The organism is Neoactinobaculum massilliense (assembly GCF_900604955.1).
Classification (GTDB): Bacteria; Actinomycetota; Actinomycetes; order Actinomycetales; family Actinomycetaceae; genus Neoactinobaculum; species Neoactinobaculum massilliense.
The window spans coordinates 1,324,321-1,439,663 of sequence record NZ_UWPE01000001.1; the positions used below are offsets into that span (position 1 = coordinate 1,324,321).

At 63.4% G+C, this 115,343-nt stretch carries 88 protein-coding genes, 3 tRNA genes, 3 rRNA genes, 1 other RNA gene, 1 pseudogene and 1 riboswitch (1 of these 97 running past the window's edge); of the genes and pseudogenes, 47 read left to right on the forward strand and 49 right to left on the reverse strand.

The genetic code is table 11. The features are described from left to right. Positions 1-209: 209 nt before the first annotated feature. Both EIH27_RS05740 and EIH27_RS05745 read left to right on the forward strand, forming a co-directional pair. Positions 210-1,349 (forward strand): ABC transporter ATP-binding protein, encoded by a 1,140-nt coding sequence (locus EIH27_RS05740; protein WP_124039941.1) that lies wholly within the window; start codon positions 210-212, stop codon positions 1,347-1,349. Next, complete coding sequence (locus EIH27_RS05745) at positions 1,349-2,626, forward strand: DUF4032 domain-containing protein (RefSeq protein ID WP_124039942.1); 1,278 nt, start codon at positions 1,349-1,351, stop codon at positions 2,624-2,626. The genes EIH27_RS05740 and EIH27_RS05745 overlap by 1 nt, the downstream gene beginning before the upstream one ends. Positions 2,627-2,658: 32 nt before the next feature. On the opposite strand, the gene recR is transcribed toward EIH27_RS05745, so the two are convergent. From recR to ffs, 6 genes are all read right to left on the reverse strand, one after another. After that, positions 2,659-3,357, reverse strand: a complete 699-nt coding sequence (recR, locus tag EIH27_RS05750) for a recombination mediator RecR (protein ID WP_124039943.1) — start codon at positions 3,355-3,357, stop codon at positions 2,659-2,661. Continuing rightward, on the reverse strand, positions 3,357-6,431 hold the full coding sequence (locus tag EIH27_RS05755; RefSeq protein ID WP_124040181.1) for a DNA polymerase III subunit gamma and tau: 3,075 nt from the start codon (positions 6,429-6,431) through the stop codon (positions 3,357-3,359). The genes recR and EIH27_RS05755 overlap by 1 nt, the downstream gene beginning before the upstream one ends. 319 nt (positions 6,432-6,750) lie before the next feature. After that, positions 6,751-6,868, reverse strand: a 5S ribosomal RNA gene (gene rrf, locus EIH27_RS05760). Positions 6,869-6,948: 80 nt separating this feature from the next. After that, positions 6,949-10,055: ribosomal RNA gene (locus EIH27_RS05765) — 23S ribosomal RNA — on the reverse strand. A gap of 211 nt (positions 10,056-10,266) precedes the next feature. Beyond that, positions 10,267-11,810, reverse strand: a 16S ribosomal RNA gene (locus tag EIH27_RS05770). Together the 16S, 23S and 5S rRNA genes form the textbook arrangement of a ribosomal RNA operon. Positions 11,811-12,736: 926 nt before the next feature. Continuing rightward, positions 12,737-12,832, reverse strand: an RNA gene (gene ffs, locus EIH27_RS05775) — signal recognition particle sRNA small type. A 273-nt stretch (positions 12,833-13,105) separates the two neighbouring features. Between ffs and EIH27_RS05780 the strand changes: the two genes are divergently transcribed. Continuing rightward, on the forward strand, positions 13,106-13,669 hold the full coding sequence (locus EIH27_RS05780) for a YbaK/EbsC family protein (RefSeq protein ID WP_124039944.1): 564 nt from the start codon (positions 13,106-13,108) through the stop codon (positions 13,667-13,669). Between the two features lie 233 nt (positions 13,670-13,902). Here EIH27_RS05780 and EIH27_RS05785 read toward each other — a convergent pair whose 3' ends face one another. Further along, positions 13,903-15,066, reverse strand: a complete 1,164-nt coding sequence (locus EIH27_RS05785) for an acyl-CoA dehydrogenase family protein (RefSeq protein WP_241152984.1) — start codon at positions 15,064-15,066, stop codon at positions 13,903-13,905. A 295-nt stretch (positions 15,067-15,361) separates the two neighbouring features. Here EIH27_RS05785 and EIH27_RS05790 point away from each other — a divergent pair. Beyond that, a tRNA-Ser gene (locus tag EIH27_RS05790) sits at positions 15,362-15,449 on the forward strand. An 84-nt stretch (positions 15,450-15,533) separates the two neighbouring features. On the opposite strand, the gene EIH27_RS05795 is transcribed toward EIH27_RS05790, so the two are convergent. After that, a complete protein-coding gene (locus EIH27_RS05795; protein WP_124039946.1) occupies positions 15,534-17,003 on the reverse strand; it encodes a catalase in 1,470 nt (489 codons plus the stop codon). 199 nt (positions 17,004-17,202) lie between these two features. On the opposite strand from EIH27_RS05795, the gene EIH27_RS05800 reads away from it, so the two are divergent. From EIH27_RS05800 to EIH27_RS05820, 5 genes are all read left to right on the forward strand, one after another. Next, a complete protein-coding gene (locus EIH27_RS05800; protein WP_124039947.1) occupies positions 17,203-18,423 on the forward strand; it encodes a sensor histidine kinase in 1,221 nt (406 codons plus the stop codon). Positions 18,424-18,561: 138 nt separating this feature from the next. After that, positions 18,562-19,236, forward strand: a complete 675-nt coding sequence (locus tag EIH27_RS05805) for a response regulator (protein ID WP_124039948.1) — start codon at positions 18,562-18,564, stop codon at positions 19,234-19,236. A gap of 96 nt (positions 19,237-19,332) precedes the next feature. Continuing rightward, complete coding sequence (locus EIH27_RS05810; protein WP_124039949.1) at positions 19,333-20,091, forward strand: ABC transporter ATP-binding protein; 759 nt, start codon at positions 19,333-19,335, stop codon at positions 20,089-20,091. Next, on the forward strand, positions 20,092-22,917 hold the full coding sequence (locus EIH27_RS05815; RefSeq protein ID WP_124039950.1) for an ABC transporter permease: 2,826 nt from the start codon (positions 20,092-20,094) through the stop codon (positions 22,915-22,917). A 155-nt stretch (positions 22,918-23,072) separates the two neighbouring features. Next, positions 23,073-23,660 (forward strand): LytR C-terminal domain-containing protein, encoded by a 588-nt coding sequence (locus EIH27_RS05820; protein WP_124039951.1) that lies wholly within the window; start codon positions 23,073-23,075, stop codon positions 23,658-23,660. A gap of 40 nt (positions 23,661-23,700) precedes the next feature. Here EIH27_RS05820 and EIH27_RS05825 read toward each other — a convergent pair whose 3' ends face one another. The 11 genes from EIH27_RS05825 to EIH27_RS05875 form a co-directional block, all read right to left on the reverse strand. After that, on the reverse strand, positions 23,701-26,625 hold the full coding sequence (locus tag EIH27_RS05825) for a family 78 glycoside hydrolase catalytic domain (RefSeq protein ID WP_124039952.1): 2,925 nt from the start codon (positions 26,623-26,625) through the stop codon (positions 23,701-23,703). Beyond that, on the reverse strand, positions 26,547-27,659 hold the full coding sequence (locus EIH27_RS05830) for a glycoside hydrolase family 78 protein (protein ID WP_124039953.1): 1,113 nt from the start codon (positions 27,657-27,659) through the stop codon (positions 26,547-26,549). The genes EIH27_RS05825 and EIH27_RS05830 overlap by 79 nt, the downstream gene beginning before the upstream one ends. Positions 27,660-27,857: 198 nt before the next feature. Beyond that, on the reverse strand, positions 27,858-29,243 hold the full coding sequence (locus EIH27_RS05835; protein WP_124039954.1) for a uracil-xanthine permease family protein: 1,386 nt from the start codon (positions 29,241-29,243) through the stop codon (positions 27,858-27,860). A gap of 197 nt (positions 29,244-29,440) precedes the next feature. Next, positions 29,441-30,019 carry an ASCH domain-containing protein gene (locus EIH27_RS05840; RefSeq protein ID WP_164461612.1) on the reverse strand — a complete coding sequence of 193 codons (579 nt, stop codon included), beginning with the start codon at positions 30,017-30,019 and terminating at the stop codon, positions 29,441-29,443. Beyond that, on the reverse strand, positions 30,012-31,484 hold the full coding sequence (locus EIH27_RS05845) for a hypothetical protein (RefSeq protein ID WP_124039956.1): 1,473 nt from the start codon (positions 31,482-31,484) through the stop codon (positions 30,012-30,014). Before EIH27_RS05845 ends, EIH27_RS05840 begins: the two co-directional genes overlap by 8 nt. Positions 31,485-31,486: 2 nt before the next feature. Further along, positions 31,487-32,497, reverse strand: a complete 1,011-nt coding sequence (gene rlmB / locus EIH27_RS05850) for a 23S rRNA (guanosine(2251)-2'-O)-methyltransferase RlmB (RefSeq protein ID WP_124039957.1) — start codon at positions 32,495-32,497, stop codon at positions 31,487-31,489. 139 nt (positions 32,498-32,636) lie between these two features. Next, entirely contained in the window at positions 32,637-34,058 is a 1,422-nt protein-coding gene (gene cysS, locus EIH27_RS05855) for a cysteine--tRNA ligase (protein WP_124039958.1), read from the reverse strand. A 247-nt stretch (positions 34,059-34,305) separates the two neighbouring features. Then, entirely contained in the window at positions 34,306-35,631 is a 1,326-nt protein-coding gene (locus EIH27_RS05860; RefSeq protein WP_124039959.1) for an MFS transporter, read from the reverse strand. Between the two features lie 118 nt (positions 35,632-35,749). Next, positions 35,750-36,247, reverse strand: a complete 498-nt coding sequence (locus EIH27_RS05865; protein ID WP_124039960.1) for a CarD family transcriptional regulator — start codon at positions 36,245-36,247, stop codon at positions 35,750-35,752. 173 nt (positions 36,248-36,420) lie between these two features. Further along, a complete protein-coding gene (locus EIH27_RS05870) occupies positions 36,421-37,107 on the reverse strand; it encodes a response regulator transcription factor (protein ID WP_124040182.1) in 687 nt (228 codons plus the stop codon). Between the two features lie 5 nt (positions 37,108-37,112). Next, complete coding sequence (locus tag EIH27_RS05875; RefSeq protein ID WP_124039961.1) at positions 37,113-38,324, reverse strand: sensor histidine kinase; 1,212 nt, start codon at positions 38,322-38,324, stop codon at positions 37,113-37,115. A 461-nt stretch (positions 38,325-38,785) separates the two neighbouring features. Here EIH27_RS05875 and phoU point away from each other — a divergent pair, with 461 nt between their 5' ends. Further along, positions 38,786-39,571, forward strand: a complete 786-nt coding sequence (phoU, locus tag EIH27_RS05880) for a phosphate signaling complex protein PhoU (protein WP_124039962.1) — start codon at positions 38,786-38,788, stop codon at positions 39,569-39,571. Positions 39,572-39,699: 128 nt separating this feature from the next. Here phoU and EIH27_RS05885 read toward each other — a convergent pair whose 3' ends face one another. Next, positions 39,700-40,434 (reverse strand): phosphoglyceromutase, encoded by a 735-nt coding sequence (locus tag EIH27_RS05885; protein WP_124039963.1) that lies wholly within the window; start codon positions 40,432-40,434, stop codon positions 39,700-39,702. Between the two features lie 205 nt (positions 40,435-40,639). Here EIH27_RS05885 and EIH27_RS05890 point away from each other — a divergent pair, with 205 nt between their 5' ends. The 4 genes from EIH27_RS05890 (at position 40,640) to EIH27_RS05905 (ending at position 45,086) form a co-directional block, all read left to right on the forward strand. After that, positions 40,640-41,833, forward strand: a complete 1,194-nt coding sequence (locus tag EIH27_RS05890) for a beta propeller repeat protein (protein WP_124039964.1) — start codon at positions 40,640-40,642, stop codon at positions 41,831-41,833. Positions 41,834-42,161: 328 nt separating this feature from the next. Beyond that, on the forward strand, positions 42,162-43,688 hold the full coding sequence (locus EIH27_RS05895) for an alpha/beta hydrolase (protein ID WP_124039965.1): 1,527 nt from the start codon (positions 42,162-42,164) through the stop codon (positions 43,686-43,688). A gap of 370 nt (positions 43,689-44,058) precedes the next feature. Next, positions 44,059-44,131: transfer RNA gene (locus tag EIH27_RS05900), tRNA-Thr, on the forward strand. A 172-nt stretch (positions 44,132-44,303) separates the two neighbouring features. After that, positions 44,304-45,086 carry an alpha/beta fold hydrolase gene (locus EIH27_RS05905; RefSeq protein WP_124039966.1) on the forward strand — a complete coding sequence of 261 codons (783 nt, stop codon included), beginning with the start codon at positions 44,304-44,306 and terminating at the stop codon, positions 45,084-45,086. A 156-nt stretch (positions 45,087-45,242) separates the two neighbouring features. On the opposite strand, the gene EIH27_RS05910 is transcribed toward EIH27_RS05905, so the two are convergent. The 4 genes from EIH27_RS05910 to EIH27_RS05925 form a co-directional block, all read right to left on the reverse strand. Then, complete coding sequence (locus tag EIH27_RS05910) at positions 45,243-46,448, reverse strand: DNA polymerase III subunit delta' (protein WP_124039967.1); 1,206 nt, start codon at positions 46,446-46,448, stop codon at positions 45,243-45,245. Next, a complete protein-coding gene (tmk, locus tag EIH27_RS05915; protein ID WP_124039968.1) occupies positions 46,445-47,224 on the reverse strand; it encodes a dTMP kinase in 780 nt (259 codons plus the stop codon). The genes EIH27_RS05910 and tmk overlap by 4 nt, the downstream gene beginning before the upstream one ends. Positions 47,225-47,226: 2 nt before the next feature. Next, complete coding sequence (gene topA / locus EIH27_RS05920; protein WP_124039969.1) at positions 47,227-50,079, reverse strand: type I DNA topoisomerase; 2,853 nt, start codon at positions 50,077-50,079, stop codon at positions 47,227-47,229. A gap of 171 nt (positions 50,080-50,250) precedes the next feature. Next, a complete protein-coding gene (locus tag EIH27_RS05925; protein ID WP_124039970.1) occupies positions 50,251-51,750 on the reverse strand; it encodes a DUF7059 domain-containing protein in 1,500 nt (499 codons plus the stop codon). 253 nt (positions 51,751-52,003) lie between these two features. Here EIH27_RS05925 and EIH27_RS05930 point away from each other — a divergent pair, with 253 nt between their 5' ends. Continuing rightward, positions 52,004-54,448 carry a DEAD/DEAH box helicase gene (locus EIH27_RS05930; protein WP_124039971.1) on the forward strand — a complete coding sequence of 815 codons (2,445 nt, stop codon included), beginning with the start codon at positions 52,004-52,006 and terminating at the stop codon, positions 54,446-54,448. 39 nt (positions 54,449-54,487) lie between these two features. Here EIH27_RS05930 and EIH27_RS05935 read toward each other — a convergent pair whose 3' ends face one another. From EIH27_RS05935 to EIH27_RS05965, 7 genes are all read right to left on the reverse strand, one after another. Beyond that, the gene (locus tag EIH27_RS05935) at positions 54,488-54,865 is read right to left on the reverse strand and encodes an Rv3654c family TadE-like protein (protein WP_124039972.1); all 378 of its coding nucleotides are present in this window, start codon (positions 54,863-54,865) and stop codon (positions 54,488-54,490) included. Positions 54,866-54,867: 2 nt separating this feature from the next. Then, the gene (locus EIH27_RS05940; RefSeq protein ID WP_124039973.1) at positions 54,868-55,227 is read right to left on the reverse strand and encodes a TadE family type IV pilus minor pilin; all 360 of its coding nucleotides are present in this window, start codon (positions 55,225-55,227) and stop codon (positions 54,868-54,870) included. A gap of 54 nt (positions 55,228-55,281) precedes the next feature. Next, on the reverse strand, positions 55,282-55,464 hold the full coding sequence (locus EIH27_RS05945; protein WP_124039974.1) for a DUF4244 domain-containing protein: 183 nt from the start codon (positions 55,462-55,464) through the stop codon (positions 55,282-55,284). A 479-nt stretch (positions 55,465-55,943) separates the two neighbouring features. Next, on the reverse strand, positions 55,944-56,474 hold the full coding sequence (locus EIH27_RS05950; RefSeq protein WP_124039975.1) for a type II secretion system F family protein: 531 nt from the start codon (positions 56,472-56,474) through the stop codon (positions 55,944-55,946). Positions 56,475-56,476: 2 nt separating this feature from the next. Beyond that, complete coding sequence (locus EIH27_RS05955; protein ID WP_124039976.1) at positions 56,477-57,205, reverse strand: type II secretion system F family protein; 729 nt, start codon at positions 57,203-57,205, stop codon at positions 56,477-56,479. Beyond that, positions 57,193-58,452 carry a TadA family conjugal transfer-associated ATPase gene (locus EIH27_RS05960; protein ID WP_124039977.1) on the reverse strand — a complete coding sequence of 420 codons (1,260 nt, stop codon included), beginning with the start codon at positions 58,450-58,452 and terminating at the stop codon, positions 57,193-57,195. Before EIH27_RS05960 ends, EIH27_RS05955 begins: the two co-directional genes overlap by 13 nt. Before the next feature lie 119 nt (positions 58,453-58,571). Next, positions 58,572-59,549 carry a CpaE-like family protein gene (locus tag EIH27_RS05965; protein ID WP_124039978.1) on the reverse strand — a complete coding sequence of 326 codons (978 nt, stop codon included), beginning with the start codon at positions 59,547-59,549 and terminating at the stop codon, positions 58,572-58,574. Positions 59,550-59,958: 409 nt separating this feature from the next. On the opposite strand from EIH27_RS05965, the gene EIH27_RS05970 reads away from it, so the two are divergent. The 5 genes from EIH27_RS05970 to EIH27_RS05990 all read left to right on the forward strand — a co-directional run bounded on the left by EIH27_RS05970 (position 59,959) and on the right by EIH27_RS05990 (position 65,520). Continuing rightward, positions 59,959-61,326, forward strand: coding sequence for a hypothetical protein (locus tag EIH27_RS05970; protein WP_124039979.1), 1,368 nt, complete (start codon positions 59,959-59,961; stop codon positions 61,324-61,326). Continuing rightward, the gene (locus EIH27_RS05975; protein ID WP_124039980.1) at positions 61,323-62,231 is read left to right on the forward strand and encodes an alpha/beta fold hydrolase; all 909 of its coding nucleotides are present in this window, start codon (positions 61,323-61,325) and stop codon (positions 62,229-62,231) included. Before EIH27_RS05970 ends, EIH27_RS05975 begins: the two co-directional genes overlap by 4 nt. A 175-nt stretch (positions 62,232-62,406) precedes the next feature. Next, positions 62,407-63,084, forward strand: coding sequence for a Crp/Fnr family transcriptional regulator (locus EIH27_RS05980; protein ID WP_124039981.1), 678 nt, complete (start codon positions 62,407-62,409; stop codon positions 63,082-63,084). 264 nt (positions 63,085-63,348) lie between these two features. Further along, positions 63,349-64,665 carry a thioester domain-containing protein gene (locus EIH27_RS05985; protein ID WP_124039982.1) on the forward strand — a complete coding sequence of 439 codons (1,317 nt, stop codon included), beginning with the start codon at positions 63,349-63,351 and terminating at the stop codon, positions 64,663-64,665. A gap of 591 nt (positions 64,666-65,256) precedes the next feature. Beyond that, positions 65,257-65,520, forward strand: coding sequence for a hypothetical protein (locus EIH27_RS05990; RefSeq protein WP_124039983.1), 264 nt, complete (start codon positions 65,257-65,259; stop codon positions 65,518-65,520). Between the two features lie 400 nt (positions 65,521-65,920). Here EIH27_RS05990 and EIH27_RS05995 read toward each other — a convergent pair. Then, positions 65,921-65,994, reverse strand: a tRNA-Pro gene (locus EIH27_RS05995). 290 nt (positions 65,995-66,284) lie between these two features. Then, a riboswitch (TPP riboswitch) is annotated at positions 66,285-66,378 on the forward strand. Here EIH27_RS05995 and EIH27_RS06000 point away from each other — a divergent pair. The 4 genes from EIH27_RS06000 (at position 66,369) to EIH27_RS06015 (ending at position 70,850) form a co-directional block, all read left to right on the forward strand. After that, the gene (locus EIH27_RS06000) at positions 66,369-67,928 is read left to right on the forward strand and encodes a bifunctional hydroxymethylpyrimidine kinase/phosphomethylpyrimidine kinase (protein ID WP_124039984.1); all 1,560 of its coding nucleotides are present in this window, start codon (positions 66,369-66,371) and stop codon (positions 67,926-67,928) included. It overlaps the preceding riboswitch by 10 nt. Positions 67,929-68,095: 167 nt before the next feature. Then, positions 68,096-69,430, forward strand: coding sequence for an MFS transporter (locus EIH27_RS06005; protein ID WP_241152985.1), 1,335 nt, complete (start codon positions 68,096-68,098; stop codon positions 69,428-69,430). A 23-nt stretch (positions 69,431-69,453) separates the two neighbouring features. Further along, positions 69,454-70,215, forward strand: a complete 762-nt coding sequence (gene thiM / locus EIH27_RS06010; RefSeq protein WP_124039986.1) for a hydroxyethylthiazole kinase — start codon at positions 69,454-69,456, stop codon at positions 70,213-70,215. After that, complete coding sequence (locus EIH27_RS06015) at positions 70,212-70,850, forward strand: thiamine phosphate synthase (RefSeq protein ID WP_124039987.1); 639 nt, start codon at positions 70,212-70,214, stop codon at positions 70,848-70,850. Before thiM ends, EIH27_RS06015 begins: the two co-directional genes overlap by 4 nt. An 8-nt stretch (positions 70,851-70,858) precedes the next feature. On the opposite strand, the gene EIH27_RS06020 is transcribed toward EIH27_RS06015, so the two are convergent. Beyond that, the gene (locus EIH27_RS06020; RefSeq protein WP_206424893.1) at positions 70,859-72,025 is read right to left on the reverse strand and encodes a metallophosphoesterase; all 1,167 of its coding nucleotides are present in this window, start codon (positions 72,023-72,025) and stop codon (positions 70,859-70,861) included. After that, the gene (locus EIH27_RS06025) at positions 72,025-74,319 is read right to left on the reverse strand and encodes a transglycosylase domain-containing protein (protein WP_124039988.1); all 2,295 of its coding nucleotides are present in this window, start codon (positions 74,317-74,319) and stop codon (positions 72,025-72,027) included. Before EIH27_RS06025 ends, EIH27_RS06020 begins: the two co-directional genes overlap by 1 nt. A 259-nt stretch (positions 74,320-74,578) precedes the next feature. Here EIH27_RS06025 and EIH27_RS06030 point away from each other — a divergent pair, with 259 nt between their 5' ends. From EIH27_RS06030 to EIH27_RS06060, 7 genes are all read left to right on the forward strand, one after another. Further along, entirely contained in the window at positions 74,579-74,932 is a 354-nt protein-coding gene (locus EIH27_RS06030; RefSeq protein ID WP_241152986.1) for a WhiB family transcriptional regulator, read from the forward strand. Positions 74,933-75,023: 91 nt separating this feature from the next. Then, complete coding sequence (locus EIH27_RS06035; protein ID WP_124039990.1) at positions 75,024-77,495, forward strand: HAD-IC family P-type ATPase; 2,472 nt, start codon at positions 75,024-75,026, stop codon at positions 77,493-77,495. Positions 77,496-77,669: 174 nt separating this feature from the next. Further along, positions 77,670-80,234 (forward strand): DMSO/selenate family reductase complex A subunit, encoded by a 2,565-nt coding sequence (locus tag EIH27_RS06040; RefSeq protein WP_124039991.1) that lies wholly within the window; start codon positions 77,670-77,672, stop codon positions 80,232-80,234. After that, the gene (locus tag EIH27_RS06045) at positions 80,234-80,731 is read left to right on the forward strand and encodes a twin-arginine translocase TatA/TatE family subunit (RefSeq protein WP_124039992.1); all 498 of its coding nucleotides are present in this window, start codon (positions 80,234-80,236) and stop codon (positions 80,729-80,731) included. The genes EIH27_RS06040 and EIH27_RS06045 overlap by 1 nt, the downstream gene beginning before the upstream one ends. After that, on the forward strand, positions 80,728-81,180 hold the full coding sequence (tatA, locus tag EIH27_RS06050) for a twin-arginine translocase TatA/TatE family subunit (RefSeq protein ID WP_164461613.1): 453 nt from the start codon (positions 80,728-80,730) through the stop codon (positions 81,178-81,180). The genes EIH27_RS06045 and tatA overlap by 4 nt, the downstream gene beginning before the upstream one ends. A gap of 36 nt (positions 81,181-81,216) precedes the next feature. Next, the gene (gene tatC, locus EIH27_RS06055; RefSeq protein ID WP_124039994.1) at positions 81,217-81,942 is read left to right on the forward strand and encodes a twin-arginine translocase subunit TatC; all 726 of its coding nucleotides are present in this window, start codon (positions 81,217-81,219) and stop codon (positions 81,940-81,942) included. A gap of 25 nt (positions 81,943-81,967) precedes the next feature. After that, the gene (locus tag EIH27_RS06060) at positions 81,968-82,231 is read left to right on the forward strand and encodes a DUF6457 domain-containing protein (protein WP_124039995.1); all 264 of its coding nucleotides are present in this window, start codon (positions 81,968-81,970) and stop codon (positions 82,229-82,231) included. A gap of 274 nt (positions 82,232-82,505) precedes the next feature. Here EIH27_RS06060 and EIH27_RS06065 read toward each other — a convergent pair whose 3' ends face one another. Then, a complete protein-coding gene (locus EIH27_RS06065; protein WP_124039996.1) occupies positions 82,506-83,303 on the reverse strand; it encodes a TetR/AcrR family transcriptional regulator in 798 nt (265 codons plus the stop codon). 173 nt (positions 83,304-83,476) lie between these two features. Between EIH27_RS06065 and EIH27_RS06070 the strand changes: the two genes are divergently transcribed. The 7 genes from EIH27_RS06070 (at position 83,477) to EIH27_RS06100 (ending at position 91,035) form a co-directional block, all read left to right on the forward strand. Continuing rightward, positions 83,477-85,936, forward strand: a complete 2,460-nt coding sequence (locus EIH27_RS06070) for a DMSO/selenate family reductase complex A subunit (RefSeq protein WP_124039997.1) — start codon at positions 83,477-83,479, stop codon at positions 85,934-85,936. A 429-nt stretch (positions 85,937-86,365) separates the two neighbouring features. Beyond that, entirely contained in the window at positions 86,366-87,052 is a 687-nt protein-coding gene (locus EIH27_RS06075) for a DMSO/selenate family reductase complex B subunit (protein WP_124039998.1), read from the forward strand. Positions 87,053-87,060: 8 nt separating this feature from the next. Next, the gene (locus tag EIH27_RS06080) at positions 87,061-88,143 is read left to right on the forward strand and encodes a dimethyl sulfoxide reductase anchor subunit family protein (RefSeq protein ID WP_124039999.1); all 1,083 of its coding nucleotides are present in this window, start codon (positions 87,061-87,063) and stop codon (positions 88,141-88,143) included. 9 nt (positions 88,144-88,152) lie between these two features. Further along, positions 88,153-88,932, forward strand: a complete 780-nt coding sequence (locus EIH27_RS06085; RefSeq protein WP_124040000.1) for a TorD/DmsD family molecular chaperone — start codon at positions 88,153-88,155, stop codon at positions 88,930-88,932. After that, complete coding sequence (locus tag EIH27_RS06090) at positions 88,929-89,657, forward strand: TorD/DmsD family molecular chaperone (protein ID WP_124040001.1); 729 nt, start codon at positions 88,929-88,931, stop codon at positions 89,655-89,657. The genes EIH27_RS06085 and EIH27_RS06090 overlap by 4 nt, the downstream gene beginning before the upstream one ends. Further along, the gene (locus EIH27_RS06095; protein WP_124040002.1) at positions 89,650-90,531 is read left to right on the forward strand and encodes a hypothetical protein; all 882 of its coding nucleotides are present in this window, start codon (positions 89,650-89,652) and stop codon (positions 90,529-90,531) included. Before EIH27_RS06090 ends, EIH27_RS06095 begins: the two co-directional genes overlap by 8 nt. 129 nt (positions 90,532-90,660) lie before the next feature. Further along, positions 90,661-91,035: a TOBE domain-containing protein gene (locus EIH27_RS06100; protein ID WP_124040003.1), complete on the forward strand. Its 375-nt coding sequence runs from the start codon at positions 90,661-90,663 to the stop codon at positions 91,033-91,035. A 75-nt stretch (positions 91,036-91,110) separates the two neighbouring features. Here EIH27_RS06100 and EIH27_RS06105 read toward each other — a convergent pair whose 3' ends face one another. From EIH27_RS06105 to EIH27_RS06115, 3 genes are read right to left on the reverse strand one after another with little or no spacing between them, the layout of a single operon-like run. Next, entirely contained in the window at positions 91,111-92,037 is a 927-nt protein-coding gene (locus tag EIH27_RS06105; RefSeq protein ID WP_206424894.1) for a hypothetical protein, read from the reverse strand. 7 nt (positions 92,038-92,044) lie between these two features. Further along, a complete protein-coding gene (locus EIH27_RS06110; protein WP_124040004.1) occupies positions 92,045-93,541 on the reverse strand; it encodes a molybdopterin-dependent oxidoreductase in 1,497 nt (498 codons plus the stop codon). Positions 93,542-93,549: 8 nt separating this feature from the next. Beyond that, on the reverse strand, positions 93,550-94,047 hold the full coding sequence (locus tag EIH27_RS06115; RefSeq protein ID WP_124040005.1) for a hypothetical protein: 498 nt from the start codon (positions 94,045-94,047) through the stop codon (positions 93,550-93,552). Positions 94,048-94,305: 258 nt separating this feature from the next. Between EIH27_RS06115 and EIH27_RS06120 the strand changes: the two genes are divergently transcribed. The 3 genes from EIH27_RS06120 to EIH27_RS06130 all read left to right on the forward strand — a co-directional run bounded on the left by EIH27_RS06120 (position 94,306) and on the right by EIH27_RS06130 (position 95,599). Next, positions 94,306-94,611: a CBU_0592 family membrane protein gene (locus tag EIH27_RS06120; protein WP_206424895.1), complete on the forward strand. Its 306-nt coding sequence runs from the start codon at positions 94,306-94,308 to the stop codon at positions 94,609-94,611. A 121-nt stretch (positions 94,612-94,732) separates the two neighbouring features. Further along, on the forward strand, positions 94,733-94,897 hold the full coding sequence (locus tag EIH27_RS07890; RefSeq protein WP_420892148.1) for a CBU_0592 family membrane protein: 165 nt from the start codon (positions 94,733-94,735) through the stop codon (positions 94,895-94,897). 153 nt (positions 94,898-95,050) lie between these two features. Continuing rightward, the gene (locus EIH27_RS06130) at positions 95,051-95,599 is read left to right on the forward strand and encodes a TetR/AcrR family transcriptional regulator (RefSeq protein ID WP_124040006.1); all 549 of its coding nucleotides are present in this window, start codon (positions 95,051-95,053) and stop codon (positions 95,597-95,599) included. A gap of 6 nt (positions 95,600-95,605) precedes the next feature. Here EIH27_RS06130 and EIH27_RS06135 read toward each other — a convergent pair whose 3' ends face one another. Next, positions 95,606-96,076 (reverse strand): molybdopterin-binding protein, encoded by a 471-nt coding sequence (locus EIH27_RS06135; protein WP_124040007.1) that lies wholly within the window; start codon positions 96,074-96,076, stop codon positions 95,606-95,608. A 234-nt stretch (positions 96,077-96,310) separates the two neighbouring features. Between EIH27_RS06135 and EIH27_RS06140 the strand changes: the two genes are divergently transcribed. The 5 genes from EIH27_RS06140 to narI are packed head-to-tail and all read left to right on the forward strand — an operon-like array spanning position 96,311 to position 104,495. Then, positions 96,311-97,684: a nitrate/nitrite transporter gene (locus tag EIH27_RS06140; protein ID WP_164461614.1), complete on the forward strand. Its 1,374-nt coding sequence runs from the start codon at positions 96,311-96,313 to the stop codon at positions 97,682-97,684. 46 nt (positions 97,685-97,730) lie between these two features. Beyond that, entirely contained in the window at positions 97,731-101,462 is a 3,732-nt protein-coding gene (locus EIH27_RS06145) for a nitrate reductase subunit alpha (protein WP_124040008.1), read from the forward strand. After that, the gene (narH, locus tag EIH27_RS06150; protein WP_124040009.1) at positions 101,462-103,012 is read left to right on the forward strand and encodes a nitrate reductase subunit beta; all 1,551 of its coding nucleotides are present in this window, start codon (positions 101,462-101,464) and stop codon (positions 103,010-103,012) included. The genes EIH27_RS06145 and narH overlap by 1 nt, the downstream gene beginning before the upstream one ends. After that, entirely contained in the window at positions 103,012-103,731 is a 720-nt protein-coding gene (gene narJ, locus EIH27_RS06155) for a nitrate reductase molybdenum cofactor assembly chaperone (protein ID WP_241152987.1), read from the forward strand. Before narH ends, narJ begins: the two co-directional genes overlap by 1 nt. Next, positions 103,728-104,495: a respiratory nitrate reductase subunit gamma gene (narI, locus tag EIH27_RS06160; RefSeq protein ID WP_124040010.1), complete on the forward strand. Its 768-nt coding sequence runs from the start codon at positions 103,728-103,730 to the stop codon at positions 104,493-104,495. Before narJ ends, narI begins: the two co-directional genes overlap by 4 nt. A gap of 160 nt (positions 104,496-104,655) precedes the next feature. Here narI and EIH27_RS06165 read toward each other — a convergent pair whose 3' ends face one another. From EIH27_RS06165 to EIH27_RS06180, 4 genes and pseudogenes are all read right to left on the reverse strand, one after another. Then, positions 104,656-105,321, reverse strand: a complete 666-nt coding sequence (locus EIH27_RS06165) for an NAD(P)-dependent oxidoreductase (protein ID WP_124040011.1) — start codon at positions 105,319-105,321, stop codon at positions 104,656-104,658. 155 nt (positions 105,322-105,476) lie between these two features. Next, positions 105,477-105,944, reverse strand: a pseudogene (gene moaC / locus EIH27_RS06170) (cyclic pyranopterin monophosphate synthase MoaC); the annotation flags it as partial. Between the two features lie 124 nt (positions 105,945-106,068). Next, a complete protein-coding gene (locus EIH27_RS06175; protein WP_241152988.1) occupies positions 106,069-107,289 on the reverse strand; it encodes a molybdopterin molybdotransferase MoeA in 1,221 nt (406 codons plus the stop codon). A gap of 52 nt (positions 107,290-107,341) precedes the next feature. After that, positions 107,342-108,115 carry a HesA/MoeB/ThiF family protein gene (locus tag EIH27_RS06180; protein ID WP_124040013.1) on the reverse strand — a complete coding sequence of 258 codons (774 nt, stop codon included), beginning with the start codon at positions 108,113-108,115 and terminating at the stop codon, positions 107,342-107,344. Between the two features lie 130 nt (positions 108,116-108,245). Here EIH27_RS06180 and EIH27_RS06185 point away from each other — a divergent pair, with 130 nt between their 5' ends. Then, on the forward strand, positions 108,246-109,247 hold the full coding sequence (locus EIH27_RS06185; RefSeq protein ID WP_124040014.1) for a molybdenum cofactor biosynthesis protein MoaE: 1,002 nt from the start codon (positions 108,246-108,248) through the stop codon (positions 109,245-109,247). Positions 109,248-110,217: 970 nt separating this feature from the next. On the opposite strand, the gene EIH27_RS06190 is transcribed toward EIH27_RS06185, so the two are convergent. The 6 genes from EIH27_RS06190 to adhP all read right to left on the reverse strand — a co-directional run. Continuing rightward, on the reverse strand, positions 110,218-110,481 hold the full coding sequence (locus EIH27_RS06190; protein ID WP_124040015.1) for a MoaD/ThiS family protein: 264 nt from the start codon (positions 110,479-110,481) through the stop codon (positions 110,218-110,220). A 55-nt stretch (positions 110,482-110,536) separates the two neighbouring features. Continuing rightward, complete coding sequence (gene moaA, locus EIH27_RS06195; protein WP_124040016.1) at positions 110,537-111,619, reverse strand: GTP 3',8-cyclase MoaA; 1,083 nt, start codon at positions 111,617-111,619, stop codon at positions 110,537-110,539. A gap of 124 nt (positions 111,620-111,743) precedes the next feature. Beyond that, on the reverse strand, positions 111,744-112,439 hold the full coding sequence (gene mobA / locus EIH27_RS06200) for a molybdenum cofactor guanylyltransferase (protein WP_124040017.1): 696 nt from the start codon (positions 112,437-112,439) through the stop codon (positions 111,744-111,746). Beyond that, positions 112,433-112,684: a MoaD/ThiS family protein gene (locus EIH27_RS06205; RefSeq protein WP_124040018.1), complete on the reverse strand. Its 252-nt coding sequence runs from the start codon at positions 112,682-112,684 to the stop codon at positions 112,433-112,435. The genes mobA and EIH27_RS06205 overlap by 7 nt, the downstream gene beginning before the upstream one ends. Positions 112,685-112,900: 216 nt before the next feature. After that, the gene (locus EIH27_RS08090; protein ID WP_124040019.1) at positions 112,901-114,127 is read right to left on the reverse strand and encodes a GmrSD restriction endonuclease domain-containing protein; all 1,227 of its coding nucleotides are present in this window, start codon (positions 114,125-114,127) and stop codon (positions 112,901-112,903) included. 246 nt (positions 114,128-114,373) lie between these two features. Continuing rightward, positions 114,374-115,343, reverse strand: the 3' portion of a protein-coding gene (gene adhP, locus EIH27_RS06215) for an alcohol dehydrogenase AdhP (RefSeq protein WP_124040020.1). The gene runs 47 nt beyond the window's last position; the window shows 970 of its 1,017 coding nt (coding positions 48-1,017); the start codon falls outside the window, past its right edge; the stop codon is at positions 114,374-114,376.

The following is a 115,343-nucleotide window of genomic DNA, read 5'->3' on the forward strand; positions in this document are numbered from 1 at the left end:
AACAACCGCGCCCCGCCCGCGTCCTCGACCCGGCGCGTTACGCCACCCACCGGCGTCGTACGCCCCACAAAAGTCCTTGTTGCCCCGCCCCAACCGTGCGATACTCGATTTGTGCGCGAAAATCGCGCCTGTGTCAGAGTCGACACCAACACTCAGACACCTTTCACTCGGATCGTCCGGCACGTACCTGCCGGTGAAGGGAAGTTCCCATGGCAACCGTAAAATTCGAGAATGCTACCCGCATTTACCCCGGCTCCGATACGCCGGCTGTAGACAAGCTAAACCTCAATGTAGAGGACGGCGAATTCCTGGTGCTGGTAGGCCCCTCCGGCTGCGGAAAGTCCACCTCGCTGCGCATGCTCGCCGGCCTGGAGGATGTGAATTCCGGACGCGTATATATCGGTGACCGCGATGTCACGGATGTGCCGCCGAAGGATCGCGATATTGCGATGGTATTCCAGAATTACGCGCTCTACCCGCACATGACGGTGGCGCAGAATATGGGCTTCGCGCTGAAAATTGCCGGCGTGCCCAAGCAGAAGATTCGTGAACGCGTAGAGAACGCCGCCCGCATCCTGGACCTCACCGAGTACCTGGATCGCAAGCCCAAGGCACTCTCCGGCGGCCAGCGTCAGCGTGTGGCCATGGGCCGCGCCATTGTCCGCGAACCGCAGGTATTCCTCATGGATGAACCGCTCTCGAACCTGGACGCCAAGCTCCGCGTCCAAACCCGTACCCAGATCGCCTCGCTGCAGCGCAGCCTGGGCATCACCACCCTGTACGTGACCCACGATCAGACGGAGGCCCTCACCATGGGTGACCGTATCGCGGTGATCAATAAGGGCATCCTGCAGCAGGTGGGCACGCCGGAAGAAATGTATAAGCGGCCCGCCAACGCGTTCGTCGCCGGATTTATCGGATCCCCAGCCATGAACCTGGGCGTGTTCCACGCCAGCGGAGACGGCTACGTCACCCACGGCGAGGCCCGGATGCGCGTACCGGAATCGGTGCTGGCGCAACTCACCCCGGCGGATAACGGCCGCGTCATTGTGGGCGTGCGTCCCGAATCCCTCCGCTGGGTGCCGGGCGCGGATGCCACGGAGCACAGCGTGCCGGTCAAGGTCACCTACGTGGAGTCCCTTGGCAGCGACGCCTACGTGTACGGCACCATCGTCGGCTCCGAAAACGAGGAGGAGAAGTTCGGCAGCGGCGACGGGTCCGACCAGATCACCATCCGCATCGAGCCCCACACCCTCCCCAAGGTGGGTGAGACCATCCATGTGGCACCGCGCGAGGATGAGCTTCACGTCTTCTCCGGCGCCACCGGCGAACGCCTCGAAGCCAAGTAATGCCTCCTCAGGGCAGCCAACTCCATATTCTGGCTGCGGACGCCAACCCGGCGCTCCTCGATCTGCTCTGGTCACAGCCACTCGACCGGTGGCCAGAGCAGATTGTGGCCGCACTCCCCCGCGGCATATCGCGGCACGTGGTCCGCTTCGTATACCTCGAAGACAAAATGCTCGCCGTCAAAGAGATCGGCGAGGATGTGGCCTTCCACGAGTATGAGGCGCTCCGGGAGCTGGTACGCCTGGGCGCCCCCGTGGTAACGCCACTGGCCGTGGTGACGGGCCGGCAGACCGCGAACGGTGAGCGGCTCAATGCGGCCCTCGTGACCCGTCACCTGCCGTTCTCCCTCCCCTATCGAAGCCTGTTTGGCCACCGCCAGCGCGCCGAAACCGTCACGCGTCTCATTAATGCGCTGGACGTGCTCATGGTGCGTTTGCACCTGCTGGGCTTTTACTGGGGTGATGTCTCGCTCTCCAACACGCTATTTCGGCGTGATGCGGGGAGTTTCGCCGCCTACCTGGTGGACGCTGAAACCGGCGAAATGCATCCGGATCTCCCGGAAAAGCTGCGCGAATATGACATGGATGTGGCCCGCACAAATATTATCGGCGAGCTCATGGACCTCCAGGCCGGCGAGGAGCTTGCACCGGAGGTGGATGCGGTAGCCATCGGGGACGCGTTCGTGGCCCGCTACCGCCGCCTCTGGGAGGAGCTCACCGAGAAGACCGAATTCCAGGTAGATGAGAAGTGGAAGGTAACCGAGCGTATCCATCGCCTCAATTCCCTTGGGTTCGACGTCGATGAGATGTCCCTTTCCACCGGGAGGGACGGCACCCGCGTATTCATCCAGCCCAAGGTGGTGGAACCCGGCCACTATCGCCGCCGGATCATGCGCCTCACGGGCATAGATGTGGAGGAGAATCAGGCGCGCCGCATGGTCAACGACATGGAGCAGTACCGGATGGATTCCGGGCACCCCACCATGCCGGAGTCCGTGTCCGCCCACGAGTGGTTAACCAACGTGTTCGAGCCGACCGTCAATGCGATTCCCCGGGAGCTGCGCGGAAAGTTACAGCCCGCCGAGTTGTTCCACGAGGTGCTGGAGCATCGCTGGTTCATTTCTCAGCACCAGCATCGCGATGTTCCCCAGCGGGAGGCCGTGGCGAGTTTCGTGGACAATGTGTTGCGCCACCGCCGCGATGAGGTGAGTTTCGTGGGCGAGGCGCCCCGCAGCCTATCCGAGAACCCCGGCGCCGTGACGGGAGACACCGCCTACTAGCGCGGGGCGCGTGCCCGCTGTGAGCGCCACCTTTACTGGTCCGACGGCGTAGTCCCCGCCTCCTGTGTCGGTACCGCGCCTGACGGCGTCGCGTTTCCGCCCTCCCGCGGGGTATCGACGTTGCCTTCTGAAATGCGCGTCCGACCCTCAAAAGCGCGGGAGAGCGTTACTTCATCAGCATATTCGAGGTCCCCGCCGACGGGAAGTCCGGACGCCAGCCGGGACACACGGACGCCAATGGGAACGAGGAGCCGAATCAGGTAGGCAGCCGTCGCTTCACCCTCAATATTGGGGTCCGTGGCCAGGATGACTTCTTTGACCGCACCGTCTTGAAGCCGCTGCAGCAGCTCGCGGATGCGGAGGTCATCCGGCCCCACCCCGCCGATCGGGTTGATGGCGCCACCCAGCACATGGTATTTCCCGCGGAATTCATGAGTGCGTTCGATGGCTACGATGTCCTTGGCCTCTTCCACCACGCAAATCACGGTGTCCGAGCGCCGTGCATCCGAGCAGATGGCACACACCTCGTTCTCCGTCACATTGCCGCATATACGGCAAAAACGAACGGTTTCCTTCACCGTGGTGAGCGCATCCGTGAGCGCGGTGACGTCCGCGGGATCCTCGGACAGGATGTAGAACGCAATGCGCTGGGCGGACTTCGGCCCAATTCCGGGGAGCCTTCCCAGCTCGTCGATGAGATTTTGGACGGCGCCGTCGTATACTCCCGCCATTAGTTACCCTCCTGCCGTTCGTTTTCTTCGATTACGGTGCCGTGCAATTTTTCCACTACCACGTCCACGCCGATGCCGCCCGATTCTTCGATGGTGGGGTCCTCGGCCGTGACCTGCTCCTCCTCGTGGGCGAAATCTTCCTCCGTGGGCGGCTCCTCGGGTATGTAATCCGCGTCTACCGGCACGTCGATGCCGTGGTCGCGTAACCGCGCAGCGAAATCGGTGGTGTGGACGGTTGCCTGCTGCTCAGGCCGAGGCCGGTGCGGAATATGGATCGGGGTAAAACCGTCCGGCCGCGGTGGCATCGGAAGCTGCCGCGCAAAGAACGTATCGTCCGACGACGTCGCCCCGCCCATTCCTTCGCTTACGGCGCCCTCGGGTCCGGTCTGATCCACGGCGGGACGTTCTATCACCTCGGATGTCTGGGCTGCCGGTTCGGCGGCGTTTGGCGTGCGCACATGTGGTGCTGGCGCTACAGGCGTGCTTACTGCCTTGCCCGCCGGTTTCGCAGTACCAGACGTGTGTGCTACGCCGATTGTTTCCGTGACACCGCGCGTATTTGCCGCCTGTGCCTGCGACGCCACGGTATCCGACTCGCGTCCCGGAGCCTCGTCGCCGCCACGGCCGATGGCCGCGGTATTCGTAGTATCCGGAATGCCCTCTTCTTCACGCGCGGGGCCCACCTTTGCTTCGGAACCTGATGCGCCGGCGGCATCGCTCACGGTTCGCCCGCCGGATGGCCGACCATCCACATCGTTTTCACGCGGTCCGCTTACACCGCGTGAGGGCACGTCACCTGCACGCACAGCTTCTACCGTGAACGCTTGGCCGGTAACGTCCCGGATGCGGGCCTCCACGCGTCCGCGCATACTCGGCTGTTTCATGGCGTTAAATGCGCCAGATTCTTCCGGGAAGGCAAGCGTAATGAGATGGTCATGGACGTCCACCGGCCTCACGCCATTCAGTACGCCTCGCAGCAGCGCGTTGGACGGCACCGTATCCCAAATAGCTTGAATCTTGCGCAGCGCATGCTCACCGTCCGTCGGTTCGTTACCGGCAGCCACCTGCTGCGCAGAGTCACCGGATGCTGGCACTGTTCGTGACCGATCGGTACCCGTTGCCCCAGCAGCAATCTGCGGCTGCTCATCCGCGCTGGTAGTCAAAGTCAAGTTCGCGGTGGAGTACTCCGCGCGTTGGGCCTGCTGCGGCGCGGGTGCGCTCTGAATAGAATCCGCTGCTGACCCCGTCATCGTCGGCCGTCCAGATGCGTCACCTGTGCTCACCGTCTGCGTATTCGCCGAACGCGAGCCGCCGTGCGTAAAGGAGCGCGATCCCTCGGCATTCCCCGAGGCACTCTCCCCGTGCACATCATCCGCGATCCGCGGCGCACCTACGGCCGGTCCGCGGCGCACCTGTGCTACAGCCGGCTGATCGGCCGCAGCAGCCTGCCTGGTAGTCGTTTGCGACAGCGATGATTGGGGCGATTGGCCGGTACCGGGTTGACCCGCCATTGGTTGGCGTGCGGTGGACTGACCGGCAAACGGCTGCCCGGCCACGGCCTCAGATGGTTGCTCAGCCGAGAACTGTTCTGCGGACAACTGGCCCGCCGCCGCGCGGTTTGGTGTTGCCCGCGGCGCCACGTCGGCCTGCCTGGTGACCGGTTGCCCACCGGCCTTCGGCTCGGCCGTATCGGACCCCGCAACCGTCGCGGTGCGCCCCGCACCGGTGCCGCTCGGGCTCGCCTGCACCGTCGGCGGGACAGATCGCGCGCTATTCCCTGCGCCCGTCCCCATCGCCTGCTGAGCAGCATGACGCCGAGCTGCCTCGTCACCCTCTATCCGACGCGCGGCCGCCGGCCGTGGCGGCCGCTCCGCCCGGGAGGCCGGAATCTGCTGTGACCGTTCGCCCCCGTGCCCGTCCGCCCCACCGCGGCCGGGCACCGACGTCGTACCACTACCTACCGACGTACCGCCGTGCTCAAAACCAGGAAGCAGTAGTCGCGCGCACAGTAGTTCCAGCTGTAAACGAGGAGAAGTGGCGCCCACCATATTATTGAGCGCCTCATTAGCCAGATTCGCCGAATAGTTGGCTCGCTCGGCCCCCAGCGCGGCCGCCTGCTCCCGCATCCGCGCCACATGATCCGCTGGATACCCCGCGAAGGCGTCTGCCGCCGCCTCACCGGCAAGTGCAATGAGCACAAGGTCACGCATCCGCTGAAGCAGATCCTCCACGAACCGCCGCGGATCATGCCCGGATTGCACCACCGATTCCACAACGCCAAACAGGCTGGCGCCGTTCTCCTGGCTAATCGCATCAATCGTGGCATCGAGGAGGGCCGTGTCCGTGTAGCCGAGAAGGGCGACTGCCGCACCGTACTGCAACGTGCTGCCTTCGCTCCCGCCCATCAACTGATCCAGAACCGACAGTGAATCACGTACGCTCCCCCCACCGGCCCGCACCACCAGATCCAGTACGCCCGGCTCCACATCTACGCCCTCATGCGCACAAATACTCGCCAGATAGCTTCCCATGGTGGCCGGCGGAACCAGACGGAACGGGTAGTGATGCGTACGGGAGCGGATCGTGCCAATCACTTTATCCGGCTCCGTCGTGGCGAAAATAAACTTCACGTGCTCCGGCGGTTCTTCAACGAGCTTGAGCAGCGCATTAAAGCCCTGGTTGGAAACCATGTGGGCTTCGTCAATAATGAAAATCTTGTAGCGATCACGCGCCGGCGCAAACGCCGCTCTCTCTACCAGATCACGCGCATCATCCACCCCGCCGTGAGATGCCGCATCCATTTCCACCACGTCGATCGAACCCGGGCCGCCATTGGCTAGCTCCCGGCAGGAATCGCATTCGCCGCACGGCGTATCCGTAGGCCCCTTCGCACAGTTCAAGCACCGCGCCAAAATCCGTGCCGATGTGGTCTTTCCACATCCGCGAGGACCCGAAAACAGATAGGCATGCACCGTCCGGTCATTCCGCAGCGCGGCCATCAGTGGTCGCGTCACCTGCTCCTGTCCGATGACGTCTTGGAAACGTTCCGGGCGATACCGCCGATACAATGCCATGCTCACCCGGACAGTCTACGATGTACCTCCCACACGTTTTCTTCTTGTGGATGAACATCGCGTTAGTTCGCGTGTTTGGTGTGGTGTTGTGTCTGGTGCTTGTTATTGCCCACGCGTGGGTGTTTGTTGTTGGGGTCCGTGGTTGTTGCCCCCGCCCTGGTTTCCATGCGTGGAGGGTGGTCCTGGTTCCTGGTTTCCGTGCCCTTGGGCTCGTGGGTCTTGTGTCTACGGTCTTGTCTACCGGATGCCCCGCCCCTTTTGGGGTGTGGGTGTGAAAAAGAGGGGGGTGCTCGCATGAGCACCCCCCTCTGGGGTTTGTGGGCGGCGGTGTCTTACTCTCCCACACCCTATCGAGTGCAGTACCATCAGCGCGTTGCGGGCTTAGCTACCGGGTTCGGAATGGGACCGGGCGTTCCCCCACAGCCATGACCACCGCCACAAGCATGGATCACCACAACCCTGCCGACTAGGCGTGGGGGCCGTGAATCGTATAGTAGACGCGAACAACAAGAAAGAATCGTGTAGGTTTTCGGCCATTAGTACCGGTCAGCTCCACCCTTTACAAGGCGTCTACTTCCGGCCTATCCATCCCATCATCTCTAGGAGGCCTCACCCAACCCCACAGGGCTGGTAGGAGAACTTATCTTGAAGCAGGCTTCCCGCTTAGATGCTTTCAGCGGTTATCCCTCCCGAACGTGGCTAACCAGCCGTGCTCCTGGCGGAACAACTGGCACACTAGAGGTTCGTCCATCCCGGTCCTCTCGTACTAGGGACAGCCCTTCACAATTCTCCAACGCGCGTAGCGGATAGGGACCGAACTGTCTCACGACGTTCTGAACCCAGCTCGCGTACCGCTTTAATAGGCGAACAGCCTAACCCTTGGGACCTACTCCAGCCCCAGGATGCGACGAGCCGACATCGAGGTGCCAAACCATTCCGTCGATATGAACTCTTGGGAAGGATCAGCCTGTTATCCCCGGGGTACCTTTTATCCGTTGAGCGACAGCGCTTCCACAAGCCACTGCCGGATCACTAGTTCCTACTTTCGTACCTGCCCGACATGTCTGTCTCACAGTCAAGCTCCCTTGTGCACTTACACTCACCACCTGGTTACCAACCAGGCCGAGGGAACCTTTGAGCGCCTCCGTTACTTTTTAGGAGGCAACCGCCCCAGTTAAACTACCCACCAGGCACTGTCCCTGACCCGGATCACGGGTCGAGGTTAGAAGTGCAACACGGCCAGAGTGGTATTTCACCAATGACTCCACACCCACTAGCGTGACTGCTTCACCGTCTCCCACCTATCCTACACAAGCCGTACCGAACACCAATACCAAGCTATAGTAAAGGTCCCGGGGTCTTTCCGTCCTGCTACGCGAAACGAGCATCTTTACTCGTAATGCAATTTCACCGAGTTCATGATCGAGACAGTGGAGAAGTCGTTACGCCATTCGTGCAGGTCGGAACTTACCCGACAAGGAATTTCGCTACCTTAGGATGGTTATAGTTACCACCGCCGTTTACTGGGGCTTAACTTCCCAGCCTCACACCCACAAGGAGTGCTCACCAGTCTGCTTAACCTTCCAGCACCGGGCAGGCGTCAGTCCGTATACATCGCCTTACAGCTTCGCACGGACCTGTGTTTTTGATAAACAGTCGCTTCTCCCTAGACTCTGCGACCCTCAACCCCACATACCCGCACGGGGCATGCCAAGTCTCAGGTCCCCCTTCTCCCGAAGTTACGGGGGCATTTTGCCGAGTTCCTTAATCATGATTCACTCGCACGCCTTAGTATTCTCTACCAGACCACCAGTGTCGGTTTCGGGTACGGGCGGTTCAAACCTCGCGTCGATGCTTTTCTCGGCAGCCCAGGATCATTCACTACCCCATATACTGGGTCCTCATCAGGCCTCACCCACACGTCTCCCGGATTTACCTAGAAAACGGGCCACACCCTTGAACGTGCCAAGCCATAAGACACGCTGAACTACCACTCTGCGTCACACCTGTTACCACGCTTGCGACCCGTACTTCGGACCCCACGCCGCCCCGCCCACCCATACAAGAAAAATCCTGCACAGGACAGACAGTTTGGGGTGGTTAGCATCAACACGGACCACACGGACGGTTCTCTACCGGTACCAGAATATGAACTGGTCACCCATCGACTACGCCTGACGGCCTCGCCTTAGGACCCGACTAACCCAGGGCGGACAAGCCTGCCCCTGGAACCCTTAGTCATACAGCGGACGGGATTCTCACCCGCCTCTCGTTACTCATGCCTGCATTCTCACTCGCGTCCAATCCACAACCCATCACCAGGCTGCTTCACCTCGAACACGACGCTCCCCTACCCAACACCACCACAAGGATGATGATCATTGCCGCGGTTTCGGCGGTGTACTTCAGCCCCGCTACATTGTCGGCGCAGAATCACTTGACCAGTGAGCTATTACGCACTCTTTCAAGGATGGCTGCTTCTAAGCCAACCTCCTGGTTGTCACAGCAACTCCACATCCTTTCCCACTTAGCACACACTTAGGGGCCTTAACCGGCGGTCTGGGCTGTTTCCCTCTCGACCATGAAGTTTATTCCCCACAGTCTCACTGCGCTGCTACCTGTCCCTGGCATTCGGAGTTTGGCTGATATCAGTAACCCGACAGGGCCCGTCCACCATCCAGTCGCTCTACCTCCAAGGCAGACCACAACACGCTGCACCAAAATGCATTTCGGGGAGAACCAGCTATCACGGAGTTTGATTGGCCTTTCACCCCTACCCACAGCTCATCCCCTCCATTTTCAACTGAAGTGGGTTCGCGCCTCCACACGCTCTTACACATGCTTCACACTGGCCATGGGTAGATCACCCCGCTTCGGGTCTAGAACACGCAACTACCGCCCTTAACAGACTCGCTTTCGCTACGGATACCCCACACGGGTTAACCTCGCCACGCATCACTAACTCGCAGGCTCATTCTTCAATAGGCACGCCATCACCCCCACACAGGAGCTCTGACGGATTGTAGGCGCCCGGTTTCAGGCACTATTTCACTCCCCTCCCGGGGTACTTTTCACCATTCCCTCACGGTACTATCCGCTATCGGTCACAACAGGTATTCAGCCTTACCACATGGTCATGGCAGATTCACACGAGATTCCACGAGCCCCGTGCTACTCGGGAACACATCAACGCAGCCCAGGCAATTCCAGTTACACGGCTCTCACGCTCTCCGGCAGGCCTTCCCAGACCCTTCACCTATCACCCAGGTTTATCACTACGCACCCCAACGTCGGTCAGGATAAAGACACGTCCCACAACCCCCAGCATGCACCACCCGACGGCTCAACACACACACTAGGTTTAGGCTCCTCCGCTTTCGCTCGCCACTACTCACGGAATATCTACTCCAGCAGGTACTAAGATGTTTCACTTCCCCGCGTTACCACCACCCCCCTATCAATTCAGGAGGCAGCGACCAGGCATCACCCCAGCCAGGTTTCCCCATTCGGACACCCTCGGATCAAAACTCGCTAGCCAATTCCCCGAGGCTTATCGCAGGCTACAACGTCCTTCTTCGGCCCATCATGCCAAGGCATCCACCGAACGCCCAACACAACCTACAAACAAAATCTAAAGATGCTCGCGTCCACTATACAATTCACAACCACCACACCAACACCACGCACAAACACACACATAACGCGCGCATCCACACATGGATAGTCACAGGGCCAGTAACCCAGAACCTGACAGCATGAAGACCAGAGAGCATCCACACACAAACCACACAAACACAGGCCACACCAAGCAGCCCATCATGGTTTCAATCCTTAGAAAGGAGGTGATCCAGCCGCACCTTCCGGTACGGCTACCTTGTTACGACTTCGTCCCAATCACCAGCCCCACCTTCGACCGCTCCCCCCACAAGGGTTAGGCCACGAGCTTCGGGTGTTGCCGACTTTCATGACGTGACGGGCGGTGTGTACAAGGCCCGAGAACGTATTCACCGCAGCGTTGCTGATCTGCGATTACTAGCGACTCCGACTTCATGGGGTCGAGTTGCAGACCCCAATCCGAACTGAGACCAGCTTTAAGGGATTCGCTCCACCTCACAGTATCGCCACCCTCTGTACCGGCCATTGTAGCATGCGTGAAGCCCAAGACATAAGGGGCATGATGATTTGACGTCATCCCCACCCTCCTCCGAGTTAACCCCGGCAGTCTCTCGTGAGTCCCCGGCCAAACCGCTGGTAACACGAGACAAGGGTTGCGCTCGTTGCGGGACTTAACCCAACATCTCACGACACGAGCTGACGACAACCATGCACCACCTGTCTACCCGCCCTAAAAGGGCCACACCATCTCTGGCATGTCCAAGTAGATGTCAAGCCTTGGTAAGGTTCTTCGCGTTGCATCGAATTAATCCGCATGCTCCGCCGCTTGTGCGGGCCCCCGTCAATTTCTTTGAGTTTTAGCCTTGCGGCCGTACTCCCCAGGCGGGGAACTTAATGCGTTAGCTACGGCGCAGACCCCGTGGAAGGACCCCACACCTAGTTCCCAACGTTTACAGCATGGACTACCAGGGTATCTAATCCTGTTCGCTCCCCACGCTTTCGCTTCTCAGCGTCAGTAATGGCCCAGTGACCTGCCTTCGCCATCGGTGTTCTTCCAGATATCTGCGCATTCCACCGCTACACCTGGAGTTCCAATCACCCCTACCACACTCTAGCCTGCCCGTACCCACTGCACGCTCAGGGTTAAGCCCCAAGTTTTCACAGCAGGCGCAACAAGCCGCCTACAAGCTCTTTACGCCCAATAATTCCGGACAACGCTCGCGCCCTACGTATTACCGCGGCTGCTGGCACGTAGTTAGCCGGCGCTTCTTATCCAGGTACCCTCAACCCCAAGAACACTCAAGGCCTTGTTCCCCAGCGAAAGAGGTTTACAACCCGAAAGCCGTCATCCCCCACGCGGCGTCGCTGCATCAGGCTTCCGCCCATTGTGCAATATCCCCCACTGCTGCCTCCCGTAGGAGCCTGGGCCGTATCTCAGTCCCAATGTGGCCGGTCACCCTCTCAGGCCGGCTACCCGTCACCGCCTTGGTAGGCCATCACCCCACCAACAAGCTGATAGGCCGCGAGCCCATCCCCCCTCAGAAAAACCCTTTCCAACACCCCACATGCGTGGGACGCAGAATATCCAGTATTAGACCCCGTTTCCAAGGCTTATCCCAAAAGGAAGGGCAGGTTACTCACGTATTACTCACCCGTTCGCCACTCGTGTACACCCCAACAAGTTGAGGCGCCTTACCGTTCGACTTGCATGTGTTAAGCACGCCGCCAGCGTTCGTCCTGAGCCAGAATCAAACTCTCCACAAAAACCAGAAAGCCAAAACGACTCACAAAAACACAACAACCACACCCACCAACACCCACACCACAGTGCAAGCATCAGCCAGCAGTCATCATGGCCTGCCCACCAAGACAGGACTCACAAAAACAACAAACCAACCAACCCCCACAAAAAGGAGCACAGCCAGCCTGTTCTTACTCTCAAAAGTCAACACACTATCAAGCACTCAACCACCACCCCCACACCCCACACACCCAGAACAACCCCAAGCACACAGGAAGGAGAAAACACCACCCCACAGCACCACCCAGCCACCCCCAAAGGGAGAAAACCAAGCACCACCACAAGGCGACGAAGCACAAGCATACCCACCACCCCCACCACCACACAACACCACAAACCCATGAACCACACCACACCCCACAACGCCAGGGCCCCACCACCCAGGCAGGCCCCACCGGTTTCGACCGGCTGGGTGCCAGCTCGCGTGTCTACTACCGACCCCGGGTCAGCATCACGGCAACCGGACAACAGCGCCAGATAGGCAACACCGACAAATAAACGAATAGAAGACACAGCCGCAGAACTGCCGCCTCAGGGCGACCGACGTCGCTGGTGGACGCCATTGCTAATGGACGGCGAAAGACAGAGATAGGCGGCACTATTACGAGGAAGAAAAAGAGAGGCCATCGCTTTGGAGGCAGCAGACCGGCCGAATCCACTGCAGCAGGGGTAGTCGAAAACCGATTATGGAAGGCCCGCTGATTGAAGGACACAGTCAGCAAATCCACCGGAACCGAAGGACAGGCCCACAGCAAGAGACCGATCATGGAATATCCGTAGGAACACGCGAAGAAAAACAGTTACCGACAAACCGAAAACTAGTCGCCGAAAAGTTGGTGGGAAAAGTACGCAGAGGAAAAATCGGTTGCCGAAAGTAGAAAACCGAGAAGTCAAGGACGCCCCACGCACCCGTCAGTGCCGCATACCCTTGCTGCGTTCCCGCCCTGGGGGAGTTTTGCAAGATAACGCCGCGTGGGGAGTCGAGGCCAGTTTACTGAACGAACGGCCAAGTGCCAACTGTAAGCCCGCGCGTGGCGGTGGCACCGGTTACCCGCACCGACTGAGCCCCGCCGTCCGCGAGTCCACCGGGCATCCAAAGTCCCCACCTGTCGCCCCATCAATCCATCAGTTACCGACCAGCCCACCCACAACCCACCCGCGACTCCAACCCCAGCCCACCCCGTCAGTCCAACCACCGGGCAGGCGCTCCGCCATCCACCGCGCCCCACTACCGTGAAGACACAAAGAAAGGACCGTCATGAACATGGACAATTTCGCGCCGGACAAGCTGGGCTGGCTGCCGGCTCTCGAGCACCCCGAACTGCTGGCGGAGCCAGTCGCCGCCGGCCTCACCGCCCTCGCGGAATCCGCGCCAGATCTTGCCTCGCAGGCACTTGTGGCCGAGATTGACCCGGCCTACTCGGACACCGAGCCCCTAGCTGAGCTCACCGGAATGCCCATTGCCATGTCCTGCAATTGCGTACTTGTGGCGGGAAAGCGCGCCGGCGAAGAACGCGTGGCAGCCTGCCTGATCCGCGCCAACACGCGCGCTGACATTAATCACGTGGTGAAAAAGCGTCTCGGAGTACGCAAGGCCAGCTTCTGGCCAATGGACGAGGCCGTGGCACAATCCGGCATGGAATACGGCGGCATCACGCCAATCAGCATCCCTGCCGGCTGGCACCTCTACGTGGACCCACGCGCCACAGAAGGCGATGCTCTCATCGGTTCCGGCGTGCGCCGCTCCAAACTCGCGGTCCCGGGTGCGCTCCTCGCTGCCCTGCCCGGCGTCGAAATCATCGAGGGCCTCGGAATTGAGTAGCGCGGGGCCAGCAGGTCCGACGACGTCGTCCACACCGGCCCCGTACGTGCACAGATACCGGCGTTGTGCCACGGCCGTGGAAATATGGGCCGTGGCCAGCCCCGTACGCGCGCAGCTACAGGACCACTCACGGTAACGGGCACGATGCGACAGCCGCGTCCACGGCAGCGCGGCGATCACACCCACGGGACGCGAGCGCCGCGACCCACTAGCAGCGGCCGGAAAGCGGCGCGCTACTCGGCGTCGTGAGCGTACGAGCTCACCGGACCGAGGATGAGGGACGCCCAGGAACCGTGGAGGGACTCCTGGTCGGAGGGCTGGAACAGGCCGGCCAGCACGTCACGGTAGAGGCGCGAAACCTCGCCCTTGCGCGAGTAGGAGCCGCCGCCCATGGAGCGAATAGCCTGATCGACGGCGTGAATAGCAGCCTCAGCGGCAGTATTCTTGGCGGCCGAGAAACGCGGATATTCGGCATCACCGCCGTCCACTCCGTTCTCCACGTCATGCTCCAGCTCACGGAGGAACGGGCCCGCCGCGGCGAGACCGAGCGCTCCGTCCGCAATACGCCAGCGAATGTCCGGATCCGTGGCGTACACGTCAGCGCGTGCAACCGAGCGACGCGTCTTGACTCGCTCTGCCGCAACCTCAACCGCACGCTCGCCAATGCCCAGGTAGGTGGAGCCGAGCAGCAGCTCAAAATTGGAGAAGATGCCGTACACCACCGGCTCCTTGGAGGCGCCGGGATCCACCACGCCCAGCACGCGATCCTTGCGGATATGAGCGCCCTCAAGCCTGGTGGAATTGGACTGGGTGGCGCGCATGCCCAGCACGTCCCAGTCATTCTTCATGGTGAACCCACCATCTTCGCGCAGAATCACCCCGAACACGTCCTTGGTGACGCCATCCTCCGCGGTGTAGGCACCGAACGTCATGAGCCGATCCCAGGCCGGCGCCATCGAGGTGAACACCTTGAGTCCGGTGAGAAGATAGCCGCCCTCGCCGTCCGACTCCGCCTTCGTAATGGAGCCAAACAGCACCAGATCGTTGCCCGGTTCGGAAATGCCGAAGGCGTACAGCTTCCCCTCCGCGGCCTCGCGCAGCACCATCTCACCGCGCTCATCCCCGCGCCGCACCATCCAGCGGGCCATGCCCACAATGATCTGATGCATATTGATAGCCAGTGCTGTGGCAGGGGCCGCCTTCGCGAGCCGCGTCTGCTCAGCCGCAATTTCCGGCAGCGTGAGACCCGCTCCGCCGTACTCCTTCGGCACAAACGCGCCGTAGTATCCGGCTGCCTTCAGCTCCGCGAAATCCTCCGTGGGGAACGCATTCTCCGCATCATACCGAGGAGCACGGTTGTGGATACGCTCCAGTAGGTCATCATCTAGAAAAGCCATAATTCTCCTTCGAACGCGTTGCGCGGCTCTCATGCCACGGCGCTGGTTGTTCCACCCCGGGTTCGTACGACGCCGAAGCGTCACGAAGTGCGCACCCGCGGGTCAACTCGGTCACGTTGAGCCTAGCGAACAGGTCCGACACACGGCGCGCGGCGAATTCAGCCCACGGAAAGACGCCGCGGGCACCATGCCAGGAGGACGTAGACGGCAGACTCGGCTATGCCACATACGTCACAGCTGGCCGGCTGGGCAAATCGATATCGTTTCGGCTATTCTTGTGAGGCGGTCACGCCGAGGAGGATTCGCCTAGTGGCCTATGGCGCACGCTTGGAAAGCGTGTTGGGTGCAAGCCCTCGGGGGTTCGAATCCCCCATCCTCCGCCAGCAGCCCCGAAACGTTGAAAAATAAGCGTTTCGGGGCTTTTACATAGGTGCGGGGTGGCGTGCACCCCGCCGCCCCGCCCGCACCTACGCGCGCACCGCTTTCTCAATCGCGGCGCCCACTTCGGCGTCGATCTGCTTCCAGTAATTAATCGTGTTGGTCAGTACGGGCTCCTCGCACCCGTCCAACAGCATGCCGGACACCGTATCCACCAGGTCCGCGCGTTCGGCGTCGGTGTAAATGCGCCGCACCAGATCGTGCGCCTGCCCGAAATCATCGTCCTCGGAGTGAAGGGTGGCGGCGGCGCGCATTAGCTCGGCGTCGTTCTCCCAGGTGCCCTCCCAGCCCTCATGCCGCTCGGCGTCCTGGCAGGCGCGGCCGTAGGAATTCGGCGAATAAACAGGGGCATTGCCGGAGTGGAAGTACTCCATGGCACCCTCCTTGTCATACGAATTGACCGCCACACCCGGCGCCGGCTGGTTGACCGGCAGCTGGTTGTAGTTCGTGCCGATGCGGTTGCGCTGCGCATCCGGGTAGGAGAACACGCGCGCCATGAGCATCTTGTCCGGCGAAATCCCCGTGCCCGGCACCATGTTCGACGGGCTGAACGCCGCCTGCTCAATCTGCGCGTAGTGGTTCTCCGGGTTGCGGTTCAGCGTAAAGCGGCCAATATCTACCAGCGGGTAGTCCCGCTTGGAGACCGTCTTGGTCAGATCGAAGATGTTGAAGCGATAGTCCTTCGCGTCCTCATACGGGATGAGCTGGAGTGACACGGTCCAGGACGGATACTCGCCGCGCTCAATCGCCCCAAACAGATCCCGGCGATGGAAATCCGCATCCTTACCGGCCATCTCCTGCGCCTCGGCATTGGACATGTTCTCCACGCCCTGATCCGTGTGGAAATGCCACCGCACCCACGTAATCTTGCCCTCCTTATTAATGAGCGAGTACGTGTGCGAGGAGTAGCCGTTCATGTGGCGCCACGTGCGCGGCAGGCCACGCGGACCCATGAGGTAGGCCACCTGGTGCGCTGTCTCCGGGGAGAGGCTCCAGAAATCCCACTGCATATTGTTAGAACGCAGGCCCGTATCCGGTTCCCGCTTCTGGGAGTGAATGAAATCCGGGAACTTCATTGGGTCACGCACGAAGAACACGGGCGTGTTGTTGCCGACCATGTCAAAATTGCCCGCCTGCGTGTAGAACTTGAGGGCAAAGCCGCGCACGTCACGCCAGGTGTCCGGAGAGCCGAGCTCACCCGCCACCGTGGAAAAACGCGCCAGCATCGGGGTTTTACGGCCCGGCTGCAGGAAATCCGCGCTGGTGTATGCGGAAATATCCGCCGTAATCTCCAGTTCTCCAAAGGCGCCGGACCCCTTCGCGTGCGGACTCCGCTCCGGAATACGTTCACGGTCAAAACGTGCTAGTTTCTGGACCAGCTCCACATCATGAAGCAGGAGGGGACCGTCGCGGCCCACGGACAGTGAGCGCGCATCGCTCGCGCGCGGCGCCCCGGTTTCTGTAGTGGACGCGGAAGCTTTCGGATCAAAATTCGTCATCTGTTCCTCTCCGTTCATTGCACGACGCCGCACTCACCAGCCGCCCTAGGTAGTGGGGGCAGTCCCGTCCGGTTGCGTGCAAGCCGTGCTAACTGGGATAAGTGACGCGGGAGACGTTTTATTCCTGGGCGAGCCACTATCCACCCTGAGGCTGAGGCGAGCGCCACGCCAAACCTGCACAATATGGGCAGGAGGGAACATGAACCCGTTGCGATTGCTGGAGCGATGGTCCGCGGCACACCCGCTGGTGGCGGACGGGCTGGTTGGGCTCGCCCTTCTCATCCTTACGCTCACCATGGATTCAGGCGGCAGCGCCGCCGGTTGGGCCCCGCTTCAGTTCATGGTGGTGACGGCGGAGAGCACAGCGTGGATGTTCCGACGGCGTTCTCCACGTGCTTCCGCTACGGCGATGGCACTGGCGGCCCTGGCGCAATTGCTGATTGGTCCGGATGCCTCCCCCACCATGGTGCTGGTACCACTCACCGTCTTCAACATCAGCAACCTTTTTCCGCGCCGGCAGGCCGCACCCTGGGCCGTCCTGGGTATCATTGGCGCCCTCGTGTGGCCTATTCGGCTCACCGTAGGCGCCTCCTGGCCCGGTGCGGTGTTCGCCGCCAGCCCCGGTCCGGACAGCGTTATCAGCTGCATCACCGTTACCGCGCTCTGCCTTCTCACCATCCTCACCGCCTGGGCGATCGGGGACATGATGTATTCGCGGCGGCGGCTCAACGAGGCAACACTGGCCCGCGCCAACCAGCTGCAAGCGGAGGCCACCACCGAGCGCGCCCTGGCGGCGTCGGACGAACGTAACCGCATTGCCCGCGAGATGCACGACATCGTGGCACATTCGCTCCAGGTAATCATCTCCCAGGCGGATGCCGGACGGTACGCGGGTGGCGCGGATCCTGCGGCGGCCACCGCAGCGCTCACCACGATTGCGTCGACCGGCCGCGACGCCCTGGCACAGATGCGCAGATTACTCGGCGTGCTGCGCGGGCCGGAGAGCGCCTCCACGGGCGCGCCGCCGCGGATCATCGACATCCCCGCGCTGCTGGACTCCGTACGTCTCACCGGCCTCCCGGTCACGTTCCGCGAGCTTGACAGCCCGCACGGCACGTTGGCTGACGGCGCCGAACTGGTGATTTACCGGGTGATTCAAGAGTCGCTCACAAACGTTGGCCGGCACGCGGGCCCGGGCGCTTCCGCCACCGTCACGCTCGAATGGATGGACAGTGGCGTGCGCATTGCCGTGGACGACGACGGGCGCGGCGCCGCGGCGGATCCCTCCACCCGCGGCGCCGGCCAGGGCCTCCTCGGCATGCACGAACGCGTGCTGCTGTTCGGTGGCACCATGGATGCACGCCCGCGCGCCGGTGGCGGCTATGCCGTTCACGCCGTCATTCCGTACGAGTCCGCGTAGCCCCGCCGCTCCGCCCAACCGCCGAGCCGACTTTCCGCCCACACCGGCGAGACGTCCGCCACCGGCCACCTCGCTCGTAGCGGCTCGTGCGCGCCCACGCCAGGTAGAGTGGCTCGTGTATCCGAGCGAGGAGCGCACATGAGCGAGCAGATCCGGGTGGCGCTGGTGGATGACCAGACGCTTATTCGTTCTGCACTCGCCACCCTGATTGGCACGCAGCCGGACCTCACCGTGGTGGCCACCGCCGCGCACGGACGCGAGGCGGTGGATTCGCCGGAGCTACGCGCGGCAGATGTCATTCTCATGGACGTTCGCATGCCCGTCATGGATGGGATCGAGGCAACCCGCGCTATTCTCTCGTCGGAGAATGGTGCCTCCGCCTCTCACCCACGCATCATCATGCTCACCACATTCGATATTGACGAATACGTATTAGAGGCGATTGACGCCGGCGCCTCCGGTTTTCTTCTCAAGGACGCGCCCCCGGAGGAACTGCTCAGTGGGATTCGCGCCGTCCACCGCGGCGATGCCGTGATCGCACCGTCCGCCACACGCCGCCTGCTCTCCACTTTTGCTCACGCCGGCCACAAGCAACCGTCCACCACGGACGCGGCCATCAGCGCCCTCACCCCGCGGGAGCGTGAAGTGCTGATAGCCATGAGTGACGGGCTTTCCAACTGTGAAATTGCGGAGAAGTTCGTGCTCTCGGAGGCCACCGTGAAAACGCATGTGAGCCGTATCCTCGCGAAACTTGGCGCGCGCGACCGCGTGCAGGCCGTGGTGGCGGCCTACCGCTCAGGCCTGGTGGAGTAGGCCTTCTGTCCTCATCCGAAAGTTGTACGCCGCGAGCGTCCAAAAACCATCCCCACGGTCGATGTCCCGCTGCCCGTCCCACGCCACCATGGAAATATGAGCAACGAAAACCACGCACCAGCGGAGCCCGGCCCCGCCGTCGTCGCACATCACCTCACCAAAACCTACGGCACCGGATCGGCCACGGTACACGCACTTCGTGACGTTTCAGTTCAGTTTTACGCGGGCCAGTTCACGGCCATTATGGGACCGTCCGGCTCCGGCAAATCCACCCTGCTTCACTGCCTGGCCGGCCTGGACACCGTGGATGGCGGGGACGTGTCCATCGGCACACGCGTGCTCACCCGTATGAACGACGACGCCCTCACCCGCTTGCGCCGCGATCACGTAGGTTTTGTGTTCCAGGGGTTCAACCTGGTGCCCACGCTGACGGCGCGGGAGAACATCGTCCTACCCGTCGAACTGGCCGGTAAGAAGGTGGATACCGAATGGTTTGACTCGATTACGGGCATCCTCTCCATCCGGGACCGGCTAGAGCATCGGCCCTCGGAGCTCTCGGGCGGCGAGCAGCAGCGCGTGGCCATCGCGCGCGCCCTCCTCACTCACCCGGACGTCATTTTCGCCGATGAGCCAACCGGCGCGCTGGATTCGGCGGCGGGCACCGAGGTACTCTCGCTGCTGCGGCGTAGTTCCCGCGAACTCGGACAGACGATCATCATGGTCACGCATGATCCGGGGGCGGCAGCCTATGCGCACCGCGTGGTGCTTCTGGATGACGGCGCCATCACGGGTGACGTGTTTGATCCCACCCCGGAGATGGTGCTTGAGGCGCTCGCCAAGCTGGGGGTGGCCTAAATGTGGAAACTTGCCTGGGCGCAGGTGAAAGCCACACCGCGCCGCTATATCGCGCTCATTATCACCATTGTCCTGGGTACGGCATTTCTGTGCGCTGCCAGCGTGGCGGCCACCAGCGCCCGCGCCACACTCACCAAGCTGTACAGCGCCTCGATGACCAATGCGGATCTGGCACTCTCCACGGGTGATTTTGAAGGCCAGGCACCCGCGTTCTACGGGAGCGATGCGGCGGAGAAGTTCAGCTCCGAGCTGGGCCTGCCCGGTGAAACACCGCCGCTGGTGGGGCACGTGGCCGGAGTGACCGGCGTCGTCCCCATGGTTTCCGCCTACGCCGGCATTGTTCACACCCCACGTATCATCACCACCGGCTCCTTCACCAAGGACTCGGATTACGCCTCGATCACGCCAACTCCGGCGGATCCCACTCATCCCATTCCGGACGCGACGCTGGAGGATGGACGTTTCCCAGCGCAGACCGGCCAGGAGGTGGCGCTGGACACCGGCACGGCCAAACGCTACGGCTTCCGCCTGGGCGATACGATCACCATCCGTTTCTCCGATACGGATACGCGCGATGCGAAACTGGTGGGCCTTCTGGCACCGACGCTGGCTAATCGGCTGGACGGAAACGTGGATGTCATGGCAAGCCCATCCATCGTGCTGCACGCCGTCTACATGTCCACCGAGCGCTTCGGCTACTTCCCCACCGGCATGGAAAATGAGACGGATTTGCCGCCGGAGAAGGAACTAACCGCCACGCAGTGGAAACAGCTCATCGCCGGCAGCTCCACGAATATTGCGATCACCACGAATTCCGCGGATGCGCAGGAGAATCTGTCCAGGTACCTCACTAAGCACTACCCGGACATGTACGTGCACCCGGTGGACGAATTCGCGCTGGCGCAGGCTACCGAGCAGCATGCGGACGCCCAGGTGGGCGCGCTACTGGCCACCTTCGCCGTCGTGGCCCTGCTGGTGGTGGCACTCGTGATCGGGAATACGTTCAGCGTGCTGGTGGCACAGCGCTCCCGACAGATCGCCCTGGAACGGCTCATCGGCGCCAGTAAGAAGCAGGTACGCCGCTCGGTGCTGGCGGAGGCGGCCATCATCGGACTGATCGGATCCGTGATCGGGGTGGTACTCATCCTGCTGGTGATCTGGATCGCGGCAACGATCGTGTCTCATCGGCCTGGATTCAGCGGCATCACCATGAGCGTGTCCCCGTGGCTCACGCTGGGTGTCATCACCATCGGTGTGCTGTTCACGGTGGTGGCCGCACACGCCACTTCCCGCCGCGCCACACGTATTCCACCGCTTGCGGCTCTTAACCCCGTACCGGAGCCCACCATCCGCACCATGCCGGGGCGTATCCGCCTCATCATCGGAGCGGTACTGTCACTGGGCGGCCTGAGCGGCGCAATCGGCTGCGCGTTCACCAGGTACTGGGGCGTGACACTAGCCCTGGGCTGCCTCAGCCTCATCGGACTGGTGCTCATCCTCCCCTACTTTGTACCGGCCATGGTGGGCTGGTTCGCACGCCTGCTCTCCCGGCACGGCGTGGCAGAGCGCATCGCCGCGCAAAACGTAGTGCGTAATCGTCGCCGCACGGCCTCCTCCGCTACCGCACTTCTCATTGGCACCATGCTGGTAGCAGCGGTCCTCACCGGCGCCGCCACCTTCCGCACCTATCTGGGCGATGCTCCCTCCATCGCCTCCACTTCGGATGTGGCCCTCACCGTCCCCGCGAAGGACGTGACCGCCGTGGCCCAGAAGATTCGTGAAAAGGCGAAAGATGCCCGTGAAAACCCGAACTCCACTTCCGCGGCGCCCTTCGCGCTGGTCGATAACGTGGTGGAGGCGCGGCCCATCGGCTTCTACAACTCGAACGATGATGACGACGCGAATCCCTGGTACATCAACGTGTACGCGGTGGACCCGGATCAGATCAGCGCCGCACGCCTGGGGCTCGCCCCCGAGGACATCACGGCCCTGCGCCAGGGCAAGATGCTGGGCAGCGGCTACGTGATGACCTGGGATCCCGGCGAGGTGGTTCCGGTAAAGCTGACGCACGGAGCGAAAACCGTCTCGGTGGACATGGTGTCCCAGAGCGGCGGCTTCGTCTCCGCGCTCATCTCCAACGACCGGGCGAAGGAACTGTTCGGCAACCTTGACGCCATGCCCGAGATCGATGAGAACGTCGGGAGCGAACCGCCCTCACCGGATACCAACGCATCCGCCACACCGGACGCCGACGCGCCCAGTTACCTGTGGATCACGATGAGCCCCGATGCAACCGCCGCGGACCTACCCACCACACTCACCTCCCTGCGCGACATCGCTGGGATCGAGAACAAGGACGTGGACTCCACCGGCATCGGAGAGCGCATGTCCGCCCTCCAGGTCCTGGCCGTGGTGACCATCGGCGTGGTGGCGCTGCTGGGCGTGTCCGTGCTCATCGCACTGGTTGGAATCGCGAACACACTCTCGCTCTCCGCCTTGGAACGCACGCACGAAAACTCGGTACTACGCGCGCTTGGCCTCACCCGACGGGGGCTGCACGCCAGCATCGCCATTGAAGGTGTGCTTATTGCCAGTGTGGGCGCCCTGATCGGCTGCATCATGGGAAGCCTCTACGTGATTATCGGCATAGTGGCGGGGGATCACTACTCCGGGCAGTCCAATCCCATTCCCGTTACCCCATCGATCCCATGGTGGGAGCTACTCGCCGTCATCCTGGTGGCCATGCTGGCCGGTTACCTGGCGTCCGTGCTACCCAGTCGGCGCGCGAACAAGCTGCCCATTACCGAGGGGCTGGTGGCGGACTAGTTGGCACTGACCACGGACGACGCCGTGCGGGACCCACACCCCGGTTCCACGCACCCTGACTTCACCGGTTCCACGCGCACCCCGGACGACGTCGTTTCGCCCACGTCCGTTGTATGCGTGGGCGGTGCGAACCACACATCAACTACGGTTAGATTGTGAGTGAACCCCGAAGCGAGGCGCGCGCCGCCTATCGCCATAAGATCCAGCAACGCCAGACCGTGTTCTTCAGCATCACCGGCGGGATTCTGGCGGTCATCCTGGTGTTTGCCGTGCTGGTGTGGAGCGGTGTGATGCCCGCGCCCATTGACCGCGAGTTTTCCAAGACCGCGGATCCCAACGCGCTCACCATTCCCTGCCTGGAGGAGGGACAGACTACGGCCGTCCCCTTCGATCAGCTCACGGCGAACGTGTACAACTCCTCCGCCATCTCCGGTGCTGCCTCCCAGGTGGGCAAGGTGCTCACGGAGGCCGGCGTCAAGGTGGGCACCACCGGCAATTGGTCCGGCACATCGCTCAGCGAATCGGCTCGCGTGATGGCCGGACCGGATGGTATCCAGGCCGCCTACACGGTAGCGCAGTTCATTCCCGGCTCCGTGGTGCAGTACGCCAATGATCTCAGTGGAGAAACGGTCAATGTGGTGATCGGTGACGCCTACGAGAAGGTGCTTACTTCCGACCAGGTGAACCAGGAGAACCCCAAGGGCACCCTCACCTCGCAGAAGAAGTGCATTCACATCAAGTAGCAGATTGCCCCCGTATTCAACGGGGGCAATCTAGCATCAATCAGTTGCGGAAGAAGTACCCCGCCATCACCGTGTCATTCGGCCGGCCGTAGTACTGCACCTTATCCGCCACGCCGGATGTGATGGAGTAGCGGAAGTAGTACGCGTTGCCACGCCGCACCGCGAATGTATCGGGCCCGTCACCACGCCAATCGCCCACCAATACGGCGTCATTCGGGCGCCCGTAGGCAATCACCCGCTGAGCACTACCGCCGCGCTGCGCATTATTGATGTAGTACAGGTTGCCGCGACGCACCGTGAGCGTATCCGTTTCGTTGGCGTCCCAGTCCCCCACCAGCACGGCATCGGTGGGCTTACCGTAGGGCACCACCAGATCAGCCTCACCAGCGTGGATCGTATTCACCATGTAATACAGGTTGCCGCGACGTACGGCCAGGGTGTCCCGTCCATTGCCATCCCAATCACCAACCAGTACGGTATCCGTCGCCCTGCCATACGACACCACCGCGTCAGCCTCACCGCCGTGGAGACCGTTGGAGATGTAGAACGTGTTTCCGCGACGTACAGCCAGCGAATCTACGCCGTCACCGTCCCAGTCCCCCACGTATGTTTCGTCCGTGGGCCGCCCGTAAACGATCACGCGGTCAGCCACGCCCGAGTTGAGATCCTGCTTGAAGTGGTACACGTTACCGCGGCGAACCACCAGCGTATCCGCACCATTGGTTGTGCCGGCTACCGCGTTACCGAGAACGGCCGGGGCCGGGTCACCCTTAGCGACCAGGCGCACCTCAATGCCGGTAATGGTGCCACGCGGCGCCGTGGTGCCCGCCGGCGCACCGTTCTGCGCCCAACCGAGCGTCAGATTCTGATCCGTTGCCACACGGTAGTAGAGGTTGTACTGATCCGCCCATGCGCCGGTGAGGCGCATGGCGATTTCGTTGATGGTATTCGCTTTGCCGGCGGCCGTAGAGAACGCGGTCCAGTTTCCGGCGGTGGAATGCACCCGCAGCTCCACCCCACCCTGGTTAGGATCCACCGGCACCGCAGCGAGCTGCGTCAGAGATCCCGCCGCCGGCCAGAGGAGTACCTGACCATCCGCCCCAGCCACGGAAGTACGACCCGCCGTGGCCGTGAGCGCGATCTGACCGGTGATAGTGATCTCATGCTCACCCGGCGTGAGTGACACGGAACCGGAGGAGGGCCCGTCCTGCGAAACAGTCACCTGCTGACCATCCACCGCGATGGCGCCGGTAGGTAGCGCCACCTGAACCGGCCCGCCGCCCGGGATGCTGAGCGCCACGTGCGTGACCGCGCCGGTTCGCGTGACGTGCCCAGTTACCGCTCCACGCGGCGTCGGCACTGAAACATTCGCATCCGCGAGCGAGGTGCGCCCCACCCGTACCGTCAGCGTCCCATCGGGTGCGGGCAGCGCGGTGAGTACACCACGCGCTACCGCGATCGACCCGCCAGCACCCCACGGATGGGAGAACGTCATATTCGTCTTAATGGAGGGATCCCACGCCTCCGGTGCCATCGTGGCATGCAGTTTGTTGATGACGCGGGCGTAGCTTCGCATGCGCCCAGTATCAGAATTTGCCAGCACCGCAAGCGCCGTATCCGCATGTCCGGAGTTCACCAGGCCCGCATAGTAGAAGTAGGCCATATAGATGGAGCCACTATCCTGGCCACCCTTGGCTACCATCTCCGCTGCGATGCGGTCTGCCATGTCCTGATTGGTGTATAGCCCGAAGGCCAGGGCCAGGTAGGAATTCTGGGCCAGTCGGTTTGACACCACCCGGCCATTCGCATCCAAACCGTCATAGAACCGGCCCGAGGACTGATCAAAGAGACGACTGGTCACCGTCCGCTTGATCGCATTCGCCCGCGACGTGTAGGTGGCCGCATCCGCGCTGTGTCCGGTAGCCTGCGCAATGGTGGCCATGGACCGGTAGGCCTCATACGCGACGGCGTTAACGGCCGTCTTATAGCGAGTAGCGGAGAAGTTGTACCCCACCGTTTCGGTGCGCGGCCAGTCCACCAGATCCGCGGTACCGGCGTTGGTGACTACCAGCCCCTTCCCGGCGTCGAACCGCACGGTGTTTATGAGGTTCTGAAGGGCCGCATACTGGCGGGAGGCATACTGAACGTCACCGGTAACCTCAAAATCACGTTCCACCCCGATGGCGCCCATGAGCCGATACTCCGTGTAATGGGTGGGGTTAGCCAGCAGATAATCCCACGTGTTGCGTACGTTCGCGTAGTCCGTACCGGTGGCGTAGGCGAGCTCCTGGACCACGATGTGGTCGCCCTCGTAGGGCCGGCGTTCACGGGAAATCGAGTCCGTGACGGTAGTGGCACCCGCAACGGCGTACGTGTCCTCGCCAAGCTTCGCGATACGGTCCAGGAGCGCGTTACCGGTTGATACCTGGACCGTGGGCGCAGCGCCCTCGGCTACCACGCTCACGCCGCGGACATTCGATGCCGCAAGCCCACCCTTATATCCGCTAATCGTGGCGTAGCGGAAAGATTTGAGCGATTGCCCCGTAAAGGTTTGGCCGGCTGCCGAGTACGTCCAGGTTTCCGTGTAGTGATTGCCCGTACGCATTGCTGCTGCGCGCCCGCCGCTGAGTTCCTCTCCTAGCTGAATTGTCACCGCGGACCCCGCACGTGACGTCAGCGAAAAGTCACCCTGGATCATGCGCCCAAAGTCAATGGTGTAGGTGTTATTGCCCAGAGACCGGATAGAGGCGGGCGCCACCATCTCGCGGTATTCATTCGACGAGCGCGCGGGCCCCAGTTTGTAGGGTGCATTCGCCTTACTTGGCTGGCTCCACCCCGCGGTGGAGTAGTTTGCTGACAACCAGTTGGAGGGAAATGCTCCCACCTTCACGTTTTGCGCATACTCCGTGTAATAGTTGGCGATCTTCGCGTTCTTATTCGTATAGACGATGGGATCGAGCGCCATAACGCGCGTAGACGCCGCGGTAGCCGAGTTGTAGACCACCCGCGACGTGCCATCCGCGTAGTAGCGTAGTAGTAGGTGAGCTGCATGAGTACGCCCGCGTTCTTCGCCCCCGAATACGCGTAGACACCCAGGGTGTTTGTGCTTCCCCGCAGCGCGTCCGTCACGTCCCACGTGTTGTAGAACTGGGTACCGCCTTGCCGCCGTGTGGGGCCCACACCAATTTCCGTGTCATTCACGTAGACGGTAAATACGTGCCGCCGGGCGGCCTCCGTGTCCGACGCCGTCACCGTGAGTAGTGCGCGCTCCAGGTTTGTGGCCGCGGGTGCCTGACCTCGCACCAGTGCCGCCACCGGCGATCCTGCCGGCCACACGTGCGTGGTGGACGTAAATTGCCCACCCACCGCGGTGGCGAAGGAACTTCGCTCCGAAGTGAGCACCTGTCCGCCCTGTGTACGTACCTCCACCGTCCAGTAATAGAGCTGGTTATCCGCCAGCGCAGAGGCCACGTCCGAGAACCGAACGGCCGTGGTACGCGACGTGGACTGCCAGGCGGACGTGACAAGCGGCGTAGCGGAACCTCGACGGGCGAAGATCAGTACGCGAGCTGCGGTTTGCACATGCGGGGCAGCCACGTTCCAGGAGAACGTGAGCGCGGAGCGATCCACCGCCCACGCCGCATCGAGAAGGCTCACGCGCAACTGCGAAATGGCGCCGGATATCTGCTGCTCCGGTGCCGCGGCCTCCGGTAGTTCAGTAATGCCGCTGGCATCGCCTTCCGGTTGCGGAACCGGAGCGGACGTATTAGGCGTAGCCAAATCCGGCGTGTTCGCCGCATCTTTACTTTGCTGGAGCCGTTCCAAATCCGCGGTGTCACTCCGCGCGGCCTGCAGCTCCTGGGAGGAGGGAACCGGATCTGTCACCACATTCGGCGATGTAGCCGTGGCGGGATCCGCAACCGCGCCGGGGAAGATTCCGGCAGTCAAAATGAGCGTGGATAAAGCAATGAATACTTTACGGGGCGTGGACCTGTACATACCCTGCACTATACTCAGTGGCTCCGACATACCGGGCCTCGGAATGACACAACGAGAGCAGCGCAACATACGCACAAGTTTTCAAGCACCGGTTTCCGTAGGTAATCTATCCGCGCTTCCGGCCGGGCATGCCCCGCGGCCCATTGATGACGAAGCGGGCTGCCCCACCGGCCAGCCCGCTCTATCTACTTTCACCTACTATTCAGCAGATTTCTTCTGCCAGTAGTGCGTGGCTTCCCGGTCCAGTGCACCCGGCTCCAGTTCGGCACCGGCCGGTGCCGACGCCGGGGTGGCCGACTCCTGCGAGGTGCCGCGCCAACGGGCAATCCACCGCATAGCGTGGTAGATGATGATGGCGCCGAAAGAGCCGAGCGCAATGCCCTCGAAGGACATGCCACCCAGCGTCCACGTGTAGTTGGCGATGGCTACCACCAGGGCAATGGCGGCGGTGTTGAGGTTGACCGGGTCGGAGAAGTCCACGCGGTTCTGCACCCAGATGCGCACGCCCAGCATGCCGATCATGCCGTAGAGGATGGTGGCCGCCCCACCCAGCACGCCCTGCGGAATGGTCGCGATGATGACGCCGAACTTGGGGAACATGGAGAGAACCAGGGCGGTGAGGGCTGCCACGATGTAGGCGGCGGTGGAATAGACGCGGGTTGCTGCCATTACGCCAATGTTTTCAGCGTATGTGGTGGTTCCCGAACCGCCACCGCATCCGGCCAGCAGCGTGGCGAGACCGTCGGAGAACAGCGCGCGGCCCGTGACATCATCGAGATCCTGCCCGGTCATGGCTGAAACGGACTTCACGTGGCCGATATTCTCGGCGATCAGCACCAGCACCACCGGGATAAACAGACCGGCCACGGAGAAATCAAATTCCGGGCCGTGGAAGGTGGGCAGACCGATCCAGGCGGCGTCGTGCACCGCGGAAAAGTCCACTTCACCGCGCACTACCGCGCACACGTACCCAACAATCACGCCGATCAGAATGGAGAGGCGCCCGATAATTCCGCGGAACAGCACGGTAACCAGCAGGACGGCCACGATCGTCACCACGGCGGTGACCGGAGCGGCCTTGACGTTGTTCCAGGCGGCAGGAGCCAGGTTGAAGCCTATGAGCGCCACAATCGCACCCGTCACGATGGGCGGCATAACCTTGTCGATCCACTCCGAGCCGAACACCCACACGAGGAGTCCGAAGATCAGGAGCGTGCCGCCCGCCATAATGATGCCGCCCTGCGCCAGCGCCTGACCGTGTGAATCAATGGCGCCGCCGCCCTGGACGTATCCGGTGACCGCGGAGATGGGTGCAATGAGGGCAAAAGAAGACCCCAGGTAGCTGGGGAGCCTGCCTGAGGTAATTCCAATGAAAAGCAATGTACCAACGCCGGTGAAAAATAACGTTGTATTTGGATCAAATCCTGTGAGCAGTGGGACCAAGAATGTTGCCCCGAACATGGCCACCACATGCTGCATGCCGATACTGGTTGTGATCGGCCACGAGAGGCGTTCGCCGGGAAGCACCACCTCACCCGCGCCAATATGGACGCCATCGCCGTGCAGTTTCCAACCGAGTGCCATAAATGCTCCTTACGCCCGCGGGCGCACTCGGAGCATCCGGGGCCCCCGCACGAATCTGGTTGGCCCTAGCGGACCTGAGTAAGCCTAAGCTGTCGCAGAGCCCGCAACACATCCGATGTCCAAATTGTGAAAAAGCTCAAGGCCACACGGCCAGCCGGCAGGGTCGCTACGAATACCCGCCGCTTGGCAGCACGCGCCTAATCCCCCGCGTAAAGGACCTTGATAAATTCGGTCACCACGCTGCCCCGCGGATTAAAGGCGATGCCCAGATCCTCGCACTCCGCCTGAAACGCGGCTTCGTGAACACTCCGCCAATCAGCGAGCGTGCCCTCTCCCTCCGCGTCCGAGATCGCCTCATCCACCTCCGGCAGTGGCGTGAGACGCACCTCGGTCACCTGCACCAGTGCACGCGGCACACCGGAGCCATCCGTCACGATGCTCATCTGCCCCTTCTCAGGGAGCGGGAGGCCCTCGGCCACGTAGCTGTCACGCCACGACGACGTCGCGCGCTTCCGCCCGGTCGCCACCAGCCCCGCGAGGAGGTCCACCTCCGCGCGTGTTGAACCAAGCGCATAGGACTCGGGGCGCAGGGATTCGGCCCCACTGGGACCCATGATGACACTCAGCGGATTAATGTGAGCGCGGATAATGGCGCGCTGCCAAAACGCTTCAAGATCCGCCGGTGCTGGATCCGCGGGCACCCCGTTTGCCGGCATATCCCCTGCGCTATCGCGTTCGTACTCGGCCGAATCCGGGGCGGCATTGAATTCACTCATGGTGCCCGGTCTCCTCCTCGCCGGTGAGCCCCTGCGAATGAAGCGCATTGCGCACAAAGGAGGACGTCACCAGGCGCACGCTCGCCGCCGCTATCATGGCGCTACCCACTACGGTGGCAACGCGCGCACAACGATTGCGCCAATGACTCGCGCCCCACACGGTGAGGCCTATGCCAAGTCCGCTTTGGCCGGCGGACACGGCCGCCAGCAGGTCCGGATGATCCACGTAGAGAGCCCGGTAGAGATCCCACCACCGCCTGGGTGCCACACCCTGACCGGCCACCTCCCACGCCACCTGTTCCTGGAAGCGCTTGCCGAACGGTTGCGGTTCAAACACCCGCATACCGGTCAGATCCTCGACATCAATATGGCCCGCCAGCAGTTCGCCCACCTGGGCGGGCATATGGAACGCATCAAGGAGCGCCTGGGCGCCATCTGAGGCGCGCACGGTCAGCGCCGCTTCAATGGTATCCGCGGCCAGGTTCGGCTGATCCTCCGTAATACGCGACACCAGGGCTCCCGGCCCCATCTCCTGGTGGGCAAAATGGGATGCCTCGCTCACCGATTCCACCCACGGCATGTCCACTACATCCGTATCCCAATTCCACGTGACCATGGAGTGCCCCTGCACGGCCGCAAGTACGGGCGCACGCACGCCCGCCTTATCGACAGATAGAAGAATCAACCAGGTGGATTGGGAAGCCACGAAGTCCGTGCCCACCAGCGGCGCATCCGCCACCATGACATTTGCATGCCCCAGGTCGCATACCCCGATGGCCGTATTCGCCTTGGCGGCCAGTGCGGGCACGGCCGAAAATGGCGCATCGGAGATAGCCACCATGGGACCGTCCCGGAAAATCGGGGCGTTCGCCGCGATGTGGGCATAAATCCAATCATCTGCATCCGGATTAGCTACCGAGGCGGGGCCCGTCTCCTCGGCGTGAGCCGAAATCCCATCCGGATTCAGATCCGCATCCGAAATATCCACTTCGCCCAGTGCCAGCGAGGCATATTTGTGGATACCATCCACGCTCACTTCCACCTTGCCAAGCTTGGACATGAGCGTATCCACGAAGTCCGAGAGGTGCACGGTGGGACGAATATCAAAGGTTTCCGACTCCGTCACCGCACCGTCCGCGGCGGTCCCGTCCGTAGCATCAGCCGCGGTGTGGCGGCCTTCCACCGCCGTCTCGCCTCCCGCGTCGGCTTCGGTAACGGTAGTCGATGCCTGATCCGTTGCGGATACGCTATCCGCCGGTTCGGCCACGGGCACGATGGTGGCGAGACGCCGCCGGCGCCCGGTAACCGCCACCTCAAACCGGAATGCATCGCCGTCGTGACGCCCGCGGGTTACAATGCCCGCCTCCGCAAACACGGACTCCACGTCCGCCGGCGTGACCTCACTGCGGTCCAGCCGCGTGACCTGACCGTACACCGGCCGCCACTTCCACTCATCCCACGCCATGGCTACTCCTTACCTGGATTCCCGCCACGTTCCTGCGCTGCCAGCTCACCGGCAGCGCGCAGCCGATCCACCTGATAGAGCGCAATCCCGGTGGCGACGGCCGCATTCAGCGATTCCATCTCCGAGCTAATCGGGATGGACGCCACCTGATCACAGGTTTCTCGCGTTAGGCGCGCCAATCCCTTGCCTTCGCTGCCGGTCACTAACACCAGCGGCGCATCGGCGGTGGCCAGCCGGTCAATCTGCGTATCGCCGCCACCATCCAGACCCACAACGAAGTATCCGGCCGTCTTGAGCTTTTCCAATGCGGCCACCAGGTTGGGCACCCTGGCCACGGGTACGCGTGCCGCCGCTCCCGCGCTCACCTTCCATGCCGCCGCCGTAACACCCGCCGCCCGGCGCGCCGGCAAAATAATACCGTCCGCCCCGAAGGCTGAGGCGGAGCGCAGCGCGGCACCCACATTGTGCGGGTCCGTCACGGAATCGAGCGCAACAAACAGTCCGGGACGGCGATCCCGCCGGAAGTGGGCGGCATCAATCAAATCCTCCAGCTCCGCATAGTCATAGGGCGGCACCTCAATGGCCACGCCCTGGTGCACGGCACCATCCGTCATCCGGTCCAGTTCTGTGCGCGACACCTCCACCAGCGGCGCCCCGTTTTCAGTCGCGTAGGCCACCACATCCGATAGATGCCGATCACCCGCGGCGGCCGCCACCATGAACACCCGGGAGAGTGGCACACCGGCACGCACGGCCTCAATCACAGGATTACGCCCAGAAATCAACTCATGCTCGGCGTCAATCCGAAGCACAGCGCGTAATTTGGCCGGCCCCCGATGCTGCTGAGCGGCGCGCGCTTCCGCTTCCTGCTTCCGCTTATAGGCAGGATGGTAGGGACGGTTCTCGGCTTTCGGCGTGGGCCCCTTGCCCGCCAGACGCCGCTTGTTCTTACCGCCAGAGCCCACCTGAGCTCGCTTCTTTCCCTTGGGGCGCCGCGTCCGATTATCGGCCATATGTCACCTTCTCTGCTCGCATTCCTGCCTATTGTGCCCCGCGAGCCCTCCCCGCGGTGACATCCTTACCGTAAACCGCCAACTTGTTCCGTTCGTATCCTGTGCAACCAGGAACACCCGCGTATAGGCAGTACTCCCGCTACAGGTGCCACCGGGCTCCCTCCGCGGAATCTTCTACTGTAATACCGGCGGCTTGAAGCGTATCCCGGATGGAATCTGCCGTGGCCCAATCCTTATTGGCACGCGCTTCGGCCCGCTTAGCGAGGAGGTGCTCCATGAGGCCATCCAGCGCCTTGCCTTCAGCCGAACCCCCGGCTGCCTGCCCGCGCCACGGCGCCGCCAACGGATCGAGGCCCAGCACGTCCAGCATGGCACGCACGCGCAACTGTGCATCCCGCGCCACCACATCATCCCGCGCGGCAAGCGCATTATTTCCCTGCCGTACTTCCTCATGAATGGCCGCGAGTGCGCCGGACACATTGAGATCATCATTCATGGACTGGGTGAACTTTTCGGGCAGATCAGCCACGTTTACGGCGGCCACCTCCTCCGCCGGAATCTCACCGACAGCATCCACCGCACGCAGTACAAAGCCCTCCAGGCGCTCCCACACGGCGGCTGCCTCTGTAAGCGCCTCCGCGGAGTATTCCACGGTGGAACGGTAGTGAACAGTGCCGAGCGCAAACCGCAGTACCACCGGGCGTACCGTTTCCAGCACATTGGCCACAATGAGCGAATTCCCGAGGGACTTGCTCATCTTTTCGCCCTTGATGGTGACCCACGCGTTATGCATCCAGTACCGGGCGAAATCACGCCCGGCTGCACGCGCCTGCGCCACCTCATTTTCATGATGAGGGAAACGCAAGTCCAACCCGCCGCCGTGAATATCAAAGGTGTCGCCCAGGTAGTGCGTGGACATGGTGGAGCATTCGATATGCCAGCCGGGCCGGCCTTTGCCCCACGGCGAATCCCACGCGGCGCTTTTCGGTTCGCCCTCCTTTGGAGCCTTCCACAGCGCAAAATCATGCGGGCTGCGCTTATCTGGCTCCTGGCCCTCTTCATCGGTCACCATGTGCCGCACATCCTGGCGCGTTAGTTCCCCATACCGAGGCCAGGAGGCAACGTCAAAATACACATTTCCGGGCTGCCCCACGTAGGCGTGGCCGGCCTCAATTAGATCCGCGATGAGCCGCTGCATCTGTGGAATATGCCCGGTAGCGCGCGGCTCATAGGTGGGAGGTAGAACGCCGAGCGCGTTATATGCACGCGTGAACTCCCGTTCAAACCGGTAGGCCCATGCCCACCATGGCCAGCCCGCTTCAGCCGATTTCGCCAGAATCTTGTCATCAATATCCGTCACGTTGCGCACCATCGTGGTGTGGTAGCCCAGCTTCCGCAACCAGCGGATAAGCACATCAAAGGCGAGGCTGGAGCGCATATGACCGATGTGTGGAGAGCCCTGCACGGTGGCACCACATAGGTAAATCCGTGCCTCCCCCTCGTGGAGCGGAACGAATTCGCGCTGAGCGCGCCTGGCAGTGTCAAAGATCTCTAGGCTCACGCGGCAAGCTTACCGCAGCGCCCCACCATACCCGTTCCCCGCCCACACCCCGTGGACAACCGCGTCGTCCCACATTCTGTGGACCGCTCCTGCTACCGGGTACGACGACGTCGTCCGGAACATGGCCGCAGAAACCGTGCAGACCGAATGCGGCGCGCTAGTCCAGCATCCAAGCGCCCGGAAGCGGCCGGCAACGTCCCCGGCGCCCACCAGCTAGCCGCCACCCGATCAGCACACTCTCACCACGCTAGCGCCTGGGAGCCGGCGCCTTGACGAACAGGAACGTGATGAGCCCGGCCACCAGTACCACCACGATGCCAATAATGCCGAAATAGGCGGCCTGCGCCCGCGACACCCCGGCGAGCGCCGCACCCACGGTAATAGCCACCGAGTAGAGCGCCGGCGCCAGGAAGGAAACCGCGCGGCCGGTAGTGGCGTAGAGGCCAAAAATTTGGCCGGACATCCCGGCGGGTGCAAGGCGGGCTAGATAGGCACGCGAGGAGGATTGCACCGGACCTACGAACACACTGAGCAGCAGGCCAAACACCCAGAAAATGCCGCGGCCTGAATCGTGGAAAAAGAATACGGCTAGGCCCGCGAGCGTCATGCACACTAGCGAGAAGATAATGAGCGCCCGGGAGCCCACACGATCATCCAGCCACCCAAACAGGATGGCGGCCAGGCCAGCCACCAGGTTGGCCACAATTCCGAAGATGAGGACGTCGCCGGCGCTGAAGCCGAACGCCGCCGCTGCGATAACACCACCGAAGGAAAATACGCCAGCCAACCCGTCGCGATAGATAGCCGAGGAAATCAGGAACCACACCACCGAACGGTCACGGCGCCACAGCCGCGCGATGGAGCGGAACACTTCGTGATACGCACCAGCGATGCCGCGCGTATCGACACCGCTGCGCGCCGAATTCACCGAGGTGAGCATGAGTGGGAGAGAAAAAATCAGCGTCCATGCGGCGCACGCGAGCATACACATACGAATGTTGAGGCTTTCAACGGCCAGCCAACCCGTATCCGGCCGAATGAGGCCCACATAGAGCACAAGCAGCAGGATGATGCCGCCCACGTACCCCATTCCCCAGCCGAATCCGGATACTCGGCCCACGGTGGCAGGCGTGGATACGTCGGTCACCATCGAGTTGTACACCACGTCACCCATCTCGGCCACCACATTGCCCACGCCCAGGAGCACAAGGCCTATGCCCAGGTAGGACACACCCGGTTTCACGAAGAACAGCAACGCCATACATACGACGGTGGCGAGTGTGGTGACGGTGAGGAGCGAATTTTTCTTTCCCGTACGGTCCGCCCATTCGCCGGCGGCCGGAGCAACAAGCGCCACCAGAATGCCCGCCGCGGAAAGCGTCCAACCCAGATATGTATTCGCCCTATCTCCGAACAGTTCCGCGTTGGAAAGATACGGGGAAAACACAAACGTGGTGACCACCGCGTTAAAGGCCGCGCTTGCCCAGTCCCAAAACGCCCACGGCAACACTTGACGGTTGAGGTAGATACTGCGGCCGCTCCGTGGCTCCGCACTGAGGTCTGATGTGTGCACCCGGGCAACCTAAACGGGCTAGGTAAACATTTCGAAACACGACAGCGGTGACCACGGTACGCAAAAGGGCACGGCTACAACCGTGCCCTCAGCTCTATTACGCAAATGCGCGGTTGCGCTAGGCGGCGTCCTCTTCCACGCCGAGGATCTCATCCAAAAGCTCCGACGCCCCCTCCTCGGAGAGATTGCGGGCCAGGGCCACCTCGCTCCCAAGAATCTGGCGTGCACGCGTCAGCATCCGCTTTTCACCGGCGGAAAGGTGACGAGTCTGCTCACGACGCGTGAGGTCACGCACCACTTCAGCCACCTTCATGACATCACCAGAGGTGAGCTTCTCAGAATTGGCCTTATAACGCCGAGACCAGTTCGAAGGCTCCTCAACATCTTCCTTGCGAAGTACCTGAAAAACACGCTCAAGCTGATCCGCATTGGATACGTCCCGGACACCAACTTCCTCAACGGAATCCTCCGGAACCTGAATGGTGAGCTCACCCTGCATGACCTGGAGCGTTAGATACTTCTTTTGTTCCCCGCGAATCACCTTATTTGAGATGTCTACGATCTCCGCCGCACCATGATGCGGGTAGATAACAGTTTCCCCGATCTCAAAACGCACTTGGCTCAATCCCTTGACTCAATTTCGCGCATTCGCGCCGTCCGATTAGACATTCTACCACGGTGGGTATAAGGTGCCCGCTTTGCGTTCAATGCATGGACACGGTGCGCTTTTTTCGGCTGGGCTCGCGAGTAGAGGCACACCGGCGCCAGCCACGCGAACCCGGACAGTGACTACTTGGACATGAGCTTGTACCCGAGGCCGCGCACCGTCACCAACGAATGCGGCTTGGACGGGTTCTCCTCGATCTTCGAGCGAATCCGTTTGATGTGCACGTCCAGCGTTTTTGTGTTACCGACGTAATCGAGGCCCCAAATGCGGTCAATGATCTGCGAGCGCGTGAGCACGCGATCAGGGTTCCGCATGAGCAACTCCAGCAGCTCATATTCACGCAGAGGCATTTGCACCAGCTCCCCGCTCACGCGCAGCTCGTGCTTATCCGTATCCATCTCCAGGTGCCCCACACGCAGCACAGCTTCGGATTCATCCTCCGGCTCCGTAGCCGTGCGCCGGAGTACCGCGCGAATACGAGCCACAAGTTCCCGGTAGGAGAACGGCTTGGTGACGTAATCATCCGCCCCCACCTCGAGCCCCACGATCTTATCGATCTCAGAATCCTTCGCCGTAAGCATGATGATGGGCACCTCAAAGAAGGTGCGAATACGACGGCACACCTCCTGCCCGGACATTCCAGGAAGCATCAGATCCAGAAGCACCAAATCCTGATGGCCCGATTCGAAGATCTCCAGAGCTTCGCGGCCGTCCGCAGCGGTGACTACCTCGTAGCCATCCCGCTCCAGATTGAACTGGAGCGTGTCGCGATAGGTGGCTTCGTCGTCCACCACGAGGATTCTGGTCATCATGCCTATGCTTCCTTCTTAACCTTTTCCTGAGGTTCTGACTGGTTCTGGAGTTTCTGGGGTTCCGGCTGGAGCGCAGAGGCGAGACGCGCCTCGGGAATCCACAGTGTGAATGTGGAGCCCTGTCCCACACGGCTCCACAATTGCACGTGACCCCCGTGGTCCTCGGCCACGTGCTTAACGATAGCCAGGCCTAATCCGCTACCGCCCTTATCACGTGTGCGCGCCACATCCCCCCGGTAGAAACGCTCAAAAATCCGCTGCTGATCTTCAGGAGCGATACCCGCGCCCTGATCTACCACGGAGATACCCACCTGCCCGGCGTTCTTCTCCTCGCCGCGCACCACCGCGACTGACACGCGACCATGCGGACGCGTATACCTCACCGCATTATCCAGCAGATTACCCACGGCCGTGACCAGAGAGCGGCGGTCCCCGTACACCTGAGCTCCCTCGACACCGCCGGTGACGATGCGAATTTGACGAGCGCCCGCCGTGACGCGAAGCCGATCCGCCGCCTCGCGCACCACGCCATCCACATGCACCAGTATTGAATGGTGTATTCCGCCCGAATCCTGCAACCGGGAAAGCTCGATGATGTCCTGTACCAGCAGGGACAGCCGCTTGTTTTCCTCCATGAGCCGTGTACTGAAATGCTCCACCGCCTCCGGATCATTCGCCACCGTGGAAATCGTTTCTGCCAGCAAGCCGATTGCACCCACCGGCGTTTTCAGCTCATGGGACACGTTTGCCACGAAATCCTGCCGCGTGCGGTCCAGACGCACTTTCTCCGTGTTGTCCTCAAAGAGAAGCAGCACGCCACCGGCCGGAATTGATGCGGCGTAGAGGGCAAAATGCGTTTCCGCTTTGGTGGGATCCGAGGGGCGCGCGATCGAGGCAGATGCCCGCACCACGCCATCCCGTTCCCGGGCACGATCCACCGGCTGGAGGAACTCGGGGCGGTCAATACGGTCATTACGCACAATGCCTAGGCTGTACGCCCGGGTTGAGGCCACCACAACGGTGTCCGATTCATCCACAATTACATAGGACTGCGGGAGTACATCGAGTAATCGAAGCGCATCCGGCGATTCAACAACGGCGTGTGGACGCTCCTCCTCCAGACGCCCGCGCCACCGGTTAACCGCCAGCGCCGCCATAAGCCCAAGTACAAACCCGGCGAGGGCGACAAGCGTGAGCATCATTCCCGTGGACATGCTCCTAGGTTAGCTTCCGTATCCGACACGTTTCGGCAATTGCGTACCGTTTACCCGTTGTTTACTCTGACGCCGCGAATGGTTTACCGGGAAGTGGTGGGATTGGTCCGCCTTTTGGGCCGACGGCGCACCGAAGACGGGTAAACTAACACCTTCTTCACCGCGTGGCAGGTCCACTGTCGTGCGGCGGAGTCCGGCACTGGCGGCGGGCTCACTGCTGGGGTGTCTGCCGGAGGGTCGGGGCCGGGGATCCGCTCGGGTTACCGGAGGAGATGGAGATGTCAGAGCGGCCCTCGCCGGGAAGGATCGGGACCGCCGGCGGGTGAAGGTAACTCAGCCGGAATACATGAAAATAGCGGAACAATGGTGACGGGCAGGATCGCCGCGTGATGTATGTGGCGGTGTATCCACCGCGGTAATGACTTGAGGCCGGGCACCGGCCGAAACGATAGGAGCACAAAATGCGTGAAGAATTCCGCAGAGAAATGAATACGCTGGAGCGTACGCTCGCGCAGGAGGCGCGCAGCGCCGCGAAGGCCATGAAGCGTGCCGCCAGTTCACTAGAGGATCCCAACCTGGCACTGGCCGAATCCGTGATTGACGCGGACATCAACATTGATAATCTGCAGCGGGATGCGGATGAAATGGCGCTATCGCTCCTAGCACGGCAAGCACCGGTAGCCGGGGATCTGCGCGTGGTGGTCACCGCGCTGCGCATCTCCAATTCTCTCGAGCGCATGGGCGATCTGGCCCGGCACGTGGCCTACATCGCTCGCGGCCGTTTCCCGGAACGCGCCGCTGAGGGCGAGGGCTACCAGCTTCTGGTCCGCATGGCTAAGCAGGCCGCCACCGTAGGCGAGCGTATCGCGCAGCTGGTGGAAAGCCAGGACATCGCGCAGGCGCGTGAAATTGAGGAGCAGGACGAAGTACTCGATGAGATGCACCGTAAGTCCTTCGAGATTGCGCTTGACGAAAGCAATGGGCTTTCTCGCCAGGAGCTGGTGGATGTAGTGCTGCTGGGTCGCTTCCTTGAGCGCTACGGCGATCATGGCGTCAGCGTGGCTCGCAATATGTACTTCCTGGTGACGGGGCTCAGCGAGCAGACCAAGCACGAGCCGGGTACTGAAGAGCAGGTGCTGGGCGCGCGCCCGGGGGACGCGCTTGGTGGCGCCAAGCTTGGCACGTCCGCTCCGGCGCACCGTGCTGCCACGGACACTTCGGACGACGCCGCCACAGACGCGGAGTAGGTAGCGCGGCTTCGTTGCACGCCTGAGTGCGTACATGACGGCAGTGGGCCCCGGTCAATTGGCCGGGGCCCACTTGCACTAGTCAGGTTCCGCAAGCCCCTCACAGAGCCTGTGCATCAACGTGCTGGTTACTTCCCCTGATTTGCCACCGCGGCGATCTTCTCCGCCACATTCGGATCCAGGTACGTGCCGCCCTTCTTGACGGGCTTGAGGTTCTCGTCCAGCTCATACACCAGCGGCACGCCGGTCGGGATATTGAGGTGGGAGATTTCTTCCTCGGAAATTTCATCAAGGTGCTTGACCAGTGCGCGCAGGGAGTTGCCGTGCGCAGCAATCATCACCGTCTTGCCCGTCTTGAGCGCCGGCACAATGGTGGACTCCCAGTAGGGCATCTCGCGCTCAAGCACGTTCTTAAGCGCTTCCGAACGCGGAATCGGCTCACCGGCATAGCGCGGATCGCCGGAGGGATTAAATTCAGAGTCCTCTTCAATGGCCGGCGGCATCACCGCGTAGGAGCGACGCCACGCCATGAACTGCTCCTCGCCGTACTCATCGCGAATTTCCTTCTTGTTCTTCCCCTGCAGGGCGCCGTAGTGACGCTCATTGAGACGCCACGAACGCTCCACCGGAATCCAGTGGCGATCCGCCACATCCAGGGCAATATTTGCGGTCTGAATAGCGCGGCGCAGCACCGAGGTGAAGAGAAGATCCGGCAGTTCGCCAGAATCGCGCAGCAGTTCGCCCGCATGCTTGGCCTCAGCGCGGCCCTTTTCGGAGAGGGCAACGTCCACCCAGCCCGTGAACAGGTTCTTGGCATTCCATTCGCTCTCGCCGTGGCGGAGCAGAATCAACTTGTAGGTCATATTTATATTGTGTCATGCCCACGTGAACGCGCACGGGACTCCTCCGTTCGCGGCGAACCACCGTGGGATTGCGGCTACGCGTTCACCATCCGACCGACCATGACCATCCGAGCCGCGTCTCCGCCGCAGTCCAGGCCGATCACCACCATCCAGAACGCCCCATCGGCACTGTCCGGACCACCGCATCCATTGCCATACTGACTACATGTCACCTACAGCAGGTAACGCCAAGGAACCCTGGACGGACTCGCCGTCCGCTGCGGGCGCGGCACAGCGTGGTTCCGCTGCCGCCAGCGATAGCGCCCCGGTCACCCATGCTGCGTCACCTGCTGCGCCCACTGTCCCGGCCACGAAGTTCTCGTGGATCTGGCTGATCGTCGTGTGCATCGCGGTATGCCTCCTCACTGCCGGCACACTCGTGGCCACCAACTGGACACCGTGGATGCTTCGCCCGGGCACCGCGCGGGCGTTTATTATCGCGGCGGGACTTGCCGCCCTTGTGGTGCTGGCGGCGGGCGGCATCGCCATCGTGGTGAAAGCCCACACCGCACTGGCCGAGGCGCGAGGCCCCGCCTGGCTCAAGTTTTGCGCGGAACTGCTGATAATCCTCGCGGTACTCGCCGCATGGCTTGGGGCGGACCTACTGGGATTCGCCTTGCTCCTGGCATCGTCGCCCGGCACAGAGCAGCCGCACGCACCCGCCGGATACGTGGTGATAAGGCCGGACACACTCTACGACCCCTACTATGAATATCACCGCGTCCATGGCCCCTTTTTCATGGACCGCCAGGCCACCCGCACCACCGATGTGCCACCCTCCGCCGACACAGCAGAACTGCCGGATGAACCCGCTCTCATTACCTCCCCCGCGGCAAACACCGAGGCGCCCACACCGGCGTCGTCCCCAACAATTTCGGATGCGGACGTAACCGCGCAATCGCCAGCCGGCAGCAATTCGGCCGTCACTTTTGGCGCCTTCGACGCGGGCACAACGCTGGGCGGCAAGGGTGGCTATACGGCCGTGCGCCGCGATCATCCGGGCGAGACGTGGAAGCCACTGGGGTATATCGGTGAGGGCGGACTCTACTATTTTGCGTTTGTCTCCGAGACGGTTGGTTTCGCTGACTTCAGCCCCGCCGGCGCGGATGGCGTGGGGACGCTGGTCACGCGCGATGGCGGGCACACCTGGACCCCGGTCACGGCCATGCTCCCGGACTCATTCCCCGAGACAGCGCGGTTTCTTACGGACGCACGGCGCTCTGGACACACACTGACGCTCACGTATACCTACCCGCGGTGGACGGGTGCGGCCGGACCGTATTTTGGCCTCGTTTCCTCCGACGACGCCGCCACGTGGCGTTACGTTGGAGAGATTCCGACGCCATCACCGACGGAGTAAAACTCACCCGTTGTGGCGGGGCAGCTGCGGAGTTGTGGCGGGGCCGCTGCGGACGCGTCACAGTGGACAGCGCAGGTGCGAGCCGTCCACATCACCGTGGAGTACCACTGTGGCCGGTCCGCATTGGACCCACCGCGTCATGGGGTCACCGGGACATCGTGGGACCACTATGGCGTGAAGCACCGCAGCGACAACCAGTCCACCATGGACCCGCCATGGAATTACCACGGCGTAAAGCGCTGCCGGTGCACAGATACCGACACGTCTCATTTATCCACAAGCCGGCTCGCCGGCCATCAGGTCTCGGCCTCTCCCGTAGATTGGAGCCATGAAAAAGCTCCTCGCCCTCGGAGGCGTTCTTCTACTGCTCGCCGGGTGCACGGGTGTAACAACCACTCAAGCGCCGAGCACCTCAGAACCGGATCGGTCGTCGGCATCCGCATATCCGACGGAACTGGAACGCTACTACACGCAGCAAGTGGACTGGAGTTCTTGCGACGGTGGGGAGTGCACCACCGTAAAAGTCCCACTGGATTACGCGAATCCGGGGCCGGATAGCGCGCCCACCCGCGATATCGCAATAGCGGTAAAACGGCATACCGTGAAAAATCCAACGGGCACGGTATTCGTCAATCCAGGTGGCCCCGGCGCCTCTGGACTGGACATGGTGGACAGCATGCCGCAGGAGCTCTCGCGGGCCGTCAACGTGGTGGGTTTCGACCCGCGCGGCGTGGGTCAATCCACCGCCGTCGATTGCTTTGATGACACGAAGCTCGGCTCCCTTCTGGACACCAAGGAGGCCGATATCAATGCCGCTGTACTCAAGCAGGTGGCCACCAGTTGTGAAGCAAACTCGGCCGGCATACTTCCCTATGTGGGCACCACCTCGGCAGCGAAGGACTTGGACATACTTCGCGCCACTATCGCGGGCGGGAAACTCAACTATGTGGGGTTCTCCTACGGCACGCTGCTCGGCAGTGAGTACGCCCGAGAATTCCCCCGTAACGTAGGCCGACTGGTGCTGGATGGCGCCGTGGATGCGAGTCTGGGCACGGCTCGTATGGCCGCGGAACAGTCGCAGGCTTTCGAAGAATCGTTCCGCATGTTCGTGGACTACTGCCACGGCCTCAGCGCGTGCCCGCTCAAGGGCACAACTGAGGAGTCCCTCGCGCAGATCCGAGCCCTCGCCGCGAAATTCAACGCGCACCCGCTACCCGCATCCACCGGGCGTCCGTTGACAGGTGACCAACTGATTGGTGGACTCGTGGTGGTCATGTATGAGCAGGACGCCTGGTTCGTGGGCGTGGCAGCACTCAACGAGGTCATCAATCAGGGCAGTGGCACCACCTTCCAGAAGTTATTTGATGTGAACAATGGCCGCGGCGAGGACGGGTCATTTAGCTCGAACGTAGTCGAGGCGAACTGGGCTATTAACTGTGCGGATTATCCGGCCGCAACACCGGCTGAAGAGCACGAGGCCATCGCGGCGGTCAAGGACGGCGCCGTGCTGGGAGATTCGCTGGTTGCCGGCGCGGATATGTGCGGTGATTGGCCGTATCACCCCGCGCACGTGCTCGGCCCCTACTCTGACGTAACGGGAATTCCACCGGTGGTTGTTGTGGGGACCCGCCATGATCCGGCCACGCCGTACGCCTGGGCGGAGAAACTGCATAAGGACCTGCCCGGCTCGGTACTCCTGACCTATGAGGGCGCCGGACACACCGCCTACCTCACCGGCGGATCCTGCATCCAAGATCCAATCAACGCGTACCTGATCAACGGTACCGTGCCCAAGGACGGAATCACCTGCGAAGCATCGGAGCCCATAGCGGTACCGTCGGGCGCACTGGGCTAGGGACGGAACGGCTCCGTTAATGTCCAAAGAGGGTGCCGCACTAGGAACAGTCAGGTTCTTGCCGGTTGCTCGGCTAATGCTCGGAGCGGGCGCTAGGCCAGCGAAAACGGGATGTTCGAGCACGGGACATTCCGGCTGGGCGGAGAGAAACCCAGCCAGAACGAAGCCCGGCAAAACAGACCCGGCCTAGCGGAGGGAGACGCCAGTGCTGGCAAGAACAGGCCCGGCCAGAACGAAGCCGGGCAGAACAGACCCGGTACACCCTTCCGAAACGTTGGACGCACCACAGGCCAGGTGTTTGCGTGACAGTGCTAGCCGCCGGTAACATAAACCCGTTGCGTGTTGACGGTAGATCCGCCAAACGTGACGTGCCATCTTAGCTCAGTCGGCAGAGCGTCTCACTCGTAATGAGAAGGTCGTGAGTTCGATTCTCACAGATGGCTCAGTAAAAGCCCGGTATTCCGCCAAAAGGTCTACCGGGCTTTTTTGTAATCCGGGTCTGTGCGGGTCATGAAAGGTCTGGTAATGGCTGGTATGTTGGCTGGTAGTGGAGCCGGCAGCCAAACGCCCCGCAGCATCTTCGATCTACCGAAGGATTGCAACTAGTCTCGAGCCGTGACCATCTTGAGTTATTCCCGCACGGGCAATTCTGATCTTCCCATTGTTCTCTTTCACGCTATGCCGCTCAGCGCCACCGAATGGAGGCCAGTTCTCGGGCTGCTGGACGGCCTGGATGTAATCACCGTCGATGCACCCGGATTTGGTGCGTCTCCCAGCGGGAAAGAAGTGTCCGCCTACTTCCACGCCCCCTCACCTGCACTGGACACGTATGTGCAGGGCACGCTGGAGATTCTGCGGGCCGAGCACGTCCAGCACGCGGTGCTCGCCGGTAATTCCATGGGTGGCACCCTAGCTTTGAACGTCGCCGCAACCGTTCCCGAAGTTACCGCCGCAATCGGCGTATTCTCCTCCTCCATCGATCCGGACCCCGACCCCGCCCCTCGCGCTGCACTCATCGAAAAAATCCGCCGCGAAGGCGCCTGGTCCGTACTGGAAGGCTGGCTGAACACCATGATCACGCCTGCCGATCCGCCCGCACTGCGCACCAGTCTTGAACAGGAATTCCGTACCGTTTCGGATACCGCCTTCGCCTGGGTGCAGGAGGCGATGGCTCACCGTCATTCCGGCGCGCCCGCCCTCGCGCTATCCGCGCCAACGCTGCTTGTACGCGGCGCGAAGGATCCGCAGACCACCCACGAGGACTACGCGGCACGGGCAGCAGCAAACGCGAACACGCGCCTCGTCGAAATTCCAGATGCCGCTCATTTCACCCCGCTTGAGCAGCCGGCCGAGGTGGCTCGGCTTCTCCGTGAGCTCTTCGTCGCCGCACGCGGATAGTCCCTGCCTTGCGGGTGTAAACCCGGCACAGGTACTACGCACCGCCCAAGCGGGTCGCCTTCTCACTCACGCCAAGAAAGCCCGCCTGCTCCAACGGCTGCACGTGTACGTGGGCAGGCGATTTATGCCCACCCGGAGCAGCGTGCCAGCGCAGAACTAGCGCGGCAGTAGCTGCACCATGAGTGCCTCAAGCGTCAGCTGCGGAGCAACATTCGCCTGTAACCGGCGGCGCGCCGCCGAAATGGCATCAAGCCGTCGAATTGACTCGAGCGGGGTGGTGTCGGCGGCAACGGATGTAATTTGCCGCTCAAAGTCCATGTTCACCAGTTCCACACCGGCCTTGAGCTGCACCGCCAGCACATCACGGTACACGGACAGCAAATCAATGAGCGCACGGTCCATATCGTCGCGCACCTGCCGGGTATCGCGCCGTTTTTGCGCTTCCTCAAGATCACGCAGTTGCGAGCGAACGGAAGGCGGCACGGTTCTTCCCTCCGCAATTCCAAGCCGCTCTTTGAGCTCCTCCATTTCGCGCTCATCAACCTCGCGACGTCGCTCCGCCTTAGAATCTCCTTTTTTCCCGCGACTGGAACCCTTGCTCTCCCCCTTGGCGGCGGCAAAAATCCGGGACGCCTGCAGCACGGCGTCGCCCACGGAGACCATCCCGAGCGTGCCACGAATAATGCGTTCCCGTTCCTCACGTACCGTCAGGTCCGTCGCTAATGCGTGGGCACGGCCAATATGCGCCTGGGCGGCGCGTGCCGCTATCTCGGCTTGCTCAGAAGGAACATTCCATTTCCGTTCCAGTAGCCCGGCGACGGCATCCACCGCCGGCACCGCCAGGTGCACCAGCCGGCAGCGCGAGCGAATGGTGGGTAGCATGTCCTCGGCGGATGGGGCGGAAAGAATCCACACGGTGTGTTCCGGCGGCTCCTCGATCGCTTTGAGAAGCACGTTGGAGGTGCGCTCACTCATGCGGTCCGCATCTTCGATGATAATGACGCGCCAGTTTCCCACGGTCGGGTACGCGTAGGAATGAGCCACGGCCTCACGCGTAGCCTCCACTGAGATCCCCACCGCCTGCGTGGTGAGGTATTCAACGTCCGGGTGTTCCTTCGCCATCACCGTGCGGCAAGCATGGCACCTGCCAGCACCCGGTTCGTTCTCCGTGCACTCAAGCGCCGCGGCAAACGCGGTGGCCGCAACCGATCGGCCCGATCCGGGTGGCCCGGTCAGAAGCCACGCCTGGGACATTGCGTTTGTCCCGTTATCGGTAAGGCGGGATGCCCGTGCTGCGGCGCGGAGTTGCTGTACGACGCCGCCCTGCCCCACCAGGTCCTCGAATACGTCCTGAGTGCTCACCGGGAATGCTCCTCCGTCCCCTGAACACGTTGAGCATGACTCCCGGTGCGCCGGTCATCATCCGTCTGCCCAGCGAGTTCCTCGAGGACTCTATGTGCCTCCGTCAACCGCGCCTCGTCTTCCACCACCACGCGTGCGAGTTCCTCCGCCACGTCCGGTTTCACCCCGAGAGCTCCGGCCACCGCACGGGCCACCCGCACCGCTACCTCCGCGATACTTCCTAGACCATTAATAACCACAAAACGCTTCGGTTCGGCGGCAGCCAGTGCCAAGAAACGCTCATGAACAGACTGATGGAATTCCTGGCCCGCCGCCTCCATACGATCGGCACCATCTACGGTTCCACGCTGTAGTCCCAGGCCGGCCGGTACGTTGAGGAGGACGGTGACATCCGGGTAGAGATGCCCCGTTGCCCATTCGGATAGTTGGCGCACATCGCTTTGGCCGAGCTCTCGGCCTTCACCCTGGTAGGCGAGTGACGAGTCCAGGTATCGGTCCGTGAGCACCACGCTTCCCTGCGCCAACGCGGGCCGCACAACACCGGCTACGTGCTGGGCACGGTCCGCCGCATAGAGCAGCGCTTCCGCGCGGGGCGCCACCTCACCGCCGTGGAGCAGGAGGGCTCGGATCGCCTGTCCTAGTTCCGTTCCGCCCGGTTCACGCGTGGTTACCACGATCCGGCCGGTGTCGCGCAACCACGAAGCGAGAATGGAAAGTTGAGTGGACTTCCCTGCTCCATCCCCGCCTTCGAAGCTAATGAACACGCCCTTGGCCATGATCACTCCGATTCGGTAGCGCTCTTGTCAGCGCTCGCCGGCTTCTTCGCACTGGCCTTGCCGGCCGACTTTGTGGTCGGCTTCTTAGTAGTCGCTTTCTTCGTACTCGTGGTTTTCTTTGTTCCCGCGGCCTTTTTAGTACCGGCGGTTTTCTTGCCGGACGCCTTTTTCGCCCCGGTCTTGCTTTTACCCGTAGCCTTGCTTTTCCCGGTGCTCTTCCCCGCCGGCTTGCTTTTACCCGCGGTCTTCCGCGTAGTCCGCTTCTTAGCGGGCCCCTTCGCGCGCCGTTCAGCCAGTAGCTCATAGGCGCGATCTTCGGTGAGCTCCTCCACGGAATCCGAACGGCGTAGGGACGCATTCGTAGTCCCATCCGTCACGTAGGGGCCAAACCTTCCATCCTTCAGCACCACAGGCTTACCCGTGGCAGGATCGGTGCCCAGTTCTTTCAGCGGCGGTTTTTGCCCGCGGCGCTGCTTAGGCTTGGAGAGGATCTCCTTCGCCTCCTCGAGCGTGAGCGAGAAGATCTGCTCCTCGGATTCGAGCGAGCGTGTATCTTTACCGCACTTGAGGTAGGGACCGTAGCGACCATTCTGGGCCGTGACGTCAACGCCGTCGTCGGTTTTACCAATGACCCGCGGGAGACGAAGCAAACGGAGAGCATCCTCCAGCGTGACAGTTTCGGGCGTCATCGACTTGAACAGGGAGGCCGTGCGCGGCTTCGGCGAGCGTTTCGATACCTTTCCGGTGGGCGTCAGTGCAACTTCGTCCTCTGGAATGACCTCGGTGATGTAGGGCCCAAACCGCCCGGTTTTCACCGTAATGACGTGGCCGGATTCGGGGTCTGTCCCGAGTTCACGGCCGTCGGATGCGGCTTTCTCGAATATCTCTGCGGCCTTGGCCGGGGTGAGTTCGTCCGGCGCAATACCGTCCGGGATGGAAGCATGCCGCTCCTCCCCATCCTTCTCCAGGTAGGGTCCGTAGCGCCCAACGCGCACGGTGAAGCCGTCCCCGAGCGGGATTGAGTTAACAGCGCGGGCGTCAATATCGCCGAGGCCTTCAACTCTCCCCTCGAGTCCCTGCCGTTCACCCGAGCCACGCCAGAAGCGCGCCAGGTAATCCGTGGAGTTTTCCTTGCCCTCGGCAATCTTGTCCAGGTCCGCTTCCATCTCCGCGGTGAAGTCATAGTCCACCAGGTCCGGCAGATTCTGTTCCAGCAAACGCACCACAGAAAATGCGGTCCACGTGGGTGCCAACGCCTGACCATGTTTTTCCACATAGCCGCGGTCCACGATGGTTGAGATGGTAGAGGCGTAGGTGGATGGGCGGCCAATTCCCAGTTCCTCCATCTTCTTCACCAGCGACGCTTCCGTGTAGCGTGGCGGCGGCAACGTTTCATGCGAATCCGCGGTGGCCTCCCGGATGGCAAGTGCATCCTTCTCCGAGAGCTGCGGGAGGCGAACATCATCCTTCTCCTTGTACCGCTTCGCATCCGCGGATTCCTCATAGGCCGCCATGAACCCGCGGAATGTGATGGTGGTACCGGAAGCAGAGAATTCAGCTACCTTGGCGCCGGCCGCATCCACGGGTACGGCGATGCGCACGGAGAGCGTCTGCCCCCGCGCATCCTCCATCTGGGAGGCGAGCGTGCGCTTCCAGATCAACTCATAGACCGCCAACTGGATCCCGGTCACCTTGCCACGGAGCTGATCGGGTGTACGGAAATGCCGGCCGGCCGGGCGAATAGCCTCATGGGCCTCCTGGGCGCCCTTCGATTTCGTGGCATAAAAGCGCGGTTTATCCGGTACCGCCTCCGCGCCAAACAGCTCCCGCGCCTGACCACGCGCCGCAGAAATGGCTTCCTCGGACAGGTGCGTGGAATCCGTTCGCATATAGGTGATATAGCCGGACTCGTAGAGGCTCTGGGCCGCGCGCATGGTATCCCGCGAGGAGAGCCGGAGCTTACGGCCGGCTTCCTGCTGCAGGGTGGAGGTGGTGAACGGCGCCGCCGGACGACGCCGATACGGTTTCGTTTCCACCGAGGTCACGGAGGCACTGGACGCCTTGATACTGGCCAGGAGGGCCTCAGCGCCCGCTTCATCCAGAAGCCGCACGCCGTCCCGGCGCGCCTTCGGCGTCATCTCGCCGCGGTCTGTGAAATCACGGCCCTGTGCTACCCGACTACCGTCCAACGCGGTGAGCTTGGCCGTGAACGCGTCACCGGTCTTATCGAACGTCCCGGTGATATCCCAGTAGCCGGCAGGCACAAAGGCCATACGCTCGCGTTCCCGATCCACCACCAGGCGAGTGGCCACGGACTGTACGCGTCCTGCGGACAGGCCGGCTGCCACCTTGCGCCACAAAAGCGGAGAAACCTCGTATCCCACTAGCCGGTCCAGAATACGGCGGGTCTCCTGGGCATCCACCAGCTCCGTATCCAATTCGCGTGGATGATCCAGCGCGCTCTGGATAGCCTCCGGGGTGATTTCGTGGAACACCATCCGCTTGGTGGGCACCTTCGGCTTTAGCACCTCATTCAGGTGCCACGCGATGGCTTCACCCTCGCGATCCTCATCGGTGGCCAGTAGGAGTTCATCCGCGCTCTTGAGCGCATCCTTCAACTCCTTGACGGTATTCTTCTTGTCCGCAGCCACCGCGTAGTACGGCTCAAAATTGCCATCCACGTTGACGGAAAACCGCGCGTACGGCCCCTTCTTCATTGAAGCGGGAAGTTGGGAGGGCTGGGGTAGATCCCGAATGTGACCGACAGAGGCCTTTACCACGTAGTCATCACCCAGAAAACGCCCAATGGTATGCGCCTTCGCCGGGGACTCCACGATGACCAGTTTCTTCACCATTCCTCCTTGCCCAACGCCGTGCGGGGCACCCACTTGCAAGCGTTCCACACCCTAGCGGACCATACCCCGCTGAGTGTTGCATACCTATTATTTATACGCATGCTCGCCAGCAGACTGACCTGCGCCCTAGTCAACCAATTGAAGACCGCGTTTCTCCGTTCACTTTTGCCTCTATTCACGCGCATTTTCGCTCGCCTCCACCACGATGCCGCGCGCCAGCGCCTCCCGAAATCCCGGCATGATATCCGCCGATATTGCCGCCGGTTCTTCCTCGAGGATCGAGGCCAATCCACCAATCAGTTCTCCGAGCGTCAATTCGCCATCGCACGCACCAATCAGCGCCGCGAGATTGGAGTTTACGGGCAAGGAACGCTGGAAACCTGCCGTTTGTGTGAGGGCAATCTGGAACGGGTCCGGCACGCCCGGCATGTGCACCCGCTGCTCAAGGGCACCATGCTGAGTGAACACGCGCGCCTCCAGGGCGGCGTTATCCAATTCCCTATAGTGAAGCCCTTTCCATGCGGTATCCACGAACTCCCTGAGCGCACCAGTCACCGGTTCTGTGATCTGCTCTGTTCTTATTACAGGCGCACCGGCAGCCAGCCCCATCACCAGATACCCCAGTGAAATGGAGGCCACACCACGCCGCTCAAAGTCCGCCAGCCACGCGGAGTAGGCCGTTTCATAACCAGCTGAATGCGGTGTAAGGCCACCATCGCGCAGCCACATTTCTGCGTACCGAGCCGGCGAGATCTCGTCGCGCCCAATAATCCACGCATCCAGGCCTAGATCAGCGAGCCAGGCACGCGGCCGCTCGTCCCATGCCTCGCCTTCGCGAACCTCCCAGTTGCCCAGCACATACGCCCTGCCACCCGGCGCCAAATGCGCTGGCAGCGAACGCAACAGTGTGACAAATAGTTCGTCACCCTCCATCCCTCCATCCCGGTATTCGAGGAGACCATCGGCACGGAGCGCCTGTGGCGTGATAACAAATGGCGGATTGGACACGATGGTGTCAAACTTCTCCGCACCAGCCAGCCCTTCGACGGGCGCGAAAAGCGAACCGCCCCGTAAATCCACCTCCACCCCGTTGAGCGCCGCATTGAGCGAAGCGAACCGGAGCGCGCGCGTGGATATATCGGTACCGACGACGTTGTGGCCCGCGCGAGCGGCACGTAACGCGAGCGCACCGTTTCCGGTACCCACGTCCAGTACCCTGCCGCGGTATGTCACCAAACGGGCAAGTGTGCGCGTGGCACCTCCCACCGGCATGACATACTGGGAGTTCGGCACCTTTCCAGCCAGTTCCCCGAGATCCGAGGCGAGTAGTAGTCCATCTTCCTGCGCAACAATCTGGAATCGAGCACTAATTCCGGCGTGCGTACGAACAAGCAGCACATCACGCGCATGAGTGTCAGCCATAGTTGCCGGCAAAGCCGCCGAGGCGTCCTTATCCGTCAGCGCCTCCCCCAGCCTGAGTAGACGAATCTGTGCGGCCAACGGGCAGGATGCCGCGCGGCAACGTAGCAACGCAGGCACCCTCTGCTCCCGCGCCATGGCAGCGACGGCTTCCTCGCCCAGGAATTCCGCAACCGTTTCGGCGGAATAGCCGGCCAAATCCTGACGCAGCGCCCGTGCCAATGCGGCAATCATGGCTGTTTCCTCGTTCATAACGTCAGAGTATCCCCACCCACCGACAGCACTTTTGCAGGCTTAACGCCTGTGGATGGCGTTTACGCGCGCCGCGCGGTGGACACGCGGGAAGAATTGGGATCCATCAGACTGTCCGTCGTGACCTCACCTACGTGAGCGAACGGCGTCGAAAAAGCGGTCCGTTCTTACTACCGGACCACCTTGACGCGTTCCTTGCGTACGCACCTTGTCGGACCCGCAGGCTACATTCAAAGCAGTAGAAAGGAGAGCCATGAGCCTCGTTGATGCCATTCGGGAATTAGCCGAGCCGGGTCAAATCACGGGAGAAATCTATGTGCCCGCGCGGCCATCTCAGCATGCCGCCTGGCCCGCGTGGGTGCCCATCCAGGTTCTCCAGGCACTGCAAGCAGCGGGAATCAACCGCCCGTGGACACATCAGGTGTTGGCGGCGGATTCTATTCACGCCGGCCGGCACACGGTGCTGGCGTCGGGCACGGGCTCTGGCAAATCGCTCGCCGCCTGGGTACCTATACTTTCCCAGCTCGTGGCCGCGCATCGCCCTATCCGGTCACTGGCAGAGGTGGCGTTCCGGCCCACCGCGCTATATCTGGCACCCACGAAGGCCTTGGCCGCGGATCAGCTAGCGTCCCTTACCGCGCTTGCGAAGAGCGTGGATTCCACCATCAATGTGGCCACGGCCGATGGTGACACAGAGGGGCCGATACGAACTTTTGCCCAGGATTACGCGGATATTGTGCTTACTAATCCGGACTTTGTCCACCACGCGCTGCTTCCTCGCCATGCGCGCTGGCACCGCCTCCTCCGCGGGCTCACGCTGGTAGTGGTTGATGAGTTTCATTCCTACCGGGGCATGTTTGGCGGGCACGTAGCGCATGTGGTGCGCAGGATTTTACGGCTGGCCCAGCACTACGGTGCCCACCCCGCGGTTCTTTTTCTTTCAGCCACAGCGGCAGATCCGGCCGCTACAGCCGAGCGTTTTCTTGGCCCGGCATTTGGAAACGTCACCGCCGTTGAGGAGGACGGTTCTCCGCGCGGCGCACAAACCATATTGCTGTGGCAGTGTAAGAAAATTGATCCGGCGGAGCAGTTTCACCCCGCACCCACCGGCTCGCTCCATACCGCATCAGCCCTTGAAACGGCACATTCCGCGGATGCGGAGAACACGCCGGCCGGAGCTACGAGCAATGCCCGCCGCGCCGCAAACACAGAAGCTGGCATCCTCACCGCAGAGTTGGTGGCACACGGGGCGCGGTGTCTTACCTTCGTTCGCTCACGTCCGGGTACGGAGCGGGTGGCAGAAGTAGCCCGGCAATACTTATCCGAGCACGTGCCCGGACTAGACCACGCCGTAGCGGCCTATCGGGGCGGTTATCTGCCCGAGGAGCGGCGTGAACTGGAGGGCTCCCTTCGCTCCGGCGCACTCCGCGCACTGGCCACAACGAACGCTCTTGAGCTCGGGATTGATATTTCTGGGCTCGACGCCGTGGTGGTCACCGGCTGGCCCGGCACCCGCGCAAGTTTTGATCAGCAGGTGGGCCGCGCGGGGCGTGCGGGGAAGGAAGGACTCGGCATATTCATTGGCCGCGATAATCCGCTGGACCAGTACATGATCACCCACCCGGACCAGGTTGCGGGCGGCGAGGCGGAAGCCAATGTTTTTGACCCCATGAATCCCCATGTGCTCGGTCCAGAAATCTGTGCCGCGGCAGCCGAACTGCCCCTCACCGAAGCGGATTGTGCGGTGTTCGGCCTTAATGATGCGGCGCTGTTTAACACACTTACCAAAGAGGGGCTCCTGCGCCGCCGTCCCACCGGATGGTTCTGGAACACGGGCCTAGGAGCAAGCGCGCACAGCGTCGTCGACCTCCGGGGTGAGGGCACCACCGTATCTATCGTGGAAAGCGAATCCGGTACCGTGCTGGGCACCGTTGATTCGGCCCGAGCGGACACCACAGTATTTCCGGGCGCCGTGTATATCCATCAGGGCGCACCATTCGAAGTTGATTCTCTTCTGGACGACGTCGCTATGGTCCACCCCGTCAAGGACGAGTTGCGAACGTTTGCGCGCGAGGAGTCCAGTGTGGAGATTGAGCGGGTTACCGAAGAACTGGATACCGGTATCGGCGTGTGGGCCAAAGGTGAGGTGGTGGTGACCAGCCGTGTGGTGGGCTATGACGTGCGGCGTGCGCGAGACGGGGTGTACCTCGGCTTCGTGCCACTAGACATGCCTGTGCGGGAACTTCATACACAGGGCACCTGGTGGACAATCAACCAGGCAGCCATCACGGAGGCGGACGTCACTACAGATGATCTGGCCGGCGCACTCCACGCGGCCGAGCATGCATCAATTGGCCTGCTTCCACTATTTGCCACAGCTGACCGGTGGGATATTGGCGGGCTCTCCACGGTGGCCCACCCGGACACCGGGCGGGCCACCGTTATCGTCCATGATTCGATGACGGGCGGAAACGGGGCTGCCTACCGAGGATTTGATGTGGGGCTCGAATGGATGCGAGCCACGCTGGGGCTATTGGATACGTGCCCGTGCCTGGATGGGTGTCCACGCTGCGTGCAATCGCCGAAATGCGGCAATAATAACCACCCGCTCTCCAAGGCGGGAGCGCGCCGAATTCTGCGGCGTCTTATCGAGGCAATGGCCACGGTTCCCAAACTGGCCGCACACGGCAACGGCTAGCCAGGCCGCCGCGGCGCCTCGCCTAACAACGATTGCGGGCTACTCCTCCACCGGCCCCGCGGTGGCATCGGCGCGTATTCGAATGCCCAGAAGTGAGTCCACGCTCACGGTTATTGTTAGCCTTTCCCGATCCGCCTCGCATGATTCCACCCTCGCTCCATTTGCGAGTGCGGAGGCTTCAGCGCGGGTACAGGCGGCCTGCACACCCAGATGATCATTGATCAGCACGTCAGCGCCCTGAAGCGCTGCGATATCCGCCGCCGCTCGAGCAACACCGCGATCCGCGTATCCTCTGCCTATTCCCAATCCCGCGGCCAGCGCCACCGCGATGAGGACGCAGACGGCAGCTACCCACACCGTGGCGCTGCCGCACTCCGCCCACCGCTCGTGGCCACGCCGCGTTCCTCCCATTGTCATGGTTACTCCCCGGGCTCTCGTAGCACAGAGGCGGACGCGGATAGATTCAGGCCGAGGGCGCCGGCGGGGCCGGAGGCACGCTGCACGGCTGTCACCGTCAGTAAATCGGCCGATCGGTGTACTTCTATATTCGCATCACCGCGAGCGCGAAGGATGGCCACGCTTTCGCTCTCACCGCGAGCCAACTCCACAGCCACCGTGCGGGCAGTATCCTGAACGCCAAGGTATTCGCGGGCTGCCTGCATTAATCCGAGCGCCAATGCCAGTACCACGGCCAGGGCGGCCAGGCCCAGAGCCATTTCCACGGTGACCATGCCGGCTTCCGTCTGGCGGCGCAGCCGCCGGCTTTTGGCAGGACTCATTTTTCCTCCACGGTATTGGGGTGGGGCGCACGATTGCGCACCCACCCCGGCCCATTAGATCTTGAAAATGGAGCGGAACAGGTTGGCGAATAGTTCCCGGAACCAGTCCTGATTGGCCAGCCAGAGGATGATGCCGGCAATGCCGGAGGCGCCTACCGTACCCACCGCATATTCCGCGGTGGTCATGCCGGCTTCCGGGTTCTCGAAACCGTCCATAACGAGGTTGTTGGTATTCATGATGTTTCCTTTCTTGAGGTTGCCTTCCTTGTGGAAGGTGACTTCAGCATCGCAGGAACGCGGTGATTACCGCGGCACAGCGCCATTTCCTGTGGAGTGAGGGAGCGTCTGGCAACCTGTGCACATCTGGCGAAAGGTGTGCTGGTGCTATCGCCCGCGCCGAGGAGTGGGGAAACGGGCTCCGTGATTATGCACCACAGTGCTGCCGCCCGCGGCTAGGGGTGCCATTACATAGGGCTGACGGACCAACGATCTACGCTGTCGCCCGCGGCTAGGGGTGCCATACCTGCAATTCGCTGGCCGCCCGAGTATTACTGCCACCTGTATCTAGACGGCGCGCGACCATTAATCCCGATATCCACCGCTGCTCACTACAGGCACGATTGGGCGCGGGGAGGTTACGGGAGTTTTTGCCAGCTGCTTACGCCACGTCATCTGCACCTCATGTCCCAGCCTGGCGGACGGCGTCGTTATGCGTACTACCCGAGCAGTCCCGCTCCAAGTGACACCACGATCGGTACCACGCCCAGCACCACGAAAGCCGGCAGGAAACAGAGCCCCAACGGTAATGCGAGCTGGACTCCCAGTTCACCGGCTCGCTCGCGGGCGCGTCGAGTGGCTGTAGCACGGAGTGTGGCGGCGGTGCGTTCCAGTAACGGCACGGGTGCGGACCCGTCCTCCCAGGCGGGTTGCAGCGCATCAGCGGCAGGCCGGAACCGCTGGTCTACGTGCGCCCATGCGTCCTCCCAGGAGGCGCCGTACACCAGCAGCCGTCCGGTCACATCCAGGCCGGCAGGCTCACGTTCTTCCCCGAGCGCCCACTCCACCGCGCTGAGCGCTGATGGAATGGACATGCCCGAGCGCAAGGCCGCAGCCAGAAGATCGCAGATGGTCGCCGGATCCACGTCCGCAAGTGGTTCAGGAGCCCGCCTGGGGGCAACAACGCGCACCACCGCGCTCGGCGTGAACGCGAACGCACCGACCAGGACCGCGAGTAACACTACAAGCACCGCTATGACTCCTTCTCAGCACGGCGAATAGTGCGCCGCGTCCAGGCCACCCCCACGGCCTCCAGTCCCAGTCCCGCTATCAGACACACCGCGCCCAGCACGCTTCCCGCAAAAAATTCGAGGGGATTGCCACCCAGCGCACCGGCAAGCGCAAAGCCAAGGATTGGCAGCAGGGAGAGTACCTGGACGGTGGATTTGGGGCCGGAAAATGCGATTTTGCGTTCACCGGCGGCGTCGATGGCACCGGTGATACCCGCGGCACAGGTTTCTAAGATTTCTGCAGCTGGTGCGCCGGAGTGATGCGTAAGCCGGCACACGGCTACGGCCGCCGGCACGCCTAGTCGCAGTCCGGCCTGCTTGCGGCCACGTCGGGTCCATAGGCGTCGGATGGCTCGCGGCACGCCGACGCTATCCAGTTCCGCACCACCGTCCCCATCCAGACCCGACCGCGAGATGGTAGAGAACCACGCGTGGTCCAGAGTGGATCCGGAGCGTAGCCGGGTGGCCGTTTCTGCCACCAGCACGCCAATGTCCGGGTTGTGCCGACGCCGCCTGCCCTGTTTCCCCGCTGCCGCCAGCAGGTTCCGGGTGCGCTGCTGCCCGGAACTGGCAACGAGCCACGGTAGTTTCCGGCGGACGTGTAGTTCGGTCCGCTTTGACCGACGTCGTACTCCCCGGCGAGGCATGTACGCGAAGGCGACTACCGCCACCGCGAGCGCTAAGAACCCCACCGGGCACCTCCTAGTCCGAGGCGATCTGCCAACGTAGGCCAGGATTTACCGAGTACGACGCCGCCGGCGAACGGGACGCCATGGAGACCAGTGTGCGCCGGTGTGGCATGTTCGCGTGCTGTGCTGTTCTGTGGTTCGTGTCGTTTATCGCAGGAGTGCAGGGAGCCGGTGCGCTGACGCATGCTGAGTGCGGGGATAGCCACGAGTTCCCCGCCACGGCGTTCTAGGGTGGCGATTTGGGAGATTTCGCGGCCGTGGGATGTGCGGCGTAGGTGGATAACGGCGTCGAGGGCTGATGCGGCCTGCGCGGCTACCACCGCTTCACCCATTCCGGCGAGGGCGCCCAGCGCGACGAGGCGCGAAGGCACGTCCGTGGCGGAATTTGCGTGGATCGTGGCCCAGCCGCCTTCATGGCCGGTGTTGAGGGCGGAAAGCACCTCACGTACCTCGGGGCCGCGACATTCGCCGAGGACGATGCGGTCCGGCCTCATACGCATGGCCGCCTGTACGAGGGTGCTCATGGTGATTTCTCCGGCGCCCTGTACGTTGGCGCGCCGCACCTGAAGGTGAACGGCGTGGGGATGCCGAGGCCGGAGTTCCGCGGATTCTTCGATGATGAGGATACGTTCGTCGACTGGTATTTCCGCGAGGCAGGCGGCTAGCAGGGTGGTTTTCCCCGACCCCGTGGCGCCGGAGATCATGACGTTTGCGCGGCGGGTGATCATGGCGTCCACTACCGGGCGCAGCGCCGCGGGTACCATCCCGTTGTCCGTGAGCGCGTCAAGTGAGAAGGTGACGGCCCGCTGGGTGCGAAGTGAAATGAGTGGACCTTCCGCGGCGATGGGTGGGAGAACCGCGTGAAGGCGCAGGCCGCCCTCGAAGGTGCCGTCCACAATGGGTGAGGCGTCGTCCAGCCGCTGTCCCGCGGCTGCTGCCAATCGCACCGCGAGGGCTCGCACTTCTTCCTGATCCATGTGGTCCTGATCCATACGTTCCAGACCGGCGCCGCGATCCACCCAGATTCCATGGGTGCCGTTGATGAGAATGTCTGTGATGGTCTGATCGTCGAGAAGCGGCTGCAGGGTGGGGCCGAAAGCTCCTATCGCCCTGCGTACCTCTCGGCCGTGGCCCAGCAGGTCGCGAGCACTCACGGATTCAGGTGACATCTGCCCTACCACCTCGGCCAGTGATTCGCCGCGTGCTAGCCCAAGGCGTGCCGATCGCACCTGTTCACGTTCTAACCGCATTTCGTTTCACCTTTCACTCGACTGCCAGCGCATGCCCTCTCGCTGCCATGTCTATCCCCGTCACGGCGTATCCATCTCCGCGCAGAATCGTGTGTATCCCCGGCCGTTTTTAGCTCACCTCATGGCAACGCGTCTGCCACGGCTTTGTTCAGTGCGACGATGTCTTTACCGGTGGCTGACCGTGCTCGTTCACCAACGGTGACGCCGTGCTCCAGGTCCTGATCGAGGCCGCGCAGCCACCGCACGGGATACACGTGCTCTACGCCCAGGTCCTCGGCGAGCGCAGCCGCCGCGCCCGCTCCTTTCACTCGGCCGATCACCACCGTGGGAATATCACTGGGGAGGCGGGCGAGTGCTGCGGCGGCGGCACGCGAGTGGTGGTAAAACATTCCGCACACCAGTACCACGGCGTCACACCATGCCAGCCATCCGTTTTCCGCGGTTCCGGGCACGGTGGCGGCAGTGGGCAGGTCCAGGATGGTGCGCCCCGTGGCCTGTGATAGCGCGTCAATGGCACGCTCGGCCGCCTTTCCATCGGGAGGCACGCCGCCGCGTTTATCAGCCGAGAGTAGGTGTAATCCTTTTCTGTGCGGAAGTGCCTGGGAGAGCCGCCCGGGGATGAGCACGCCGGAATCCGCGCCGATATCCGCCCACCGGATGCCATCCTGCGTCTCCATTCCCAGGTAGTAGTCGATTCCCGCGGATGCTGGATCAAGGTCAATGAGTGCCACCGGATCGCTCTCCAGCCGTGCCATCCAGCATGCGATGGAGGAGGCGCCCACACCGCCCGACGTGCCCACCACACCCACGATGTCTCCGCGTGCCGTGGATCCCGCGGCCAGCACTAGCTCAAGGAGGTCCTCCGCCTGTTCGGGAAGGTTGATGAGCACGGTGCCTGTAGCGAAATAGGCTGCATAGGCCGGGTGGAAGCTGGCCCGCACGGCGATCCCGGAGGAACGCTCCTCCGTCAGTCGCAGCACGGCGTCGCCTCGGGAGGCCGGCGTGATGCCGGCGAGCTCAGTAATACGTAGTACCTCCCGGCGCACGGCTTCACTCTGAGCGGTGAGGCAAACGGGGACAAGGTTTCTGGTAGTCACACCTCAAGTGTTGAAGTATTCGAGTGACTCTCGCTTCGTCAGGATCCGGGTTGGGGATAAGTAGAACGCGCCGCGAACTGTGCACACACGGGGCACGGCCAAAGGAACCGCTGAAGCAGCGCTATCCCGGCAAACTATGCCCACACGGAGCAGTGGCAGATCGCCGATCTTCCGGCCGTATGCGTCCAACAGCCACGTGTACTCACCCGTCATCCAGAACCCCCCATCGCCCCCAATCGCCCGCCGCCCATCCTGTCCACCATCCCGAGGTGCCCCGCCATTCAGTCCCGCCCGCCGTGCAGAATCGCGCCACAAAATCACCTCCGCCCGAGGGGAAACACCCCACAGGAGGCGGCACGGCCGGCGTTTCTGCCGTAGTCTCAAGGGGTACCCAACGTGAGGAGGAATGGTGACTACTCCATCGGATCCGTACAACTCAATGAACCGCCGTCCCTTTGATGACGACGACATCCTCGAGCCACTGGACGAGGACGCGGACCGCAATGGCGCGCTTTACCGCGAGAGTTCCGATGACACCGCGGCGGCCCTAGCAAGCAACCAGGCGGCCGGGGGCGACGCGGAGACTTCCGCGCTAGGAGCCGATGCGCCCGCTTTGGAGCCGGAGGGACTCGACACCTCGGAGCCCGCGCCTGTCATTCCACCATTCTCCACAGCTACGGACGGTGAACCCGAGTCCGCGGCAGCAACACCTCAGGCCGATACTCCCGTAGCGGATTACGCCGCACCACGCAGTGATGATGCGGCACGCCCGACCACCCCGGATTTCGTCCATTCAGATGAGCCTGCGGCCGAAAGCTCTCAGGAGCCTACAAGTAGCACCGCCACAACCGGCGAATCCTCCGCTGAGCCAGCAGCCAATCCGGCCTCGCAGCAACCGAATGACTCCGCGCCGGTCAAGAGTCCGGACACCTCGGAGTCCGGACTGGAACCGAGTGCCTCGGACGCGGCCACCCCGGAAGCATCCGAGTCCGGTACCGAGGACACCCTCGATGAACCGCGTACCCGCGAATTCTCCTCACTAGGCGCCTACACCCGCTCCTTTGACGCGATCCCCCAGCAGGACGCCAACTCTGAACAGGACGCGTTGCAGCAGCTAGACGCCCTTCAACTGGACGCAACGGCGTCGAACGAAGAAACGATTCCCGCGCCGCAGGATGCCACGCGCCCCGGTTTCACACCGGTGCCCGAAACGCTCACGCAACCGTGGGCAGACAGCGAGGACGTCCCCGAAGCTCAGGCCCCGAAGGGTCGCGGTTGGACGCACACGTGGGTGCTCATCTGTACCATTCTGCTCACCCCGGTAGCCTGGTATGTGCTTTCGGACGCCACCATCCGACTGGGCGTGGTAGAAGGCAACCCGTGGGATACCGGCACACTGAATCTGGCGGCCATCGCCGAACTGGTGGGCGGCTTGGCGCTGTTCGCCGTGCTACTCATGTGGACGCGGCGCTCCTCCCTGGGCGCGCAGGTGACGGGCTGGATCCTGGCACTGGGCGGCCTGGCGGCGCTGGCGCTCCCCAAGATATTCAAATCCTGGATAGACGCACTGGATACCGCAATTTCTGGGTATAACCCACTCGCCGCAAACCTTGTGGGCCACCTGGGAGTTGACCTGTCCACAGGCCGAATCGTGATTCTGGGCGTGGTGCTACTCTTCACCGGACTCGCGGCGCACTCAGCCCGTCGGCGTGGCATGCGCCGGCAGAAGCAGGCGGCGGCTTTCAGCTCCTTTGAGGCGCGGCAGGCCGCCGAGTGACCACGGCAGAATCCTGGACGGCCGGGCCGTGGGAGCATCGTTTCCTCACGGCCAATGGGGCCCAGTTTCACGTGGCCCACGCGGGCGAACACTCCGCTACGCGCCCCCTGGTGATTCTGGCGCACACCTACCCGGAAACGTGGTGGGCCTGGCGGCACCAGATCAGCGCGCTGGCGGACGCTGGTTTTGAGGTGGCCGCACCCGATGCGCGCGGAGCAGGCGGCTCCGACAAAACACCGGGGCGCATTGACCTGGTAACACTCGCCGCGGACATGCCGGCGGTGGCCGAATCACTCGGCGCCTCCAGTTGTGTGATCGTCGGCGCCGGACTGGCGGGGGCCGTGGCGTGGGCCGCTGCCGGCATTGCCCCGCACATGGTGAAGGGCGTGCTCACGTTCGGGGCCCTCCATCCCGCCCAGTTTTTCCGGGCTGCCCAGCCCTGGAACCCGCAGCATCTGGTTAATGCGGCACGCGGCCTCACCTATCCGCGCCCTCGCTCACTGCGCACCCCCGAAGCCATGCACACCTTCCTCACCCGCTGGTCCGCCGCCGGGAACATGGGCGCGGCGAACGAGGCGGAAACCTATGCAGCGGCGCTGAGCGCCCCCGAGGCAGCCACCACGCTGTCCCGGCAGCAGCGTTGGGCGGAACGGTGCCTGACGCGCCCCTCCGGCGCACCGCTGCGCGCCATTATTACCACTCCCATTTCCCAGCCGGTGTGGGCCGTGCGCGGCATCGAGGATCCCACCAACCCGAAAGCCAATTGGCGCGCGGATAAACGCCGCACATCTAGCCGCTATCGCACGATGGAGGTATCGGGAGCGGGCCACTATATTGCTGAGGAACAGCCCGATGATGCCACCGCCATCATTGAAGAGTTTTTGGCCGCCCTCGCCCGTCGGTAGCGTTCCGTCGCTTTCACCGAGCCAAGCGGCCCCGCCGGACCGGAGCGGCCCACAGCACCCCGCCCAACCAGCCTGCCCGCGCCCCGAAACGCCGCAATATTCGGCAAAGTTGTCCATGTGATGGCAAAATGTGATCTGAACGGTACATGTGACATTAATTGAAAGAAGGACATCCATGGATTCAACCGTCCTGAAGTCTGTCCCCCTATTCCGCGATCTAGGTGCGGAAGATCTGGATGCGCTAGCCGCCATGATGCATCCCGTCATGCTCAAGCGGGGCGAGATTCTGTTCCACGAGGGTGATGAGGGCGACCGTCTGTACGTGGTGACAGAGGGCAAGGTGAAGCTTTCGCACAATTCTGATGATGGACGCGAGAACCTGCTTGCGGTGCTCGGCCCGGGCGAAATTATTGGCGAGCTGTCGCTGTTTGATCTGGGTGCCCGTTCTTCCACGGTGACGGCGATTTCGCCCACCACGCTGCTTTCGCTGTCCCACAAGGACATGAACGCGTTCCTGCGCACTCATCCGCAGCTGTCTATGTCCATGCTGCGTGAGCTCTCCAGGCGTCTGCGCAACACGAATGAGCAGTTGGCGGATCTGGTGTTCTCTGACGTGCCGGGCCGCGTGGCCAAGGCTTTGCTGGATCTGGCCAATCGCTTTGGCGAGCGCACGCCCGAAGGCATTTATGTGGCACACGATCTTACGCAGGAGGAGCTGGCTCACCTGGTGGGTGCCTCCCGTGAGACGGTCAACAAGTCACTGGCCGATTTCGGTCAGCGCGGGTGGATTCGCCTTGAGGGCCGTGCTGTGCTGCTGCTGGACGTGCCGCGTCTGCAGCGTCGCGCACACTAGGGCACAGGTTTTTGGTAGCTGGGGTGTGAACCCACCAGGTACCATTCACCGGCCAAGCGGGGAGCGGATTCGTTCCCCGCTTTTTGTATGCCCACATTCGACGCCGATTGCCCGCGCAGCCGCCGCCCGCGTTCCTTTGTTCTCCAGCGGTCCACAGCTCGCGAAACGTCGCTTCTATCCACAGGTCACGACGTCGTCGTCCCCCGTCTTCGCGCCCCTTCATAGCGTGGGTGCCGTCAGTTCTCCACGCATGAAAGGAACCCCATGACCTCCCGTTTCTCCCGCGCGCTAGCCCTGCTTGCCGCCGCGATCCTTGCCCTGGCGGCGCTGCTAGTACCCACGATGGCCCGTGCGGATCCGCCCTCCTCCGCCACACCGCCCACCGCACCCACGGCCGGTTCTGTCACGATTGCGCAGCCGGGCGAACCCGCCACTATTGGAGAGGTGGAGAGCGGATTTCGGGCAAAGGACACCACGGGTAAAACCCACTATCCGCAGTTGGTGAGTATCAGCGTTGGTCACTCCCGCGTATTCGGGTATTGCATCGAGAGCAGCGTTCTCATGGATGCCTCGCGCCCGGCCGTCGTGGCGGAATGGGACAGCTACCTGGGGAAGAACGCATTCGCTTCCTCGGCAAATGTGCGCAGCCGAGTCCTGTGGATTATTCTGCACTCCTACCCCACGGTGGATACCGGCAATGTCGCGAGCGCCGCCAGCATCTCCGGTCTCACCGCTCGGGAGGCGATCACCGCTACCCAGATGGCCGTGTGGCACCTGGTCGACGGGCTTGAGCTGGCGTCCATCACGAGCGCGTCGCCTACCGAGTCCGCGCGGATTAAGGCTCTCTACCGTTATCTCCTTGATGGTTCCGCCCACGCCGCACCCGATATCCCGGCCGCCGTCGGAATAGATATCGCCGGTGGTGAGGGCGCACCGGTTCCGGGTTTGGCTGGACCCTTCCTTCTCTCCGTCGACGACGACGCCGCGCTTACTGTTGAGGGGGCGCAGGTAGTGGATGCTTCCGGAGTTCCGGTTGAACTTTCGCCGGATACCGAGTTTTATGTGGCACCCGAGGAGACCGCGGAACACGGCACGCTCACCGTGACCGCTATCGTCCCCGATTCGCGGGCGGCCGGCGCCCTGGTGGTCACGCCGCTGGACGGTGATAGGCACGCGCAGACGTTCATGGTGGCCGGGCAGGAGCGAATCAGCCGGACGGGATCAACCACGGTGGAGTGGACACTCACGCCGGAGCCCACTCCGTCGGAAACACCGGAAGAGACACCGGTGGACACACCCTCCACAATTTCCACGAGTACCGAATGCGTGTCCGGGCCGGAATCCGCCAACGAATCTAAAGGCGCCGGTGGCTCCGAAGGACCCGAGGGCGAGCGGTGCGTGACAGCATCGCCTGAGCCGACCAGCCCAGTCACGGTAGCAACCACCCCACCGGTCGCTTCACCAAGCCCAAGCGCTCCGGCCGGGCTGGCGCACTCCGGTTTTTCTGGCACCATGCTCGCAATTGTGGCCGTGGTTCTGGGCGGTGCGGGATTCCTGCTCTATCGTCGCTCAAGGGTGTAAAGCTCCAGCAACTGCAGGAACCTAAAAAGAGGTGGCCAGGGATCCACGCTTCCCTGGCCACCCGCCGCGCCACGAGAATTATCCCGAGGGATACACGCGGCTATTCATTTATTGCGAGGAGGCAATCCATCATTCAACGGCCCGAGCCCACGCTCTCGGAATCCCGCTGACAAGAAATAGATAACCGCGCGTATCTGTAAGATCCACGGCACCCAGCTGGGAAATCTAAGGGACTCACGCCGGGCCAAGATGTACGAGGTAACTGGTCGCTTCTCAACTGGTCATGCCAAACTGTCAGCTACGCCTTATCCCAAGTTCCTCAGCTCGTAGCTTGAGACCACCGAGTACACCCTCGCGTTGACACGCTCACACCCTCGCCTAATCTCGTAGCCTGAAACCGCAGGCACATCCATCATTCACCATCATTTCCTTATGAAAATCCGCGCTAGCATCCTCTTTGCTATCCCATTGTTGGCATTTTCCGCCTGCTCACCCGAGGCGGCACCACAGCCAACACCATCCCCAACACCGACCACATCCACGTATCAAATGGCGGTGCACCACTGCGATTGGCCCCAAGGGGTCGAGGTTGTGGATGACGGCGCGGGCCTTCTCATCGACGGAGAATCCGATTCACAGAGTTTTCGGCACGAATCCGGTGACGAACCCGAAGCCGCTTCCATTGAGGACATCGCTTGCCTGCTGAGCAAACTTGATACGCCCGACACCGTTGCTTCCCGGATGGACTCGACGAGAGCTCTCGACGGAACACAGACCGCTACATGGGACGGCAACACGGCCACATGGACATACCACCCAGATAACGGTCTCGACATTGTCATTAGCCGCGACTAGACGGCCAGGCCGACGCGGATGGGAGTGACTCGACAATTACTTCCATCCGCTAGGCCGGCATCACGCCACTTGCGAGGTGGTTAGTGCCGTTCATGGGTGTATAGAGCACCATCCAAATGCACTAACGGCCTTTAAACCTTGCTGAGCAGGCTAACCAAGACTGTAAGCATGCACTTCGATCCGTTGCGTGGTAGTTAGTGCAGTTTGCAGGTGTATAAGACACCAGTCAAATACATCAAAGGTCTTTAAAGCGCCGGCAAGCCAGACAAGCAGCCAACAGCCAATCAGGCCCGCCGAACTGGGGTGGATCCGATTTCTATTCCCCCGCATTCCCCCAAACGGGGAAACAAGAAAACCCGCAGGCTACCTTTCGCTGGTATCCCGCGGGTTTGTTCTCCAGTCGGGGTAGCGGGATTTGAACCCACGACCTCTTCGTCCCGAACGAAGCGCGCTACCAAACTGCGCCATACCCCGGAGCAACCCGTACATTCTATCGGATCAATTCCAAATTCGGGAGTGGCGTGACGTACCTGGCACTAACAGGTATCACGCCGGGCGCTCCCTGCCACGAGGCGCACCCCAGCAGCATGCCGCGCACGCCGATCGTCGCTCAGCCACTTTCGTTCTGCGCCAGCTTCTGTCCCACACCCATCTATCGCCATACGCCGCCTTTCACCCGGCACCATCTTTCGTCCTGTACCCGCCTATCGCCCCGCACCCGCCCATCGTCCTGTACCGTCTCGGGGAACCAAGGTCTACAGTTGTCTGTGGACATGGGGTGCGCCACGGGGCGCTGAGATCACACCCATGGAACCTGCTCTAGTTCGTACTAGCGAAGGGACGTCCACATGAGCGACGCACATATTCCACGAGTCCTTTCCATCGCGGGCACTGACCCCAGCGGCGGTGCCGGCACGGCCGCTGACATGAAGGCCATTACCTCGGCGGGTGGATTCGGCATGACCGTCGTCACCAGCCTGGTGGCACAGAACACCACCGGCGTGCGCACCATTCACACGCCGCCCATTGATTTCCTCAAGCAGCAGCTCGCGGCCGTCAGTGACGACGTCGAACTGGACGCCGTCAAAACGGGCATGCTCGGAACCTCGGACATTATCAACACGGTCTCCGCCTGGATCAGCACACAAAAACCGGCCATCCTCGTGGTGGACCCGGTCATGGTGGCCTCCTCCGGTGACCGCCTCATTGACGCGGAAGCCGAAGAAGCCATGCGCCGCTTCTGCCGCCAGGCCACCGTCATCACCCCAAATCTCAACGAACTCGCGGTACTACTGGGCGAGGAACCGGCCACCACGGAGGCGGACGCCGTCGAACAGGGGAAACGATGGGCCGCCGCAAACGGCACCAGCATCGTGGTGAAAACCGGCCACCTTACGCACACCCGGTGGGCCAGCAATTTCTGGGTCACCCCCGGCGGCCAGGTATTCGAAGCCCGCACCGGCCGATGCTCCACAAAGAACACGCACGGCACGGGATGCTCGCTAGCCTCCGCGCTCACCGCGCGTCTGGCGGCCGGCAACAGTCCCGAGCAGGCGCTACGCTGGGCCACCAACTGGCTTCACGAAGCCATTGCCCATTCTGACGCGCTCCACGTGGGCCACGGACACGGCCCCGTGGACCACTCGCACCGCGCCCGTCGGCTCGCTCGCGCCGCCGACGCTCATCCATGGGTCCCCGCCGCAGCCGTCCCCACTCGCCTGGAGACGCCCGCGGACCTCCCGCAGGACGCCGCCGCCCCGCTCCCCCGCTCAGCCCAGCCGGCCGGACCGTGGACCACCGCACTTTGGCGTGCCGCATTCGCCACCTGGGACCGCGTGCGCAGTAACGATTTCGTGCGCGCACTCATCGCCGGAGACCTCGCCCGGGAGGCATTCGATTTCTATCTCGGCCAGGACGCCCTCTACCTCGTTGACTATTCGCGCGCACTCGCGAGCGTCGGGGCCAAGGCGCCCACAACGGCGTCGCAGATATTCTGGTACGAATGCGCCGCGGGCGGGCTCACCACCGAACGGCAACTTCACGAGGGCTGGCTCGGAGACCATATTCCCCGCGTGGAGGGCCCGGTCACGAACTACTACACCTCGTTCCTCCTCGCCTCCGCCGCCGAACCCTACGTGGTGGGTGCAGCCGCCGTGCTGCCGTGCGCCTGGCTGTATGCCGAAACCGGCGCGGAGGTGCCCTCGGTGGAGCCGGACCATCCTTACGCGGCATGGCTTGACCTCTATCATTCGGATGAATTTGTGGAACTCACGGCCACGGAGCTGGGGTACGTGGAGGAGGCCTTCGACGCCGCCACACCCACCGACCGCGCCCGGGCGGCACACGCCTTCCTGCAGGCGTGCCGCCACGAACTTGAGTTCTTCGATCAGGGGATGCGGCTGCTGTGAGAAAAACGCACCGTGCCACCGGCGCTCACTTACCTCGTCGGCTGCGGGATACGACCGCTATGCCCGCGTCCGCCCTCCCGCCCGCGGGCACTCTCCCTTCCGCAAGCCGCAGTACCCTCCCGCCCGCGGGCCAAAGCGCGCTGCGGGCCGGCGTCGTCGGAAACTTTGTGGACAACCTGCACATGTTTCTGCCGCTGACCGCCCTTGCCCCGGCGATTGCGGCGCTTGCCGGCCCGGGTGCGTCCGTCATGACGGGACCGGCCGTGGTCATTGCGATGATGCTGGGCCGGCCGCTCGGTGCACTGGTGTTCGGCCGGATCAGCGACCGACTGGGCCGCACGCGCGCCACCCGCGTAGCCATCATCGGGACGGCCTGCTGCGCGCTCCTCATCGCCGTCATCCCCACCTACCACCGCATTGGCGCGCTCGCGGTTTCGGCTGTGCTCCTTGCCCGTTTCCTCGGCGGAATTTTTATTGCCGGCGAATATTCGGCGGCTATCCCGCTGGCGATGGAGTGGTCACCCCCGCGGCGGCGCGGTTGGATGTCCGGCTTCATCCTCTCCATGGCGCCGTGGGCGCAGGGCACAATCGCGTTCGCCACCGCGGGCCTCCTCACGCTCATGGGGACGGATGCCTACGTCCGCTACGGCTGGCGGCTGCTCTTCCTTATCGGCATGGTCTGCTCGCTGGGCATGCTCACCTACTACACGCTCCATGTCTCGGATTCACCGGCTTTCCATCGCCGGAGTTGCCGCGCCTCCCGCACCGGCCTGTCCGCCCTTCTCACCGGTAGGCATGCCCCCATTTTTTGGCGGGCATTCACGCTCATGACCGGCCTGTGGCTCATGACCGACGTCACCGTACTGATCCTCCCCTCACGCCTGGTAACGGACACCGGCCTCACCCAATCCCAATCCGCTTTCACCATGGGCGTGGCGTCGGTGGCACAGGCGTTATTTATGGCTCTCACGGGTCATCTTTCCTCGCTTACCGGACGACGCCGGCTGCTGGTCGGGTGGGCGGTCCTTGCCGCAATCGCGAGCCCCGTCCTGTGGCTGGTGATCGTGCGCCCCCAGCAGGTGGGCCCGGCCGCGTGCCTGGCCGCCGCGCTCCAGGTGGTGAGCGTGGCCGCCTACGGCCCGATCGCCGCCTACCTCTCCGAGCTGTTCCCCACGGAGGTGCGCTCGCGCGGGTACGGCACGGCCTATTCGTTCTCGCTTGTCCTGCCCGCGCTCTATCCGTTCTACCTTGGCCCGCTTGAGTCCGCCGTCGGCCATCAGGGGGCGCCGCTACTGCTCCTCATTCTGGCCGCACTCCTGGTGGGGGTGGGCGCCGGGCTTGGTCCGCGCCTCAGCCGGGAGGACTGGGATTGCGATATCGACGACGTCGCTACGGCCGGTCGTGCGCCGTCCCGCCCCCACGATGAGACAGAAGTATGTGGTGCGGCAGCGAATACGGCCAAGCCGGGCACACCCACGGGTAGGACGGAGATGACGCGATGACGTAGTGCGACGTTGTTGAGCAGGTGCGCGCGCTTCAACCGCTCGTGCACTGCATTACGGCCACCGTGTCCATGAATATTGTGGCAAACGGACTGCTCGCGGCCGGGGCCCGCCCCATGATGACCGAAACAGCCAGCGATGCGCCCGCGATGGACAGCGCCGCGAGCGCGCTCCTTATCAATCTCGGGACGCTTTCCACCGACGGAACGGCCGGTATTCCACCCACCGTTGCGGCGGCGCGTGGGCGCGGCATTCCCTGGGTGCTGGATCCAGCCGCGATTGGACTTGGCCCCACCCGAACGGCCCTCGCCAAACGCCTGGTCACGCTCGCCCCGGCCGTGGTCCGAGCGAACGCCTCAGAGATCCTCTCGCTTGGAGGCCTTGCCCGGGGCGGGCGCGGGGCAGATTCCCTCGCGCGCCCGGAGGAAGCCGGAGAGGAGGCATCTCACCTCGCCCGCCTCTCCGGCACCGTGGTGGCCTGCTCGGGCCCGCGAGACCTCATCACGGATGGGCGCCATACGGCCGCGGTGGCGGGTGGCACGCCACTACTGACTCGGGTGACGGGAACGGGGTGTCTCCTCGGCGCCCTCACGGCGGCCTGCGTGAGTGTGGCGCCCGCGTTCGACGCCGCCGTCGCCGCCTCCATGTGGCTGAAACGCGCGGGCGAGCTCGCGGCCGCGCGAACGGGGAGGCCGGGGTCCTTCGGCGTCGCCCTTTACGATGCGCTGGATGAGGTAGGCGAAAACCCCGCCCGCTTCCCCGCGCCAGAACAGGAGGAATCATGATCGATTGGCGTTGCTACGTCATCACGCGCGGCAGTGGACCGGAGGTAGTGCGGGCGGCTGCCGACGCCGCGCAGGCCGGAGCCGGCGTGGTTCAGGTACGCGCAAAAGAACTGGGCACGCGTGATCTCATGGCGTTTGCCAATTCCGTTGCGCGTGCGGTCCACGCCGCGCACCCCACCACGCGCGTGGTGATCGATGATCGTGCCGACGTCGTGTTCGCCCTCCGCCGCGCGCACTCGCCCATCCACGGCGTTCACCTGGGACAGGACGACCTGCCCGCCGCGGATGCCCGCGCCATGTTGGGCCCGGACGCCATCATTGGGCTCACCACGGGCACACTGGAGCTGGTGCGGGGTGCCCAGGCCATCGCGGACACGATCGACTATGTGGGATGCGGCCCCTTCCGCCCCACCCCCACCAAGGATTCCGGCCGCCTGCCAATCGGTGTGGAGGGATACGGCCCGCTGGTAGGCGCCACTCGCCTGCCGCTTATCGCCATTGGGGATGTGGAGCCCGGGGATGTTCCCGCGCTCGCCGCCCAGGGCGTGGCCGGTGTGGCTATGGTGCGTGCCGTTATGCAGGCCGAGGATCCAGCGGCCGTGGTACGTGACGTGCTGGCCGGCTGGCACATGTAAGCGCGCCGCTACGCGGCCACCACGTTGAGCAGCACAGCCTCGGGGCGCCGATTAATGCGGATCGGTACGTACGGGGATGTGCCCAGGCCGGCGGATACGGTTACCGCCGCACTGCCCGGCCGGGTGGCCAGTCCGCCGTCGTAGCGAATGACATCCGCGCGCTCCCCCGCGGGCCACGCAAAGGTGCCGGAAGCAAACTGCCGCGGCAAATCCGAATTCGTGATAATCGCGCCGTATCCGGGGATACCAAGCTGACCGCCATGCGTGTGGCCGGCGAAGATAAGTTCGCAACCGTCTGCCGCCATCTCGTCTAGCACACGCACGTAGGGGGCGTGGGTCACGCCCACGCGAAGGTCCGCACCCGCGCGAATACCAATGCCGGCCTGGTTATCGCCGGCACGGCCCGTTTCACGTGAAACAGCCCCGCCGCAGGCATTCGCATGCTTACCGGCGGCGTCGGCCACGCGTTCGACTCCGCATGCATAGAGCCCCGGATAGGCGTCACGATCAATGTGCGGATCATCCACCCCAACGCAGTCGATGGTCCAGCCGGCCGCGTGTACGCGCCCCCGAGCATTGTTGAGGTTCAGCCACCCCAGGCCCTCCAGCAGCGCCGTCAGCTCCGCGGTGGGCAGCGTATCCTGCTGCGCCAACCGCCGCGCTCCCGGACGCGAATCGGACTTTAAGTAGTCAAACGGGTTGCGCGGTCGGGGCGCGAAATAGTCATTCGAGCCATACACGAACACACCCGGGGTACCCTCGAACGGCGCAAGCGTTCGCGCCAGAATGTCCAGCGCGTCCGGCGCCGCAATGAAATCACCCGTGGCCACAATGAGGTCCGGTTCCAGCCGCGCCAGCGACGCCGTCCACGCACTCCGACGCCGATTACGCGCCGTCAGATGCAAGTCCGACAGATGGAGTACGCGCAGCGGCTGGTGACCGGGGTAGCCCGCCTCGTCGCCGCCCGATTCCTTCCCTTTCGGCTGCTCTCCGGCACGTTGCGCCCGGCGCGGCCACTCCACCGCCACCGTACGCGACCGCAGTACATAGGCCTCCGCCTCCACCAGCCCCCAGGCCAGCGCTGCGCCACCCATGCACGCACCCGCACCCAGCAGCCGTGTAATACGCGCGGCCGCCCTACTACCGCTACCTAGCCTCGTCTCGGCGCGGCCCATTAATCCTTACCGCCACTGTTCGTGTTGCCGTTAGACGCACCATTATTCGCAGCATTGCTGTTCCCATTCGTGGTGGTCCCGGCAGTGGCCGCCCCGTTATTCGTGGTGGTGCCGGTGCCGCCCGACGTACCCGTGCCACCCGACGTTCCGGTATCACCCGTGGTACCAGTGGTGCCGGTGCCACGCGACGTCGTGCTACTACTGCTCCCCGTGAGGCTTCCCGTGCTGGGAGTGGGGAACGCCTCCGCGGGTTCGCCGCTCAACGCCTTCGTCATGTAATCGGAGAAGATCTTTGCCGGGAACAGGCCGCCGTACACCTCAGAGTAGCGCTGCCCCTGGATGACAGAGTTGAACATGGAGATGTTGCCCTCGGAGTGTCCCTGCCACACGGCGGTGGCCAGCTGCGGGGTGTAGCCGATGAACCAGGCGTGCCAATCATTGTTGGCCGTACCCGTCTTGCCCGCTACCTGCCGTCCGGATATGGCCGCGTTGGAACCGGTACCGCCGGATTCCACCACTTTCTCCAGCACCTGCGTGACCTGGCGTGCCACATCCGGCTCCAGTACCTGCTCGCAGGAGGAGGCGCGCTTGGTGAGTACCTTGCCGTTGGCATCCTCGATGGAGGTGTAGCTCTGCGGGTCGCAGCGGGTGCCGTCGTTGGCTAGCGTGGACACGCCCACGGCCATGGACAGCGGCGTCACGTTATTTGCGCCCAGGATCATAGCCGGCGAGTATGTCCACTCCTTACTATCCCCGCGCTGCACGCCCATCTTCTGGGCGCCGTTGATGATATTGCACAGGTCCAATTGCTGGGCCATATGGACCGCCATACCGTTGATGGACTTGCGGATGCCGTCCCATACCGGACGCATGCCACCCGGCTGGGTGAGGTTCGAATATGAATAGGTATCCGCCTCCTGCGGAGCGCACGAAATAGTCCAGGCGGATTTCGGAATGGTGGTGTTTGAGGAGTTCACCAGTTCCGAACCGGAATGCCCCTGTTTGATCCACTCCGTGAGCGTGTAGATCTTCCACGAAGATCCGGCCTGGAATCCCGCGCCGCCGCCCATGGACTGTCCCACATTAAAGTTCACCTGCGTCATGGTGGTGTCCGTGTCATTGGGCACGCCGTACTTGGTGTTCTGGGTCATCGCCTGGATGTAACCGGTGCCGGGCTGCACCGTGGAAAGCGCCACCTCAATACCGGAGGGATCCTCCACCGGCTGGTACTTGACGATCGAGTCATACGCATCCTGCTGCTTCTTCGGGTCCAGCGTGGAGTGGATCACCAGGCCGCCGCGGTAGAGCTGGTTGGTGCGATCCTCGCGGCTCTTTCCCCAGGAGTCATCGTTGAGCAGATCCTTCACCACGTATTCGCAGAAGTAGGCGGAAATACCGGCCGCCCCGCACCCTGCTGTTGCATTAGATACGTGCAGCGTGGACTCGACGGACGTGGCAATGCCCTGATCGCGCTGTTCCTTCGTGATGTAGCCATTGCGATACATCTCATTGAGCACCGTATTGCGCCGCTTGGTGTTGTTCTCCGGGTGCTTGACCGGATCCCACTTGGCCGGCGACTGCGTAATACCCGCGATGGTGGCCGCCTCAAGGTAGCTGAGATCCTTGGCGCTCTTGGAGAAGTAGTGCTGTGCGGCCGCCTCCACGCCGTATTCGGAGGGACCGAACTGAGCCAGATTGAGGTACCCGGTAAGAATTTCATCCTTCGTCATCGTTTTTTCGACGGCGAAGGCCAGCCGCGCCTCATTGATCTTGCGGCCGATTGTCTGCTCGGTTGCCTTCTGTACCAGCGCATCATCCCCGGTGATACGCCCCTGCTCCACCAGCGCATTTTTCACGTACTGCTGAGTGATGGTGGAGCCGCCGGACGTGCCACCGCCACCGGCAAGATTGGACAGCGCCGCCCCGAGTGTGCCCTGAACATCCAGCCCGTGGTGCTCATAGAAGCGCCGGTCCTCGATGGACACGGCGGCGTCCTTCATGTACTGCGAAATGTCACTCGATCCCACCACGATGCGGTTCTCCGCGAAGAACCGGGCAATCTCCGTACCGTCCGAGGCCAGCAGCACGGATTGTTGGGATGGCTCCGTAAAGCCCAGGCTGGAGGGAGCGTCCTGGAACACATCAACGGAATCGGCCAACGCCGTACCGGTGGTCATGGCGAACGGAAGCATGAGGCCAGCGGTGAGCGCGCCGCCACCGGCAATAGCCAGCACGAGGCTGAGGATCATCATCAGCAACTGCTTCTTGGTTGCGCGCTTCTCGGTACTCGACATACCTACCAGAATAGAGGTGAAGCCTGGGAAGCGAAGCCGACGTGCCGAGCCTCTCGAGATCTTATCGTTGCGCTACTCCCCTTTTACGACGACGCCGTGGTGCGTCCCGTTGTGGGCGGCGGTAGCGTGGGAGGAGAGGCGGTGAGCGTAGCAGGCAGCCGGCGATACTCCCAAAAACATGCCGCAAACCGGGACCTTTCCTTGGCTCAAGCCCGTTCTTGCGGGTAGCCTCAAAATATTATTAGGCAAAGGAGGGGCCGTGCAGAGGTTAGCAAATGGGCTGTCGCTCGATCGCGAGTGGACGGCTCGCGCCAAGTGCGCTCAAACAGATCCGGATGCCATGTTTGTGCGCGGCGCGGCCCAGAAACAGGCCCGAGAACTCTGCTTCCACTGCCCCGTGCGGCTCGAGTGCCTGGCCGACGCGCTCACCTCCAATATTGAATTCGGGGTGTGGGGCGGGTTTACCGAACGTGACCGGCACGCCATCCTGCGTAATTGCCCGCGTATCACCGACTGGGCCTCACACATTCAGGATCCAAACGATCCCATCGGAAACGCTCTGCGCGAAGGCCGCGTGCCCACCGCTTCCCCGCGCCGCTTCAGAAGGCGGTAGCGAGCACGTCGCTCCTACGCACCCTAAAACACGGTGACCTTAGGTACCGCGCAACCCCCGGCGTCGTAACCGGCGTCGTTAGACTGGCCACATGACTCAGCGCAGTGCCACCCGGCCTACCGCGAACACCTACCAAGCCGACCCCACTCGCGGACTCACCGCGGCTCAGGTAGTCGAGCTCACCGCAGCCGGAAAATCCAACGCGCTTCCGGCCCGCTCCGGCCGCACCACCTGGCAAATTGTGCGGGACAACGTGTTTACCCGCATCAATGTCATGCTGGGCGTACTGTTCGTGCTGGTTCTCACCACGGGCAGCTGGATCAATGCCCTGTTTGGTCTTCTCATCTTCTTCAACTCGATCATCGGCATCATTCAGGAGCTGCGAGCCAAGAAAACCCTGGACAGCCTGGCCGTGTTGGGCGAGGCCCAACCCACCGTGCGGCGCGACGGCACGGAGACCGTCCTCCCCAGGGACGCGGTGGTACTCGGGGATATCGTCACCGTCCGGCCAGGTGACCAGGTGGTGGTGGACGGGGAGGTGACGGAAGCCGCCTACCTGGAGGTGGACGAATCGCTCCTCACCGGCGAATCGGATCCGATCGCGAAACAGCCCGGGGATCGCATCATGTCCGGCTCATTCGTGGCATCCGGCACCGGTAGCTATCGGGCAACAGCGGTAGGCGCGGACGCCTACGCGGCTCAACTCACCGCGCAGGCCTCGAAATTCTCGCTGGTGGATTCCAAGCTGCAGAGCGGAATCAACTGGATTCTGCGCGTCATCACCTGGGTGCTCATCCCCGTCGGCATTCTCACCATTATTGGGCAGATTCGCGTGGGGGCGGGCGACTATCGCTCCACCGTGCTCGCCGTGACGGGCGCGCTGGTTCCCATGATCCCCGAGGGACTGGTGCTCATCACATCCACGGCCTTCGCGCTGGGTGTCATTCGCCTAGGCCGCTTCCGCGTACTGGTCAACGAGCTACCCGCGATCGAGGGGCTGGCGCGCGTGGACGTGGTGGCTACGGACAAGACGGGCACGCTCACGGAGAACCGACTCACCTGGGCTGGGCTCATCCCACTCGGTGACGCTCACGAGGCAGAAATCCGCGAGGTACTGGCCCAGCTCGGCGCCGCCGACGCCGCACCCAACACCTCCATGCAGGCAATTATCGCCGCCGTGGGAGCTCCCGCCCACCCGTGGCAGGTGAGGGCACGCCAGCCTTTTAGTTCCGCTAAGAAGTGGAGCGGAGTGAGCTTCGCGCGGGATGGACACCGCTCGCATGCCGGGAACTGGGTGCTCGGCGCCCCGGATGTGCTACTGGATTTCGCCGAGGGTTTCGCCGCCGCCAAGGAGGAGGCCGCACGTATTGCGGCCACCGGTCAGCGCGTGCTGCTGCTCGGGCAGGCGGCGGAACCGGTGCGCTCACCCTCGGCGCCCGGACGCGTGGTTCCGCTGGGTTTGGTGCTCCTGGACCAGAAGGTTCGTCCCGACGCCGCCGCCACGCTCGCGTATTTCAACTCCCAGGACGTTGCGGTCAAGGTGGTATCCGGGGATAACGCGGAGGCCGTGGGAGCAGTCACCCGCTCACTCGGGCTGGAGGTGGGTGAGCCGGTGGACATGCGCCACGTGTCCGACGCCGATTTCGCGCGAACCGTCAATAATCACGCCGTATTTGGACGCGTCACCCCGGAGCAAAAACGGAAGATGGTGGCTGCCCTACAGCAGGCGGGCCACACGGTAGCCATGACCGGCGACGGCGTCAATGACGTGCTGGCACTCAAGGACGCGGACCTGGGTGTAGCCATGGGATCGGGCACGTCCGCCACACGCTCGGTGGCAAAGGTGGTGCTCCTCAATGACCACTTCTCCGCACTGCCCCGCGTGGTGGCGGAGGGGCGCCGCGTCATCGGCAATATTGAGCGCGTAGCACGGCTGTTCCTCACCAAGACGGTCTATTCGGCGCTTCTGGCACTGCTCATACTGCTGTGGGCACTGCCCTACCCATTCCAACCTATTCACGTGACCATCACCGGCTGGTTCACCATTGGCATTCCCGCCTTCGTGCTGGCGCTGCCACCGAATAATGACAAGGCGCGGGACGGTTTTGTGGAGCGCGTGATGCGCTTCGGTTTCCCCGCCGGTATTGCCGTGGCACTGGTGACGTTCCTGACGTACATCCACCTGTATCGGGCGGACGCAACCGGCGCCTATCACACGCAGGTTGCCACGGCTACACTGCTGGCGCTTATCATCACGTGCTCCTGGGTATTGGCCGTGGTGGCGCGGCCCTACACCTGGTGGAAAGTGGCGCTGGTGCTCCTCCCGGTGGCTGGCTACGGCATTATCTTCATGGGCAGGCAAACGCAGCGTTTCTTCCAGCTGGATTCTTCCAACGGACCGCTGATGGCCTACGGCGCCGTGCTCGGGGTGATCGGGGCGGCGCTGGTGGAACTCATCTGGTGGGTGCTGGGCTGGAAGTTCGGGGAACGCACCCACCTGTGGATGCCCGCGAGCGCCCGGCGTGCACTCCGCGAGCAGGAGCGCCTCCGGGCGGAGGCCTAGCCCCTGTCCTCGCCGCGTAACACGGCGTCGTCGTTCGGCCTGAAGGTCCCACCACCCCATTCCGCAACGCGAATCTCACGCAATTTCGCCCGTGGTCCCGCTTTCCGCCCCTGCCACTAACTACCAGGTGTCGCTTAGATTTAAATTTGAGTAACCAAAACCGAGGAGGCAGCCATGCCGGCGAAACTACGGCCGTCCCGCCGTACATTCCTTAAGTGGTCCGCCCTTGCGGGCGCCACCGCGGGGCTGGTGGCGTGTGCACCAACGGACCCGCTCTATAAGCGCACCGATGCTACGAAACTGGTCCCCAATGGCACGGGCTCCACGGCGGCGGATAAAACCGTATGGAGTGCCTGCACGGTCAATTGTGGTTCCCGCTGTCCACTGCGTCTCCAGGTGAAAGACGGCCAGGTGATCCGTGTGCTGCCGGATAACACCGGCACCGACGAACTGGGTAATCAGCAGGTGCGCGCGTGCGTGCGTGGCCGCTCCATCCGTCACCGCATTTATAACCCGGATCGCCTCAAGCACCCACTCAAGCGCGTGCCGGGCACAAAGCGCGGCGAGGAGCAGTGGCAGGAGATTTCCTGGGACCAGGCACTCACCGAGATCGCGGACAAGATGAAGGAGATCAAGTCCGCCTACGGCAACGAGGCCTTCTACATCAACTACGGCACGGGCACCATCGGTTCCACGATGTCCTGTTCATGGCCGCCCGAGCAGACACCGATGGCCCGCCTGCTGGACCTGTTCGGCGGATACCTCGACCACTACTCGGACTACTCCACCACTAATATCACCCAGGCCTACCCCTATTTTTACGGCCAGTGGGAGGCCACGAACACGCTGGATGATGCGGCCAACGCGCGCCTCCAGGTGATGTTCGGCAATAACCCGCTAGAAACCCGCATGTCGGGTGGCGGGCAAACCTTCGTTACGCAAACCACGAAGAAGCAGAGCCACGTGCGCACCATCATTATTGATCCGCGTTACTCGGAAACCTCGGTGGCGCTAGGCGATGAGTGGATCCCCATTCGTCCCGGCACCGATGCGGCCCTCGTGGCCGGCATGATCCACGAAATGCTCGCGCGCGGTCTTCAGGATCAGGATTTTCTGGATAGGTACTGCGTGGGTTTCGATGAGGACCACATGCCCGACGGCGCCCCCGCGAACGCCTCCTACCGCTCCTACGTTGAGGGGAAGGGCGCGGACGGCGTCGAAAAAACACCCGAGTGGGCCGCAAACATCACGGGCGTGCCGGCCCCAACCATCCGTCAGCTGGCTGTGGATATTGCAACGGCCAAGCCGTGCGCGATCTCCCAGGGGTGGGGCCCGCAGCGTCACAACAACGGGGAGGCGGAGGCGGCGTCGATATTCCTGCTGGCGTGCGTCACCGGAAATGTGGGGATTAAGGGCGGCGGTACGGGCGGCCGCGAGGCAGCGGTGACCTTCCCCATCACCAAAGTGTTCAACACGGAGATGACGAATCCTTCGGAGAAAATCATTTCCGTGTTCAGCTGGCTGGACGCCATTGATCACGGCCCCAAGATGGATACCTTCAACGCGGGCGTGGGCGTCAAGCCGGAGAAGGGCGTGCGTGACCTCAAGGTACCGGTGGATGATAGCGGCCAGCCCACGAACACCCACCTGGACGTGCCGATTAAGGCCGTGTTCAACTACTCCTCAAATTCGCTGGTCAACCAGACCGGAGATAACAACGCGTCCGTGGATATTCTGCGCGACGAATCCAAGTGCGAACTCATCGTCACCTGCGACATCATGTACACGGTGTCCGCCCGCTACTCGGATTACATCCTGCCCGGCACGGCCACCGCGGAGGAGGACGGCGATTACCATCCGGGCGAGAATGCGGGCCCGATGGCGTACGGCATCGTCTCCACGCAGGCCATCAAGCCGCTGTATGAGGCCCGCCCCATCTTCGACATTTGCGCGGATCTGGCGGACAAGCTGGGCCTCAGGGAGCAGTACACCGGTGGCAAGACGCGCCAGGAGTGGCTGCGTGCCACCATTGAGTCCGGCCGCAAGGAGGATCCCACGCTCCCCACCTATGAGGAGTGGAAGAAGATGGGCATCTACCGGCGCAACGTGGGCTCCGTGATTCCCATGGAAGATTTCCGTAGAGATCCGGCCGCGAACCCGCTGCCCACGCCGTCGGGCAAGATCGAGATTTACTCCACGCGCCTGGCCGCGCTCGCCAAGAAGTGGACCTTCGGCGATTTCCGCCCGCGGCTCACCGGCGACGAAATCCCCACCATCCCGCGCTACGTGGAAACCTGGGAGGGGGCGGAGGAGGCCCGCTCCAACAAGAAGTACCCGCTCCAGGTGATCGGGCATCACTTCAAGGCACGCACGCATTCCTCCTACGGGAACGTTGATTGGCTGCGGGAGGCCCACGTGCAAACGGTGTGGATGAATCCCGTTGACGCGAAGGCTCGGGGCATTAAGAACGACGACGTCGTGTTCGTCTATAACGACCGCGGCACGCTTCGACTTCCGGCCAAGGTGACCCCGCGCATCGCCCCCGGCGTGCTGTCCGTACCCCAGGGCGCCTGGTACACGCCGAAGGACGCCGCCACCGTGAAGCCGCCGAAAGGTGCGAATCAGGATAAGCCGGTGGATGTGGGCGGCAGCATGAACACGCTTGCCTCACTGCATCCCTCACCCCTTGCCAAGGGCATGAGTGCGCACACCATTTTGGCGCAGGTGGAGAAGGCCTGATGCTGGGGATCAGTGGCGGCGAGTTCCTGGTCATCCTGGTGGTGGCCGCAGCCGTGCTGGGGCCGAAAAACGTGGCGCAGGCACTGCGGGCTATGAAGCAGGCTCTGGCCGCTTTTCGCCGCTGGTCCGCGCGCCTGCGGCAGGAGACCACCGTGGACCTGGGCGGACTCTCCTCGGAGGAGCTGGCGGGACTGCGCAAGCTTGCCTCGCTAGATCTCTCCTCACTGAGCCCCAAGAACATCGTGCGCGATACCGTACGGGAAGAAATGAACGCCTGGCTGACCCAGGCGGACGCGGTCGGAAACAGCGTCCGGGATGACATCACGGGCGCACACGCGCCCGGCTCTCCGCACTCGGCGCACCCCGGGGAGCCGGCGGACAGCGTTACGCTAGCCGAGGCGAACTCATCGGCGTCGGCCACTTCCACAGCATCAGTGCCTCACGCGGGCACCCCCGCCAAGCTTCATACAGGCACCCCCACAAAGGAGAAAAATTGAGACCCAGCTTCTGGCACATTCTTGTTGTTGTCCTCATCATCGCGATCGTTTTCGGCGCCTCCAAGCTGCCAGACATCGCGCGCAACCTCGGCAAATCCGCGAAGATCCTCAAGGAAGAGATGAAGGATCTTCAAAGCGACGCCGCACCCGCCGCCCTGCCAACTTCCGGCGCCCCGGCGCCCGCTACGCCCGTGGCCGGCGTACCGGTACAGCAACCCGCCCCGCAGCCGGCCTCGCCCGTTCAGCCGGCAACGCCGGCGCAACCCGTTCAGTACGCGGCGCCCCAGCAGCGCCCCGCTCAAAGCGCACCCGCTACCAACACGGCACCCACCCCGCAGCCGACGCCACCGGCGTCGTCCAGTACCGCCCCGCAAGAAACGGCGGTGCAGGCGCCCGTCACCCCGCAGGATGCGGCGCCCACTCAGTCGGATCCGAACCAGCGCAACTAACCGGTGTCCAGGCGCGCGGCGAACCCCGAACGGCGCATGCGAATCTCCCAGCATCTGGCGGAGCTTCGCACGCGTCTGCTGCGCGCGCTCGTGGGCATTGCGGTGGGGGCCGTACCGGGGTGGTACCTGTTCGACCCGGTGATCGCCTTCATGACACGCCCGCTCACCCACAGTGCGGCGATCAATTTCCAGACCATTGGCGCCGGCTTCGATCTCCACGTGCAGGTGGCGCTGGCGCTGGGGGTGCTGCTGAGCTCGCCGTGGTGGATTTACCAGGTGGGTGCGTTTGTGGCGCCGGGGCTCAAGCGGCGCGAGAAACTTTACGTTGGCGTGTTCGGTGTGGCGGGGCTGGTGCTGTTTCTTGGCGGGGCGGCGCTGGGCGTGTGGGCGGCACCGCGCGCCGTGGAGATCCTGCAAAGTTTCGTACCGGCCGACGCCACCTCGCTTCTCCTCGCGCAGAACTACATCAGCTTTTACATTGCGCTGGTGTTGGTGTTTGGCGTGTCCTTCCTGCTGCCCGAGGTGCTGGTGGTGGCCAATTTCCTGGGTGTGCTGAGCGCACGGGCGATGCTGAAGGCCTGGCGCTGGGTGACCATCGGCGCCTTTGTGTTCGCCGCGATTGCGAATCCCGTACCATCGCCGTGGCCGATGGTGGCGCAGGCGTGCATCATCATGGCCCTCTATCTCCTTGCCGTCCTCATCTCCTGGCTGCACGAGCGGCACGTAGCCAAGCGCAAGGCCCGCGGTGTGGGGTTTTGCTAGCCTGCTCATGGACGAAAGGATTGCTATGGCTGATGCTGCAAAGTCTCCGGAAACAAACGCTTGGCTGGCCGCCGTCGCGGCGGACCTGGGCGTGGATGCGGACATTGAAAAGTCCGTGCGCGATGATCTCCTCAACATGATTGCGGCCGTGGCGCACGGTCCGTCCCGGCCGGGTGCACCGCTCACCGCATTCCTGGTGGGCTACGCCGCGGCCAAGGGTGCCGATGCCGCCGAGACTGCCCACGCGATCGAGACCAAGGCACGGACCTGGAGCGCGCCCGAAAGCTAGGGGCGGATAGCGAGCCCTAAGCCTAGGGGAAGATACGGCGTTGGGTTCCTTGCCATAGCTGCGGCGATGCGGAGCCTGGCGATGCGCAACCTGTTGAGGTGACGGTTTTCTGCTGAGTTGACGGTTTCCTCTTGAGTTGATGGTGAGCTTGCGGTTCGGGCCTCAATTTGGCCCCATAACCGGAAGTTTTCCGTCAGGTGGAGAGTTTTCTTAGGTTTCAGCAGCCAGTTCCCACCAGCGGTTGTACACCCGCGAGGCTCTCCCGCCGCCTTGGTTAACGGCGCGATTCTCGCTGGTAGAGACGCCCGGGCAGATCGCGAGCGCCGTCCAGCCGCGCCAGCTGCCAGGGTGGCGCAAGTGTCAGGTAGGCGTCCACAGCGGCCGAATCGCCCGCCTCCCCGCCGGTGCGGATCCAGGCTCGGATCATGGCTACCACATTGAATAATTGCTGCGCGGCCGCCATCTCCACCCAGAGCGCGGTGGGTGGCTCACTCAGCTGACCGGCGAATTGCCGCACATAGGCACCCATCCGCGGTTCAGCGAGCCGCATGAGTGCAGCCAGCGTGGTTGATGCCCCCTCCGCAGCAAATACGTGCGCGTATAGATCCGCATCCCGGCTCACGCATTCCATGAGTTCGCCGTAAATTCGCTGCAGCTCCGCGCGCGGGTGGGAACCTGGAACGGTGACCAACTTGGCCAGGTCCTCTATGTATTCACCCAATTGCGTATCGAGGTATTCAGCAAGGAGAGCGGGGGCGGACGGCGTGTGCTTGTAGACGGTCTGCCGCGCCACACCGGCACGGGAGGCGAGCTGGGAGATGGTGACGGCGTCGACGGAACCCTCGCGCCCCAATTCCACTACCGCGCCGATTAGTTTCTGCCGCACCTTCTGGAAGCGCGGATCATCCGCGACAGAGCGAGACCGCGTACTACTGGAGCGCGCAGGGCCTGGGACGACGACGTCGTGGCGGGCGGTGCCGGAGCCTCCGGTCATAATGGGCTGAGCGGGCGCGGCGATATGGCGGCGTGATCCCTCACGGACCGGCCGAGCCTTTCCAGAAGAGGTGGGCATTTCGTCCCTCCTTCGCCACGCAACCGGTTTTCGAAACACGAGCGTTCGGGTATTCGGCTCCCCGCGGACGCGCTCGGCTGTCGGTGCGTTTCTACACTCAAGATAGCAAGAACTATTTGACGTTCGTAAATTAGTGCCCGCTGCGGGGCACTTCAAAGTGTAGGTGGTATGTGATGAAGGAAATGCCCACCGCGGCAGGAGCGGCTACCGGCCCCACCCGCCGCACGTTCCTCAAGTGGTCCGCTGTGGCCGGTGCTACAGCTGGCCTGGTGGCCTGCGCACCCAGCAACGACGCATTTTACAAGCGGACCAAGGCCACCACGCTGGTTCCGAACGGCACGGGCTCCACGGATGTGGATAAGACGGTGTGGAACGCCTGCCTGGCGAACTGCCAAAGCCGCTGCCCACTGCGCCTCCAGGTCAAGGACGGGCAGGTGGTACGCGTACTACCGGACAATACCGGCGGGAATGACATTGATAATCTCCGCAATCTCGCGTGTGTGCGCGGACGCAACCAGCGCGAGCGCATCTACTCTCCCGACCGCCTCAAGCGTCCAATGAAGCGCGCAGGAAAGCGCGGCGAGGATAAGTGGGTAGAAATCAGCTGGCAGGAAGCGTTTGACACCATCGCCTCCGAACTCAAGCGCGTGAAGGAAACCTATGGCAACGAGGCTATTTGGTTCCACTACGGCACGGGCTCTACCGGCGGCAATATCCTTCAGCGTGGATGCTGGCCGCGCCTACTTAACTGTTTCGGAGGCTATCTGCAGTTCTATGGCAGCTACTCCACCGCGCAAATCACGGACTCCTCCAAGTACTTCTGGGGAGAGGTCGCCACCTCCAACTCACTGGAAGATGCGAAGAACTCTAAACTGCAGTTGTTTTGGGGGAACAATCCCCTCGAAACCCGCATGTCCGGCGGTGGTGAACTCGCTGTAGTCCAGAAAACACGCGAGGACTACCACGTGCGCACCATTGTCATTGACCCTCGCTACTCAGAAACCGCGCAGGACATTGCGGACGCGTGGATCCCTATTCGTCCCGGCACCGACGCCGCCCTCGTTGCGGCGCTGATCTGGGTGCTGTTGGACGAGGGCCTCCAGGATCAGGACTTCCTGGACAAGTACTGCGTCGGCTTCGATGAAGACCACATGCCCGACGGCGTTCCAGCCGGCCAGTCCTACCGCTCCTACGTTGAAGGAAAGGGTCCGGACGGGGTCGAAAAAACACCCGAGTGGGCCGCAGCCATTACCGGCGTGCCAGCAACCACCATCATTAAGTTGGCCCGCGAGTTGGGTACGACGAAGCCCGTTGCAATCACCCAGGGCTGGGGCATGCAGCGGTCGGCCGGCGGAGAAAATTCCTCTCGCGCAGTATTCACCTTGGCGTGTGCCCTGGGTCAGGTAGGTATCGCCGGTGGTGGCACCGGCGCTCGGGAGGGAAATTCCAAACTTCCGATTGCTATGTTCCCGAACTACGACGGCGAGGAGCCACCCGTTACTACGGCCATCTCCTGCTTCAACTGGGTAGATACCATTGACCATGGCGAACGCATGACGGCGGAGCATGACGGTGTGCGCGGAAAAGATAAGCTCGATGTTGGTATCAAACTCATGGTGCTTAGCGCATCGAACGCGCTGATCAATCAGCACAACGACATCAAGCACACCGAGAAAGTTCTTTCCGATACCTCGAAGGCCGAATTTATCCTGGTGATTGACCACCAGCACACACCCACCGTCCGGTGGGCAGACATGGTGCTGCCCTCCACCACCAACTTCGAAGATTTCGATTTGGTTCCTGGTATGAGCTGTGGCGATATGGGCTGGGCCATCTGGGCACAGAAGGCCATTGATCCGCTCTATGACTGCAAGGGCGGCTACGAGATGTGCACCGAGGTGGCAAAGCGACTGGGCATCGAGCAGGAATTCACTCAGGGCCGCACCCAGGAAGAATGGCGCGAATACCTCTGGAAGAAGTCCAAGGAGCAGATTCCCAATCTCCCCAGCATGGAGGAGTTCGAGAAGACGGGATACTACCGCCACCACTTCGATCCGCCGTTCATCGCCTTTGAGGACTTCCAGAAGGATCCTGAAGCTAACCCACTGAGCACGGACTCCGGCAAAATTGAGATTTTCTCCAAGAAAATCTACGACGAATCAAAGACCTGGACCTTCGATTTCCCAGAGGACCATATCTACCCGATCGCGGTGCAGGCTTCGCAGTTCGAAGATTGGCAAGCTGCCAAGACTTCAAAGAAGTACCCGCTCCAACTCATCGGCCATCATTTCAAGGGACGTACGCATTCCTCCTATGCGAACCTTCCCAAGAATCAGGAGGCGCATCCACAGCAGGTGTGGATTAACCCCATCGATGCCAAGAAGCGCGGTATCTCCAACATGGACATGGTGGATGTGTTCAACGATCGCGGGCGGCTCCGGATTCCCGCGCGCGTTACCCCTCGCGTTATCCCTGGCGTGGTCTCGGTGCCTCAAGGCGCCTGGTACATGCCGGACAAGAATGGCGTGGACCGGGGCGGCAACATCAATCTGCTCACGAAGTACCACCCTTCGGCTCTAGCAAAGGGGAACCCTGCTAACTCAGCGATTGTTGAGGTGGAACGGACCAGGTAGCGGGCCGCACGCCACCTCGGACGTCGGTGCCGATCCGCCGCCGCGGACGCCAGTGCTAGCGCTGCACGAGCAGGTGCCGGCACCGGAGTAGCACTAACAGCGTCCCCGTGCGGCCGGTGGGTAACCACCCGAGCTGACCGGTGCGACGCGTGCGCGAACGGCGTCGTAACACGAACCGCCCGGCGTGGGCTGAACGTCCCGCACCACAGACGCGGCCCCGTTTCCACAACACGTCCCTCACGTAAAAACGGCCGACCCGCTCAAATACCGGCGGGCGCGGGACCTATCCTCAAACTAGAACTAAATGACACCTGTCTATCATCGGGTGATTCAGGTGTCGGCAGTGCGCAACATCGGCAGCCCGCTTGATTGTTCTCGGACCCGCAAGGATCCGCGGCAACGGTCGGGCGTCTGCAAGAAGGAACGGTTATGACATCGACCCTCATTCCTAAACCGGGGAACCACGAGACGGCTTCGGAGCCCTACACGCAGAAGGGCGCCAACTACGGTTTCTACTTCAACCAGACGCTCTGCAACGGCTGCAAGGCCTGCCAGATCGCGTGCAAGGACAAGCACGATCTCCCGGTGGGTGTCACCTGGCGCCGCGTCATTGAGTACGACGGCGGTACGTGGCAGGTCAATGAAAAGGACGGCACGTTCACGCCGAACGTGTTCTCCTATTACACGTCGATCAGCTGCAACCACTGCGAGAACCCAATTTGCATGCAGGTGTGCCCCACTACGGCCATGAGCCGGCGCGAGGACGGCACCGTGTACGTGGACCAGTCCAAGTGCGTGGGCTGCCGCTACTGCCAGTGGGCCTGCCCCTACGGCGCCCCGCAGCTGGATTCCCGCACCGGCCGCATGTCTAAGTGCGACCTCTGCTATGACTACCGCGAACAGGGACAGAATCCGGCGTGCGTGGACGCCTGCCCGTCGCGCGCACTCGGCTGGGGCCCCATTGACGCCCTCCGCAAGGAATACGGCGACGAGGCCGGTATTGCCCCACTCCCGGACCCGTCCATCACCGATCCCCACCTGGTCATTACCCCGCACCGCGACGCGCAAAAGTGGGATGAGGGTACGGGCCAGATCCAAAATCCGAGTGAACTGTAGGGGGCGCCATGCGAACCGCTGAACTGCCCATGATCCTGTTCACCACCATCGCGCAAATGTCGGTGGGGGCGTTCTGGGTGTTGGGAATCATCATGCTGCTGGGCCGCCGCCGCGGCGTCAGCGAAAACACCATCGCCCGCGTCACCCGGGCCGGCATGTACGCCGCCGGCCCACTGCTGGTGCTGGGCTTCTTTGCCGCGTTCTTCCATTTGGGCTACCCGCTCCACGCACCGTTCACGTTCCTTGGCCTGGGGCATTCCCCGCTGAGCGCCGAAATCACCTTCGGCGTGCTCTACGGCGTGGCCGGCCTCATTCTGGCCTGCCTGGAATGGTTCCATAAGGGCGGCGCCTGGCGGCGAGCCTTCTGGATCATCACGGCCGCGGTGGGCCTGGGCCTCATTATCTCCATGGTCATGGTGTACTACACGGTGGTCACGGTGCCGGCCTGGCATTCGTGGTTCACCTGGGTGCTGTTCTTCGGCTCCACGTTCTTCACGGGCGCACTGGCGGATGCGCTTGCAATTACGGTGGCGTGGTTCCATCACCGCCGCGAGGAGGACGCCGCCTCCCCCGAGCCCACTACCTCCCGCAGGCCCGCTGCCTTCCGCGAGCCCGCCGTCGCCCCTCATGAGTCCGAAGCCAAGGAGGCCGGGCCCGGGTTCTGGCATCGTGTGGGCGCCACTATGCGCCGTGGCCTATTCCCGGGTGGCCCACTCACGGACCAGCTCACCAGCTTCTCCGTGTACGCCACCCGCTTCGCCGTGGCGCTTTCGGCTGCCGCCGGCATCATCCTGCTACTCGCCTACCCGTTCCAGATGGCGCGGCTGGGCATTAACGGAGGCGTGGAAACCGAAGTGGCGAGCAACATGCTGAGCCACGGGTGGCTGGCCATCCGCCTCATCTCCCTCGTAATTGCCATCGCACTGATTGCCTTCGCCGCCCGCGATGAGGCCTACCGCACCTGCACACCCACCCGCAAACTGGTGCGGATCCTGACGATCGCGCTGGTGGTGGTGCTGGCCTCGGAGCTGCTCGGCCGCGGCCTGCACTACGAAGGCCTCATTCGCGTGGGTATCAACACGTTCAACTAGGATCGTTTCGTGATCGACTCCGCCCTTTTGGACCGCTACGCCGCCGTTTTCACTGTGCTCTCCGCGCTGCAGCTCTCACCCGCTACCGACGCCGCGGTGGGGCGCGTAGTGAATGCTCTCGATGAGTGGCCGCTCACTGCCGACGCCGTTGCGACGCCACCCGAGCCGTTCGACGCCGGAGGTGAGGCGCCCGGCGCACGGTGGGATGCCGCGTGGGCACGGCGTGCTACCGGCTACGGATTGACGCAGTTGCGCGCCTCGGTGGAACGGGGCGAGACAGCAGCCGTGCGTCGGCGCGACCAGGATCTCATGTATGGCATTTCCGCTACGGCGAAAGTACCGCCCTATGAGTCCGTGCACCGGTCCACGGACCACCTGGTGTTTGACCTGGAAACGCTGGAGGTACGCGCCAAGTATCGGGTGCTGGATCTGGAGGCACCGAAGCTCAATAACGAGCCCGATGATCACATTGGGTTGGAGTTTGATTTCCTCTGCCAGTGCATTTTGCGAACACTGGACGGGAAAACCGAGTCGGAGCAACAGCGGCCCCTCGCGGTGGCGCTGGGCTTTACGCGGGATAACCTGCTGCGCTGGGCACCGCGAATGCTCACCTCGGCGGCCAGCCAGGCGGATACCGCGTGGCTGACGGGACTCGAGTGGGCCTCACTGGGAGCGATCCTGGACTGGACCGCCATCCTTGAGCGGGAGAATCTTCTTCAGCCCGATTGGCGCGGGCTGCCCGTGCGCTCACGGATCCGTGATGCCTTCAGCGCCGAGGCGGCGCAGTGACCTTTAATCCTTTTTCTGATCCGGCCCCCGCGGATTTTGCCGGCCGCGGTATTCGCCTCACCACCGCGGCAGCCGTTCTCTCCCGATTGTTTGCCGCCAGCCCGGAGCGCGGGCTCATGGAGAATCTCACCGATACAGCACTGCTGCGCCTGTGGCCACTGCGGGATAACGAATCGGTGGCGGGTGCGGACGCGATGGCCGCCATGGAGAACTCAATTTTTGAGATCCGTGACGATTACGTGGCACTGTTCGGCTTCCAGGGCACCGTGAGCCTGTCGGGCGCGGACACGCCCGGAGTATCCCCCGCCGCCGTATTCCAGTTGACCGCCCTCTACCGTGATGCGGACTATCAGCCTGAGGCAAGCGGGCCCCTGGCGCCGGATCACATGGCGAGCGAATTGGGATTCCTCGGTTTCCTCGCCTCTCGCATCACGGCGATGTGCCGGGAGGGTGCCGGGCCGGATCCCAGCGTGAACCGCACCGCCGCGCCCGCCAACAAACGGGCCGGATGCGCCGCGGTGGCACTGGGTAGCGTCGGCGTGCGGTGCCTTGATTTTGCCGGCCCGCTCATGGACCGGGTGGTGGACGGCGTGGCTGCGCACGCCCGAACGGATTTCTACCGTGCGGCCGGCCGCATGCTTGCCGGTTTTTCCACGCAGGCACGGCGGTTCTTCGCGGATGTTGCCGGCAGCGCCGCGTTTACCGGAGCGGATACGCGTGGATAACCTGGGGCGCCTTATTCGATGGTTGGAAGCGCATGATCCCTACGCAATCGTGGTGCTTCACTGCCCCGGTACGGCGGCACCACGCGTGGGCGGGCGAGGGCTCGCCGTCGCATGGGATCAGCATTTAGGCGTACTTGACCCGTCCGTGCTTGCCGAACTGCTCGCGGCGGGCGCGAGCGCCGTGCATATTGCGGCCTGCTCCGCATGCCAAAAGGCCGACACGCCCTCCCACCTTGGCGCACGGTTTGCTAGCGGGTACGTGCTTCCCTATACGCCGCCTCGTCGCCGGCCGCTGCGGCGCGGCACCCAGTTGAGCCTCACGGCGATCCCACTGCCGCGCCGCGCCCTGTTCGCCCCCATTCACGGCCCGATCCGCGGGCGGGATGCAGATCCGTTCCGCGCCTTCGCCGCCTGGCATCGCCTCGCCACCGCGGGCGTGGTGCCACTCCCGGCCGTGGCCCGGTGGGATGGCACCACGCCACTGGCAGACGCAGACGTGGATGCGCTCCACGCCATCCGCTGTGCCGCATGCTCGGACGGACTCGCGCACTGTCCGAACGGCGCCACCGACGCCCGCACCATCCGCGCCACCTACTCCACGCTCTGCCGTGCCTGCCGTACGGCTATCCACTACTGCACGCAGCACCGCGCCGGCGAAACCACGGCGGCGCGCGCCCTCGACGTCGTCGAACAGACGGCGGACCAGAATACCGTGCCGTGCGCGAAGTGCGGCGCGCCCCATCCGAAAGAGGAGGGACCACTGTGCCAGTTCTGCGCCTACCGGGCAGCACATCCGCTACAGGCGGCCGTGCCCGCGGCGGTGCTGGCGCAGTTCCCACCCGAGGTGAGGGCGAAGCTCACGGCCACCGACTAGGGCACACCCGCAGGAAGGCGACACCCTCTGCCAAAACCCACAGAAACCCATTATGTTCTCTAAGAAAAGTATCGGAACAGTTAAATTTCTTATACTCGCATCCACGCCCGGGCGGCCTACACTTCACCCATGAACTACAAGATCTCCCAGGTGGCGCACCTGCTCGCCGTTTCTGATGATACCGTCCGCCGCTGGATCGACGACGGCCGCATCAGTGCCGTCCCAGGTACGTCTCCGCGGGAGGTCTCCGGCCAGTCCGTGGCACAGTACCTCCGCGAGCGGCACCCCGCCGATGCCTCTCATCACGCCTCCAACCGGAATCTGCTTGAGGGCATTGTGCTTGAGGTGATTCGGGACAGGGTGGTGTCCCAGGTGGTGCTGCAATGCGGCAACTACCGCATCGTTTCGGTCATCACCACGGAGGCGGTGGACGCGCTGGGACTCGCGCCCGGGGTCATCGCGAATGCTCAGATCAAAGCCACCAGCGTGTCCGTGGTGAAGTAGCCGGTGAAATTCAAACAACCCGCCCGCCAGCGGCCCAACCGGGACCGGTGGGGACTGCCGGCGGTGCGGCGCTAGCTACCCATTCACCACGGGCGTGGTGCGGAGCGTGGCAAACGTGGGCAGGCCCATTTCCTCAAGCATGTCCGTGGCAGCTTCCACCCGGTCCTCGAACGCGTGCAGCCGTGTCACCTGCTCCGGGGAGAGCTCACCATTCCGTTCGAAGTACTTGAGCCGCGGGTAGCGTCCAGCCAGGAGCGTGCCCCAGTAGATTTTGAGATCCAGCATCTCCTGATGGTCGTAGACGGGCCGGCCCGCGTGATAGTCGCGAATATCCGCCAGTTGCGCTTCGAGCATGGCGAGGTCCTCGTTGCCTCCGGCCACGCCCGCCTGCGCCGTATAGGCATCCTCCCCGGTATGCACGGGCGCCGCGGCCGTATCCCGGAAACGCCGCATGGTGAGGGCGTCGGCCGCACGCACGGGAGCGTTGACGGCCAGCCGCTTCGCCTCCGCCTCGCCGAGTAGCTGACCGCGCGACATCCGGATGAACGTGTGCACGCCCTCGAGCCCCTCCACCGTGCAGCGCAGCCCCACGCCAAAGGATTCCAGATCCTCTTTCTGGAACATGTAGCCCAGGTAGCGGGCCGTGTCCGCAATTTCAAAGTCATCGGGCCCGGCACCCGGACGTGCGGGGCGGCCCGGGCCGGCCGGCGTCGCGTCAATATGGAAATTCACCGCGCGGAGGTATTCGCGTACGGTCTCGCGCTGCGCGGCACTCAGCGGCATGTCCTCGTAGAGCGCACGCGAGCTGAACTCCGCCAGCTTTTTACGCATTCGCGCCGCCTCCGCCTGCTCGGCCGCGGTCATGCCCACACTGTCCGTTGCCATAGGTTCCGCCGCCGCATTCACAGCGCCGTTCGCCGCCGCGCGTACCCGCTCGGCCGCACGCTTCGACGTCGTACCGTCCACCGATTCAACCGTGCCCGCCACGTCCTGTTCCGTCATGTTTCTCCTAGATCATCTGCAGGCGGTCGTAGCTGTCTGTGTCCTCAAAGAAGCCGCCCTTGCCGTTGCCGATAATGTCGAACCGATTCACTACTTCGATGCGTTCAATCCACTTGGCGGAGCGGAATCCCGTGGAGGTTTCCAGCCGGAGCCGGCATGGCGCCCCCACCTTCATGGGCAGTTCTTCACCCTGATAGCCGAACGCGATGAGGGTTTTCGGCTGCGTGGCCTCGACCATCGGCACGGTCTCGTAGTAGTAGGAACCGGAGTACAGGTCGTCGTCGCGGGTCATGTTCTGGAAGCACTGCACCACGACGTCGCTGGCTCCCTCCAGCGGTTCCACCAGCGCGAGTAGTCGCTCCAGCGGTACCCCATCCCACTCACCAAGTGAGGAGAAGCCCTGCACGCAGTGGTGGACCGTGCGCTGGAAGTAGCCGTCGGAGATGCGGCGCAGATCGGCCACGGAGAAGCGCATGGGCGTTTTGACCAGTCCGCCGATTTCCAGCACGTAATCATCCCAGTTGTTGCACAGCATGGCCATGTATTCCTCGCTTGAGGGCGGCATGCCCGAAGCACGGTGGTTCTGTGCCGGGGTGACATCCTTGGCCTCGTACGTGGTGGTCCTGGCCTCCGAATACTTGCGCAGGAAACGCGTGAGCGGACGCACCAGCGCGTTATTCAGGCGCGCAATCCAGGCCGGGTGGTTGGTGGAGGACTTCGTGGCCCACACGTTGCAGAACACAATGAACACGAGCGCCGCACCGAAAATCAGCCCGCCGGCCACCGGGTAGGAGGCCGTCCCGAAAATCATTTTCGAGGTCTCGTGGCCAAAGCCGTGCAGAATCACCATGAGCACGTGGATCACCACGAACATGAGGTAGGCCGCCAGCCCCCACCAGTGGAGTGTGCGGATCACCTGACGCCCGCCCATCGCGCGGGAAATACGTGGGAAATGATTATTGATGGCCGGGGATTGGAAGGCGCCCGTCACCATCATCCACAGCGGCAGAATAATCACCACGAAACCATAGAAAAGCTGCTGGACGGCGTTGAACGGGTAGCCGTCCATCGGTTCCGGCACCACAAAAGCCAGGTAGGAGACGATGTTCTGCCACGCCTGCCCGAACACGGACCAGTCCGAGGGGATATAGCGCATAATCTGTCCGGTGGCGATCAGCACCACCCAGTAGACGATCATCATGGCTACCCACAGCACCACGGAAATGAAATGCCAGTAGCGCCCCTGTCCCACATCACCGTGGCCCGGCAGGGACACGATGGGTGAATAATCCTCATACTCACCGGATACCGGGAAGAACTTGTGGTGCCGCTTCTCCTTGATGGAGAACTGCGCCCACTGCTTACCCGGCTGGGTGTGAATAGACCGGTGGAGTTTCGGGAAGGTGCCCAGAATTTCAATGCCGGAACGAATAAAAATGGTGAGGAAGAGAATGTTGACCAGGTGCTCAGCCCGCAACCACCACGGGTACTGCAAAAAATCCACTTTTTCTCCTAGTCCGTGAAGTTCTGGTTGTCCGGGGCCGCCACCACAATGCCGTAGCTATTCGCCCAGTAGAGGAGCACGTACACCAGGCCGGCGAAAAGCACACAGTTCCATGCCGCCGCCTGCGCCAGCGAACCCCCGTTCCACACGTAGGGCGGTTCTCCCCGGAGCGCGCCGAAGTAGCAGAAAATACCCACCACTGCCGGCACCATGCCCAAATCCCATACATGCCAGCGGGTGCAGAGCGTAATCACCACAAACACGCCGGTCAGCCCGACCAGCAGCCCCAGCACCAGCGGCGCGTAGGGGAACATGGTTCCGGCCGTGGCTGCCACGAACCAGGCGCACCCGCCCTCGACGGCAAGAACGATGACAAGCAGCAGGCGTGTGAGCCGGGGCAGATTAAAGCGGAAATACCGGAAGAAAGGCGCTCGCTGACGCCCCTCCCTGATGTAGTGGTTGACGTCCGTCGTGTTGACGTCAACCTCGCCGGCGTTACTTGCCATTTCCGCCCCTTTCAACGGCCCGCGGCACCGGCGCCGCGCGGTGCCCAGCCCGTGCGGCGCCGTATTTAACCGAAAATATGCTAGCGAGGCCCCACTCACGAACCGATTAAACAAGTGTTCAGACTTTCCGAAAATCTCTGCTTGCGCGCCGCACCCGCCCACGCTTCTCCGTAAACTTTCCCGCGAAAGTACCTGGACCGCAGTTGTCCGGATAATCCGGCGGGTAATCCGGCCCGCGTTCTCAATAGAAAGAGATTCATGTCTGCAATGGTCATTTTTGGGCTCATTGCCTCGGTGGCACTGCTGCTCGCATTCGCCCTGCTCAACACGGGCGTGTGGACGGTGGACACCCCCTGGTACCAGCTCCTTAACTTCTTGGGTGCCGGTTTTCTAGCGCTCTCCGCCTACCACCCATTTAACGCTGGTGTGTTCTGGACCGAATTAATCTGGTCTCTCATCGGCCTGTACGGCTTCATCAAGATTTACGTCAAGCGTGGGCGAAAGAACGCTGCCTCCGCCACGAAGTCCGGGGCGGGCCACCACGCCGAGCAGGTTGAGAAGTAGGAGCGCAGTAAAAATGCAATTTTCGATGGAAATTGGAATTATCGCGGGAGTCCTGTTCGTTGTTGCGTTCGGTCTCCTCAATCTGGGCGTGCTCAGCTCCGATTCCGTGTGGTAACAATCGCTGAATTTCCTTGGCGCGGTGGGCTTCGTCTACACGGCGCTTTCCCCGTTTAATCCCGGATTGTTTATTACCGAGGGTGTGTGGGCCATCGTGGCCGTGTACGGTGTGTGGCGCATTGTTGCGCGCAATCGTAAGAAGCACGCGAGCCGCGGGGATGCACAGTAGTACGACGTCGTAGCGTCCCGCGGTCAGTACAGTACCGGTACTGGTTGTGGGTCACGGCCGGTTTGCCGTGAGGACCACGTATGCCCCGGCGCTGCTGCCACGCCGCCGCCCGCCGTCCTCTATGCTGGAAACCTCCCGATGAATTGAGGTTCCATGAGTGATCGCAACAGCGCGTCCGCCATTATCGCGGCCACTGAACGGTTGCTCGTAGCGCGCGGCGCGGTGGGTGTTTCCTACCGGGGCGTGGCAGCCGAGGCCCACGTATCGGTGGGCATGATTAACTATTTCTTCCCCGGCAAAGAGGATCTCATTTTCGCCGCATTGGAGCGCTTTACAGATCGCTCCGCCACGCAGTTCGCCGCCTACTTTGCCGGCGTATCCGCCGCCCCGGATACGTTTGCCGCCGCCCAGGAGGCCACCACCCGCATGCTCATTGGCTCGGCACAGGATATAGCCACGGTGGCGCTGGGCACGGAATTGTATTCTCTGGCCGTGCGCCGTCCCCGCTTCTTCGATCTCACGCGGGAGTGGTCCCGCACCTGCCGCGCTGTCATGGAGCAATTCTTTGACCGGGACACCACGCTCATGCTGGACGCCTATTACGAGGGCATGCTGCTCAACATTCGCCTGGAACAGGCCGCCTACACCGCGGATGTGCTGGGGGAAGCCGTACGGCGTATTACAGGCCGGCCCGGCCGGTAGCCGTCCCTACTCCTCCAGCTGGCGGAAAATGTGCGGAATCAGGGGCAGCATGACATCCAGCGCATCGCTCACCGCACCGCGTGAGGAGGCTGAATTAATGACCACCGCACCGCTACTGTCCCGCGCCGTCACCCCCACCAGCCCGCGCGTGAGCCCGGCCTTCGGCGTCGACGCCAGTCCCGCCTGCAGAATTTGGAACGCGAGCGCCGGGAACTGTGCGGCCAGGTAGCGCTCGGTTACCTCCGGGACCACCCCGCGGCGCCCCACCCCGGTGCCGCCCAGTGTGAGCACCACGCGCGCCCCGTCATCCAGGGCCGTGCGTAGCGCCTCGTCCACATCCCCCGCACGCTCCGGAACCACAGCGACGTCGCACGAGAACCCGGCCTCCCGCAGCCGCGCCGCCGCGCGCAGTCCGGCCGTATTCTCTTTCTCCCCCGCCAGCACGCGGTCCGATACCACCACAACCTGCGCTTTCATATGTCTCTCCCTCCGGTGGGTGTCCCCATCACTCCGAACGCACCACGCACCCTAATTTCACTACACATTACTCACGTAAATGTGGCGACAACACACTTCTTTGCTACCGATGCGCAACTACCATTTTGCGTAGTAAATCTGCTAGCCACAACCGTTTTTCACCACATGAAAGCGGTGGGTGTCGCGAAAATCGACACCTCTAGCAACGGACTCGCGAAACTAGAAGGAGACGGTGTGAATCAGCAGCAGGCGCTCGATACCTCCGGGCGCGTCATTGCCGGATGGAACCCGGAGCAGGAGGACCACTGGGACTCCGGAATTGCCTGGCGCACCCTCACGGTCACCACGTTCTCCATGATCTTCGCGTTCTGCACATGGTTCCTGGTGTCCGCCATCGCCGCCCAGCTCAATGGCATTGGCTTTAGCCTCAGCAAATCCCAGCTCTACTGGCTAACGGCCATCCCTGGTCTCTCCGGCGGCCTCATCCGTCTGGTGTATATGTTCCTGCCGCCCATCGTGGGCACGCGCAAGCTGGTGGGATGGACCTCCGTGCTACTGCTCATCCCCATGCTCGGCTGGTATTTCGCACTGGGCAACCCCTCCACCCCCTACGGCACGCTCCTACTGCTCTCCTTCCTGTGCGGCATCGGCGGGGGCTGCTTCTCCGGATACATGCCCTCCACCGGGTACTTCTTCCCCAAGCGCCTCTCCGGCACGGCCCTCAATTTACAGGCGGGCGTTGGCAACCTGGGCATGTCCTTTGTGCAGATGCTGGCGCCCTGGCTCATGGGCTGGGCACTGCTGGGAAGCACGGTCATGACTCCCCAGCACGGCCCGAACGGCCCGGTGTGGGTCACGAACGTGGCCATCTTCTTTGTTCCGTGGCTAATCGTGGCGGCCATCGTGGCATTCCTAACGCTGAAGGATGTGCCGGTCAAGGCGTCTGTCAAGCAGCAACTGGACATTTTCGGAAACTCGAACACCTGGTTGATGACGCTCGAGTACATCATGACCTTCGGGCTGTTTTCCGGCATTTCCGCCCAGTTCGGGCTACTCATCAATGACAACTTCGGGGCCACCTCGCAGTTCGCCGAGCAGGGCCTCAGCAACCTGCCCGTCGGCGCCGCCTACGCCTTCCTCGGGCCGCTCATCGGCTCGCTGGTGCGCGTGGCGTGGGGTCCACTATGCGACCGCTTCGGCGGGGGCATCTGGACCTTCGTATCCGGCGTCGGTATGGCCGTCACACTGGGAATCGCGGCCATCTTCCTCAACCCCTCCACCCCCTCCGATTTCACCCCGTTCCTCTGGGCCATGCTGGCCATGTTTGTGTTCGCCGGCATCGGCAACGCCTCCACGTTCAAGCAGCTCCCCATGATCATGCCGAAGCGTCAATCCGGCGGCGCCATCGGCTTCACGGGCGGCATGGCCGCGTTCGGCCCGTTCTTCTGCGGCGTGGCCCTTACGGCCCTGTCCGCCGCCACATTCTTCTGGGTGTGCGTGGGCTACTGCGTGATTTGCTCCATCATCGCGTGGGTGCGCTACGCCGGCCCGCACGCTCCCTTCAAGGACACCCGCGCCGGCCTGCCCAACCAGCCCTCCCAGCATTAGCCCGCTCAGAAACCAGCTTTAATCCGCCCGGGATAAAGGAGAAACAATGTCAGGTAATAACCTCTTCCGCTGGGGCGCTCACCTACGCCACGGCACCGTGAGTAAGGACGCCCGCCAGATGTTCCTCACCGGCGGACGGGAGGCGGATGCCTTCTACCGGCAGCGGTTCTCACATGACAAGATTGTGCGCTCCACTCACGGCGTGAACTGCACCGGCTCCTGCTCCTGGAAGGTGTACGTCAAGGACGGCATGATCACCTGGGAAAGCCAAGAGACGGACTACCCGTCCACAGGCCCGGATATGCCGGACTACGAGCCGCGCGGCTGTCCTCGCGGCGCCGCCTTCTCCTGGTACGAGTACTCCCCCACCCGCATCCGCCACCCGTATGTGCGCGGCGCACTCCTGGCCGCCTACCGGCAGGCCAAGAAGGACGTGGGCGGGGATCCCGTGGACGCGTGGCGCCGCGTGGTCACCACCCCGGAGCTACGGAACGCCTACGTGTCCCAGCGTGGCAAGGGCGGGATGGTGCGCACGTCCTACGAGGAGGCGAATGAGATCATCGCCGCGGCCACCGTCTCCACCACCAAGGAGTACGGCCCGGACCGCCTGGCCGGCTTCTCCGTCATTCCCGCCATGAGCCAGGTATCCTACGGCGCCGGCTCGCGCTTCCTTGAGCTCATGGGCGGCACCATGCTCTCCTTCTATGACTGGTATGCGGATCTGTCCCAGTCCTCGCCGCTGGTGTTCGGCGATCAGACGGACGTACCCGAATCCGGGGACTGGTTCAATTCGGACTACCTCTTGGTGTGGGGCTCAAACGTGTCTGTCACCCGCACCCCGGACGCCCACTTCCTCACCGAGGCCCGCTATCACGGTACGAAGGTGGTGGTGTTTGCGCCGGATTATTCGGACACCACGAAGTTCGCGGACGAGTGGGTGCGCCTCAACCCCGGCACGGACGGCGCCTTCGCCATGGCAATGGGCCACGTGATTCTCACCGAGTTTTACGAGGGCAAGCGCACCCCGTTCTTCCTCGACTACATGAAGAGGTACACGGATGCACCGTTCCTGGTCACGCTGGATGCCCGCGAAGACGGCACGGTGGTCCCCTCCCACTTCCTCACGGCGAGTGAAGTAGGCGGGGATCTGGCCGCCACCCCGCGTGCGGATTTCCGTCTCCTGGTGATGGATGAGGACGGCACGGTCAAGGATCCGGGCGGCACGGACGCGGACGCCTTCGGAGAGGGCAGTGAGGGGAAATGGAACCTCACGTTGGAGGGCGTCTCCCCCAGGCTGTCCCTGTACGACGACGCCGAGAGCAAAAACCCGGCGGCCACGGAAACGGCCACGCTCTCACTACCGCGGTTTGATCTTCCGGGCCAGGCGGGGGCGGGGCAGGCAAGCACGGGTCCGATCGGCGCGGGCGTGCTCCACCGCGGCGTACCCGTCACCCGCGTGAACGGCCACCTGGTCACCACCGTGTACGACATCATGCTGGCCCAGTACGGCGTGGCCCGTCCCGGCCTGCCGGGTACCTGGCCCACCGGGTATGACGACGCCTCAGAGCCCTACACTCCGGCCTGGCAGGAGGAGCAGACGGGCGTCTCCCCGAATCAGGTGATCCGCATCGCCCGCGAATTCGCCCACACGGCCATCGGCTCCGGCGGACGCTGCCAGGTAATCATGGGGGCCGGCATCAACCACTATTTCCATTCAGACGATATTTATCGCACCATTCTGGCGCTCACCACCATGTGCGGCACGCAGGGTAGGAACGGCGGCGGCTGGGCGCACTACGTGGGCCAGGAGAAGGTGCGGCCCATCACCGGCTGGCAGCAGTACGCGATGGCGCTTGATTGGCAGCGGCCGGCGCGGCAGATGATCGCCACCGGCCTCTGGTACATGCTCACCTCCCAATGGCGCTATGACACGGGCACGCTGGACCGCTTTGAGAGCCCACTGGCCAGCGGAAAGATGGACGGCTACACGGTGCCGGACTCCCTGGTGGAGGCCACCCAGCGCGGCTGGATGCCCGGCTACCCGCAGTTTGACCGCTCCTCACTGGATCTCGCCGCGGAGGCAAGCGAGGCGGGCCTGGAGCCCGGCGCCTACGTGGCCCGCGAGCTGGAAGCCGGCCGGCTACACTTCGCCATTGAGGATCCGGATGCGGAGCCGAACTACACCAAGGTGCTGTTTAACTGGCGTACCAACCTTTTGGGTTCCTCCGCGAAGGGCACCGAATTCTTCCTGCGCCACATGCTGGGTGCGGATAACGATGTCCAGGCCGAAGAGCTTCCCGAGGGCAAACGGCCGAAGAAGATCAAGTGGCGCGAGGCGGTGCGCGGCAAGCTGGATCTCATGGTGACCGCGGATTTCCGCAACACCTCAACTACGCTCCACTCCGACGTCGTGATGCCGGCGGCCACCTGGTACGAGAAGAACGACATCTCCACCACGGACATGCACCCCTACATCCACACGTTTAACCCGGCTATCCAGCCGCCGTGGGATGCGCGCACCGATTTCGAGTGGTTCGGGGATTTGGCGCTGGCGTGCTCGGCGATGGGCGCACAGCACCTGGGGAAGCGGACAGACATTCTCACCGTGCCGCTCTCCCACGACACCCCGGATGAACTCTCGAATCCGCACGGCGAATTTGGCCCGCGCGAGCGGGTAGGCTGGGTGCCCGGTAAGACCATGCCGAAGATTGTGCCGATCGAACGCGATTACGGGCGCATCTATGAGAAGTGGTCCACGGTGGGTCCGCTCCCCGAGAAGGTGGGCATGGCCACCAAGCGCGTCAATTTCGACGCCGGGGTGGCCGGCCGGGAGGTACGCGAACTGGGCGAACGGAGCGGCACGCTTCCCACCGCCATCGGGCCGCGGCCTGCGGTGGACACGGCGGTGAAGGCCGCGAACATGATCATGGCGCTCTCCGGCACCACTTGCGGGGAGGTAGCCGTGGACGGCTGGGAGAACCTGGAGAAGAAAACCGGGCAGCACTTCACGGACCTGGCGGAGGATGAGCGCGGCAAGCGCATCGACTACGCGGACATTGTGAGCCGGCCCTCCAGCGTCATCACCTCGCCGGAGTGGACGGGCAGCGAGCACGGCGGGCGCCGCTACAGCGCATTTGTGGTCAACGTGGAACGTAATAAGCCGTTCCACACCCTCTCCGGGCGCATGCACTACTACCTGGATCACCAGTGGTTGCGCGATTTTGGCGAACAGCTGCCCATCTATCGCCCGCCGCTGGACTTCCAGCACCTCTACGGGGAGGCCGCCCCGGGCACGGTGGCCAGGGATGGTAGCGGGCAGGCCGAGGTGGCCGTGCGCTACCTCACCGTCCATAACAAATGGTCCATCCACTCCTCCTACTACGACAACCAGCTCATCCTCACGCTGGGCCGCGGCGGGCAGGCCGTGTGGATGAGCCCGGCGGACGCGGAGAAGGTGGGCGTGCGGGATAACGACTGGGTGGAAATCCATAACCGCAATGGCGTGGTGAGCGCCCGCGCCGTGGTATCCCAGCGCATCCCCGAGGGCACCGCCTACATGCACCACGCGCAGGAACGCATGGTGGGCACCCCGCTCAACGAGTCCACCGGGAAGCGCGGCGGTACCCACAATTCGATCACGCGCATTCTCCTCAAGCCGGCCCATCTCATTGGCGGATACGGGCACATGACGTACGGCTTCAACTACATAGGTCCCACCGGAAACCAGCGCGACGAGGTGGCCTTTATCCGCCGCCGCTCCCAGGAGGTTGAGTTCTGATGAAGGTAATGGCACAAATTGCGATGGTGATGAACCTGGACAAGTGCATCGGCTGCCACACGTGCTCGGTCACCTGCAAGCAGGCGTGGACCAACCGCGAGGGCACCGAATACATGTGGTTCAACAATGTGGAGACCAAGCCCGGCGTGGGCTACCCGAAGCGCTGGGAGGATCAGGATCACTACCGGGGCGGCTGGATTCTCAAGGGCGGCAAGCTCACCCCGCGCCTGGGCGGGCGCCTGCACCTGCTTTCCACTATTTTCGCTAACCCTCGCATGCCCGGGCTCGATGACTACTACGAGCCATGGACGTATGACTACGAGAAGCTGCTCACGGCGCCGAAGGATTCCGCGGCACTCCCGGCGGCCCGCCCCTACTCGCAAATCACCGGGGAACCGATGGACGCCCCGCAGTGGGGCCCAAACTGGGACGACGATCTGGGCGGCTCCGAGGAAACCCTCGATTCCGATCCGGTCATCAAGCTCTCCGGCGCGCAGATCAAGCACAGTATCGAGAACACGTTCATGTTCTATCTGCCCCGCATCTGCGAGCACTGTCTCAACCCCACCTGCGTGAGCGTGTGCCCCAGCGGCGCCATGTACAAGCGTGCCGAGGACGGCATTGTGCTGGTGGATCAGGACCGCTGCCGCGGCTGGCGCATGTGTATCTCCGGCTGCCCCTACAAGAAGGTGTATTTCAACCATCACACGGGCAAGGCGGAAAAATGCACGTTCTGCTACCCGCGCATCGAGCAGGGTCAGCCCACCGTGTGCTCGGAAACGTGCGTGGGGCGCCTCCGGTACCTGGGCGTGGTTTTGTACGACGCCGACCGCGTAGGCGAAGCCGCCGCCACGCCGGATGAGGGGGATCTGTACGCGGCGCAGCGCGATTTGCTGCTTGATCCGAATGATGAGACGGTCATTGCGAACGCACTGGCAAATGGGGTGCCGCGCAGCTTCATTGACGCCGCACAGGCCTCCCCCATCTACGCGCTCATCAAGGAGTACCGGGTGGCGCTCCCACTCCACCCCGAATACCGCACCATGCCGATGGTGTGGTACATCCCGCCGCTCTCACCCATCGTGGATGAGGTGGCCCGGCAGCACGGGGATGGCGAGGACGCGAAGGTGCTCCTCACCTCCATCGCCACCATGCGTATTCTACTCGAGTACCTGGCCTCCCTGTTCACGGCCGGCAACACGGTGCCGGTGGAGATGGCGCTGCGGCGGTTGGCTGTGATGCGCTCCTACATGCGCGATATTCACTTGGGCGGTGAGGGCAACGAGGAGATCCCCGCGGCCGTGGGCATGACGGGCACGGAGGTGGAGCGCATGTACCGGTTGCTTTCCGTGGCCAAGTACGAGGACCGCTACGTTATTCCCACCACCCACCCGGAGGTGCAGCGCCAGCTGGAGGATTTCGCCTGTGCACTGGACGGTGAGGGCGGCGTAGGCATGACGGGCGCGCCCGAAACCATGCGCGTGGCCAAGATGGTGGACGGCCACGTGGTGGTTGAAGAGCGGCCCGCACCCTACGCGAGGGCCGAGTGATGCGGCACGTGAACATGGGGCCTTCCGGCCGGGGCGGCCGCGGAGCGGTGCGCGGCGGCGAACCGGATCCCGCCACACCGGTGGAGGTGACCGGCGCCCAGCGTCGCACCGTCTACATGGCCGCCTCCCTGCTGCTCGATTATCCGCGCGGCGGCTTTGAGGAGTACGTACCTGCCGTGGCGGGCGCGGCCAAATCCCTCCCCGAGCCCATCGCCGGGCTTCTTTCCGCCTGGACGAGCTGGGCACTGAGCGTGGGGCGCGGCGTCGTCGAACAAAAATACGTGACCACCTTCGATCAGCAGCGCCGGTGTTCCCTGGAGCTCACCTACTACGCCACCGGAGATACCCGGCAGCGGGGGCAGGCGCTCCTGGCGTTTCGGGAACTGTACCGGGCGGCCGGTTGGGAGTTGCGCGGCGAGGAACTGCCGGACTACCTGCCGGCGGTACTGGAGTTGTGCGCGCACGCGGAGGAGGTACTCACCTATGTGTTGCCCGCCCACCGGGAGGGGTTAGAGGTGCTGCGAACGGCGCTCTACCAGCGGGAATCCCCGTGGGAGGGCGTGGTGGAGGCGCTCTGCCGTGTGCTTCCGCCCATCGACGCGGCCACCACGGCCCGCTACCAGCAACTCATCCGGCAGGGCCCGCCGGCCGAACTGGTGGGCATCAAGGACCTACCGCCGCTGTTCCGCGGCGCCAGCATCGAAAAGGAGCGAAATTGAACGCGCTCGCAGTATTCTTCTGGGCGATCTTCCCCTACGCCTGCATGGTGGCCTGCATCGGCGGGTTGGCCTGGCGGTGGCACTATGACCAGTTCGGCTGGACGTCGCGCTCCAGTGAACTCCATGAATCCACCTGGCTCCGGCTGGGCTCGCCGCTGTTCCACTACGGCATCATCCTGGTGTTCTTCGGCCACGTGATGGGCCTGCTCATCCCCAAATCCTGGACGGAAGGGGCGGGTATCGGCGAGCACACGTATCACGCATTCGCCGTGATCGGCGGGTCCGTTGCCGGGCTCATGACGGCCGTGGGGCTGGTTATTCTCATCATCCGACGCTGGGTGAATCGCGGCGTGCGGCGAGCCACCACTCGCGGCGACGTGGTCATGTATGTGTTTCTCACCCTCGCCATCGCACTGGGGCTCTCGGCCACCATCGCCACCCAGGTGGCGCCAGGCCTGTCCGGCGGCTACAACTATCGCGAAACCATCTCCGTGTGGCTCCGCTCCCTGTTCACGCTGCAACCGCAGATATCGCTCATGACGGCCGTGCCGGCGGTGTTCAAGATGCACATTGTGGCCGGATTCCTGCTGTTCGCGATTCTGCCGAACACGCGGCTGGTGCATATCTTCTCGGCGCCGCTCGGCTACGTGACGCGCCCCTACGTGGTGTATCGCAGCCGCGCTGAGGCCACCGCCGCCGCACCCGTCCGCCGCGGGTGGAGCAAGCCGCGCGATTGGAAGGGCGAGAGCGCACCCAGCGCGTAGTAGAGGCTGATTTGCGGAGCGGTGGCGTCGCGCAGGGGTACGACGCCTGCTACTCACGTTGGTAGTACGTACCGGAAGTACGCGGCTACGTAGGTCATACGACGTCGTCCACCCCGGTTACACCCTGGCTCCAGTATTAACGGTGACGAGTGCCCCGCCACTACACCACGTTCGCGAAGGGGCAGCCCAGGAGCAGGGACTCGACTTGGGCGCCCACCAGCGCGCTGGGATCCGTGATGCGGTCCGGCGCGGGAGCGATGATGGCCGCGGATTCAATGCTTCGCCGGGCCGCCGCCCGCCAAACGGGATCGACGCCGGTCAGGGCCGCGCCGCGGAGCTTGCCCGCCGCCAATGCGACAGCCAGGCCGTCGCCGTCCACTGCCGCCGGGGCGCCAGCATTGACAAACAGACCGCGTGGGCCAAGCGCCTCGAAAGCCTCCCCACCGATCAGCGCCTCGGACCCGGACACGCAGGCCACCAGGAGCGTCGAGCGTTCGAGAATGCGTGCCGCCATGGGCGTACCCTCCTGGAAGTACTGCACACCGCCGCGCTCCGTTGCCGCCGACCCAATGCCCGCCACGCTGGCACCCAGCGCCGTGAGGAGCGCCGCTACCCGCTCACCAAGCGGGCCCATGCCCCACACGGCCACGCGCGCATCGACCAGCGAGAAGGGTTCGCCGGCCGTGTGCTCCGCGTCCGCCGAACCATCCCGAGAATGCTCCTCGTCTGCCGAACGTGCCTGTCCATTCACCCGCCGCGTCCCCGACGTCAATGCCAGCAGCGCCTCGGAGCGCCGCCCGTCCTCGCCAATCGACAGCGAGCGCACTACGCCTCCTCGCCAGCATTCCCACCGGTACTACCCGAGCCACCACCACCGACGCCCGGCAGGGCCTCGCCTTCGGCGTCGTCGAAATCCTCCCGCGCCTCCAGCCGCGCAACCAGATCCTCAAGCGCGCCGGTTACATCGGCGTCGGAATAACCGGGCCGATACCAGTCCCCGGAGCGCCCACCGGCCTTGTGGAGGATGCGCAGCCCAGTCATTTCGGCCGAGCGGTCCACGCCCTTCACCATGTCCACCACCGCGAGCGCCGCCACGCTGACGGCGGTGAGAGCCTCCATTTCCACGCCGGTGCGGTCGGCGGTGCGTACGGTGGCGCGAATGCCCACGGAACCGCGGCCGAGCGCCAGTTCTACCCGCGCCCCGTGGATGCCGATCACGTGGGCGAGCGGGAGCATGTCCGGCACGTGCTTGGCGGCCTGAATCCCGGCCACGCGGGCCACGGCGAGCACGTCGCCTTTGGGAACGGTGCCGTCGCGCAGCGCTGCCATGATTCGTGCGGATACGCGCACGCGCCCCACGGCGGTGGCTTCGCGGACGGTCGGGTGCTTGGCGGTGACGTCTACCATGTATGCCTCGCCGGTGGCGGTGAGGTGGGGCAGTTCAATCATTTCTTTCCTCCTATGTGCGGCTATTGCGACGGCCCGGTTGCCGGCGGCGGTTTCGCGGGTGGTGCGGCGCGAGGCGGTACTGGGGCGGCCCTAGTACGACGGCGAAGCGGCCGCGATCCCCGGGCTACCTGCGCGGACCGAACCAGTGGACCGGGAGTGTGGTGCCCGCGGGTACCTCGGCCTGGTCGGCGGGAACCATGGCCAGACCGGTGGCCGCACCGAGGGATGCGACGAAGTGCGATGCGGAACCTCCGTGGCTGGCTGGCGCCACCCCGCCAGCTTGCTCGTGGATGGGTTGGAATTGGATGCGACCCGCGTTCCGGCTCCACCCCGCGGTCACCGTGGCCGGCTGGAACAGACTTGCGAAATCTCGGGCGGGTTCGCCCATCATGGCCTGGAGGAGAGGAAGTACAAAGAGGTGCGCGGACACAAAGGAGCTCACCGGATTGCCGGGCACGCACACGATGGGCACCCCGCCCACACGCCCGTATCCCTGCGGCTTGCCGGGCTGCATGTTGACCTTTTCGAAGGCGACACCGCGGGAGCGGAGCGCGGCCTTCACCACGTCGAAGGCACCGGCGGACACCCCGCCGCTGGTGCAGATCACGTCCACCTTGCCGGCCAGCTGGTCCAGTTCACCCAGGAACCCGTCCACCGTGTCCGCATGGAGCGAGCGGCGCACGGGCAGCGCGCCGAAGTTCGCCACGACGGCGGCCAGCGTGTAGGAATTGGAATCCGGGATTTGGCCGGGTTGGAGCTCCTCGCCGGGGCTGCGCAATTCCTCCCCGGTGGCCACAATGCCCACGCGGGGTAGCCGCGCGCACTCCACCTCCGCGTAACCGACGGAAATGAGCGCACCCACGTCCGCCGGGCCGAGGCGTTGGCCGCGCCGGTACAGCAGGGTGCCGGCGGCCACGTCCCCTCCCGCAGCGCGCACGTTGGCGCCGGGGGCAACCGTGGCGGTGGGAACCACGGCGGCTGGCGCCCGCGTTCCCATATTGTTCATGCCACCGTCCGTGTCCTCGACCTTGAGGACGGTATCCGCACCTTCGGGCAGCGGTGAGCCGGTCATAATGCGCATGGCGGTACCCGGCGCGAGCGCGCCGGGGGCGGTACCGGCGGGAATGTCACCGGAGACGGGAAGCGGCCGGCCCGGTTCCACCTCCACCGCCCGCACGGCAAACCCGTCCATTGCAGAATTCGTGAACGGCGGGACCGCCACGCGCACGGTGACGTCCTGCGCCAGCACACGCCCGCTCACGTCAGCTACGGGCACGCGCTCCGCGCCGAGGAAGCGCGCCAGCCCCACCACATCCGCAAAGTGCTGCTCTACCGGTTTCAACATTCCTACGCCTCTACTTCTTAACGTCGACTTATCGACTTCCACTTATCGCCGTCTACTTCTTGAATTGAATGTCGCGGAATTCGGCCGCGGCCGTATCCAGGTAGGCCACGCGCCCCAGAAGCGGCTCCCCGTATCCGGCCACCAGCTTGGTCACCTCACCGGCCATGAGCGAACCGACCATGCCGGTGAGCGGCCCGATCACGGGGCTGGCGGCGCCCACAGGAATCACGCCGTCCGCCGGCGGGGCCGGATGCAGGTCCGTGAGCCGCACATCGGGGGTGCCGTGGGCTGCCGCCGCGGCCCCACTCCAGAACGTGGAGACCTGCCCGGTGGCGCCGAGCACACTTCCCCATACCTCCGGCACGCCAGTCTCCGTGGCCGCCGCGTTAATGAGGTAGCGCGTGGCGAAATTGTCCGTCGCGTCCACCACCACGTCGTATTCCCCAAACAGTTCCACCGCACGTTCCTGCGTGAGCCGCTCGCGGTAGATGGCCACCTCCACGTCCGGATTCAGCCCACGCACGCGCTCCGCCGCGCTATCCACCTTCGCGCGCCCAATCGCCGCGACGGCGTGAATCACCTGGCGGTGGAGGTTGGAGGATTCCAGCACGTCCGAGTCCACGATGCCCAGGTGCCCAATACCCTGTCCGGCCAGGTACAGCAGCGCCGGCGAACCGAGCCCGCCCGCACCGATCACCAGCACGCGGGCAGCAAGGAAACGGCGTTGACCCTCCTCGCCAATGCCGGGCAGCAGCATGGGGCGGGCATAACGTTCACGCTGCTCGGCGGTGAGCTGGGGACCGGGTGATACCAATGGACGCGTCATGCTCTCCAGCCTATCCGGTAGGCGGCGGGCGATCACTTAGGCGGCGAGCGATCGCCACCGAATAAATAGGCGCCTCAAGCAATCCGCCCACCACCGGCGCCGCCGCGCAGCCCTCGCCTAGACTCGTCCCATGATTCGTGTCATCACCGTCTCCGATCGAAGCGCCGCCGGCCTGCGCGAGGACCGCTCCGGCCCCAAAGCCGTGGAGCTGCTGCGCCCCTACGGCGAGGTGGAGGGCCCCATCGTCGTTCCGGACGACGCCGTCCAGATCGCCGCCGCCATTACCAGCGCGGTGGATGCCGGCGCGGATTTGGTGTTCACCACCGGCGGCACGGGCATCACGCCGAGGGACGTCACTCCGGAGGCCACCCTCCCGCTCCTCACCAAGCGCCTAGAGGGCCTGGAGACGGCCATGCGCACCAACCCGGACGTGCCCGCGGCGGCGCTATCCCGCGGGGTGGCCGGCGTGGTGGAACGCGGAAGCCGCCGCGCCGTGGTGGTCAACGCGCCCGGCTCGACGGGCGGTGTGAAGGATGCGATCGGCGTCGTCGGACCCCTTATTCCCCATCTCATTGATCAGCTGCGCGGCGCGGACCATACCGTGCCCGCCGAGGAAATCGGCCGCACGCCCGCCATTACCACGGACGGCCTCACCGCTCACCAGCGCGCCACCGCAGCCATTCAGAACCGCGGCCATAATGACCATCGCGATGCGGAGGTGGTGGTGGCCGGCGTATCCACGGAGCCGATTGATGTAACCGCGTTGCGCGACGCCGTCGCCGATCCCGCCGCGGGTGCGATCGTGGTTTTTGATGGCCGCGTCCGTAATCACGACGACGGGCACGGGGTCACGTCCATTGATTATGAGGCTCACCCCGAGGCGGGTGCCGTGGTAGCCAAGATTGCCCATGAGGCGGCGGCCGGTTCCGGAGCGATCAAGCTGGCAATTCAGCATCGCTCGGGCCATCTGGAAGTTGGCGACGTAGCATTTGCGGCCGCCGCGAGCGCAGCCCACCGGCGCGAGGCGTTTGAGTTGCTGGAGAGTGCTGTGGAGCGTGTGAAAATGGAATTACCGGTGTGGAAGAAGCAGGAATTCACGGACGGTAGCCACGAATGGACCGGAGCCGCATAGGGGCAGCAGACGGGCAATGAGCCCCAGCGCGAACATGGACCAGGCAAGGGCCCAGCTGCCGCCACTCCAGGCGCCAATCGCGAAGGTATTCCAGACGAACGGCATACCGCGCTCGTTGTAACCAAAAGCGAAGCAACTGTGACAAGCAGTCGCACCGCGTTAATGTGCCACTTAGGTCTGGTTGCCGTCGCCTCCAGTGCTCGATCCCCGGCATCCATCCGGCGCGCAGACAGGTACGTTCCACATGCCGCAAGTGCCACAGCGTATACAAACGGGAGTGCCATCCATACCGAGGTGTCGTTTCATGTGCCGTCACCCGAATTCAGCCCGATCACGCCAATAATGGACCCGCAGAGGGCAACGGCCAGGCCCCACCACTCTGCCGGCGAGTTCTTAAACAGAAGTCACCCGTATGATGACGGGGCCCGGAACTTATTGTGTGTCATCACTGCGCGTGAACCGCCGCAGTTTTCAGTGCAAACATGACTACCTCCTTGTAATCACCTAATCTTCATTCGCAATACTAGATTGTTACGCGGAACACAATGGGGGTGGAGGGCCGCGAGTTTTACCCCGTAGGTTTGTGCGCCGATACGGTAACTGCAAGCCCACTTCCACCTAGTTGTGCGCCGATACGGCCTGTTGTGCGCCGCCTGGCGGTCCGCAACGGTACTTATCGGCGCACAAAGATGATGCGAGGAGGCGCTGGCTGCTTGCACTGCTTCGTGCCGCCTCGCGCTGCTGTCCTCGTGCCGTCGGTATCGCTCAGCCGACACCGCTCCACCGTCCTCACGTCAGCGGCCCGAACTATCGCACTACCGGCCTTCCACCATTGCCCCCCCCCGGACCGTCGGCATCGCACTACCGGCATCGCGCACTGTCCTGGCGCCAGCGGCCCGGACTATCACGCTACCGGTCTTCCGCCACCGGCCTTGCCTATCCACCACCGCCATCGCCCCGCCAGTCCGGACTATCCGCCGGCGAAGGGCGGCAGTACCTCCACGCTGATCGAGCCGTCGGTCCGATCCTCGCCCAGCACACCGCTTTCCTCGGCGCGCCCGCCATCAACGATTAACGCGCACACCCCCAGAATCCGCGCGAATTCGGCGAGTTTTCCCGCTCCCATCTGCTCGCGGAACTGGGCAACCGTAGTGCCCGTGGCGACGTCGTACTCCTCCTCACGCGTGCCGGCCGCATCCGCAACTGCCGCGTAGTACCTGACGTGTACCTTCATCACTCCCCCTAATATCAGAATGCTCAAAAGCCGACGCGAGGCCGGGTGCGCACCGCTACCCGCCGATCGCGCTCATGGGCCGAGCCGGGCTGAGGAAGCCCGGGTCATCAATCCCGTGGCCCGCCTGCTTCCCCCACATGGCAGCCCGCCAGGTGTCGGCGATCTCCGTGTCCGAGGCGCCACCACGCAGGAGCGCACGCAGGTCCGTCTCCTCGCGGGCGAACAGGCAGGAGCGCAGCTGACCGTCGGCGGTGAGGCGGGTACGGTCACACTCCCCGCAGAATGGCCGCGACACCGAGGCGACAATGCCGAAGCGCCCGCCCGGGTGATTCGTGCCGGGCAGTACATCCCACTCCTCGGCGGGGCTGGCGCCGCGCTCCGGCCCGGGCCGATGCGTGAGCTCAAAGTGCTGCTCCACAATTCGCAGAATGTCCTCACGCGTGACCATCTGCGAGCGCTTCCAGGTACCCCGCGGCCCGAGCGGCATGAATTCGATAAATCGCAGTTCATAGTGGTGCTCAAGCGCGTACTGCAGCAGGTCGCACACGCCGTTCTCGTTCACGCCGGGCATCACCAGCGCGTTGAGCTTGACCGGCGTCATCCCTGCTTCCGCCGCGGCCGCAGCACCCGCCTGCGCATCCTTCAGCCGGTTGCGCCGAGTGAGAGCGGCGTAGGCCTGCGGGCTCACCGTATCCATAGACACGTTGACGCGGTTGAGGCCAGCCTCCGCCAGGCCGCGCGCCCGATGCTTAAGCCCCAGTCCATTCGTGGTGAGCGAGAGGTCCAGCGGCGCCCCGGTCCAGGCGGTCATCCCCCGCGCGGCCGCCACCAGCTTTTCCAGCGACTTTCGCATGAGCGGTTCCCCGCCCGTAAATCGAATTTCTTCGATTCTCAGCTCGTCCACGGCAATACGCATGAGACGAATAATCTCATCGTCCGTGAGCACCTCCGGGGTGGGCAAAAATTCCTGGCCCTCCTCCGGCATGCAGTACTGGCAGCGCAGGTTGCAGCGGTCGGTCACGGAGATGCGCAGGTCCCGCGCCACGCGCCCATACCGATCCACCAACTCCGGCACGTCCGGCCGGCCGTACGTGTCCAGTCGCGCGCGTTTCAGCCGTAGATCAGGAAAAGCAGTCACTCTACCCCCTCGGTGTCTCTACGTTATCAGCAAGGCGCCGCACCGCTCACTAGGGCACTTCCCACGTTCACGGGACGCTTCCCACGGTGGGGACCGGCCCGCCCCGCACTGACCGATGAGGTTTCTATGTGCTGGGACGCTTCGTGTTTTCCGACGACGCCGCGAGCCGCCGTTCCAGCCGCTCGCGGTCAGCTGGCGTATCCACGTCATCGGTCCAGTGCCGCGGATCCGGCCGTGTGGCCATGGTGAGTTTCGCAAACGCGCGCCGGATCGAACGATTACGTACCGGGCCGGCCAGGATGCGCGCGAGGGTTTCGGCCCGATAGACACCAAGAGCGTATTGAACGAACGGACCGGCCGCGTCGCGGCCCAGCGGCGCCGCACCGTCTACGCGCGCCGTATGCGCAGCGGCGTCGTCGAGTGCGGAAAGCAGCAAGGGATAGAGGCGCGGGGCGAGCGGGGCATCACAGGTGAGGAGACCGATCGCGCTGTCACCGCTCCGCTCATCGGGCGCGATTGGTTCGGTTTCCTTCCCTGGCGTACCTGCCCCAACCCGCACCGTCCGGAGCGCAGCAAAACCCGCGGCGATGCCGGCCAGTGGCCCTCCAAACGGCGGATCCTCCAGGGCACGCGGCACGGGACTCGCCACGCTGTCCGGTACTACGGCCACAATGCGGGCGGCGGGCGCCACGGCGCGCACCTCCTCGATGGCACGATCGAGCAGACGCTGCCCGGCCACCACCACGTCCGGCTTGGACACCCCGCCCAGGCGCCGCGCCGTGCCGCCGCCCAGGATAATAACGCCGGTGAGCTCTACCATTTTGGTGGCATGACGTCGATGGTGATGAGGCCGCGGCCGGACACGGGGGCGTCGTCTGCAAGTTGCTTGCCGTCCATTACCAGCGAGGCCGCCATGATGAGGCGCATGAAGTAGGCGGAGTTGCCAAGCGAGAGTTCAGCGCGTAATTCCCGCGCCGCGATGCCGTCCGGTACTTCGATGATTTCGTCCCGAACGCCGGCGGCCTCAATCAGGCTTCCGAAGTACCGCACCGCCACGCGCGCCATGTATCCCCTCCCGCAATGCTTATCTATTCAGTCTAGGACTTAGGGCCAGCGGAGGCACCACGGCGGTCAGATGGTCATCGCCAGGCGCGGCGGTGCACAAGGGCGCACGACCGGAGCTGGAACCACGCCCGCGCACACCGACCCCGGCGGCCCACGGTTCCGCAGCCGCATCCCCCGTCAGGCCCATACATACCGGCATGCCGCCGGTTGTCCGTCCTACTCGCAGCCCACACCATCGCCATCGCGATCAAGGTGTGGGGCGTAGCCTGGATCGCCGCGATGTACCGGAGCTGCGCCAGCCGCCCGAGCCGCGTTGCAATTCTTGTAGTACACGCCCTGCTGCGCCGGAGCTGGAGCCGGGGCCGCCGGCTGACGCTGCGGTGCGGGAGCTGCGGTCTTCTGGGGAGCTGGTGCCGCGGGCGCCTTCGTCGTCGCACGAGGCGCGGCCGGCTGTGCGGCAGCAACCGCCGGTGCCGTCCCAGCGCTGGGCACCTTCTGGCCCGGGCATCCGGCAAGCACGCTAGTCATCGCGCTCTTCTCCGAAGCCGTCACCCACAGTCCGTAGCGCGCCTTCACGCCAATCTGCCGGGCCACATACTCGCAGCGGTAGGACTTATTAGAAGGAAGCCAGGTGGCGGCATCGCCGTCACTCTTCTGCGTATTTGACGCGCGGTCCACGGCCAGCAGGTTGAGCGGATCATTCGCCAGCGCCTCCCGCTGTCCCAGCGAAAGCTGCTGGGCACCCTTCTGCCAGGCATCCGAAAGCGCCACCACATGATCGATCGGCACCTGCTCCGACGTGCCCTGTCCACGCTGGAAAGCGATCGCCCCGCCGGTGTAGGGGCTTACGAGCGTGCCGGTAAGCACCACGCATCCGTGCGTTCCGGCCTTTGTGGTGGTGCCACTCAGGTCACGGCCCAGAATGTCGTTGCGCGTATCGCAGCCGTTGTGGTCCACGTCCATCCAGGCGGGCCCGAACTCGTCGCGTGCATATCCGGTCTTCGGCGCGCGGCCCTTCACTGCCAGCTTTCCGAGCACGGCGGCCGCGTCCTCGCCACCCGCCACCGTCACAGCCTGGGGAATATCCGCCTGAGTTTCCGACGGCGTTGCCTCACTTGAGGTGGTCTCCCCACTCGGGGTGGGAGAGGGCTCGGAGGTTTCCGTGGGGGTCGGTGTGGGCGACGCCGTCACCACCGCCTGGGACGACGACGGGGCCGCCGCGGGAGTCCCGGAGGCAAGCCCACCGGCCCCGCTAACGAGCAGTAAGATTGCGGCAATTTCCGCTACAACTGAGGACGCTGAATGTCCCCGTTTCTTATATGCCCAAAATGCGTAAGCACCGCACACGAAGGCCAGGAGGATTCGGCCCACCCCGGTAGCCAGAAGCAATACGGTAAGTATTGCAGCGCCCACGATGACAACCGTCTTCGCAGATTTACTCATGCACGTCCCACTTTCCACCACGCGGCAGGGCGAGGGCATGATAAAGCCACACTGCGGCGCCACGGCGTGGATTCGCGGCGTGCCCAGAGAGCACTAACTTTACCGCGCGAATCAGCCGGCAGGATGATGCGAACAAAACCACGCAGGAACGAAAGAAAAGCACGCGCACCGGCGTCGTCGTCGAAAACGAGGCAACCGGTGCGCGCACAACTACCGCAACCCCGGGACGGATTCCCCGGAGCCCACCTACTTGGTGAAGTCGACGACCATGCGGCCCTCGATCTTGCCGTCCTTCATCTCCTGGATCATGTCGTTGATGTCATCCAGCTTGCGGGTGTGGACGATGGGGTGCACCAGGCCCTCGGCGCCGAACTGGAAGGCTTCAGCCAGATCCTGGCGCGTGCCAACCAGCGACCCGAGCACCTGGATCCCGTGCAACACGGTGTTCACAATCGGCAACTCCATGGTGCCCTGCGGCAGACCAATGAGCACCACGCGGCCGAGGGAACGAACGGAATTGACGGCCTCATCCATGGCGGCCGGCGCAACAGCCGTAACCAGCGCCGAATGCGCGCCGCCCACCTGCTGCTGGATCCACTCGCCCGCGCCGGGCTTGCTCGAGTTGTAGGTAAGGTCCACGCCCGTCCTCTTGGCGCTTTCCAGCTTCTCATCGTTAATGTCCAGCGCGACCACGTGGGCACGGAACACATTCTTGGCGTACTGGATCGCCAGGTTACCCAGCCCGCCAGCACCGTAGATGGCTACCCACTGGCCCGGCTTGAGATGCGCCTCCTTGAGGCCCTTGTACACGGTGACACCCGCGCACGTGATCGAGGAGGCCTCCACTGGATCCAGGCCCTCGGGCACCTTCACGGCGTAGTTGGCGTCGACGATGACTTCCTCAGCCATGGCGCCATCCACGGTGTAGCCCGCGTTCTGTACCTCGGAGCAGAGGGTCTCATGGCCGGACACACAGTATTCGCAGTGGCCACAGCCCTTGAAGAACCAGGCGATGGACACGCGGTCACCCAGCTTGAGCGCCGTCACCTCACTACCCAGTTCCACCACGCGGCCCACACCCTCATGGCCGATCACGCGGCCCGGGACAGCGCCGAAATCGCCGGCGGCCACGTGGAGGTCCGTGTGGCACAGGCCGGAATACTCCACCTTGACCTTGGCCTCCCACGGCTTAATGGGCCGCAGCTCCTTCTCCACG

Bases quoted from the DNA above. Each gene is read 5' to 3' on its own strand.
- EIH27_RS05740 (WP_124039941.1), top strand. From the start codon at position 210: ATGGCAACCGTAAAATTCGAGAATGCTACCCGCATTTACCCCGGCTCC.
- EIH27_RS05745 (WP_124039942.1), top strand. From the start codon at position 1,349: ATGCCTCCTCAGGGCAGCCAACTCCATATTCTGGCTGCGGACGCCAAC.
- recR (WP_124039943.1), bottom strand. From the start codon at position 3,357: ATGGCGGGAGTATACGACGGCGCCGTCCAAAATCTCATCGACGAGCTG.
- EIH27_RS05755 (WP_124040181.1), bottom strand. From the start codon at position 6,431: ATGGCATTGTATCGGCGGTATCGCCCGGAACGTTTCCAAGACGTCATC.
- EIH27_RS05780 (WP_124039944.1), top strand. From the start codon at position 13,106: ATGAACATGGACAATTTCGCGCCGGACAAGCTGGGCTGGCTGCCGGCT.
- EIH27_RS05785 (WP_241152984.1), bottom strand. From the start codon at position 15,066: ATGGCTTTTCTAGATGATGACCTACTGGAGCGTATCCACAACCGTGCT.
- EIH27_RS05795 (WP_124039946.1), bottom strand. From the start codon at position 17,003: ATGACGAATTTTGATCCGAAAGCTTCCGCGTCCACTACAGAAACCGGG.
- EIH27_RS05800 (WP_124039947.1), top strand. From the start codon at position 17,203: ATGAACCCGTTGCGATTGCTGGAGCGATGGTCCGCGGCACACCCGCTG.
- EIH27_RS05805 (WP_124039948.1), top strand. From the start codon at position 18,562: ATGAGCGAGCAGATCCGGGTGGCGCTGGTGGATGACCAGACGCTTATT.
- EIH27_RS05810 (WP_124039949.1), top strand. From the start codon at position 19,333: ATGAGCAACGAAAACCACGCACCAGCGGAGCCCGGCCCCGCCGTCGTC.
- EIH27_RS05815 (WP_124039950.1), top strand. From the start codon at position 20,092: ATGTGGAAACTTGCCTGGGCGCAGGTGAAAGCCACACCGCGCCGCTAT.
- EIH27_RS05825 (WP_124039952.1), bottom strand. From the start codon at position 26,625: ATGGCGCTCGATCCCATCGTCTATACGAATAAGAACGCGAAGATCGCC.
- EIH27_RS05830 (WP_124039953.1), bottom strand. From the start codon at position 27,659: ATGTACAGGTCCACGCCCCGTAAAGTATTCATTGCTTTATCCACGCTC.
- EIH27_RS05835 (WP_124039954.1), bottom strand. From the start codon at position 29,243: ATGGCACTCGGTTGGAAACTGCACGGCGATGGCGTCCATATTGGCGCG.
- EIH27_RS05840 (WP_164461612.1), bottom strand. From the start codon at position 30,019: ATGAGTGAATTCAATGCCGCCCCGGATTCGGCCGAGTACGAACGCGAT.
- EIH27_RS05845 (WP_124039956.1), bottom strand. From the start codon at position 31,484: ATGGCGTGGGATGAGTGGAAGTGGCGGCCGGTGTACGGTCAGGTCACG.
- rlmB (WP_124039957.1), bottom strand. From the start codon at position 32,497: ATGGCCGATAATCGGACGCGGCGCCCCAAGGGAAAGAAGCGAGCTCAG.
- EIH27_RS05870 (WP_124040182.1), bottom strand. From the start codon at position 37,107: ATGACCAGAATCCTCGTGGTGGACGACGAAGCCACCTATCGCGACACG.
- EIH27_RS05875 (WP_124039961.1), bottom strand. From the start codon at position 38,324: ATGTCCACGGGAATGATGCTCACGCTTGTCGCCCTCGCCGGGTTTGTA.
- phoU (WP_124039962.1), top strand. From the start codon at position 38,786: ATGCGTGAAGAATTCCGCAGAGAAATGAATACGCTGGAGCGTACGCTC.
- EIH27_RS05885 (WP_124039963.1), bottom strand. From the start codon at position 40,434: ATGACCTACAAGTTGATTCTGCTCCGCCACGGCGAGAGCGAATGGAAT.
- EIH27_RS05890 (WP_124039964.1), top strand. From the start codon at position 40,640: ATGTCACCTACAGCAGGTAACGCCAAGGAACCCTGGACGGACTCGCCG.
- EIH27_RS05895 (WP_124039965.1), top strand. From the start codon at position 42,162: ATGAAAAAGCTCCTCGCCCTCGGAGGCGTTCTTCTACTGCTCGCCGGG.
- tmk (WP_124039968.1), bottom strand. From the start codon at position 47,224: ATGGCCAAGGGCGTGTTCATTAGCTTCGAAGGCGGGGATGGAGCAGGG.
- topA (WP_124039969.1), bottom strand. From the start codon at position 50,079: ATGGTGAAGAAACTGGTCATCGTGGAGTCCCCGGCGAAGGCGCATACC.
- EIH27_RS05925 (WP_124039970.1), bottom strand. From the start codon at position 51,750: ATGAACGAGGAAACAGCCATGATTGCCGCATTGGCACGGGCGCTGCGT.
- EIH27_RS05930 (WP_124039971.1), top strand. From the start codon at position 52,004: ATGAGCCTCGTTGATGCCATTCGGGAATTAGCCGAGCCGGGTCAAATC.
- EIH27_RS05935 (WP_124039972.1), bottom strand. From the start codon at position 54,865: ATGACAATGGGAGGAACGCGGCGTGGCCACGAGCGGTGGGCGGAGTGC.
- EIH27_RS05940 (WP_124039973.1), bottom strand. From the start codon at position 55,227: ATGAGTCCTGCCAAAAGCCGGCGGCTGCGCCGCCAGACGGAAGCCGGC.
- EIH27_RS05945 (WP_124039974.1), bottom strand. From the start codon at position 55,464: ATGAATACCAACAACCTCGTTATGGACGGTTTCGAGAACCCGGAAGCC.
- EIH27_RS05960 (WP_124039977.1), bottom strand. From the start codon at position 58,452: ATGCGGTTAGAACGTGAACAGGTGCGATCGGCACGCCTTGGGCTAGCA.
- EIH27_RS05980 (WP_124039981.1), top strand. From the start codon at position 62,407: ATGGATTCAACCGTCCTGAAGTCTGTCCCCCTATTCCGCGATCTAGGT.
- EIH27_RS05985 (WP_124039982.1), top strand. From the start codon at position 63,349: ATGACCTCCCGTTTCTCCCGCGCGCTAGCCCTGCTTGCCGCCGCGATC.
- EIH27_RS06000 (WP_124039984.1), top strand. From the start codon at position 66,369: ATGAGCGACGCACATATTCCACGAGTCCTTTCCATCGCGGGCACTGAC.
- EIH27_RS06015 (WP_124039987.1), top strand. From the start codon at position 70,212: ATGATCGATTGGCGTTGCTACGTCATCACGCGCGGCAGTGGACCGGAG.
- EIH27_RS06020 (WP_206424893.1), bottom strand. From the start codon at position 72,025: ATGGGCCGCGCCGAGACGAGGCTAGGTAGCGGTAGTAGGGCGGCCGCG.
- EIH27_RS06025 (WP_124039988.1), bottom strand. From the start codon at position 74,319: ATGTCGAGTACCGAGAAGCGCGCAACCAAGAAGCAGTTGCTGATGATG.
- EIH27_RS06035 (WP_124039990.1), top strand. From the start codon at position 75,024: ATGACTCAGCGCAGTGCCACCCGGCCTACCGCGAACACCTACCAAGCC.
- EIH27_RS06040 (WP_124039991.1), top strand. From the start codon at position 77,670: ATGCCGGCGAAACTACGGCCGTCCCGCCGTACATTCCTTAAGTGGTCC.
- EIH27_RS06045 (WP_124039992.1), top strand. From the start codon at position 80,234: ATGCTGGGGATCAGTGGCGGCGAGTTCCTGGTCATCCTGGTGGTGGCC.
- tatC (WP_124039994.1), top strand. From the start codon at position 81,217: ATGCGAATCTCCCAGCATCTGGCGGAGCTTCGCACGCGTCTGCTGCGC.
- EIH27_RS06060 (WP_124039995.1), top strand. From the start codon at position 81,968: ATGGCTGATGCTGCAAAGTCTCCGGAAACAAACGCTTGGCTGGCCGCC.
- EIH27_RS06065 (WP_124039996.1), bottom strand. From the start codon at position 83,303: ATGCCCACCTCTTCTGGAAAGGCTCGGCCGGTCCGTGAGGGATCACGC.
- EIH27_RS06070 (WP_124039997.1), top strand. From the start codon at position 83,477: ATGAAGGAAATGCCCACCGCGGCAGGAGCGGCTACCGGCCCCACCCGC.
- EIH27_RS06075 (WP_124039998.1), top strand. From the start codon at position 86,366: ATGACATCGACCCTCATTCCTAAACCGGGGAACCACGAGACGGCTTCG.
- EIH27_RS06080 (WP_124039999.1), top strand. From the start codon at position 87,061: ATGCGAACCGCTGAACTGCCCATGATCCTGTTCACCACCATCGCGCAA.
- EIH27_RS06100 (WP_124040003.1), top strand. From the start codon at position 90,661: ATGAACTACAAGATCTCCCAGGTGGCGCACCTGCTCGCCGTTTCTGAT.
- EIH27_RS06105 (WP_206424894.1), bottom strand. From the start codon at position 92,037: ATGACGGAACAGGACGTGGCGGGCACGGTTGAATCGGTGGACGGTACG.
- EIH27_RS06115 (WP_124040005.1), bottom strand. From the start codon at position 94,047: ATGGCAAGTAACGCCGGCGAGGTTGACGTCAACACGACGGACGTCAAC.
- EIH27_RS06120 (WP_206424895.1), top strand. From the start codon at position 94,306: ATGTCTGCAATGGTCATTTTTGGGCTCATTGCCTCGGTGGCACTGCTG.
- EIH27_RS06130 (WP_124040006.1), top strand. From the start codon at position 95,051: ATGAGTGATCGCAACAGCGCGTCCGCCATTATCGCGGCCACTGAACGG.
- EIH27_RS06135 (WP_124040007.1), bottom strand. From the start codon at position 96,076: ATGAAAGCGCAGGTTGTGGTGGTATCGGACCGCGTGCTGGCGGGGGAG.
- EIH27_RS06145 (WP_124040008.1), top strand. From the start codon at position 97,731: ATGTCAGGTAATAACCTCTTCCGCTGGGGCGCTCACCTACGCCACGGC.
- narH (WP_124040009.1), top strand. From the start codon at position 101,462: ATGAAGGTAATGGCACAAATTGCGATGGTGATGAACCTGGACAAGTGC.
- narJ (WP_241152987.1), top strand. From the start codon at position 103,012: ATGCGGCACGTGAACATGGGGCCTTCCGGCCGGGGCGGCCGCGGAGCG.
- EIH27_RS06175 (WP_241152988.1), bottom strand. From the start codon at position 107,289: ATGTTGAAACCGGTAGAGCAGCACTTTGCGGATGTGGTGGGGCTGGCG.
- EIH27_RS06180 (WP_124040013.1), bottom strand. From the start codon at position 108,115: ATGACGCGTCCATTGGTATCACCCGGTCCCCAGCTCACCGCCGAGCAG.
- EIH27_RS06185 (WP_124040014.1), top strand. From the start codon at position 108,246: ATGATTCGTGTCATCACCGTCTCCGATCGAAGCGCCGCCGGCCTGCGC.
- EIH27_RS06190 (WP_124040015.1), bottom strand. From the start codon at position 110,481: ATGAAGGTACACGTCAGGTACTACGCGGCAGTTGCGGATGCGGCCGGC.
- mobA (WP_124040017.1), bottom strand. From the start codon at position 112,439: ATGGTAGAGCTCACCGGCGTTATTATCCTGGGCGGCGGCACGGCGCGG.
- EIH27_RS06205 (WP_124040018.1), bottom strand. From the start codon at position 112,684: ATGGCGCGCGTGGCGGTGCGGTACTTCGGAAGCCTGATTGAGGCCGCC.
- EIH27_RS08090 (WP_124040019.1), bottom strand. From the start codon at position 114,127: ATGAGTAAATCTGCGAAGACGGTTGTCATCGTGGGCGCTGCAATACTT.